Consider the following 83,568-nt stretch of genomic DNA (forward strand, 5'->3'; position numbering starts at 1 on the left):
TGAGCAGCAGGGCGGCCGCCGGCGCGATCGCCCGCGACGCGCGGCGCACGAGGGCAAGCGCGGCACCTGGCCGGAGACGGTGGAGGCGGCCGGCGTGTCGCGGTTGCGTCGTGAAATGCATCGTGAAGTTTCCTTTCGTTCGGATAAAGAGAGGCGCTGCCGGGCCAGGGGTCTTGTGCCGGCCCGGCAGCGCGCGGCGCGCGTGGCGCCTGCGCCGGTTAGCGTATTTCGATCGTAATGCCCGCCGCGCTGACGAGCCGGCGGCTTTCCACGCCGGCCGCGGTGGCCGCGTCTTCCCAGATGCTGATGGCTCTCGGGATGTCGATGTCGTGACTTTCGGCGTAGGCAAACCATCGGTTCGCCGCATCCGGCTCGGGCAGTTCCTGATTCTGCAGAAAATATTTTCCCATATTGCGCTCGCTGATTTCGGAATCGTGCCGCCGAGGTCAAACCTGTCGACGGGATGGAGTGGGCCGATCGGACGGTTCGACCGGCGGGAGCCGCATAAGTGCGGCGGGCGGTGGCCGGTCGGCGCAGAATCCGGCGCTTCCGGTACTGCCTCGGGCGAGCCGCCGCCCGCTGGACCCCGGTCCGGCGGCACGAGTACCATAGCGTGACTCGCGGAGGCCGGCCGCGTCTGGCCGATTATCGCTGGCGCAGCCTTCCCGCCGGAACCTTTTGATGAGGCGATCATGGACATTCGCTTTCCCGCGGACGCGCCCGCTTATCGCGACTCGAATCTGACCGTCGTCTTTCCCGCGCTGGTGGACGGCGAACCGGTGCCGTGCGCGATCTCGGTCGAAGCGCTCGAGGACCATTTCGGCGCCTATAGCGAGGATCTCGAAGGCTGGCTGCGCGCATTCGACGCCGGCCGGCCGCGTATCGAAGCGGTGGCGCGCGAGCATCTGCAGATCAGCAACGGCACGCCGGTGTTGCTGAAGAGCGGGCATTTTCCGCCGGGGCAGGTGGCGGGCTAGCGCCGAATCTGCCCGTAAGGCGCAAAGCCGCGAGCCCGTGATAACGTTCAGTTCCCTCTCACCTCGCGCCGCCGCGCCCTGTTTCCCATGTCCATCTCCGTCTCGCCCGCCGCCAGCGACGAAATCGCGACTCACGTAGCCAACCGCATCGGCTTTATCGAACTGGAGCGGCCCAAGGCGCTCAACGCGCTGTCGACCGGCATGATCCGCGCGATGCACGCGGCGCTCGATCAATGGCGCGAAGACCCCGAGGTGCTCGCGGTCGTGGTGCGCAGCCAGCATGCGCGCGCGTTCTGCGCGGGCGGCGACATCCGCTTCATGTACGAGGCGGCGCAGCGTGGCGATCAGGCATCGCGAGATACATTTTTCACCGAGGAATATCGCCTCAATCACGCGATCTTCACGTATCCGAAGCCCTATGTCGCGCTGATGAACGGCATCGTGATGGGCGGCGGCATGGGTATTTCGCAGGGCGCGCATCGCACGGGCGGCCTGCGGGTCGTCACGCAATCGACGAAGATAGCGATGCCCGAAACGCGCATCGGCCTCTTTCCCGACGTCGGCGCGAGCTGGTTTCTCGCGCGCACGCCGGGGGCGATCGGCCGTTATCTGGCGGTGACCGGCGAGACGATCGGCGCGGCCGACGCGCTCTACGCGGGTCTCGCCGATACCTATATCGACGAGGAGGCGCTGCCCGCGCTGCTCGACACATTGCGCTGCGAACTGTTCGAGCGCGGCGCGGACGTGGTTGCCTGCATCGAGCGCGAGGCGCGCGCGTATCAGGTCGCGCCGCAGCCCGACGAGTCGCCGCTCGCGGGGGCGCGCGCATTGATCGACCGGCATTTCGCGCTGCCCGATGTCGCGCGGATTCTCGCCTCGCTCGACGAAGCGCGCGAGCGGGGTGGCGACGCGGCGGAGTGGGCCGAGCAGACGATCGCGGTGTTGCGCGAGCGCTCGCCGTTGTCGATGGCGGTATCGCTGGAAGTGGTCACGCGCGCCGAGGGTTCGATGGCGGATGCGCTGCGCGTCGATCTCGATCTGACGCGTTCGAGTTTTTTAATTGGCGACACGGTGGAAGGGATTCGCGCGCGCATCATCGACAAGGACAACGCGCCGACCTGGCGAGTCGCTCGCATCGAGGACGTGCGCGCGGCCGACGTCGAGAAGATGTTCGACAGTCCGTGGGCGGAGAGCGAGCATCCGCTGCGCGATCTGCGTGGCTGAAGCACGCTCGAACCGCTGAAGAAGCAAGCGGAGCGAGGCCGGCGCGAGCCGATTCGCCCGCGCTTACGCTTCCTCTTCGCTCGCCATGAACGCGCGCATGAACACGAGCGCGCCCCAGCCCCACATCGCGTTGGCCGCGAAACCGACCGCGAGCCGCGGCAGCATGTTGCCGCTCGGCCAGATGCCGCGCAGCGGATCGACGACGAACACGCTCGCTGCCGTCAGCACGATGCCGCCGAACACGAAGGCCGGCACCCACGGCGCGCGCCGCTGCGGCGCGACGCGCAGCAGCCACGCCATCAGCACGGCCCAGAATGCGCTCCAGATCGCGTTGGCGATGAATTCAGGCAGTCCGAGCGGCAGGAACGGCGCGGTCGAAAAGCCGCTCGGGTCGATGAGGCCGGCGGCGTGCAGCAGCGCCAGCGTTGCTTCGCGAAAGAACAGGGAGGCCAGAAAGCCGGCGACGAACGGCAGGATAAGTTTTTGCATGCATTGCACCGCGCAAGGTACAGGCGGCGCGAATCTGCAAAGCCTGTAGCGGATGATCGGAAAACGTGCGCCATTATATCGACAGGGTTGGCGCCGCCCGTCGCCGCGTGCATAAAGCGCAACACCTGTATGCGCGCGAACCCGTATGCTCGGGCGTCGGGCTAATCACGAAAGCGGAAAACCTAAGCTCAAAAAAATCGTTCAAAAGCCTCGGGCCGCTCCATAGACTGTTTCCTCATGCAGACGGCGCCGGTCGCCGTCATCCGTTGAATCGGGCGCGTTACGCGCACGTTGGTCGAGGAAAGCCGCCGCGATGTTCAGCCTGCCGCCGTCGAAGTATTTCCATTGCCGCGTCGGCATGCGCGCGCGGCCGTGCCACGGCTCGCGGGGCGGTTCGCTCCGTAGCTCGCGCTGTCCGCCTCGCCGCGAGTAAGCCGCCTCCGGCCTGAACCGGCCGGCCATTTTTCAATTTCCCCATGCGTTGCAGCGCGTGGCCGCCTGCCGGCTCGATGCGCGCGGCAGGCGCTCGCGCAGCGTTTTCCCATTACTTCGTTAGAACAGGCAGGAGCAACAACTCATGAATGTGTTCTGGTTCATTCCGACTCACGGCGACAGCCGGTATCTCGGTACGTCCCAAGGCGCGCGCGCAGCCGATTACGATTACTTCCGACAGATCGCCGTCGCCGCCGACACGCTCGGCTACGAAGGCGTGCTGCTGCCGACCGGGCGCTCGTGCGAGGATGCATGGGTGGTCGCCTCGAGCCTGATTCCCGCGACCCGGCGGCTCAAGTTTCTCGTGGCGATCCGCCCGGGGCTCTCGTCGCCGGGGCTGGCCGCGCGCATGGCGGCGACGTTCGACCGATTGTCGAACGGGCGGCTGCTGATCAACGTCGTGACCGGCGGCGACGCGGCTGAACTTGCGGGCGACGGCGTGTTCGTCGATCACGACACGCGCTACGAAATCACCGACGAATTCCTGCATATCTGGCGCAAGCTGCTGAGCGCCGCGCATACCAACGACGCGATCGATTTCGACGGCCAGCATCTGCAATCGAAGGGTGGCAAGGCGTTGTATCCGCCGGTGCAGAAGCCGCATCCGCCATTGTGGTTCGGCGGTTCGTCGGCGGCCGCGCACGACATCGCGGCCGAGCACATCGATACGTACCTGACCTGGGGCGAGCCGCCCGAAGCGGTGGCGAAGAAGATCGCCGACATTCGCGCACGCGCCGCGGCGCGCGGCCGGCAGATCCGCTTCGGCATCCGCCTGCACGTAATCGTGCGCGAGACCGAAGAGGAAGCGTGGGCCGCCGCCGACAAGCTGATCAGCAAGCTCGACGACGACACGATCGCGCGCGCCCAGGCCTCGTTCGCGAAGATGGACTCGGAAGGGCAACGCCGCATGGCCGCGCTGCACGGCGGCAAGCGCGGCGGGCGCGAGCAGCTCGAAATCTATCCGAATCTGTGGGCGGGCGTCGGCCTCGTGCGCGGCGGCGCGGGCACGGCGCTGGTCGGCAGTCCGGAGCAGGTGGCCGCGCGCATGAAGGAATACGCGGAACTCGGCATCGAAACGTTCATCCTGTCGGGCTATCCGCATCTGGAGGAATCCTATCGTTTCACCGAACTCGTGTTCCCGCTGCTGCCGAAGCGGCTCAACAAGGTCGCGAACGGACCGCTGTCGGGGCCGTTCGGCGAGATCGTCGGCAACCACCATCTGCCGAAGGCGGCGAGCGCGAGCTGAATGGCGCCGTGAGGCGCGCGGGTGTCGCGGCGCCCGGTCGCCAGCGCCACGACGACTTTCGACAGGCCGACTTTCGACAGACAACAAGGACAGCCATCATGACCCCAACCACTTTGAGCGCGGGGCAGCGCGCCGGCGCTGCGGCGCCGGCGGCCGGTACGCGCGCGAATCCGTTGCGCCGCTTCGGCGCGCATCTGCTGCCATGGCTCGCGCCGCTCGCGATTCTGCTCGCATGGGAAATCGCGGCGCGCAGCGGCGTGTTGTCGACGCGCGTGCTGCCCGAACCGCTCGCGGTCGTGAAGGCCGCCTGGTCGCTGATCCAGTCCGGCGAAATGTGGGCCGACGTGCGGGTCAGCACGTGGCGCGCGGTGTCGGGCTTTGCGATCGGCGGGGGCATCGGGCTCGTGCTCGGACTCGCGACCGGGCTGTTCAGGCCCGCCGAAGTCGCGCTCGACTCGACCGTGCAGATGATCCGCAACATCCCCGCGCTCGCGATGATTCCGCTCGTGATCCTGTGGTTCGGCATCGAGGAGGAAGCGAAGGTGTTTCTCGTCGCGCTCGGCGTGTTTTTCCCGGTCTACGTGAACACGTTCCACGGTATCCGCTCGGTCGACGCGAATCTGGTCGAGATGGCGCGCAGCTATGGCGTCAATGGTTTCGCGCTGTACCGGCACGTGATCCTGCCGGGCGCGTTGCCGTCGATTCTGGTCGGCGTGCGTTTCGCGCTTGGGCTCATGTGGGTCACGCTGATCGTCGCCGAAACTATTTCCGCGCAATCGGGCATCGGCTACATGACGATGAACGCGCGCGAATTCCTGCAAACCGATGTGGTAGTGGTCGGCATTCTGCTGTACGCGGCGCTCGGCAAGCTCGCCGACGTGCTCGCGAAAAGCCTCGAACGCGTGTCGCTGCGCTGGCATCCGGCTTATCAGCGAGGAGTAAAAGCATGAGTGCAACGATATTGTCGACGAGCTTCGGCGCAGTCGCGGGACGCGATCTCGAAGCCGAGCTCGCGCAGACGCGGGTCGCGGACCGCGATGCAAATGAAGCGCTCGATGCGGGGCGCGGCGGCGCGGTACAGCATGCGCTGGAGCGGGCGCAGTTGCAGACGAAAACGCAGACGCAGACGCAGTCGCGCGAAAAAGCACGACACGGCGCGGGCGATAAAACGCTGGCGGCGGACGGCGCGCTTTCCCGCCACGACGCGCGTTACGACAGCGATTACGCCGTGCAATTGCGCGGTGTCGGCAAGCGGTATGGCGAGCGCCAGGTGCTGTCGGATTTCGATCTGTCGATCGAGCGCGGCAGTTTCGTTGCGATCGTCGGCCGCAGCGGTTGCGGGAAATCGACACTACTGCGGCTCGTCGCCGGTCTCGAAGAGACCAGTTCGGGCGTACTCGAAAAGCGTGCGGCAGACGAGGGGGCGCTCGACACCCGCATCATGTTTCAGGACGCGCGCCTGCTGCCGTGGAAGAACGTGCTGCAGAACGTGATGCTCGGTCTCGGCCGTGGGGCGCGCGACGACGCGCGCGCCGTGCTCGCCGAAGTCGGTCTGCTCGAACGCGCGAACGACTGGCCCGCGCAACTGTCGGGCGGCCAGCGTCAGCGCGTCGCGCTTGCGCGGGCGCTCGTGCATCGTCCGCAATTGCTGCTGCTCGACGAACCGCTGGGCGCGCTCGATGCATTGACGCGCATCGAAATGCACGCGTTGATCGAGCGGCTGTGGCGCGAACATCGCTTCACCGCGTTGCTCGTCACGCACGACGTGCACGAAGCGGTCGCGCTCGGCGACCGGATTCTGCTGATCGAAGAGGGGCGCATCGCACTCGATCAGCCGGTGGCGCTCGAGCGTCCGCGTGCGCGCGCGTCGGCGGGTTTCGCCGCGCTCGAAGAACACGTGCTGCAACGCGTGCTGAAAACCGGCCCCAACGACGACACGCTTCTGCATCGCGCCTATGGCGAACCGGCGCCGGAGCGGTTCGCGCGTCCGACCGACGTGCGCTGGGCGATCTGACATCCCAATCCGCGGTTCTTACCGATTCGTTTCCAACCGTTTTTCTGGAGTCACTTTAAATGAGCATTTCCGCAATCAACGTGCGCAATCAGTTCAAAGGCAAGGTCAAGGAAATCATTCGCGGCTCGGTGGTGTCCGAAGTCGACGTGGAGACGCCGTTCGGCATCGTCACCTCGGTGATTACGACGCGCTCGGTCGACGAACTCGAACTGAAAGTCGGCTCGGAAGTAGTCGCGCTCGTGAAGTCGACGGAAGTGTCGATCGCGCGGCTGTGATCGCTGCGAGTATCGGGCGCTGACCGAGTTATAGCGCCGGTGCTCGCACGCGCCTATTTCGCGTTCGCGCCGCTTGCGGGCGGCTCGTGTGTCATGCGATCGTTGGCCGGCGTCCGCGGACGCCAGATCGGCATGTTGTCCGGATTGTCCGAACCGCCCGGGCGCGATGTCGTTGCGGGCGGCGTGACCATCGGCGAGTGACGGTCGCGGTTGCTGTCGCCGTCGCGCGATGCCGTGGTTTGCGCGATTGCCGCCGTGCCGCTGCTCGTAAGTGCTGTCGCGAGCGTCGTCGCAAGCGCGATGCTTGTGGCCGCCAGCGTTGTCGATCTGCCTTGCTTCATGTGGTTCTCCTTCGCGGTGCCGCCGACAGGTCCCGGTGCGCTCGCACTGCATGCGCGGCCCATGCCCGCCCCAGCCGCCAATCGTCAGCGTTTGCAGCGCACACCGCGTTCCTGCGCGGCATAGTGAACCTGCATCCGCCGATGAAACTTGCTACGATGAATCAAGCGTTCCGACGGAGACGGCCATGTCGAAGTCCTTGAGTCCCGAAGCGGTTGAAGCGTTGCGGCGTCTGAACGACGTCGGCGTTGGACAGACGGCGCCCGAACTCGCGCAGTCCGTCGTCGCTGAGTTATTGGCGAGCGATCTCGTCGCCGAGTCGGGGAGCGGCGAGGTCGAGATCAACTGCAATGGCCGGCAATATCTTTCCGGCGATTGCGACTGATCCTCAAGCAGGGCATCGAGCCAGGGTGGCCTGATGACGAAGCAGAGTCTCGCGGGTGTCGGCGACGCTCGCGGGATGAGTGCGTCCGCTTTCTTTCATGCATGCGATCAGGCGATACCACGGAGGCGAGCATGGAGCCAAAGGGCCTCGATATGGGGGACTACCAGGAGCGCTACGGAGACTACGACATCGAGGTCGCGGTCGAGCAGGTGCTGACCGGCGTCAAGGCGCATTTTCGGGTGCTGCGCAACGATGCGGTGGTCGTCGACTGGCAACTCGTGCATATCGACAGCTTGTGGTCCACCGAGCATGCGGCGGCCGAGGCGGGCTTTCGCGCGGCACGCGAATTGATTGACGCGGGGCTCCCGCGTTAGCGGCGGATAACCGCAGATAAAGGACGTCGTGCGGATTGGCACATGCATTGGCTGTGGCGCGCTGCGGCACCTGTTTTGCGAACGCCTGCCTTAAGGTGATGGGCTGGCGCGTGGATCCTGCCCATACGTGAGACGACCACGCGGTAAACGCAACTGGGCGCCGGCATCGATACCCGATGCGCGGCGCCCAGATCGATCGCGGTCCGCCCGAGCGGGCCGCGAATCGACGTGACTGCTGATTGGCTTAGTGGCCGAAGAACACCGATTGCGGGCCCGAAGCCGGCTCGCGCGTGCCCGATTGCGACGACACGTTCTTCACGCCGCCGTAGGCATTCGTCGTGGCTTCGTTGCGTTCAGCGGCAACGGTCTGCGCGTTCTGGCCTTGTTGCGAGGCCGGAGCGCCAACCGCCGGACGATAGAACGGTGCCGGACCATAACCGCTTGCAAAAGCGGGAGCGGCGATCGAGGCAGAAGCGGCAACCAGCAGGGCGGCGATGAACTTGGTCTTCATGGTAGGACTCCGATAACGTTCGACTGCATTTCAGGGAGGCGTCGCAGGGAGCTACTGAGGTGTGTCTGCAACGTCGATGGAATGCAGTGTATACCCCTACTATTGAAAATTTGTGCCGATAAACTGAAATTACTATTCCTCGCTGCGAAACAATCTCTCAGACGTAAGCGCGGCAAGGCTCGACGATGATCGGTCCCCATTGACCAAGTTTTTTGAAGCCGAGACCATAGAGCGGGGAGGGTTTAGAAAAGGGCGATAGCCCTTGGAGCCGGAAAAGCGGAGAACAGTGGAAAATCCCAACCCAAAACAAAAACGGCATTGTGATTTCTCACAACGCCGTTTGCAAACTTTACCGCTGAATTCTCTGGGGTGGCTGATGGGACTCGAACCCACGACGACAGGAATCACAATCCAGCCGTCAAAGTGTCCAAAAGCCTTTACCAGTATAGCTTTTAAGATCAGGTTTTGGAACGGATAGGCACTTTTGCCCCACGGTTTTACGCGGTTCTCAGGGCATCCGTTCCGAAATTCCAGACCTTTTAGGCGCACCCTCCATTGTCATTTACCTTACGGAATTGCCGGTCGCACAGCCGTCCGTTTCGGGGCGGATGGCGCACACGTACCCCTGCAGGTAAATCACTTTTTGCCGCTCGGCGTCGGCGTCGTCGGCGATACTGAAAAGAGCGAGTCCAAACGCTGGTGAGAGGTCTGCCGTTCCACTGGCACCATCGCCCATGCCGCCGGGGGCGGTGGAGGCAACGGCTGAACCGCCACCGGTTGCGCGGAAGTTGGACACTGCGATGCGCAGCCGGCGAGTGCCATCAGCAATGAGAGTGCGATTGCGAGCGTTGTCAGCTTCATGGGCTTCTTTCTCCTTCGTCAGTTGATCGTCGATGGTGGCGATCCTGCCTTCCGCCACGGTGTGATCGCGCTCGGCGCGCTGCTCGGCGTCGAGCGCCGTTTTCGAAATAGCGTTGAGTTCGTTCGCATGCCGCTGGTTATCGTTGGCATGCGCAGCCTGCTCAGCCAGTAATGCGCGGCTCTCCCACACGTACGTGCCGCCGGCGCCCAACGCGATCCCCAATACGCCCGCCGCAATGCCGGTAATCCAGTACTTGTTCATCGTCACTCCCCAAGGCAGGCAGCGCGCTCGGCGCGCCGCCGGTTGTAGATCCCGTAGCAACCGTTCGAACGAATCGAGCAGTCGTACCATTTGCCGGCGCGCTTCACGCGAGCCCATGCCATGTACACCTCGCACGCGGCAGGGAAATCGCCAGCGATATAGGCCGCCCGCACGCTTGGCCCGGCCTTCGTGTCGCTCGAACGCCAAGCCCCGACGCCGCGGTTGTAGGCATAGTCGATCGCCGCGACCTTCTGGCCCGGCGTGAGCTGGTCAAATCCGGGCGTAGAGGCACGCACAGCCTCTGCGTAGCCCGCGAGGCTATCGCTGAGCATCTGCTGACATTCGGGCAGCGTGTAGCGGCGCATAGGCACGTTCGTTTCGCCAAAGCACACGGTCTGCACGTGCGCGCCGACCGTGTCATTGAACGGCGCGAGGCCGCCACGCGCGACGCACGCGCGATCGCACTCATTGCCGCCGGTGAAACTGATTACTGCGGCGGCGGCCGCAGCGCCGATGACGGCCGCGAGAGTCCGCTTGCGCGGTGGCTGGCGGACGTCACTCATCGCGCACGCTCCGTTGGCTGGTGTAGGCGCCGAGCAGCCCGAGACCGGAAATCGCCGCGCTGACCGCAAACACGAGCCAGATCGGCAATCGATCGATGATCGAACCAGGCATCGCCGACCATATGCCAGCGGCGAACGGGAGCACCGTGCCAACGATCAGCGCGCGCACGCTGTGGCGCTTGTGGGCCGTCCGCCAGTAAGAGACTGGCTTCATTGCTTACCCACCTGTGATTTGACGAAGAAAAACAGCGCCGTGCCTAGCAGACCGATCGCAGCCAAAATGCCGCGCTCGATTAACTTGTTGCGCATGTCGATCCAGAATTCTTTGCGCGCCTTACTCTCCGCGATCAACGTCTCGTGATAAGCACGATGGCCGAGCGGGTCGTCGTCCGGAAAGCCTGCCTTCAATTCCTTCATGTCTGCCCGAATTTCGGCCAGCACGTCTGTGTTTTCGCCATGCCGCTGCACGATATCGGCCCGCAAGCCGTTGATCGCAGTCACGACGGCATCGTCGCGCCCCCGGTCGGCGCGAGCCTCGAAATCCTCCACGACTGGTTCACCCATCAGCGCCATCCCCGTTTGACGTCTTGCGTTTGATCTTCGGCTTACGCCGTTTGCCCTTGCTCGAGCACGTCGACCGCACCGGCGAATTCCGGCTGCGCTTTCAGGTAGTCGTACGCCTGTTGCAAGATTGGCTCGGTGAGGTTCGGCGTGAAGTTGTATTCGCGCGTGTCGTAGGCGTCCTGCTCGCGCGTCACGTGCAGACTGACGAAGACGCCGACAGACTTTTTCCCGCTCACATACATGACCCGGATATAGGCGTCAGCGATCGGAATGCCGCGGAAGCTGAGCGTTTTTTGAAGTGCCATGTGCTTCTCCCTATGAGGGGTTGTAGGTGTTGCCGGTCACCAGATCGACGTAAATGTTCCCGGTGCTCCATGTGAGCAACGTGCCGTGTGCGCCGATATCCGTCGCGAAGTACTGATATCCGCGCACACCGTTGCCGAGTGCGGTCAGATCGGGCCGGTTCGCGAGCAGCCCCTGATGACGCAGGGCGACGGGGAGCCAGCCGACATTACCCGTACCGCTCTGCTTCGAGAAAAGCGCGATGCCGGGCGTGGTCGACGTGTCGAGCCGCTGTGCGATCGAGCCCGGCACGGCCGTGATGCTCCCCTCCGGGTTCTGTGCGATGGGGAGAATGTCGACGGCGAGCTGCCGCCCGTCGACGCTGTTTCGCATGATTCCGGAGTGCTTGACCTGATTGCGGTTCGATGTCTGCACGACCCACGGCGCGATGAGGTTGCCCGTTGTCGAATTGCTGTCGATCGTGTTATCCCAGCCGTCGAGATTGGTCGGGAATTCCTCTTCGAAGGTCCACGACACGCCGCCGTCGCTGACGGTGCCCGCTGTGTGAGTCGGCGGGGTCGCCCCGGTCACGCCGCCTGCAGCCGTCGAGTACACGCGGTTCACGTTCGTGACGAAGGTGCCAGCGCCAACGTTGGTGGCCGCCTGCCATTTCACATTGCTACTGTCGCCCGGCGTGCTGATGTTCGACGCGACCCACGTCCAGAGAATCGTGCCGTCGCTCACGGTGCCGGCGGTGTGTGTCGGCGGTACGCCGCCAGCGTTTCCGAAAGTCGTGGTGTGATAGATATTCAGGCCGTTGAAACAGAACGCGGTACCGGCGTTGACCACCATGCCGGCGGTCCACTGGATATGCGAGTTGGTCGTGACCTTCACGCCATAGAGCTGCGTCTTTTTCGCCTGGTCGTCGTCGCAGATGTTGCCCTGGACGACGTTCTTACGCGCGAGGCCGCCGAACGCGGGGGTCATCGTGATACCGGCGTATGGCAGTTGCGCCGCAGTCAGGTTCGCTTGCCCGTTGTTCTTGCACGTGTTGCCCTTGACCGTATTGCGCTCGCCATAGATGCCGATGCCATGGTTTGCATTGAGCATGCACACATTGCCGATGACAGTATTGCGATAGCCCGTCACCGAAATGCCGTTGTCGAGCGTTCCCTGTGCATGGTTGCCGATGACGCGATTGCCCCAGCTGTCGTATGTGATCCCGATCAGCTCGGCCGCATTGCCAGATTCGGTCGTGTTGCCGATAAGCTCGTTGCGATTCGCGCCGTTCGAAACCCAAAAGCAGAAGCTCCCGTTCGATTGCCCGTCATTGCCCATGACCTTATTGCGGAAGGCGCCCGTGCCGGTGAGCGCGATGCCGGTAAGGCCGCAGTCGTGAAATTCGTTGCGCACGAAGTGGTTTCGATCGCTGTCGCAATAAATCCCGTGCTGAGTGGTGGCCGTAACCACGCAACGCTCCACGTGATGCTTGTTCTTGCCGTTGGTGTTGAGCGCGTACGTGCCGCCGGTGAACGTGATATTGCGCAGCGATACCCGGTTGCCGCCCATCATCAGGGCGCCAGCCCCGGTAATCGTAATGGTCGTCTGCCCGAACACGCCGCGCACGTCTGCCCCCCCGGGAATCACGGTTCCCGCCGGGACGTTGAAGTTTCGGCCCGGCAAGCGCACATAGCGACCCTGCGCGACCGACAGATTGCACGCCTCAAGAAAGGTGGCGTAGTCGTCCAGGTCGATCACCTCGCGTAGCTTGTCCTGAACTGTGCGCCCGACCGCGCCGTCGCCGTCCTGCTCGAAGCCCACGACCGCTGAGCCGCCTGTGCTGCTCAGCTGCCCCGCGATTTCGCTGACGAGCCCATCCCACACGAGCGCGCCAAAGCGATCGAAGACCACCTGCCGATACGTTCCAGATCCCCAAATCGTCGCTTGGCCCCGGCCGTCCAGCTTCACCGGATTGGTATTCTGGATTGTCTGCGCCTGGTCCTGCCATGTGTCGAGCTTGTTTTCCGTGCCCGGCGCGTAAAAATAGACTGATCCCCCTACAAGCGGGCGTCCGTTGATATCGACGAATTGCTGTCGGCCATTAGGAAGTAGCGAACCCATGGTCTAGAATCCTTACGTCAAATGAGCGGAGAACCGCATGAATGATTTTTGGCTGGGTGTCATCGCAAGCGGCTTGTTCACGGGTTTCATTCGCTTAGCGGCGCGCTGGTACGGCCGCAGCCCCTACGATCCCCGGAAGGAACGGCAAAAGCTGATTGACCGGATCAATAGAACTCCGCTCGACCGTCACTGGCGCCTGGCCAGCAAGCGCCTCTTGCGCGAGCCGCCGGTTACCCGTTTGATCAAACATATTTTTTGCAACACCCGCACCTAGTCGGATACCCGGCACCTTTTCTGCAATCGAAAGCAGCGCATTGACGGCGGAGTTCGAAATCGCCGCCGCGGTGTTGGAGTGATTTACGGCTGACCCGGCCGGCTCGGCCTGCACATTCGCTGCTACACGCCCGATTTGCTTCAATTGCGCAACCTGTCCCGGGTCGAACAGAGCGTTCAATTTCTGCGTGCCGATCGAGTTCAGCGCCTTGTTGTAGCCGGACTGAGAGAACGTACCTACCTCATCGCTCGCGCCACCGAGCGCCTTCTGTTTCAGGTAGTCGACCATCTGACGACGTAGCGCCATGCCTTGGTCCGGCACGATGTTCAGCATCGCGTTGATATCGCCGACGTTTCCGTTGAGCACAAATCGATTGAAAAAGGTGTCCGGAACGGCTTTCCCGCTGACGACCGCATTCAACGCCGGGACCGCGTCAATCGTGTCGAATCGCTCTTTTGCGACGGCGCGCGCTTTGTTGAATGCGGCCAGCGCAGCCGCGCCCTGGTCGGCTTCGCCGCCTAACAGCGGTTGTGCGTTATCCAGCGCCTTGCGCACGATTCCAAGCGCCGATACGACGTTGCCCTTGCCGCGCGCTTCAGCATCGGCGATGTCCTGTCCGAGAATGGATTTAAACTGCTCGGCCGTGCTCACGGTCAGAGGAGTTTCGGGCGATTGAACTTCACCTTGCGCGTTTTCGCGTCCGACGAATTTCGTGAGTTGCCGATCGACAGATGGCGGTAGGTGCAAATCACGCATCTGCTGCGCAAGTTGGTCCCGGGCTTCACTCACGAAGGCGTCCGCATCGAGGGGAACATCGTTCCCGTGGATGGCGTTGGCCTGGCTATACAGACTGCTGACACCCTTTTGCGCCTCGGCATCCTTCTGCGCGAGGGCGTTCATAACGCCTTGGCCGGCTTGATATTCACCCGGTGCTTCGAGCGCGCCCTGATTATTCAACGCGTCAATGAGCCCGCGATTCTGGTCGGCATAGCGTTGAGCGAGCTGCTCGCCGCCGATCTTGCCGCGGGTGTTGCGCTCGAGTGTGAACTGAGTCGGGTCGCGAGTCGCCTGCCCAAGCGTTAAGCTGCTGTCGGGCCCGAGCACCGCATCGCCCTCGGCGCGCCGCAGCAACGCGGCCGCGTCGATCGTGCCGTCCCGGGATAGAGCATCGGTCACACGTTGACGGGTCGCGGCGAGGATCGATTGCGGAATCGCCGAAATGTCGATGTTCTGATCCTGCGCAGCCTGCTGGATCAACTCATCAGCATTCACGCGCGCCGCCGCCCGGGTGCTGGGCATCGTGGAGCGAACAGCGCTTACGAGGCGGTCAACGCCGGTCGCGAGTCTGTCAGCCACCGCGCCGACTGCGCCGCCGACCACCGCGCCGGCGGCGCCACCGGCAGCGCCGCCCGCGACCCGGCCGGCGAAGTCGCCGACGGTGTCACTGCCATGCAAAGGCTGCGCGCCGCCCGTGACCGCGCCAGCGAGCGCGCCGCGCCCGAGCGTCGACAGCGCGCCGGCGGCAGGTGCCATGATTTCCGCGCCCACCAGATTGACCGGGTTCGCGACAGCGTCGGCCAGCTGGCCGACTGTCTGCTCTGTGCCGTTCCATGCATCGGGTGTGACTGCATCCACGCCGCGGCGAATAAGCGTGTCAACGTCCTGTAGGTGCGGGTCGTGACCGATTAGCGCGCCTGCGGAGTTGATTGCGGCGTTCACCGGGTTTGCCACGAAACCGGCAGCATCAGCGACGCCATGGCCGACCGCGCGCGCCGTGCGCCCGATCTGGTGCCCAACCTGCTCGAGGAAGCCGGGTTGCTGTTGCGCCTGCGGGTTGCCGCGCGCCGCGAGCGCGGCGAGCAAATCCGCATCGCTGATACCGGATAGTTCCTGTGGCGTGGCCGCGTTGGCCGTGCCGGAAATCGCGCTCGCCACCGCGTCACCCACACGCGCGAGCATGCTGGGTTGCTGCGGCGCCGCTTGAGGCTGATTGCGTTGCACGGTCTGAACCACCGCCGCAAGCTTTTGCGGATACTGCGGATCTTCCGCGTAGCCCTGCAGGCCATTTGCGAACTTGCCGACGTCTGAGCCCGCGCCAACAACGCCGGGATATTTCCGCGCGAGCAGGTTGGCTTGATCGGTGGCGAACGCGTCGGGCGAAGAGTACGCGCGATAGTTGTCCGTCGTTCCCGTCGCGTTGTCGGTGGCCGCCACGCCACCGCCCGAAAAGTCTTTCACGTTCCCGAGATTGTTCGTGCCCGGCACAACCGATTTGCCCCAGCCGGTTTCGAGACCCCATTGCGCGAGCAGCAAATTGGGATCGACGCCGAGCTGTTGGCCGGCCGACGCCGCGGTGCCTGCGTGCTGCGCAATGAAGGCGGCAGGTGTGTGTGCAGCGGCCGGCGCCGGCCCTAGCGACGATAGAAGCGCATCGTCCGAAATGTTGTCGAATTCAGCCATTCAATGCCCCATGGCGCGCAGACGCGCGGCAAATGCCGGATCGCGAGCAGCACGCTGTTGCGCGAGCGCGAGCTTTTGCTGGTCGCTCAACGTCGACAAGAGCGCGGCCGACGACGATTGCGCCGCTGCTTGCGGCTGCGGATGCGACGCGGGTTGAACGGCACCTGATTGCTGTTGCGGCGTCGCCGGCGGCTGGCCCGGTCGCGGCTGATCGGCATACGCCTGATTCGCCGACGAAATGATGCCGGGGATCAACGCCGCACCTGACCCGGCTTGCGCCTTCAAACCTTCGATGGCGAGATCGCGAGCGCGAGCTTTCTGCTCGATCGTGGCCGGCGTGTCGTTCGCTTGAGGAAAATATTTCTTGTCCTCGTTCGCAAACTCGTCTTGCGAAATTGCGGCGCCCGATTCCTTGCGCAGGACGGCCGAAATGAAGTTGCGCTTCGCCTGGTCGTAGCTTTGCTGCTGGTCGCTATTGAACACGTTCGTTGCGGTCCCGAGCGCGCCCCCGACGCCGGGCACCGACGTTGCAAGGCGGTTGATGAGGCTTGTATTCGTCGTGCCGCCAGCTTCGAGCTGACGCAGTGTGTTCTGCGCGTCGAGCGCGCGAGCGCCGAACGCGACGGCATTCCCTTGATCCTGATTCAGGTTGTTCGCGGTGCCGCCGATAGGCTGACCGTTCGCGCCCATGACCGGCGTGGACTGTCCGTTCACCTTGTTGACCACAACGCCATTCTTCGGATCGAATTCGAGCGCGCGCATGTTCTGTCCGCGCGTTTCAGTAGCGGCGGTGAGATTCTGTCCGCGGATAGTCGATGCTTCCGTGGCCTGATCGTGCCGCTGCGTCTCGCCGAATTGGGCCTGCTGCAGCGCTTGATCGATCGCCTTGTTGTGTTGGTCAAGCTGCTGCACAACCGTTAGCGCTTCGCGCTGCTTTTGGGAAACTAACATGGGGTCGTATTGCGGCGGCATAGTGGCGACCGCATCTTGCCCAAGGTGAGTCGCAGCCCACTGCCGCGCTGCGTCGTAGCTTTGCTGATCGGTGACGCCATTGAGCACCTGACCAATCGCGCCTACCTGTTGCAATGCGTTTTCGACTTTCGCTTTTTGTTGGGTGAGCTGCGCTGTCTGCGTTTCGGCGAGCGATTTCACAAGGCCGGGAACCGCAGCGCCATTACCGCTGGCCGCCACGCTATTGACGATGCCGCTCGAATTCAGCGTGCCGTCTGGATTGACGTTGCCCGGGGCCTTGAATGCATCGTTGAGGGCTTGAGACTGTGCCATCTGGCGCTGCTTATCCTGAATGGCGAGGCCCGTGAGCTGGTTCTGTTGCTGCGCGTTGGCCAGCGTCGCGACGTTCGCATAAGCCGTCAGCGGATTCTGGATCTGCGCCGGCTGAACCTGAAGAGCGATATTGGGATCGAGTGCCATGCCGTTCAACCGTAGTTCGAAGGATTGTCAAAGCCGCTGTACGAGTTGCCGTATAGCGTTGAGCCGGACGTCCCGCTGCTTTTGCCCAGCAGGCTATTGAGCAGCAGTGCGTTCGTGCCGCCGTTCACGGCAGTTGAAATGCCACCGGTTGCGGCATTCGCAGCGCCCACCGTGCCAGCCGCCTGCGCGGCCGCACCTGACGTCAGGGAATTGCCAATGCTGTTTGCGGACTGGGCCCCGAGAACGCCCGTCTGCGTCGCGGCGTTCTCGCCCGTATTGACAAGCCCAAGCAGGCGATTCGCGTTATCCGCCGCGACGCCATAGTTCGTCGTGAAATTGCCGAGGGCATTGTTTCGGTTCGCCGTATAGCCAGCCAGCGCCCGATTGAATGTGTCGCCATATGTGCTGTCGGCGAGGCCCGTCGCGAAAGTTTCCGCCCCTTTGATAGCAGCTCCAGACGCCCCGAGCCCGCGAGCCGATGCGCTGTTTTGCGACGCCTTGAGCCCTTGGTCAAGCGTGAACTGATAGCCGGGCGTTGCCGCGGCCTGCGCAGCAGTGGGAGCGGTGAAAGCCGCGTAGCTGAACTTTTGCTGAAGTGGGTTGTTCGGATCGACTCTCCATGCCGGCGTCCCATCGCTGTTCATCGGGGTTGCGTTGTACGCCTGATACCAGTTGCTGATCTGCGCTTGTGCGGAAGTGTCGCCCTTTGCTGCGGCAGCGAAGACCGCCTGCGACGGGGCAGCAGGCATGGACGACGTGTAACCCAATGCCTGCAGCAATGGATTGATCGCATTCGAACCGAGTTCGCGATAGGGCTCAAGATCGGAACGGGTCTGGTCGTATTGCTGCTCTTGTAATTGCGCAGCCTGCGTGGCCGCATCTGCTTGCGTGTTGGCGGCTGACTTGGACGCGTTGCCACCGATGACAGCTGAACCAATCCCGCCAACGGCCGCTCCGATACCGACTGCTGCTGCGACCATGATTTAGTCCCTCCCAAGCCATTTTTCATACGTCGTCTCGACCGGTTGAAAATCGAGATAACGGAATAGCGCCGAAACGTCGTGCGCGACCTTGCTACCGACAGCCCAACGCTTCACGCCGCGGCGCCTCAGCTCGGCTTCGATGAAACGGAACATGCGAACTCCGACAGTCCCTGTGCGACGACTTGGCGCAACGAAGAAGATATCCGGCGAGCACGTGAGGCATGATCGATAGTGCAGCCCCGGCGCAATGAAGCACACGAAGTAGGCGACGATTTCGCCGCGCTCGCGACCCACAACCATCATCAGCGTCCCATCTGCTTCACGGGCGCGGTAGACGTCAACCATAGGCTCCAACGGCACGCCGTGATCCTTGTGCGTTGAAATTTCGCCATAGTGCTCGCGCAATAGCGGCAATAGCTCGCTATAGACGGATGAGAACGGCTCGATGACAAAAGTGATCATCGGGCGGTCCGGATATCAATGACGACGTTGATTCGATCGCTCGCGCTATTGTTAATTACCTCGTGCTCAAGCGCGTTGTTGAACCACCAAACCTCGCCGGGGCGCATGCCGATCTGTTCGTCCTCACAGCGGAACACATTGCCTGGTTCGCTTTCGAGAACCAAGTGATGACGCGTGTAATACGTGGCATGCGCCGGCGTATCTGCATGCGGGAAGATCCTGCCGCCCGGCTTGAGCTTGTTGATCATCACACGCCCGAGCCTTTCGCCATGCAGGCGCGCCATCAGACCCATTACGAGCGGGCGCGCTTCCGTGAGCAACTTGTACGGTGGGTAATCGATACTCTCGTGGGGATCATGCGTGAGAATATGTTGCTCAACTTCTGCCTGAGTCTCTTTCACGGCTTTCACCGGAAAGCGCAGCATGATTGTTTCCGTGTCGCCGAACGGACCTTGCGGATAGTCTCGAAGGTACGTATCTTCTTTCCACAAATGCGGATTGCGCTTGATAGCAGCAAGCAACGGCATCACGTCGACGCCTTCAGCGATCTTGAGGAAATTTTTCACGCGTCGGCCTCCGCACCAGTGAGCGTCAGCGTCACGCCGTCACCATCAGCGAACAGCTCGGTCGGATTGACGATTTTCAGATTGAGGATTTCGGTGATCGGCAGCGACTTACCGGCGGGCACCGATACCTGATGCACGCGCGTGGCATCGTCTGCGCTGCCGCCGGTCGGCACCAGATACACATTGAGCGTTACCGCGGCCACCGTCGGGTTCCAGGCGTTGGCCGATTGCACAGACCCCTGTTTCTTGAGGCTCGGCACATAGACCGCGGCGGGTGCGCCAGTCAGCACTAATTGACCAAATGTTTTCCAAGCAACGGACATGGTTCAGCCCTCAATGAGTTTGCGCGTGTCGTCCGACTGCGGCGCACACGATGCGACAGGTTCAGGAAGCGGCGAGCACGCGCTGATGTGCACGCCGATGGGATCGGGTAATGTGGCCCAGGCGGGGCTGGCCGGCACTGCGACCGGCAGACCCATCACAAGCGCTTCGAGCGCCACCACGCGGCCAAGAATCGCCGTCATGAGGGCCGCGTACGGATTCGTTTCAACGGTGAGCTGTAAATCCGCAATTTCTTCCGCGTGCTCGCCGAGTTCCTTCGTATGGTCGAGTACGGTCGCGGTCAGCCCGGCGAGGTCACCGCCGCCGATGCCACCGGTGCGCGTGAACAGCGCAAGCAGGAATTCGCGCCAAACCGGCCGCAGTCGGCCAGACGGATCGGTCAGCGTCACTTCCGGCGGCGGCATCGGGGCTTTCGTATTGATAGCCATCACGCCCCCAACTCGGAATCGATATAGGCGCCGTTCAGAGCCGTTTTGACCTTCGCCGACCACGACACTTCGAAGACGCGTTCGACGGCCCGGCCGCACCGGTTGAACGACACGATCTTGCCGAATTCGCCGCGCGCGCCGAGCCCGCGCGAAATGTAATTGCCCCACGTACGCCCGCGCGTGTCCGACCAGCGCAAGCGCACCTGCGGTTCCTCAACGTCGACAGGACTTTCACCGACTTCCATATCGAGAACAAAACGATCGAGGAAGATCCGCTTTTTCTCGTTCGAAATAGCGGGGAACGAGCGAATGTGAATCATCGGCGTGCCCGCGTCGTCATAGGCATCGGACGTCATTTCGTATAACGCGCCGGTTTCCCAATCGCCTACGAGCTGCATGCCGTTCCAGCGGGCGAAGCACGCCGCGCGGTGACGGAGAAGAGTTCCGTCGGGCGCGAGGCCCGCGCGCTGGTGCCATTGGCTCGTCGCGAGGTCAAACGACCAGGTCTTTTCCGCGCTCGGAAAGGTGATGGTGTAGAAGGTGTGGCCATTCTCGGTATGCGAATAGGCGAACGCATCATCGACGCGCGGATAGCCCTTCATTTCGGCTTCGAGCGCGTGCGTGGAGATGCGAAGCGCGCTCATGTCGCTGCTGCGGAAAATGAACGCAGCGCCCTTGTCGTCACTCGATAGCCAATACACCGACGTATCGACGTTCGATACGGTGGCCGCAGCCGCGCAACCGTGCTGGATGAACACGCCGGGATAGCGCGAAAAAGCGAAGTCGGCGTCGCCGGAGTTGTACCAAATCTCCGTTGTCCGCTGGCCGAAAATCCAGATAACGCCGTTGACCACAGCGTTCGCGACGGTCTTGTCCGGCGCGCCATTCTTCGCCGCGATGTCGAGCGGGTCGAAGGTAACGGCAAGCGCGCCGGTCACGTAAAACTGCCGCGTGCCGGGCTGATTGAAGATCATGAAATCGTCGAGCACCGAAACGCGCGGCGAGCCATAGAACCCAGGGTCGTTGATCTGCGCGAAATCGTACGTGGTCAAATCCACCGTGTAACCGGCTTCCGTGCCGTCGACGATGACCAGCGTCAGGCTGTTGTCCTCCATCGACACGGGCCCGCTCGTCGACGCCACCGTACCGAGAAGCGTAAATGACCAGTCCTCCAGAACGCGGTACACCGAGTTCGCGACTACTGCGAACAGATCGCCGCTGCTCGCCGTGAAGAGCCCGCGAAATGCCCGCAAGGGCGCGGTCGCGCGCAGGACTAGCCCAGGCGTCAGATGGTAAGTGGTCGGAAATTCGGCGTCACCCGGGTTCTGTTCCGGATAAAGGTTCACGCACCGCTGCGCGCTCGCGATAAGCGAGCTGGCCTGATATGCCCCGCCGAGAAGTGGAAGCTTCATGCGCGCCACCCGTAATCAGCGCCGCTCGGCCAGAACCATGCGAGCAGCCCGCGGCGCCGCGTCACCATGTAGCCGAAAATCAGCGTGGTCTTCAGGCCGTCAGCGTCGACCATATAGATGCGGTACGGTGCGCGCGGCCGGCGATATTGATTCGCAGGAAACGGCGCGAAGGTGAAAACGTTCCCGATGGCGGTGATCGATTGCGAGGGGTAGCCCGGCAGTTCAAACGTCAGCGTCGAGCCCGTCAGGTCGATCGTATCGATATCGTCGGTCGCGTCGGTCGAATAGATGTCGACCACTACGCGGAAATCGTCATCGCGAGCAACTTCGAAATCGCGTTGCTGGGCCGGCGAATCGAGAGCCACCGAGAATTTGACGTCCATCAGAAATACTCCGTAGGCGTGCTTTCACCCGATGCCGGTGTACTGATGAGGCTCGTAATTTCACGTTGGCCCCAATCCCATACGTCCTGTGTCAGCCCCTGGCCGAATGACGGCGCCGCGAGAAACGATGCCATGAAGACGTACGGCTCTTCAGCAGCTTCGGGAATCTCCTGAAGCGTCCACCGCACGCGCTCATCCTTTTTCAGGCTCGCGTGCGCGGCGGATACTTTCTGCTCGGCAATAAGCAGATCCTCGTCATCTGGCGTTTGACCGTTCCCGACAACCTTCAGGTTCTGAAGCACGCGCTTCGCGAGGTCTGCTACCGTCGCCATGGTTACGCCTTCGGAGGCTGCGGCGGCACGAGCGCCGTGAGGCGATCAATTTCCGCCTGCATCGTGGCGATCTTCGCGTCCGACTCCGATTTAGCCGCTGCGAGCGCCGAGTCGAGCGCGGCCGCGGCGGCGCTGTCTTTCTGCGCGCTCAGGTCGGCCAATGCCGAAGCGCGCGCCGCATTCATCTCCGATTCGAGCTTGCCCATCGCGGCGTTGAACTGCTCGCGGGTGCACGTATCGCTGGCCGGCTGTTTCTCGTCGCCGCTTTCCGGATCGGGCGCCGCGCCCTTATAGCCGGTCACCTTGAAGTGCGAGTTGTTGACCAGCTTCGAGGCGATGAAATCGGGCACCGTCAGGGTAATGCCGCGCTCGAACACGGTGCCCTTATGCTCGACACTCGGCGTGTTGTCGGCGCCTTTCGGGTCGCCGATGAAAGTCACTTTTGCCATTGCTGTTCGCTCCATTCGTCGAGGGCGGCCGGCTGGCCACCCTCACGCGCGTTATGCGCTGGGTGGCAGGAAAACGACCGTGAGGTCGACGGTGCCGGCCTGGCCGGTGGCGGGCGCCGCGTGCACCGTCACGTCGATCGTGTCGTCACTGACGAGCGTCAGCGGCTTCGCCGTCGACGCGCTCGCGCGGGCGATACCGCCGGCCTGACCGATGTTCGATGCCGCGATGAAATAGTCCGGATCGACGCCGTACCCGACATCGAGGGTGATCGTCGGTGCGCCGTTCGAATCGAGGTCCGACGCAGCAATGATGACGTCGACGATCGTCGAGCCAGCCGCCAACTTCGGGCCCGTCAGCACATCATTGAGAGCGAGCGCGGCCGTCAACGTCGCGCGCATCGTCTTGCATTTCAGGCCTGCGGCATCGCCGGCGCCCGGCATCGCGTCCGGTCGGCCGTCCGGATTGCTCATCTGAATAATGGTCATATCAAGATCCTCAGAAGTGGTACGTGTCTGGAAGACGCGCCGCGCGAGCGCGGCGTCCTCTCAGGCTTAGGCGTCGGCAACAGCGGCGGTGTAGACCGTCACCAGGCCATGCTGCACGAGATTGTCGGTATCGTCGGGACCGCGGCCGAAGAGCAGCTTTTCAATGCCGCGAATTTCCTGAACGCCGACGCCCGTGCGGAAACCGTAATCACGAACGTTGGTCGTCGACTTCGTGCGCTGCGCCCATGCAATACCGACTGCTTGCGCGCCGCACAGGAAGTTCGCACCGCATTGAATGCCTGCCGCGCCCACCCCCGGCAAGAACGGAATTTCGGGAATCTCGCGGATGATTACGCCGTCCCACTGCAACGAACCGCCGGTGAACAACGGGTTGTTGGCCAGCGCGCCGCTCTCGCGCGGGCGCGCCGTACGGTTGGCTTCGACCATCGCGGGATCTTTGCCCAAGTCGCGGAAGGAAAGCGAGTTCGCGAACATCACGAACCATTCCTCATCTTCCGACAGGCGGATCGGCTTGATGGCGGGCGACGCGAGTTGCGCACGGCGCTTGGCCAGGCTGACGATGTCGCACGAAAGCTTATCGGCGGTGTTATCGAGGTTCGCGAGCGATGCCGAATGATCGTTGCCGCTGTTGTTGCTCAGCGCTGCGCCGAATAGCACACGGTCATTGTTGTCGGCGAGCCATGCATCTTTCTGAGCTTCGGAGGCGGTCGTATACAACATGCCGTTGATGGAGTAGAAAGCCGCGATCGTGCCGTCGCGCATTTTCTCCATGGCCCAAAGCTTGAGGCCCGTCTTGCCGGCGTCGCGCAGATCGATAACCGACTTCTGTTCGTCCCAATCGGTCACAACCACCGCGTTACGCAACGGATTGACCTCAACAGACATCGAGCGCGAATCGAGTTCGTCTTCGTTGCCTTCGAGTACCTGATTGCCCGTGACCCCGTCGCCCTTGAGCTTGCGCACGTTGGCGAAAGTGACGCGATCGCCCGGCTTACGGGTCAGGTCGTCTTTCAGTTGGATGATGGAATTCTCGTCGGTGCCCATGTAGCGCTTGAAGCGCGAGTCACGGACGTATTCCATGAAAAATTGATCATCCCATTGCTGGGGGGTTAGACCTTGGCGTGCGACTGTGTCGACCATTTGTTACCTCGGTTTCAGAATGTCATTGAGTGGCGTCGGCCCGGTCCACGTCGGCGCCGATCGGGGGCCGGCAGAACGGGCAGTCGCCAGTGATTTCGGAAGAGCGGGCGCGGAGGCTTGCGTCGTGGAGGCTTCGGCCTGTTGTTGCTGTTGCTGCTGACCTTGAATTTCAGCCATGATCTTTTCGCGCAGCTTCGCTTCATACGCGGTCGGATCGTCGCCGATGTCGGTCAACGCCTGGATACGCTGGGCCTGCTTGTACATCCATTCCCATGGATGCCGCTGCTTCGCCAGTTCCGCACCCAGCGCGGGGTTCTTCGCTACTTCTGCTTGGAACACCGCGAGCTTTTCGTCCACGTCCTGATGCTGGTTGCGCAACATCATTTCGGAGACGTTCATCCGCTCATTGAGAAGCGCCTGTTCAAAGGTCAACGGCGTTTGCTGTTGCTGTTGCTGCTGACCTTGCTGCCCGCCGCCGGCGCGCAGATGCTTAAGCTCTTCCTCGAAGCGAATGGCCTTTTCCTTCCAGTCCTGACGGCCTTTACGCTCTTCTTCCAGCGCTTTCAACGGAACTAGCTTGTCCTGTTCGGGTGCCGGCGGCGCACCATCTGCAGACTGTTGTTGCGCGCCTTCGCTTTCTCCTGCTGGCTGCGCCGTCGTCTGCGTTTCGCCCGTGCCTTGAGTTTGAGCGTTGTCAACTGTTGCAGCAGCGGTATTGACATTGCTCGACTCTCCGCGAAGAACGTTTTCCAAGCTTTCCATTTCTAGCTCCCAACAACGCCCGATTCGACCCGGCGGCAGTCATACACGCCCGAAGCCCGGCGGCGGCTACTGCTCAATCTGTACGACCTGCGGCGCCTGCTGCGCAGCCGCGATGTTCCTGATAGCGGTGGATTGCGCAGCACCGGCCTGCGCATCGAGCTTTCTGATTTCGGCCGCAGTCTTCATCTGGTCGAGAGTCGACGGTCCCTGTGCGGGCACAGCGGCGGCCGCCGGCTCCTGCGGCTGATGCGCCTCGCTCATCGCTTTCACGGCCTGCGCGTGTGCGTGTTCGGCCTCGGCAGTCGTCTTGGAGATATCCGCCTGGGCCTTCGCCGTGTTGATCTGCTGAGCCTGCTGCTGAGCACCAGCGTTCTGCTGCTGTGATTGCTCGAGCATTTCAATGAGCTTGTCTTTATTGCGGAGCTGAGACGCTTCGATCAGCACTGCCGGCGGCAACGGAACGCCCGATTGCGCGAGCTGCGTGAGCATCTGGAACTGCTCGGCCTGAATGTTGGCGACGTCCGGACCTTCCTCGATCGTGATATCGACGTCGAGCCCGGCAATGTCGTTGTCGACGCGCACAATCTGCTGCAAACGCGGATCATTCGGCTGCATGGGAGGCTGAACCTGTTGCAGGTATTGCGCGGCCTCCGCAGGGTCGAGTTCGCCGAGAGCCTGCTGAAGCGTCACGGGCTGATTAAGGCCGACCCACTTCGCGTTTCGCTCGTCGTCGGTGACGCGAATCCATTTCTCACTCGTCCAGAACTGGCGAATGCACAACCAGGAAGCCTCATAAACCTGCTTCGTCCACTGGCGAAGGTCGTCGATAATCGGTTCGACCTCGATCGCGCCACCGGCTTGCTGTGACTGAATCGCGCGGCCCGACTGAATGCGAGGATCCTTGCCGGCCATCGCGGCATTCGGGCCGCTTGCCTGAAGTTCGCCGGTTACCTGCTGCATCAACTCGATTTGCGCGGCCGCCATATCGCCGGTGGGCAAGATGCCGAAATCCTTGTTCAACTCACCGGCGTTCTGGATTTCGATATGCCCGTCCGGTTTCGCGAGTTCGCGGCGCGCCTGATCAAGGTCGCGAATGGCGTTCTGATTGCCGAAGGTCTGCCGCACGCTGATAAGGTGCAGCGCCTTGGAACGGCGTTTGTTCAACTCGTCCTGCAGCGAAAGCATGTCCGTGACATGCCCGTACCGGTTGTTCTCGCGATCGACATACGCCGAGCGCAGATGAAGCGTGCTCGTCGGCTGGCCGTTGCGATCGAGATACGGCGACACCATCGGCTCTTCGAGATAGCCACCCTTGGTGAACGTCGCAATCATCCAGACGCCTTTCCAGATGAAATGGCACTGGACGATACGCACGCGAGTGCGGCGGTTATCGCACCACGTCGAGAACTTCGGACGATCGTCGTATGTCTGGCTCATCGAGTTCGAATTGAGCGTCGCTTCGATGATGTCTTCGCGGCCCGGGTAATCGTCGATGGCCTGCTGCTTGTCGGACCAGATCACGATGCCCCCTTGTACCGTGCGTCGCTGAAATCCTTCTGACGGCTATACGCGTCGTACCAGATACGATCCCACGGGATGCGCGCGATATCGACGTCGTAACCATCGGGGCTCTGTACTGCGGTGATATCGACGCCGCCATAGCCTTCGATCAGCATGTCTTCGTACACGTCAGACCGAATGACGTCGAAGTCATTGCGGTCGGCGACGTAGCGCAGCGAATCGGTCGCGGCTTCACTAAGTTGCTCTTCAGCCGGGTCACGCGGGAATGCCTTCGGATCGCTCCGCATGCGGCGCTCGAAGCCGCGCAGGTACTCCACCTTGCGCTTGACGTAGTTGACCGTCACCGCGGGCTGACCGCGCTTTCGGAGAATCTCCAGTTCGCGCGGCGTCCAGTGCTTACCATCGTAGTAATCGCGTGCGCGCTCAGAACGCTCGCGCGGGTCGCGCGTCATCCACTCAGACTCTTCGAACCACCGGCACAACACGGTCGCGTCCGGTGCGTCGTCCGCGCCGGACTGGTCGTAACCGATATTCGCCGTGACGGTCAGGCTGTTTTCCATGATCCGTCATCCGTGTCATCGTTGTTGAACGCGCGGTCCCAGCTGTCGCGCTCGACCGGCCGCTGCTCCTTCACCGGAATAATGGCGGGGTGCGCATCGGCGATCGCGCGACCAATCAAGCTGCCAGCGTCGACCTCGTCGTCGTGCTTCGCGGTCGGGAACTTGATGTACTGGTCGAGCACGTCGTCGCCTTCCGGCCCGTCCGGTAACCAGATGCAGCCGCTCGAGGCCATGCCCTGAAACGCCTGCGCCTTGACCTCTTTATCGTTGCCGTGCGGGCTGATTGGTTCAATGCGAACGAACTGCTTCTCGCGGCGCATCGCGGCGGTAACGAAACCGGCGACCGATTTCCAGTTGTTGTCGTCTTCCGGAAACCAAGCGAGCGGCCGGTACTTGCGAATCAGACCGGTGCGCTTTTCCTCGGGCGGAACCTCATGGTTCTCCGCAGCCTTCACGTTGCCGACCACATTGGCGCACAGCTTGTCCATCGTGATCTGTTCGCGAAAGCCATCGATCAGATAGACGTTTTCGAAATGGTCAACTCCCCACACACGCACGCATGCGAAATCGGCCGTGTCGGTGCCGCTCGGCGCGTGATCGCTCGTCATGTAGTAGTTGAGGCGCAGCGGCTGACTGCCCGGGCGGTACCGCCGAAACCAGTGCTTCTGGAAGTAGGTGCCCTCGGCGGGCGCGGGCTTCTGCTGATACAGGGAAGACCACGTGCGGCGATTGAGCTTGAACGGCTCCCAATGCTGCAGGCTGAACCATTCGGGCCATAGCGTTTCGCCAATCTGGCGGCCGAGCGGATCATCAGCGCGGTCCGCGATCGCCGGCAGACAGATGACGTGCCACACACGACCGTCGCGGCCTTTGAACACACCCGACTCGCCGTCCCAGTCTTCCGGCAGAATGCGGCCGGCCACGTCGTCTTCGTGCCAACGTGTCTGGATGATTACCTGCGGCGCGCCCGGGATAAGGCGCGAGCAAAAGTCATCGATATAGGCGTCCCATGTCGAATTGCGGACCGTCTCGGACTCGGCTTCCTTGCGGCCCTTGATCGGATCGTCGAGCACGCCGAGCGCGCCGCGGTTACCCGTCAAACCAGCAAGCAGACCGCCTGCCATGAATTCAGAACCGTTATCGAGCGTCCATTGGTGCGCGGCCCGGTTGTCGCTGACAAGCCCGATATTCATCAGGCGTTGAAAGCTCATCGACTTCACGAGCTGCCGCGCACGGCGCCCTTGCTTCATCGCGATTTCGGTCGCGTAGCTCGCAAGAATGGTGTTGCGGCGCGGCTTGCGCGCCATGAACCACGGAACGAAGACGATATCGCTGTAAGTGCTCTTCGCCGAGCCCGGCGGCATGAGTACCATGAGGTTCGGAATCGTACCGTCGTCGATGCCCTGCAGCTTCGTGCAAAGCAAATGATGGTGCGCGGCGAGCTTGCCGATGCGCATCATCGAGAACTGGTCCTCGTCAGCAGCATCGGTAATGGGCACGGTCGGAATGTCTACCATGCATGCGAAGTCGGGAAGGCTGCGGCGCGCGAGCAATCGCCGCGCGGCCATAACGTCTTCAACAGTGAAATCCCGACCGCCCATTCAATCGACCTTGATAGATGCCAATGCCCGCAATTGCTCTTCGGAGAGAGAGGTAACGTCAACCGTCGTCGTGACGATCGGACCGCCGGCCGGTCCGGATATTTCGCTCTTCACCCTGTCCTGATTCCAGCCCATCAAGCGCGCAATGCTGTCGAGCGCACTTTTCTTGTCGGCCCACTTGACCTTTTTCGTAACCGTCGGCGCGGGCGTCGTGTTGCCTTCCTCGTCGACCTCAACCGTCTGCTGCGTGACGACTTCGAACCCTGCGAGCGAAGCGGCCGTGGCCGCATCCAGCTCGGGAACATCTTTCAGCGTTCCATCCGGACGATAGAAATTGCGGGGGTCAGAAAAAGCTAACCGCGCATATTCTTCGAGCACCCGTTCACGCGTTATTTCAAACTTGCTCGCCATCGACAGTCGCCGAGCGGCAATCGCTTCCTGAATATCTGCTTTCGTCAACAGCCGCGAGGCCTGCTTCACAGCGGTCTTGGGGCTATATCCCGCACGAATCGCCGCCTGCGTCCCATTCAGATCGACGAGGAATTCATCGACAAAGCGCTCTCGCTTCGGAATAGGTTTTCGAGTCGGTTCAGTCATGCTGGCTTCATTACCCGTAAAATAAATAGACCTAAATAAATCGGATAACAGCCAATCAGCAACCGGCAGTATCCGACATATTGCTAGACGAAATCTTGGCTAAATTGCGTTGAGGCGCTCGAATCATCGGCGCTTCGCTCGGATCGCTGCCGGTTTTGATTGCCCAAGCGATCAAAAGCAATGAGCCGATCGAGTGCGACGGCTCGACGCCGTTCCGGTAACTCTGCAGCGAACTGCGGGGGATCGACGTGATACGCGAGAGTTTGTATAGGGAAAAGCCGTCCCCGCAAAGGTCAGCGAGGACGCGGAACCAGTCAATGCAAACAGTGGACGGCATCGGCGCTCAGTCGATCAGGGTAAATCGATGTTCGTCGGCGTAGCGCGCGAATCCATCCGCGTGCAATTCGCCCGGTCGCAACTCAATACCGTGTCCGAGCGTACCCCCTTTCCACGAACCTTTTTCAGGTCCAACTTCCTTGCTGAAGGCGATGTCGAGCGAACGTCGCACGCGTGCACGCCGGAATAGCGAGAGCCATTTGAACCAGCCTTGACCAAAGTGAAACTCGAATTCCTCGATGTGAGTCGCGGCCTCAATTTCTTCGCCGTCGTAGTCGAGGAAGCGAAACACCCGCTTGGGGACTGTCTTCTCATAGGCGAGCTTATTCGTGATGTTCTCGAAGCCGCGCGCCTCTCGGTCACCGAACGTACGAAGCAACTCGCCTTGAAGACCGAAATAGCTTTCGCGCACGAAACGCCACTGCGTCCAAGGCAGATGTGTGCACCACGACTTCGTAGTAGTGCTGTCATTGGTCTGCGCGCCGAAGAACACCTGCAAGAACCCTTCCGATACGCGAAATCCCCACTCGCGGGAGTGGATGTCGAAATAACCTCGGGCTGGATTTGTGGACCACGAGTAGACAGACGTATCGATCCATCGCGAGTATGGCTTTAGGAACTCAGGCAGACGCCATTCGATGCGTCTGCGGAACGCGTACAACACGATGGCATTGCACCGCGATCGACACTCGTCGTCGGCTGTCTCGTAGGTAAGGCCGATCGGCTTCCAACCGCCTATATCAAGGCGCTCAATCTTCATGCACGATTCTCCATGTGAATAGATGTAGATGGTTGCCGGGGGGTCTTACGCGCAACGTCCGCTGCCCCGAAGGCGACCTCCCGCCGATTACTCGATGATTTGCCAATCGTCCGCGAGGCAGTCGGATATGGACGGCGCCCAAGTGCTGACCGTATCGTCGACTCCCTTGAGTGCAAGATACGCGTTGTACGGCACCATCGAACCGTCGCCAAAGTGCGCCTTGGCCGCCCCTGTCTGCACCGGGTACGAATTCGCAGGCACGTAATAGACGAACTGGCCTTTGCCGTTCCACCCCAAGCGCGCGATGCGCTGACCCTTCTTCGCTGCTTCGACTGCGAGGCCGAACGGCAAGCCGTCGGCCGCGCGATACGCAGCGTCTGCCTGCGCTTTCGGAGACCATGAAACATAGCCCGCATACTCGGTCGTGTTCGGCTTGCCGCCGTCGAGGTATTCGACGAGATAGCCTTCGTCGGAGCCGATTTCATTGAGCGGCAAGACCCAGCCACGGAAATCGTTGTATTCCTGCCGCGTCATCGGCTGCAGATTGACCAGCTTCGTTCCAATATGGAGCTTCATGGATTTCCCAGGTAGTTAAAGAAGGTGCTGCTCGTGGCGCGCTTTCCAGCGCAAAAGACTCTGTTCGGCCTGCATATCGCTCATTGCGGCAACGCCGCGGCTATCGAAATCGCGGGGCGCAGCGGCTGCCGGCCGCGGCAGTTCGGTGATATCAACCAACCGCTTTTCCGCGATCGCCTCGGCGACGCACAGACGGCAGATAGCGACATTCGGCGAAGCGTCACAGAACAGCCCGTGAAAGTTCGGGTTCTGTTGGGCTTCGGCGAGCCATATCCAAACGGGCGGCACGCCCCCGGCGCATGCATCGCGACGAGGAAAGACCGTGTAGTGACGTTCGAACGCGATGGCGCCCGCCAACAGCACGTTGCTGGTGGGCTCGTAAATCTGATAGCCGCCGCCGTGCACGTCGATACGGCAATAGCTTTGGCCGTACATGCTGCGCACTTCGGCTTCGAAGCCCCGTGCTTTGGCCACCCAGAAATCAAGCTCAGCGCCTTTCAGTTCGTCGATGTTCACGAAGCACCCCTCACGTCCCATTCGTTGTCGTTGCTCGCGAGAAACGCGGCGAGCGATCGGCGGTTGTGCGCGATCACCGCTTCCACCAGATAGGTGCCATCGGCGTTGAAGCGCTTCTGGTCCGCGAATTCGCGATACTTCTCCGGTAATTCGATGTCGACAGTGATATAGGCGGCGGCCGCCTTCGGCGCGATCACCGGTCGGCGCACGCGCACCGCGATGCATTCGAACGTTTCATAGCCGTCTGCGCTCTCGAAGGGCAGCGGCATGCGCACAAGCAGTCTCATCCGTAGAGCCGCTCCAAAGTGGCGTTGAGCAAGTCGAGCTGCGTCATCTTCAGAATCTGCAGATAGGTTTGATCACCGTGCACGCCATTCTTGCCGCGGTGGCAGTCGTCGGCGCATAACGGCACGGTGCAAAAGTCGCCGGCCCGCTGCGCGCCGCCATGCCCCACGCGCACGTGATGCACTTCCGTTCTGCTCGTCTGCGGTCGGTCGAGCAGGAAGCAGCAGATGCACTGCATCTGCGATATGCGGCCCATGTGTGCGCGCTCGCGCGTGTTCGCGCGCCGCGTCACGCCGCCACCTGCATTACAAGGCTCGCGAACGGGTCGAACTGCCCCGCGCGAACGAGCACGCGCTGGTTATATTCCCTGCAGCATTGAGCTGATGTCTTTGGCGCTGGCCGTTCGGCGTCGGCGCTATTTCCAAGCGCCCAACGCGCCGCCACATCGCCGAACGTCGACTTGCGCATCCAACTATCGACACGGAAGGTTTGCCCGCGCCCGGCGCTGAGCACCTTGTTGATTTGGCGCACCGTGGCACCGGTCAGTTTCGCAAGCTGGTCCGCACGGAGCGGCGACGAGTCCTTAAGCGCCGCTTCGATTGCAGGCTTTACGAATGCATATCCGATGCGCCCGGTCCGTCCGCGCTTACCCAGGATGCCGAGGCGCATCGCCTCTGCCCGGGCAGCGTCATAGCTGCGATTCGGCAAGCGCTTCATGCCTACCTTGATCGAGAGAGAGCCCGCCCATATGTCGCGAAGGGTCGCACGCTCTTCGGGCGTCCACGCTACAAACCCCGAAAGGTTGATGCCCATCCGTGAGGCATGGCACTTCGCGGCATTCCACTCACGCCCGGGCAGGCGATGCATCTGCGACAGCAGCGTGACGCCACTTTGCGATACTTCAATGAGGATGGCTTCTTCAGCCTTCGACCATTTCGCGCCCATCACAACTCCCTGATATCGAAACCGCCGCCCTTGGCCTTACGCACCAGGCGGAAAGCAAACGGATACTGCGTCGCAGCCGCCTTCAACTTCACGTTCGCGTCTTCTTCCATGAAACCCTTGAATTCGTGCAGTTCGAGCGCGCCGCTCGCGACGATCAACGCGAAATCCGGCGTAAAGAACGTGTTGTCAGCGAGGCGAAGCTTGATACCCTCGAAGCGGAACCAGAGCACGTCGCCCACATGCCGCCGCGCTTCCAGATGCGCCGCGTATGCCGCTTCCGATTTGTTCATCTTCCCGCCGCCCAAGCGGCCAAGCTGGCGGTGCACCGCGCGCGGATCGCCGACCATCTTCGATAGCTCCGCGCCTAGCCCAGGCATTTCCTCGGACTGCAGGCGCGCCGCCGCACTGGCGATTTCCCCGCGCACGCGAGCGGTGCCGAAGCGACCGCCCGCGATCGCGCTTTCCGGGTAGCGAAGTGGGTTCTTGCTCATGACGCGTAGAAGTCGGGGGGCAGCAGTTCGTCGCCGAATGTCGCGACGGCAAACTCGAATAGCTGCTGGGAGTTGAAACGCCGCGCGTCGCGCAGCACGAAATCAATCGCGGCCTTGTCCCTGGAGGCTTTCACGACCAGCACGCGATACATGGCGATCGGCTCGTTCGGCTTACGCGGCCGCACGCCGAATGCGACGCCGCGCGCTTCGATGACTTCGGGCGTTCCCTCGTACCACGCGCCATCCGTGGCGGGCGGCGCGTCGCCGGCGGCCGGCGCTGTGCGGTCTTTCGCCGGGTCGTGGCTCAGTACCCAGTTTTCCCACGTGGCTGACCAGTCGACGCGCAGCGCGGCATTGCCGGGCTTGGCCAGCCAGTAATTGCGGAACTTGCGGGCCTGCCGCGCCACTTCGGCGGCGTCCCAGCCGGGTTGATCGAGCAGCGCCTGTGCGATCTGCTCTTCGGTCGGCTTCCAGTCCGGATGAATTCGCGCGGCGGTCGGTTCGGCTTTCTGGTTTTCTTCGTCCGGAGGGAGAGAGTTCGGCGTGTGCTCCGCGCGCGCATCGCTCTCTCTACCTAACTCCTGTAAACCTACTCTACTCTTGGGGTCCAAATTTGGAGGGGCTTCAGGGGAAATTTGGAGGGGCTTCGAGGTAAATGTGGAGGGGCTTCCCGGTAAATCTGGAGCCGCTCCAGATTCGGAGGGGCTCCGTTTTTGGTCTCCCTTAGGGGCTCCGGATTTGGAGGAGCTCCGTTTTTGGTTCTGCTTCGCTTCGTACTCTTTCAGCGACGGCGGGCTGAGCATGAGCGTTTCGCGCGTCTGCTGGTCGAGCTGCTGCACGACGACCGAACCTTCTGGCGCAAGCAGCTGATAGACAATGATGCTGCCCGTCTTGCCCATGCGCCGCTTGGTCTCGACAAGAAAGCCGAGCGCGATCAGCTTGTCCCGGCACTTGCGCACGGTCTTGATATCGAGCTCGGTGTCGGCGAGCAGCTCGTCGTTCGACACCCACGTTGAATAGTCCTCGGCCGCCCAATGCGCGTAGGTCTTCAGCAGCGTCTTCGTGCTGCTGTCGCCAACGCGCTGACGCTTGGCCCACTGGTAGGCGTATCCGCTCATTGGCGCGCCCCCCCCGTCACGGTGAGGGTGTAGGTCGTCGCGCTGCCCGGCCGGCCGGCACGCGTGAGCAACCCGGCGCGCTCCAGCGCGTTCAGGCTGACGAAGACCGTCATGCGCGTGACGTTCGCGCGATTGACGAGGTAATCGACCGTCAGCTGACAGGTGTCCGCGTCGTCGGCCTTCTCCGAGAGCGCAAGCAGGATCAGCTTTTGCGTTGGGAGCACCGCGAGATTCCAGATTGCATCTGTCCGCCGCTGCCGCGCTGTCGCGACGGCGATCGCCGCGCTTCCCGAAAGGGTGAGGATCGCGCTCATGGCTTCACCCATTCGAGACTGAGGCGGTACTGAATCCCGCGGCCCGGCACCCGCATGCGGATGAAGTAGCCTTCCTTCTCCAGCTCGCCACTGAACTTGCGCGCCGCCGATTCGCTGATGCCGCAGACCAGCGCCAGCTTTTGCACGAGCATGAAGCCTTCGAGCGTGCGCATGTCCGCGTTCCGGTAGATCGCGAGCAGCACCAGCTTTTTCAGGCCGGGCATTTCGAGCGGCCAGACCGGCGATTCGTGAACGATGCTCATGCGCGCCGCCATACCCAGTGCACGACGAAGCCGCGCAGCCAGGAGAACAGGTAGAGGAAGCACAGCGCGAAAATGCCGTACTGGCCAGCCTTCCACGTCGTGTAGAACCAGAATGGCTGTGAGGCGAGCCCGAACAGGCACGCGAAGCGCCGGCGGCGCGGCCGCGCGTCCTGCGAGAGGAACACGGCGGCCACGCCGAAAAGGCCGATGGCGATCTGTTCGATCATTCCCGCTCCGCCATGCCTTCGATACGGCCGACGAGCCCGAACAGCTTTCTCATGTGCGCCCAAACACGATCTTTCACGCGAACAACTTCATGCTGCTGAACACGGCCATCGGCGAACGTACGGTTCACTTCCTTCCCGATGTCGCCGTTCGTTTCCCATGTCTGAGCCATCAGCTCGACGATTGCCTCGTCGGAGCAGTGCTCGACGCCGGGCACCTTGTGAAGCAGATAGCCCCGCTCGCGAGCCCACGCCTCAAGAATCCTGTCGTCGTTCGCCACCTCCGTGACCCGTACGGCATTCACCAGGGTGAGTTGATGCGTATCTGTGTTCGGGTTGACCTTGCTGCGCAGCACTGCAGCAGACATCCCAATCCGCGGCGCAAGCGATTCACAACCGCCCGGATAGTCGTGCGCAACAGCATGCGCGGTGTCGAGGATGTTCAATTAATTCTCCGGACAAACGTGTTTTTCTGCGGTTAGGATCACTAAAGTGCTATCACTGTTACCGCCTAGCGCGCCGCCGGCGGCGGCCGGACCGCTTTATGGGTGGGGCTTCCTGTCGTGTCAGAATCGGGTTTCCACACACCGATCAAGTTACAACAGGAAACCCCGATGGATAGTCAAGAAATCATCGACCTGAAAATTCAAGTGGAGGCGCTTCAAGCAGTACTCGTAGCGCTGCTTTCTCGGGTTCAGACAACGGATTACCACGTCGTTGCGCGGCTTCTAGCCACGCAGCCAGATGCACGCATTTCGCAACACGGAACGGCCTTGGAGAGCGGCGGCCGTGTGAGGAAATACGTCGATTTAATTTTTGAAGCTGCGGGAAAGGCGGCCGAAGCAATGCGGCCGCCTCCGCAGCAGTCCGATGAAATGGATCAGCATTGACGGCTTCGAGGAAAGCGCGCCGGGCGCGCATCTTTTTTTCGAGGTAGCTCATGCTGTCACCTGTTCTGTTGGCTTGGATCGCAAGATCAGGCCGCAAGCGGGCGCGGCAAAATGGCCTCTAGTTCGGGCCAGATTTCTCGCCAGTCATCGGGGCGCAGATCTTGGCGCGTGACGGCGCCATCCGTGAAGCGCTCGATCCGGCTGCAATATTCGGGGCGAATAGCGCCACCTTCCTTCCAGTTGGAAATGGTTTGCTGGGTGACGCCGATCGCCTTCGCAAGACTCGCCTGCGACCCCGCTATTAGGATGGCTTTCTCGATGTGCTCTTTCGTCATTGCGCGGCAGCCGATTGTCTACAAACATCTTTGTAGCATTCTACAAGCACTTTTGCAAACCGGTATTACAAAATACTTTGTATGAATACCTACGCAGAACGCTTGGCTTGGGCGATGGTTTGCCGGGGTCTATCGCCGACCAATGACCAATCGACGCTCGCAAAGCTTGTCGGTCTCCCATGTAAGCCGCAAAACATTCAGCATCTGCTCGATCCCGATAAAAATGCGAAATCGAGCAAATACACGCCGCGGCTGGCTGAAGTACTGCATTGCGATGTTTCGTGGCTCGCATACGGCTCCGGGAAAAAGCCAGTCCCGGCCGCCGTAGCCGAGCCGGCCGGGACGTCGTTAACGGCAAAATCACCCAACTTTGAAGCGCCCGTTTACCCCGATTTCTTCGAAAACCCTTCTGCCTTACAAATTGATGTAGAGCAGATCGATCAATTCGTCGCGGATCTGAGAGAGGCGTTTCATGCAGAACGCTTGACCCCGCGCCGTTTTTCCCTGCTAAAGGGTCTGTTGGCCGAGGGAACTGAGAACCCTGCGGTCAGCATCGAAAATCAGCGGATTGCCACGCGGGGCGGCGATGGGCGACAGAAGAAACACAGAGGGAAAACCGGCACATAGCAATGTCGTGCCAATGGCCAAGTATCGAACGAGGAAGTCGGAAAAAGCCGGGTTCGAAGTGGAAGTCCATCTATTCATCGACGTCTGTTCGGACGGCGAGACGCGCTTCGGCGTGGTCGGCGCGGATGAAGACAATGCGATTTGCCTGCTCGAGCCCATGTTCGTGCTCGGTCGGCAATTAACGCAGCTCGCGACCGGTTAATTAAATCCGCGCCGCAGAGCGCGAAGTGAGGGGGTTTGAAAGCCATTCCATTATTGGTTAGCGCTGCTCTGGTGCTCGCCGGCTGCCAATCGGTCAGCGAAGTGACGCAAATCGGAAAGGATACATACATGGTCGACGCAACCACGCGCGGAGGCTTTCAATCGCACGGAGAGACTACGGCGCTCGCGATTGCGAAAGCGCGCGAATTCTGCGGGGGCATGGGTAAAGAACTGCAGAGTGCGCCGCCCAAGACTTCCGGTGCTCGCGGATGGACGCCCGTCGAATCGACCGTAACCTTCCAGTGTTTCGATAAAAACGATCCCGAATATTCGCGCCCGGGCCTCCCCCGGCTTGCGGCACCAGCGAAGGTGAATCCGTGAATAGCGCCGAAGGCATCCGCCGCATCGCCAAAGCAATCGTTGTTCTAGGATGGATTTGGGCTGGCATTTTTGCCGTTTGCGCTGTCGGTGTTTTGATCTTTGGCGGTGAGTCGCGGTGGTCCTCGATAGGGGTTTTGATCGGAGGCGGTCTCGGGTTAGGCGCGGCCAAAGGCATTGCTTGGATCGTCGCCGGTTTCGGTGCGACCCGGGCGTAATGTGTGCCAACTAGGGTAGTTTAGAAACAGGAGCCCGCGCATGCGGGCTTTTCTTCGCCCGAACTTACAAAAATGTTTGTATTTAATCTTGCTTTTCTACAAACATATTTGTAGCATTACTCCAATACGACACGGACAACATTGGGGCGATTCATGAACACGCGGGCGGTCAACCGATTTACAGCGCGGACGCGCGTCGCCGACGAAGTCAGCTACTTCGGCCGGGGCGGTCTGACGGATGCAGAACTCGCGCAGTACGCGCGGCGCACCGCCCGCCGGCCGGCCCTGTCCTTTCTCGCGCTCGCCGCCACTCCCTTCGTCGCCGAACTGCTGTGCCGCCTCTTGGGGGCTTGGTAATGCGCGCCTATCTGAAAGCGTGGCTGACGGCGCTCGTGATCCTCGTCATCTATTGCGTGGTCGCAACCGCGAGGATGGTCAGCAAGCCCGAATCGAAAGCGGCGTTGCCGCGCGTCGCACCTGATCCCGAAAAGGCTCACCCATGTACACGGCTCTCGACATCTGGTTAGCAGTCCTCGGCGGCCTTTGGGTCGGCGCATGCATCGGCGTGATTGTCGGTGGCATTAACCGCGCTGCGAAGCATGAGTCTGAAGTGCCGTTGTTTCACGTACCGGCGGCGCATCGCGAACACGAACACGAAGCGGATGGGCATTACCCCCGCACGTACGAGTAACCCCGCGCCTCTCTCAGGGCGTTTTTGCGCCGGCCTTCACGTGCGGCCTTTTTTTGAGGATTCCATGGATGCCGGAACGCTCTTCACGATCGCGTTCTTTGCCGCGATCGCCGTCGGTGCGCTGCTGGCGTGGATTTTTAACAGGTGATGCGATGCCCGCACCAATTCCAGTTACCGATGCGATGGTTGCACGCGAGTTTCGTTTGCAGCGTTGCCGCGGCTCGGCCGTCGACGCGATCACGAATCCGCTGATTCGCCGCTGTCTGGAAATGGGTGCGCGCGCTCGCGCCGACCGCGAAAACGAAGAACCGCCGGCGCGCCGCGATGCGAAGTTGCGCGCCGCCAATGACCTTGAGTGAGTCCGAAATGCTTTTCTTCCATGACCGCATGGGTCATTGCACATGCAACGAAACCGGCGTAATTGCCCACTGTGGTTTCAATCTCGATTCCAAAGCGGATGCGGGCTATTGCATTGATGCGCCTTCGTGGAGTCCGGCGGGGTCGACGCTGCGGCTGGACCCGCTCAAAGGCCACTCGCTTGATGCGTTTGCAGCACCGGCAAGCGCGTATCGCTTCTAAGCCGTCTAACCACAACCCCAAGGGGGATTTCATGAGTGCAAGACCTATCACCGATGTACTGCGCAAAGTCGCGGGCGGTGTGCTGCTCGACCGCACCAGCGAGCAGTTCGCAGACCTCGTGCGCACCATCGACGCCAGCGGCGGCAGCGGCACGCTGACGCTCGTGCTCACCGTCAAGAAAGCAAGCCGCGGGGGCGCAATGCTCGTTACGGGCAAGTGCGCCACCAAGAAACCTGCTGATGATCCGCTCGAAGCAATGTTGTATGCGACGCCGGAAGGCAATCTCGTTGCGGACGATCCGCGACAGGAAAAGCTCGATCTGAAAAGCGTCGACGCACCCGCTGTTCAACCCGCCGAACTGAAAACGGCCTAACCTTAAAAGGAACTGTACGCGTTATGAGCATCCATCACGAACAGCAAAACATTGCCGATTCGCTGGCGCGAGAAATGAAAGCACCGGTCGAAGTCGCAATGAATACCGCCGCGGCCGTGCGGCGTGTTGCCTACCCGGAAGGCTGGCAGATCAAGGAATTCGACGATTCGAAATTCCTCGCCGCACCCTTGCGCAAGACGGCAAACGTGCGCCTCCACAACACCACCGATTTCATCGGCTACGTGAAGCGTCACGGCTCGTTGACCGATTCCACCGTGTGGTGCAAGGCCGACTATCCGACGGGTCATGTCGATTTCACTGCGATCCTGAACGACAACGGCGAAGATCCGACGAAGTCGGCATGGCGCGACCATCGGGCGTTCTTCAAGCCTGAATTCAGCGAGGAATGGAAGCGCTGGATCGGTCAGCACAAGCAGCCGATGAACCAGGTTGATTTCGCGTCGTTCCTCGAAGAGAACATGAAGGACATCGCCGGCCCGATCGCGGATGAAGCGCTGCCGACCGGCTCGCAGATGCTGGAAATGGCGCTGCAGTTCGAGGCGAATCAGGATTCGCGCTTCAAGAGTGCGGTTCGGCTGCAGAACGGCGGCATTAACCTGTCGTTTGTCCAGGACGATGACGACGGCACGCTTGCGCAAATGAAGCTTTTCGAGCGCTTCTCGATCGGTATTCCGGTTTTCCGCAACGGGGATGCCTACCGCGTCGACGCGCGGCTGCGTTATCGCGTACGCGATCAGAAATTGACGTTCACGTTCGAACTGGTTCGCTTCGACAAGGTGCTTGAAGCGGCGGCGAATGGTGTGATCGAAACCATCCGGGCGCAGACCGGCAACCCGTTCTTTTTCGGCGATCCCTTCGCGAATTAATAACCCCGAATGCACGGCCCTTATGGGCCGTCAAACCTGTGATGCCTTCCAGATAGGCGTTTCAGGTTTGCTGTGTCCCCGTGCTGGAAGGGGCGCATTCCTGGCCCCGCTTTTTCCCTTCTATTGTGAGACGAGCATGAACTCGCCTCACGCATCTCAACCACCTGTGAGGAAGATATGAAAATCCAGATTCTGCATCGCTATACCGCTGCCGTCCTGTTCGAACACGATTGCGAAAACAACTCGATGCGCCTGACGCTCGAATTGGCCGTGAAGAACAGGGTCAGCCTGCGCGGCTCGGACCTGCGCGGCTCGAACCTGCGCGGCTCGAACCTGCGCGGCTCGAACCTGAGCGACTCGAACCTGAGCGGCTCGAACCTGCGCGGCTCGGACCTGAGCGACTCGAACCTGCGCGGCTCGAACCTGCGCGGCTCGGACCTGAGCGGCTCGGACCTGAGCGGCTCGAACCTGCGCGGCTCGAACCTGAGCGGCTCGGACCTGAGCGACTCGGACCTGAGCGACTCGGACCTGAGCGGCTCGAACCTGAGCGGCTCGGACCTGCGCGACTCGAACCTGAGCGACTCGGACCTGAGCGACTCGGACCTGAGCGGCTCGAACCTGAGCGGCTCGACCCTGAGCGGCTCGAACCTGCGCGGCTCGACCCTGAGCGGCTCGAACCTGCGCGGCTCGACCCTGAGCGGCTCGGACCTGCGCGGCTCGAACCTGAGCGACTCGGACCTGAGCGGCTCGAACCTGCGCGGCTCGGACCTGAGCGACTCGAACCTGCGCGGCTCGAACCTGCGCGGCTCGGACCTGAGCGACTCGGACCTGAGCGACTCGAACCTGAGCGGCTCGACCCTGAGCGGCTCGACCCTGCGCGGCTCGACCCTGAGCGGCTCGACCCTGAGCGACTCGGACCTGAGCGGCGTTCCGAAAATCCCCAATATCCATCAGGCGGTCTACGCGGCCGCATCCCAGCCGTGCACACTCGACATGTCGACCTGGCACAACGAATGTGGCACCGCGCATTGCCGCGCTGGCTGGATTGTGACTCTCGCTGGCGATGGTGGAAAGGCTCTCGAGTGGGCAATGGGTACGTCTACCGCGGCGACATTGATCTATCTCGCGAGCGATCCGGAGCGCTTCAATAAAGAGCGACTGCCCGATTTCTATTGCGGTAACGATGAGGCGCTTGAAGACATGAAGCGCATGTCGGAAGAGGAGTTCAACGCTCAGGGCGCCTAACCCACTCCCACACCCGTTACTGGAATAGAGACAGCGTGGCCGCTTATTACAACGAGATCGACAAGTACGCCGCACAGTGGCTGCGCAACCTGATAGACGCCGGGCACATCGCTCCCGGCGACGTAGACGAACGGAGTATTGAGGATGTTCGACCAGACGACCTTCGCGGATACACGCATTGCCATTTCTTCGCCGGAATCGGCGGATGGTCGATCGCACTCCGACTCACCGGCTGGCCAGATGATCGACCTGTTTGGACTGGTTCCTGTCCGTGCCAACCTTTCTCCGCGGCAGGCAAAGGCGCTGGGTTTGATGACGAGCGGCACCTCTGGCCTTTCTGGCACTGGCTCATCAGCGAGCGTCGCCCTCCAATTATCTTTGGCGAGCAGGTTGCAAGCAAGGATGTTGAACCGTGGATCGACCTTGTTTCGACTGACCTGGAAGGATTGGGTTACGCCTTCGGGGCGGACCCTTTCCCGTCTGCGGGCGTCGGCGCTCCGCACATCCGCGACCGCGCTTACTTCGTGGCCGACTCCGACTGCGCGCGATCACAAAGACGGCGCGGAGTGCGCCAACGTCGAGGTCAACGCGCTGCTCGGCCGAGCGGCTTGGTTGGCAGGCTGGCCCACGACCACGGACGCACTGCGCAAGCCAGCGGCGGACTTCGAGACGACGAACATAACGCTCAATCACGCAGCGGTACTCGCGGGATGGCCGACACCCACATCGGCGTTAGCGGACAAGGGCGTGCGATCGACGGAGGGCGGGATTCGCGAAGCGATGCGATCGCACGGGCCCGATTTGGCGGCGATGGCGACGCTCACGAGTTGGCCGACGCCATGCGCTCGGGATCACTTCCCGGCTCATTCACAAGCGTACATCGCAGAGAAGAAGGCTCAGGGCCACGGAATGGCGAATCTGAACGATGTAGTTCAGATGGCGGGGCCGGCCCGACTAACGGCTTCTGGCGAGTTGCTGACTGGTTGTTCTGCCGGGATGAAAAGTGGCGGCCAGTTGAACCCGGAACATCCCCGCTGGTTGCAGGCCTACCGGCCGGAATGGGCAAGCTCAGCCCCGAACTTCGACGACTGGCAGAACTGGCAAGCCTTGATGGTGCAAGTCTCAAGCGAGCAAAAGCCTACCGCGTCGGAACCCTTCGAGGCTACGGAAACGCAATCAACGTAGAGGCGGCGGCTGAATTCATCCGCGCCTCGCGCGAAGCAATCGATCTGACCGCCTAACCCCAGAGGACACCATGGACAACACCACTAGTACAGAAGCAGGGATGAGCACCACCATTCTCCCGGACGGAAGCGCATTTTCAGTCGCAAGCCTTCGGCTTCCAGCCGATCATTGGTTATACGCGCCTCGCTCATCGGAATGGGACAGCGCGCGCGAGACGGGCGCTGATACGCCTCATCCCATCCTTACGCATGCTCAACGCGATGCCGTCGTCGCAGCGGTGCGCTATGCCATTCGCGGCGCAACGATGTGCGGCAAAGAAAGCGACTTCGATCCTGACGCGCTAGTGCAGAACGCCGTCTACGCGCTGTGTGGTCCTTATGGCTTCGATGCACCCACACCGCAGGCAGACGCCGCGCCCGACTTGGCCGAATTCGGCGAATTGATCGACACGTATCAGTGTGCGCAGAAGGACGGCACACACGACGAACGCGCTAACGCACGTATCGCGTTGATGAACGCGTACCGCGCCGCGATAGCTGCTGGTGGGGCGGTGCAGGAGCCTGTGGGCGAAATCGTTTTATTTGGCGTTGAGCTTAAAGAGGTTTCATGGCGTGAAGGCAAGATGCCTGCGCCCGGCACGAAGCTCTACGCCGCTCCTCTCCCTCGCGTAGCCGAGACTGTGCCGCTGGCTGGTGAGCAGCGATCCGATCTGGAATGGGCGCTCAAACTGGCCGAGCGCGAGGCGCTTGATAGCGATGAGGCTATCGTAAGGCTTCGAGCCCTTCTCGCATCCCCCGCAGCAGATAGTCAAGCTGCCGCGACTGTGGCAGAGGGGAAGGGATCGCCGCCGCTTCCAATGACTCAAGCCGAACTTGACGCTTTGCCCCATTGGGTACACGCTGGCCGACCGCCTGAGGCGCAATCATGAAGCTCGGCGACCTGATCAAATCGCGCCGCGAAGCGCTCGGCATGACTCTCGACGAAGTGGCCGACGCGGCCGGCTGCTCGAAGTCCTACGTGTGGGAAGTCGAGAACCACAAAGGCTACAAGATGAGCCTAGTGCTGGCAGCTCGCTTCTCCGTCGCGCTCGGCCTACATGTCAATCTGATGGCGGCGGCAGCGCTCGAATCTGAGCGTGACCGCGCTACTTCATCGGGCATGGAGAAGGAATCGTGAGCCACGAATCGATCATGGCTGAGGTTGCCGAACTGCGTGATGCACTCGACCACATCGCAAGGGTGGCCCGCAATTCCCGCCAGCAGACCCGTCGTGTTCGCTGGATTCAGTTGCGTGCGGAAGGCGCCCTCAACGGCACTGATGAATGGCGCACGGTTGAACTGCCGCGAAAAGACGACAACCGTCGAGCAGTGCTGAGAGAGCGCGTCGACGAGTTGGAGAGTCAAGTAGCTGAATTGGAGATGCGAAAGTGACCGCCCCCACCACCAAGCTCTATGGAGCCGATATGACGGATGAACTGAAACTGACGGCCGACCGAATCGATGGAGTCATTGCCGACCTCGGATGTCGAAATGCTGCAGGTGGCATCTATACGGGAAGCATCTACGAATTTGCACGCGCAATTTATGCACTCGACCGCGCCCTGCTATCTGCAAGCACGGCTGCCGCGCCAGCGGATGCGCAGTCTGACGCGCCTTTGTCATTGATCCCCGAGCTCGTCAAACGTGATGAGACTGCAGTAAGCGCAGCGCTTTTCGATATGGGCGACGCACAGATGAAATGGCGGGCAGAGGTGCAAATGTATCGCGAAATAACGCCTCTCGCACTATCGGCCTATTTGGATGGTTACGAAGCTGGCATTGCAGCATTCCTTTCCGCCCGCGCCGCACTGCAAGCCGCCGCTGCCGCGCCATCGGCGGAAGCGCAGGACGAGCAGGGCTCGGCGTTGACGGATGATGCGCGCGAGTGCTTGCTTGATGTTGTATCGCACCACGACAACATCGTTGCGGGGTTTGCTGCTCAACGGGAAGCCGCCCAAGATGCCGACGATAGCGACACTGTTGCTTATTGGCAGCGTGAAATAAACGTCGCGCACCGCATGCAGGAACAGGCAAAGCGCGCTCTGGCCGCACCTACACCAGTAGCCGATAGTGGGGCGACGTTTCCGCGTTATATCGTCATCGGTTACGGTGAAACGGATCATCCACAAGTCGCATTCGCGCAGGTTCGGGACGAGTTGCTGGATGCCGTGCTCGGCATGATCTACACGCGTCCGTCCGACGCGCCAGCAGACATTCGAGAGGCCTATCGGGGCGACATTGAGAACGATGACGAATGGTCTCAGGACGGTATCTGGAGCGTTCAGTTCGAGATCGGCGGCGTGACCATTTACGATCTCGGTGAGCCTGTCGTCGCCGCCGCAAAGCCGGTCAGCGCGGCAGCACCGCAAGCGACGGTGAAGGGGGACTTTCAAGAGTGCGCCGCTCAATCTGGAAGTTGCAGTTACGGACCTTACGGAAGGCACGGCGAAAGCCAATGCAAGTACTGTGGCGCAGCAGCACCGCAAGACGGTGCGACGCTGACGGATGAGCAGATTGACATGATCGCGAACGATGGTTGCCGTAACGCGGCCGGCGGCATCTATTCGACCTGCGTCCATGAGTTTGCGCGCGCGGTTGAAGCCGAAGTTATCGCCTCCGTTGACGCCGCTCGCAAAGCATCGGATGAGCAGCCTGCAAGCGGAGGTGATCGTGAGTGAATCGAAATTGACACCCAACCGGCCATCGCCCGAAGGTTACGTTCTCGGCGCGCAACTCGCGCGACTCACGGATAAAGCCGAGCCTATCGTACGCGCGCAGTTTCCCGACCACAAGGCGCGCTGCAAAAGCTGCGCATTCACGGCTGGAACGTTTCCGAACGGATGTCTGCCTACCGTAATGGATGCCCTGAAATGCACGCTCGATGGCACGCCGTTTCACTGCCATCAGGAGTTCGACGAAAACGGCACACCTACGGATCTTTGCGCCGGCTGGGCAATCGCCGCAACTCAGGTTGACGATCGACTTAGAAAAATTCTCGCTCCGATCGTGAATGAGTGGGAGTTGAGCTGCCTTTTCAAGGAGCCCGCTCGATGAAACTCACCTTCGATCAAACTCCATCGTTTGAGGCGTGCCGCGCCGCCGAAGCCTGGTGTGATGCCCGCGGTATTGCTGTCGGTGCAGTTCAACAGGGCGCGCCTCGTGGCTTGCTTGTCGGCTATTACCAGATAGCCAAGTGGCGAAATCTCAATGACGCTGAACGCCGCGAACTCGCCGGCACGATGACTGGTGACATGCGGCACGGCCCGGTCGCGATCGAGCTAAAGGGCGATGCCGGTGATTATCCGCTGCTCACGCCAGAGCAGTTTGAGCATTTTGCGGGTGAGCAGCACGCGGACGAGGAGGCCTGATGTCGGACTATTTGACGGCTCATGAACTTGCGGACCTCGTTGGCTGCAAATCAAATCAGCGCGCCGCCATGGCGCATTGGCTGAAAGATAACCACTGGCGCTTCGTCGTCGACAAGAACGGCCTGCCGAAGGTCGCGCGCGAGTATCGAGACCAGAAGTTGGGTGTCTCAACAGAAAAGCAATCCACGAAATACGATGCCGGTCCGAACCTCCAAGCCTTCGCGTAACGTTCACGTCGCGACCAACGAATCTACGGGTATCGATCGACTGTACAAGCGGTATGGCGCCCGCAAAATATCGTTCTGGTACAAGCACCCGGACGGCCGCAGCGAGACGCTTACATCTGCAAAGCTCGGCGATCGAGCCACCATAGCCGCAGCGGAGCGCAGCGCGAAACGGAAGGCGCTCGACATGCAGGCTGGCAAGATCCTCGTGGGTTCGGTCGCCGACATGATTGACCGCTTCAAAACGGATGTTGCGCAGACGCACTTTCGCGACCAGTCAAAAGACGGGCTGGCAGTGCGCGCTGGCGCATACGACCGCCTCACGAAGTTTTTCGGGCGTATGGATCCGAAGAAGCTCGAAACCTTCCACGGTTACCAGTTTCTCGACCAACGTGCGAAGGCCGGCGCGCCGATCGGCGCGAACAAAGACATGGCGCTTATGCAGACTATCTGCAACTACGCTATTCGCTGGGGGGAAATCAAGCAGAACCCGTTCATCGGAATGATGCTGAACCAGGCGGATGCAGACGTTAGAACCGTGGAACGCGCGCAGGTAGTGCGGTTCTACCTTTGGTCGCTTCGACAGCCTCAGGCATATCGAACGATGGGGCTCGCCGCGATGTTTTGCTATCTGACCGGCTTCCGCGCCGCCGAGATTCGGCCGTTCCATATGTCAGGGCTCACGGACGCCGGCGTGCGCGTCGTAAGCGCCAAGCGCAAAAGAGGCGAAGCCGAAGTTCAGAAGCTGCGGTACTGGTCGCCGCGCCTGCGCGTAGTCGTCGAGCGCGCACGGCGCGACCGGAGGGTCGAGAGCCTGTTCCTCTTTCCGAATCGCCGCGGCCAGGTCTATTCGAAAAGCGGCTGGGGGTCAGTGTGGCAGGACGCCATGTACACCTACATCGGTGCGTTCGATCCAGCGATCGCGAAAGAGTTTGAAGAGAAGAAAAAACGCGAGGCCGCGCAACGCAAAGCGAAGCGCATCGATAGCCCGGCGGCCGACACCGTCAAGTTGCTGATTACAGACCATCCGGCGTACTTCTCGATGCTCGACATCCGGCCCGCCGCGATCACTGCGAAGCTGGTCAGCCGCGAGAGCGATGCATACGATTTCGCGGCTCATGCGAACCCCGCCACGACGCATCGATATTACGACCGCCGCAAAGCGAAGGCCGCGAGCGCGACCGAATAGGACCGCCAAAACACTGTATGCCCTTACAGTATGGCGGCTCGCACCGAGAAGCATCAGATTCCGAAAACAAAAAAGCCGTTCCGAATTTCACATTCTGGAACGGCTCTTGTTTGCCAACCACTTGATTCTAATATCTTTCTTGGGGTGGCTGATGGGACTCGAACCCACGACGACAGGAATCACAATCCTGGACTCTACCAACTGAGCTACAGCCACCACTAACATCTGCTTGACTTGCTTTAAAAACCTGTCTCGCCGACGAAGAAACGAGATTATAGGGACTAGATTTGCGTTTGCCTAGTCCTTTATTCAGAAATTTCGACAGGCTCGCGCAGATGCTGTCTTGCTTCGTTGAAGATGGACAGATCGCGCGCCGCGAGCCGCTTGCTATCGGACAGCACGCGCCGCCAGCCGCGCGCACCCGCTTCGCCGCGATAAAGCCCCAGCGCATGACGCGTGATCGCGCCGAGATACGTGCCGCGCGCCATTTCGGCGGCGCAGTATTCGATCAGCTTCGCTTCGACTTCGTCGCGCGTCGGCGGCGTTTGGCTGGAGCCGTAGAAGCGCGCGTCGACCTCGGCGAGCACATACGGGTTGTGATAAGCCTCGCGTCCGAGCATCACGCCATCGACGTGCTGAAGATGCTGTTCGACTTCATCGAGCGTCTTGATGCCGCCGTTGATAATGATCTCGAGTTGCGGAAAATCGCGCTTCAACTGATACGCGTAGTCGTACTTGAGTGGTGGAATCTCGCGGTTTTCCTTTGGGCTCAATCCCTTCAGGATCGCATTGCGCGCGTGAACGATGAACACCTCGCAACCGGCCTGCGCGATCGTGCCGACGAAGTCGCGCACGAAGCCATACTCCTCGACCGTATCGACGCCGATCCGGTGCTTGACCGTCACCGGCACCGAGACCGCGTCGCGCATCGCTTTCACGCAATCGGCGACGAGCTGCGGCTCGTTCATCAGACACGCGCCGAATGCGCCGCGCTGCACGCGCTCGGACGGGCAGCCGCAGTTCAGATTGATTTCGTCGTAACCCCATTGCTCGCCGAGCTTCGCCGAACGCGCGAGGTCATCGGGCTCGCTGCCGCCCAGTTGCAGGGCGACGGGAGCTTCGTCGGGCGTGAACGCGAGGTGGCGCGGCACGTCGCCGTGCAGCAGCGCGCCGGTCGTCACCATTTCCGTGTTAAGCCACGTATGGCGCGAAATCATGCGATGCAGCGAACGGCAATGGCGATCGGTCCAGTCCATCATCGGCGCGACGGAAATGCGACGCGGGCTGGGAGTGCGAGGTACAGACATGGGACGGCGGGGCTTGATTCAAAACGCTAATTTTACCGCAACGCCGTAAATTGCCGATGGCGTGGGCCGACGGCGAGCCACGGGGCGCCGCTGTCGCGGTCATTGCATGCATGTCACGGCATGACGGGCCGCGCCGCCTCGCACGCCACCTCAATGACCATGCCCGCCGCTACTCCACGAACTTCCACCACCATGTCCGCCGCCGTGCCAGCCGCCATGGCCGCCATGCCAGCCGCCGCCGTGCCCGTATCCGTGGCCGCCGTGGTAGTAGCAGCACGGACCGCCAAAACCGCCCCAGACGTCGACCGTGCCGTACACCGGCGCATAGGGCGGGCCGTATGCGTACGGGTAATACGGTTGTGCGTACGCGTAGCCCGCCGGCGGCGCGACCACGCATCCGGTCAAGCTCGCTGCCGCCGCTAGCAGCGTCATCGATGCAATGAGCCTGCTCACGATTTTCTCCTTCATATATACGTGAGAAAAACCGCGCGCCGTGGAGTTCAGTGGCATTTGTGTCCGCGCGTTACCGCGCGAGCGCATCGGGACACGGTCGTCACTCATGCTACGCGGTCGAATGCCGTCATGCTCAACCTTGGCCGCAATCTTGCCGCGTCTTACGAGACGACCCCGCGGTAACACTTGGTTAACGATTCGAAACGCAACTGAAGGGCGTGGCTGCTAATTTCGGCCCAGACAATGAGCCTTTGAATCCGGGCCGTTCGATAACCCTGCGCATGCGATTGCGCATGCCGAATCCGGAAGAAAAGAACGTACCCGCCCTCGAGCCGTTATCGGGCCGCCCGGGCGACGCCTGCCCGAATCCAGTTCTCGATGAAGCACGATCCTCCGCCGGCCACCGCGGCGCAATGGCGCGCCGAAGCCGACGCCTGCCTCGCACGCGCGGAGCACGAAGCCGCATTGCGCTGTTTCCAATCCGCATGCGCGCTCGAACCCGCCGATGCCGGCCATCACGAGCGCCTTGCCGCGACGCTGGTCGTGCTGGACCGTTTCTCCGAAGCCGAAGTCCGTTATCGCGAGGCCATTGCATGCGATCCCGGTAACGCCGATCTGCACCACGGGCTCGGCTGGACGCTCGAACGGATGAACCGGCTGGAACCGGCGGTCGATGCCTATCGCGAGGCGGTGCGTGTCAATCCGCGCGCCGACGGGTCGCACAACAACATCGGCAACTGTCTGCAGGCGCTCGGCCGCTTCGAGGAAGCGCATGAAGCGTATCGGCGCGCGATCGACGGGGCGCCGCGCGTGCCGCTCTATTACCGCAATTTCGTGCAGATCCAGCACCTTGCCGCCGACGACCCCGTGTTCGTCCGGCTCGCACAGCTTGCCGCCGATACGGCATCGTTCAATCCCGCCGAACAGGCCGAGTTGCATTTCGCGTACGCCGCGGCGCTGTCGGGCGTGGGGCGTGACGACGAATCGTTCGATCATCTGCTCAAAGGCAACGCGCTGTTTCGCGCCGGCCTGCGCTACAACGAGGCCGAATCGCTCGGACTGTTCGCGAGCCTGCCCGGGTTGCTCAGCGCGGATACGCTGGCGGCTGCGCGAGGTCTCGGCGATCCATCGGCGGCGCCGATTTTTATCGTCGGCATGCCGCGTTCGGGCTCGACGCTGATCGAGCAGATTTTCGCGAGTCATCCCCAGGTGTTAGGCGCGGGTGAGCGCACCGAATTCGGCGAGGCGCTGGTGACGTGCATTCGCCGTGACGCTGCCGACCCGTTGCGGATCGATATCGAAGCGTTGCAGCAGGCCGGCGCCGCGCAATGGCGCACGCTGGGCGCCGACTATCTGCAACGGATGCAATGCGTGCTGGCGGAAACCGGGGCGCGCGCGGGGAACGCCGCACCGCGCCACACCCATTTCACCGACAAATATCCGTTCAATTTCATCAACGTCGGCCTGATTCATCTGGCGCTGCCGAATGCGCGCTTCATTCACTGTCGCCGTTCGCCGTTGCAGACCTGTCTGTCGATTTTTTCGCGGATTTTCCACGACGTGCCGTTCGGCTACGATCTCGGCGAACTGGGCCGCTATTACCGCGCGTACGATGCATTGATGTCGCATTGGCGGCGCGTGCTGCCCGAAGGCGTGATGATCGAGATCGAATACGAAGACCTGGTCGACGATTTCGAGGCCAATGTGCGTCGTCTGCTCGCGCATTGCGGACTCGACTGGGACGAGCGTTGTCGCGCGTTTTACCGGACTTCGCGGCGCGTGAGCACCGCGAGTTCGGCGCAGGTGCGCCGTCCGCTTTACCGGACTTCGATACGTCGCTGGCAGCCGCGCGCGGAGTTGCTCGAACCGTTGTTGACGGGGCTGGGGGCGGAACTGGGAGCGGCGCGGGAAATGAGGCGGCGAGAAGAGAGATCGCAGGAGAGAGGACTACCGGAAGCCGACGTAAACAACCCGCCTTGATCCCGGCACGCAGCGAACATGACCGGCACCGGCACCGGCACCGGCACGAGCGGATAAAAACGTAGCGCGCGTCAACGCGGGATCGCCGCCGCGTGATGCAGCGCAGGGTACACGCCGACGATGAACGCCGCGTAGAGCGCGGCCATCGTCACGCCGGCGGCCGTGCCCCAGATATCGCGCGATGCCGCGCCCTGGCGGAAATGCACGGGCAGCCCGACGATCACATAGCCGATCACGAAGAACACGATGACCGCGCGCACGGGCGACAGATCGTGACCGATAAATTCAAGCAGGGCGGACAGATTGAATGCGGGCATGGACAGGCAGGCAATCACGCGGTCGGAGGTGTCGCGCGCGAAGCCGGAAGCCGAGAGCGGCGAGTGCGAGGCAGCGAGCGGTTCGCTCCATTTCACTCGTGCGGCGAGCTTCATCGCGCGATGACTTATGCGCATTAAAGGCTACGCACTCGCGACACGCAAGAAAAAGACTGTATAAATTTGTACGGCGCCGCTTTGCTTGCAGCGGGCCTGCAAGGCGACTTTCAGCGGGGCTTCACGGCGCTCCGGATGGCTTTCGACGCGAGGGTGCCGGCGTATGTCCGGCGCTGCCTTAATGTCGCTTCAACGTCGCTTCAATAGTGCTTTAACGTTTCCCCTAGGCGACGCCCGAACCGTGCCTAAGCGCCCGCTTCGCGCTTGCGCAATGTATCGAGCAACGGCTTCAGACCGTTGTGATCGATCTCCTGCATCAACGAGAGCAGACGGCCGATTTCGCCAGGCGGAAAGCCCTGGCTCGCGAACCAGTTCAAATAGTGGCCAGGCAGATCGGCAATCACGCGGCCCTTGTATTTGCCGAAGGGCATCACGCGCGTGACCAGCAGTTCGAGTTGTTCGGGATTCATGGAGGATTCATGCGGGGTAATTGCCGGGAAGCCGGCGCGAGGTTCATGAAGCGCGCCGCGAAGGATCGGGCCCGAGGCGCGGCCGCGAGCACGACCATCGAGGCCCGGCAGCGCCGGTCCGGCTTGGGTTCCGCGCAGGCACCGTATTCTAGCCGTGCTGCAGGCAGGGCGCCGGCATGGTAACGTCTGCGCTTTCCGTTCATCTATTCGACAGGACAAGCTAAATGGAATACCGCAGACTCGGTGACTCCGACGTGAAAGTCAGCCAGATCGGTCTCGGCACCATGACGTGGGGCGAGCAGAACACCGAACAGGAAGCGCATGCGCAGATCGACTACGCGCTCGATCACGGCGTCAATCTGATCGACACTGCTGAAATGTATCCGGTGCCGCCGCGCGCCGAGACGCAGGGCTCGACCGAGCGCTACATCGGCACGTGGCTCGCGCAGCACGGCAGCATGCGCGAGAAGATCGTGCTCGCCACCAAGATCACCGGGCCCGCGCGTCAACCGCATAACCCGCGCCATATTCGCGGCGAGGCCAACCAGTTCGATCGCAAGAATCTGACCGAGGCGCTCGACGGCAGCCTCAAGCGTCTGCAGACGGACTACGTCGATCTGTATCAGATGCACTGGCCCGATCGCAGCACGATGACGTTCGGCCGCCCCCTGTATCCGTGGGTCGACGACGCGTACACGGTGCCGATCGAAGAGACGCTCGCGGTGCTCGCCGACTTCGTCAAGCAAGGCAAGGTGCGTCACATCGGCGTGTCGAACGAAACGCCGTGGGGCGTCGCGCAATTCCTGCGCGCGGCCGAAAAGTTCGGCCTGCCGCGCATCGTCAGCGTCCAGAATCCGTACAACCTCGTGAACCGTACCTACGAAGCGGGCCTGTCCGAGTTCGCGCATCGCGATGGCATCGGCCTGCTCGCGTATTCGCCGCTCGCGTTCGGCTGGCTGTCGGGCAAGTACGAAGGCGGTGCGCGTCCGGCCGGCGCGCGCATCACGCAGTTCGAACGTTTCCAGCGCTACAGCAAGCCGCAGGCCATGCAGGCGACCTCGCGCTACGTCGAACTCGCGAAGCGTCACGGCCTGTCGCCCGCGCAGTTCGCGCTCGCGTTCGTCAACAGCCGCCCGTTCGTGACGAGTACCCTGGTCGGCGCGACCTCGCTCGAGCAGTTGAAGGAAAACATCGCGAGCGCGCAGGTGACGCTGTCGGCGGAAGCGCTGGCGGAAATCGACCAGCTGCACGAATTGCAGCCGAGCCCGGCGCCTTGAGCGTGAGGTGAGGGCGAGGTGAGCGCTGCGTGTTCCGGTGGGCCGGGCTGGTCTGCCGGGACACGCCCGTGAAGCTGTTTCAGCCCGCGGCCCTCGCTGCATCTGCCGCTGCGTTCCTGGGCTCATGCGTCGGTTCGCGCGTCGCCCCATGCGGCGCATTCTCGCCGAGATCCCAGAACAGTCCCGCCATCATCCGCAATCCCTCGCGCACGACCGGGCTAAGCAGATGCTCGTTCGGCGCATGCTGCGAGCAGGCCGGGTACGAATGCGGCACCCAGATCGTCGGCAGACCGAGCGTGTCGGCGAATACGTCGTTGGGCAACGTGCCGCCGAGGTTCGGCAGCACCGCGGTTTTCTTGCCCGTGGTTCGTTCGAGCGACGCGATCGCCCATTCGACCCACGGGTCGTCCGGATTCAGGCGCGTGGCCGGCGCGCCGCGTTCGACGTCGAGTTCGACGAGCTGAAAACCATGCGCGTCGAGATGCGCGCGCAGATGCTGGCCGAGGTTCTCCCAATCGGTGCCGACCACGAAGCGCAGCTGGCAAACCGCGAACGCCGCCGGCGGAATCGCGTTGACCGGGTTCTCGGGATTGCCGGCCTTGAACGCGAGCACCTCGACGCTGTTCCAGCCGAACACACGCTCGGGCGCCGTGAGACCCGGCTCGCCCCAGTTGTCGTCGATGGCCGGGTCGCCGGGGCCGCCGCCCACTGCGATGTCGGCGAGCGCGCGGCGCACGGCCTCGGGAATCGGCGGCGGACGCAAGCCTGCGACCGCGATCACGCCGCGCGCATCGACGAGACTCGCGAGCGCACTCGCGAGCACGGTGGCCGGATTGCGCAGCAGGCCGCCCCAATTGCCCGAATGGTGCGCGCCGTCGCGCAGGTTCAGCGACAGCCTGAAATTGACCGCGCCGCGCGAGCCGAGGAACACGGTCGGGCGGTGCGCGGCGAGACGCGGGCCGTCGGAGGCGATCAGCACGTCGGCGGCCAGTTCGTCGCGCTGCGCGCGGCAGATCGCATCGAGCCCCGGCGAGCCGGTTTCCTCGCCCATCTCGATCAGCAGCTTCGCGTTGAAGCCGAGCTTGCCGCCGCGCGCCTCGCGCACGCTCGCGAGCGCGGCGAGGTTGATCGTGTGCTGGCCTTTGTTGTCGGCGGTGCCGCGGCCGAACCAGCGTTCGCCTTCGACGGTCACGGCCCACGGCGTGAGCGGCGCGCGCCACTGGCTGTCGTAGCCGCGCACGACGTCGCCGTGGCCGTAGATCAGCACGGTCGGCAGAGCGTCGCCTTCATGACGGTTCGCGATCAGGAACGGTCCGAAGCCGTTCACCGGGTTATCGACGATGCGCGTCTGGAACCCGAGGCGCGCGGCTTCGGGCGCGATTTCGTCGCTCAGATAGGACCGCAGCAGCGCGTCGCGACCGCTTTCCTCGCTCTCGGTGCGAAAGCCGACGCGGCGGTTCAGGTCGGCGAGAAAGGCGCCGGATTCGAAATGCCGGGTTGCGTGCTCGATCGCCTCGTTGCGACTCATGGATGTCTCCGATGCGGGGTGGGCTGGATGGCTCGGGAGGCTGACGAGATCGTCATGCGTGTCATGCCCTGTCATTGAGAGCGATTCTAGAAGCCGGGCTTTTTTGTCACAATGGCCGCATGGCCATGTGCGACACCCAACGGCAAATGTTCTCCAGGATGCCGAATCACGGCCTACACTGTGGTGGACAGCGGCATCCCTCGACAATGCATTGCGTAAAAGGTCACGAAAAACGGCGCAGAGATAACTCAGGAAGCTCGCGGAAGAACCACGCAGAGGCAGCACGGTAACGCCGTCCGCCCGCGATGCTGCAATGCACATCGACGGCGGATATCGACCCGGACAAGAAGCGCGCACCCTCATCGGTACGAGGCGTTCGCTCACAACAGAGCAATAGGACCAGGACATCGAATGGCGCAGCAAAAAACCAATCCCAAACTCGAACAGGCGCTGACGCGCGGCGATCTGGCGATCCGTCAGGCGAACTCGGCACGCGCAACCGCGTTGTTGCGCGCGCTGGCCAAGATGATCGTCGATGCGTCGGCGACCATCGGCGTGGAAGCCTTCACGTTGATCCACGACGGCGACAGGATCTACGATCCCGCCGATGGTTTGTGGCCGCAGGCATTGCTGATTTCGCTCGACGGTCCGGTCGAGGATACCGATCCCGACGAAGTGCGCACGGTGCGGCTTATCGCCGACGATCCGGGCACGGTGTTCCGCGTCGAGTGGCAGCGCGCCGACGGCAAGATCGGACGTCATGAGGGAGGACCGTTCGCGACGGTCGCGTTTATCTCGGACGTCGATATTCCGTGGACCGATGACGAGGATTGATCGGGAGCCAGACTGAGGCGCGGGAGCGCTGCGGTTCAACCCCGCGCGCGGACAGCATCGCGCGTGCCCGATGCCTTGCACGGGTGGCTCACGTTTCTTGCCTGGCGTGACGTGCAGGGTTCCACGGAGTGGGGGCCGCGGCTTGCCGCACTCGGCCTACTTCATCATCCTGCGGCGAAACAGAATCGCGGCTACGACGAAGCCACCCACCGCATACGCGGCCAGCACGCCCGCGTGCCACAGCGCGTGAGCGACCGGCCGCCCGAGCATGACCGGGCGCATCAGTTCGACCGCATGCGCGAGCGGCAACGCGCCGGTCGCGGCCTGCGCGGCGGCAGGCAGTTGCGAGGTCGGAAAGAACACGCCCGAGAGCAGCAGCATCGGCGTGAGCACGAGCGTCTGATAGAACATGAAAAAGTCGTACGACGGCGCGAGTGCCGTCACGATCATCGCGATGCTGGCGAAGGCGAGACCGGCCAGCACGATGACCGGCAAGCCGAGCAACATCGATGGAAAGCTCGCGTAGCCGAGCACGCCGGCCACGAGCATGATCGCGGCGCCCGACAGCATCGACTTGCTGGCTGCCCAGATCACCTCGCCGAGCACGATATCGCCGAGCGTGAGCGGCGTGTGCATGATCGCTTCCCACGTGCGCTGCACGTGCATGCGCGAAAAGCCCGAATACATCGACTCGAAACTCGCCGACATCATCACGCTCGAGGCAACCGTGCCCGCCGCGAGAAACGCGATGTACGAGACGCCGTCGACGTGCCCGACCATCAGCCCGAGTCCGAGGCCGAGCCCGAACAGATAGATCATCGGGTCGGCGAGATTGCCGAACATCGACGCAAGCGCGAGCTTCTTCCAGACCAGATAGTTGCGGCGCCACACCGCGATCCAGTTCACGGCGTTGGCGGGGAAAGCGGCGAACGGTTCCTGTGCCGAAGGCGTGCCGCCGTGGGTTTCGTAGGTGCGTGCGTCCATGAGGTGTCTCGGGTTGTTCTCGCGTGCCCGGGGTTTGCCGGGTGCCTGCCTTGTGCCTGGTCCGTGCCTGCTTTGCGCGATTTTCTCGGTGGCGTCCCTTGTTTGCGGTTCCTGTCCGGTTGCCGCATCTATTGTGCGACGTCGCGGCTGCTTATGCCTTGCGTGCCGGGCATGTTTCGACGCCTCGTTTCGATGCGCGTTCTCAATCCTGCATCTCGCGGCCCGTGAGCCGCAAAAACACGTCTTCGAGATTCGCCGGCCGATGCAGATAGCGCAGATCGGCGCGCTGCTTGAGCCGCGCATGCACAGGCTGCGCGTCGTTCACGTAGCAGAACAGGGTTTCGCCGCTGATCTCGGTTCGCTCGGCGAGCGGCGCGAGTTCGTCGCGCAACGCAAGCGGGTCGGGGCCGTAGATCTCGATCACGTCGCAGCCGATCTCGGAAGCGATCAACTCGCTCGGCGCGCCCTCGGCGATCTTGCGTCCTTCCTCGATCACGCAGAGCCGATGACATAGCCGCTCGGCTTCTTCCATGAAGTGCGTGGTCAGCAGGATGGTTTTGCCGCGCGCGAGCAGCGAGCGCAACCGCTCCCAGATCAGATGCCGCGCCTGCGGATCGAGCCCGGTGGTCGGCTCGTCCATGATCAGCACGTCGGGGTCGTTGATGAGCGCACGCGCAAGCGTGAGGCGCCGCTTCATGCCGCCCGACAGTTCGCTCACGCGTGCGTCCGCCTTGCTTTCGAGCCGCGCGAATTCGAGCAGTCCGGGCACGGCCGCGCGGCATTGCGCGGCGCTCAAGCCAAAGTAGCGGCCGAACACGAGCAGGTTTTCGCGCACCGTGAAATCGGGATCGAGGTTGTCGAACTGCGGCACCACGCCGACGCGCGCCCGCGCCACGCGCGCACGGCCCGGAATCGGCTCGCCGCACAGGCGGATTTCGCCGGCATCGGGCGACGCGATGCCGAGCAGCATGCGCAAGGTCGTGGTCTTGCCCGCGCCGTTGGGGCCGAGCAGGCCGAAGCATTCGCCCGCATTGACATGGAACGACAATCCATCGACGACCGTTTTTTCGCCGTAGCTTTTCCTGACCTGATGGAATTCGATAGGGGCGGCAGGCATGGATCGATGAAGGCTCCGGAAGAACACGCTACGGCAGGCAATGGACGCGGTGCGCGCGGATGGCCGCAACGGCTACGAAAGCAGTCCATTCTAGGGCATTGTCGAGCGAAGACGCCTGCAGCCCTGTTGGGCGTAGACGCGTGTTGGACATCCTTCAGGCACCTATCGTGCTGGGGAATCGATGCTCGGGGGCGACGCTGAACGGAGCGTCGCCACGCCACGCGATATTTTTTGCGCTGCCATATTTGCGTGCAAAACCGGGCCGATGCCGCCGCAACGTCCGTGCGGCCTGCATTAACCTGTAGCGACTACGCACTTAGCGTTTTCCATCTCTTGCAAGCTGAATTGCGGCGCACCATGATTGACTCAGACCGCGCTTTCCGCGCGAAGGGAGAAAATGATGGCGAGCTACCAGAAAATCCTGTTGTGCTACGACGGCTCGCGCGAAGGCCGTAAAGCCCTGCGTTGCGGCGCCGATCTGGCGTTGGACCTGAAGGCGGAAACGCATTTGCTGTCGGTGGTCGACATGCGTTCCAGCATCGCGCAAAGCGCGGGCCTGTTGACCGACGTGGCCTGTGGCAGCTTCGAAAAAACCGCCCGCGAGATTCTGCAGGAGGGCGTGAACTGGCTGACCGAGCGCGGCGTGAACGCACAAGGGCATTTCGCGTTCGGCCATCCGATCGACGAGATCGCCAATCTCGCCAATGAGTTGCAGGTCGATCTCGTGGTGGTCGGTCATCGCTGCCGGACCGGCTTGTCGCGCTGGTGGATGGGCGCGGGTAATACGCCGCTGCTCGATCGCGTGTCGTGCAGCATTCTGGTCGCGTGTTCGTCGGTGCAGGAGCAACAGCAGGCCGCGGCCTGACGCGGTGATGTACCGATGAGCGTTGCCTGAGCAACGCTTGCTTATGCAAGATGAGGCACGATCACGCGCGGGATTTCGACATGGCGCGATCGTGCATGAGAGTTGACGCGTGCGGCTCGTTGCGTGCCGGTCTGAATGAGGGCTTGCACGAAGGTCTGAATGACGGCCTGAATAACGGCGAGCGCCATTGAAAGACCTCGATGCGGTATCGAACTGCGCCGGGTGTATCGAAACGCTTGTCGCATCCTGTCGAGTGGCCGGCTACGATAGCCGGCCACTCGTCCATTCAGATCAAACTTCCCATTCACTCGTTCAGATTGATCGCGGCGAGCTTCCACGTGATCAGACCTTCGCGGCGGAAGATGGCCGAATAATTCGCATTGCCTTCGCCGCGCCGGTACGTGATGACGAATTCATTGAGGCTGCGATAACCGGCCGTGCTTTGCCGCGCGGGCGGTGCCGCATTCGGTTGATTGGCGTTGTTTGCGGCGGGTGGCGCCGGCTGGCCTTCCGTGCTCGCGGCAGGCGGTGCCGCCGGCTGCTCGCCCGGGGTGCCGCGTGGCGGCATGCCGTTCAGCAGGGCCGCGACACCGTCTGGTGTCGCATAGGCATCGACGAGCGGACCGATCAACGTCACGCCGATCACCGCGCCAATCGTGGCTATCTTGTTACCGGCGTCCGCTTCGAGCCGGCGCGTCAGCATGTCGGCCACCTGCAGCTTGAGGCTGTCGCGTAACGCGGGAAAGTCGACGTATGAATTGACGGTTTGCACGTCTCGCGCATCGGCCGCGCGTTTGAGATTATTCACCGCGATATACGGCGACGCATAAATAAACCCTAGCGCGGCAATCACGATGACCACGATCAACGTGATAAGTAGTGGCCGGGTGGCACTGCCCTGGATGCGTTTCTGAACTCTCATCGGATCGGACTCTCCCGTCAGGTTGGGTCTAACGTGGACCACGGCGAGGACGAAACGATCCCAATACCACGCGAATACCTGAACACAGGAAGTACGCTCCGCGTTCATTCACAAATTATTCAGGACTCGCTCAGAATTTGCTCAGGACTCGAACACCGCGCCGTGCATATTGGCTTCGTCGGCTATGCAGCGATCGATCATACGGCATACGGCCTCGATCGTGCCGACCATGATTAATCGCGATGGCCCATGATAGACGCGCACCGGCGCGCGACGCGATGGCTCGGCCGTATTCAAGCCCGAATTCAGCGAGACGCGCGCGAATGCCGGCAACGACGACGGCAAGCCGGAGCTTGAAGCGGGCTCGTCGAACAGCGACGGCGTGTGCTCAGCGGGCGCTTCGATCAGTGGGCAGGGCGTGAGCTTGCGCAGATGGCGCAGACGGCCGAACTGGCGAAAAGGCAGCAGACGGGCAAGACGTTCCATGAGTCTCTCCAGGCGATGCGAGGTAAATGCAGCTTGGGTTGGACAAACCGGCGCGAGCGGTCCTGGCGGTACGGACGTACCAGCCAATCAGAACTCGCTCGGGCGGATCAGCCCTACGGCGATCCCTTCCAGCGCGAAATCCGCGCTGCCGGTTGCCACGAAGATGTTTTCGTAATCGGGGTTTTCCGCGATCAACTCAATGCCGTTCGAGCGGCGCTTCAGGCGCTTGACCGTGACGTCGTCTCCGAGCCGGGCAATGATGATCTGGCCGTCCTTCGCTTCGCTGCGCTTTTGCACCGCGAGCAGGTCGCCGTCGAGAATGCCCGCGTCGCGCATCGACAGGCCGCGCACCTTCAGCAGGTAGTCGGGCTTGCTCGAGAACAGCGCCGGGTCGCATGCGTAGTGCTGCGAGATATGTTCCTGCGCGAGGATCGGGCTACCCGCCGCGACCCGGCCGATGAGCGGCAGCGACAACTGCATGAGCCCCGCGTGCGGCAGCGTGAACTGGTGCGGCGCATCATCCTGCCCGGACAGCAGGCGGATGCCGCGCGAGGCGCCGGCCGCGAGCTCGATCACGCCCTTGCGGGCCAGCGCGCGCAGATGTTCTTCCGCCGAATTGGCTGAGCTGAAACCCAGTTCGGCCGCGATTTCGGCGCGGGTGGGCGGAAAGCCGGTGCGTTCGATCGCGCGGCGGATCAGATCGAAAACCTGCTGCTGTCGTGCGGTGAGTTTTGTCATGGCCACTGTATGTATGAACAGGTGACTGTATTTTTATACAGTATTCGGCGCATTTCAAGCTTTACTTTAAGTTCTCGAAACGGGGGACGTTCCGGCGTCGCTTTGGGGCGTCATCGCGGCTGTTTGGTCGTTACAGCGCCGCGCCCGTCTGTCGTTACCACTTTTGCGTATTAAAAAATGAAGAAACATTATTTTTAATGATGAAAGCGCTTCGATAGACTGGCTTCCGGGTTGGCGCTCATGTGCACGTGACCGCGACGCAAAACAACAGCAGATTCGCCAAGGCGGATCATCACGCGGAGAAAAGTTGACATGAACCATCGGCAGACGGGGCTTACGGGCAGGACGAAACGATTCATCGCGGCATTGGCCGTCGGCGCGGCGGGCGCGCTCGGCATGTTCGGCGCGAGCGGGGCGGCGCATGCCGACACGACGCTGCTCAATGTGTCCTACGACCCGACGCGCGAGCTGTATCAGGACATCAATCAGGCCTTCGGCAAGGAATGGAAGGCGAAGACCGGCGAGACGGTCAATTTCAGGCAGTCGCATGGCGGCTCCGGCGCACAGGCGCGCTCGGTGCTCGACGGCCTGCAGGCCGACGTCGTGACACTGGCGCTCGCTTACGACATCGACGCGCTCGCGAACAAGGGCCTCGTCGACAAAAACTGGCAGAAGCGCCTGCCCGACAATGCCTCGCCCTACACGTCGACGATCGTGTTCCTCGTGCGCAAGGGCAACCCGAAGCACATCAAGGACTGGGACGATCTCGTCAAGCCGGGCGTGTCGATCGTCACGCCGAATCCGAAAACCTCGGGCGGCGCGCGCTGGAACTACCTCGCCGCGTGGGCGTACGCCGAGCACCTGCCGGGCGGCAACGCGCAGACGGCGAAGGCGTTCGTCGGCAAGCTCTATAAAAACGCGGGCGTGCTCGATTCGGGCGCGCGCGGCGCGACCACGAGCTTCGTGCAGCGCGGGATCGGCGACGTGCTGATCGCCTGGGAAAACGAGGCGTTCCTGTCGCTGAAGGAATTCGGCCCGGACAAGTTCGAGATCGTCGTGCCGTCGGCGAGCATTCTTGCCGAGCCGCCGGTCGCGGTGGTCGACAAGGTCGTCGACAGGCATGGCACGCGCAAGCTCGCCGAGGCCTATCTGAACTTCCTCTATAGCGAAGAGGGCCAGGAGATCGGCGCGCGCAACTTCTATCGTCCGCGTTCGAACAAGGTGCCAGCCGAGCTGACCGCGAGGTTTCCGAAGCTGAAGCTCTACACGGTGGACGATTCGTTCGGCGGCTGGGCTAACGCGCAGAAGACCCATTTCGCGGACGGCGGCGTGTTCGATTCGATCTATCAGCCGCAGTAACAGCGGTTGCCGCCGCGCCTGAAAACGAGCGCGGCGGCAATGCCGCATCAGGCAGCATAAGACGACATAAGGCAACGCGCGGCGCGGCGGCGCGCGGGCCATCCGCCGCGCGAGCATCAACCCTGAACGAGTATCCAGCATGACCACGTTGACCTTTCGCAAGCCGAGCGCATTGCCCGGCTTCGGCCTGACACTCGGCATCACGGTGGCGTATTTGAGCCTCGTGGTGCTGATTCCGTTGGCATCGACGTTTCTGAAGACCTCGACGCTCGACTGGGACCAGTTCGTGCGCGCGGTCACCTCGCCGCGCGTGCTCGCGTCGTATCGGCTGACGTTCTTCTCGGCGCTCGGCGGCGCGCTCATCAACGCGGCGTTCGGCTTTCTCGTCGCGTGGGTGCTGGTGCGCTACACGTTTCCGTTCAAGCGCATCGTCGATGCGGTCGTCGATCTGCCGTTCGCGCTGCCGACCTCGGTGGCCGGCATTTCGCTCGCGGCGGTGTATGCGGGCAACGGCTGGATCGGCCAGTTTCTCGTGCCGCTCGGCATCAGGATCGCGTTCACGCCGGCCGGCGTGCTGGTCGCGCTGACGTTCATCGGCCTGCCGTTCGTGGTGCGCACGGTGCAGCCGGTGCTGGAGGAGTTCGAACGCGAGCAGGAAGAGGCGGCCGCCTGCCTCGGCGCGTCGCGCTGGCTCACGTTTCGCCGCGTCGTGCTGCCGGCCGTGTTGCCGGCGCTGCTGACCGGCTTCGCGCTCGCCTTTGCGCGCGCGCTCGGCGAATACGGCTCGGTGATCTTCATCGCCGGCAACGTGCCGATGAAATCGGAGATCACGTCGCTGCTCATCATCACGAAGCTCGAACAGTACGACTACGCGGGCGCGACCGCGCTCGCGGTCGTGATGCTGATCGTGTCGTTCCTGATGCTGCTGTTCATCAATACGTTGCAGTGGTATTTGCAGCGGCGCACGAGCCGCGGCGGCGCGGGGCCCGTGCCGCAGGGGCCGGCGGGCGGCGCCGTGAGCAACGCGGCGAGCGGCGCCACTGGCACAGCAACGAGCCATGCAGCGCGGGTCGCGGCAGTCGGCGGAGGTGCGCAATGAGCGGCCGTTCTACGAACCCGGGCAACCACGCGAACGGTGCCAGCGAAGTGCAGGGCGCAAATTCCACGCGGGCCCGCGCCAGTGCGTCGCTTGACACCTCGCTTGACACCTCGCTTGGCACCTCGCCTGATACGTTACTCAACACGTCGCCCGGCGTGCCGCGCCGGCCCGATCCGGTCAGCGAGCCGCCGGCGGTGCGCTGGCTGCTGACCGGCATCGCGCTGCTGTTTCTCGCGCTGTTCCTCGTCGTGCCGCTTGTCGCCGTGTTCTATCAGGCGCTCGCCAAGGGGCTGCGCTTTTACTTCGCGTCGCTCGCCGATCCCGATGCGCTCTCGGCCATCAAGCTGACGCTGCTGACCGCCGCGATCGCCGTGCCGCTCAATCTCGGGTTCGGTCTCGCGGCGTCGTGGTGTATCGCGAAGTTCGAGTTTCGCGGCAAGGCGCTGCTGACCACGCTGATCGATCTGCCGTTCTCGGTCTCGCCGGTGATCTCGGGTTTGATCTACGTGCTGATGTTCGGCGCGCAGGGCTGGTTCGGCCCATGGCTCGAAGACCACGACGTGCAGATCATCTTCGCGGTGCCGGGCATCGTGCTCGCGACGATCTTCGTGACGTTCCCGTTCGTCGCGCGCGAACTGATTCCGCTGATGCAGGCGCAAGGCAACGACGAGGAAGAAGCCGCACACGTGCTCGGCGCCTCGGGCTGGCAGATTTTCCGCCGCGTCACGCTGCCGAACATCAAATGGGGCCTGCTGTACGGCGTGATTCTCTGCAACGCGCGCGCGATGGGCGAGTTCGGCGCGGTGTCGGTGGTGTCGGGCCATATTCGCGGACAGACCGACACGATGCCGCTGCACGTCGAAATTCTCTACAACGAGTACAACTTCTCGGCAGCATTCGCCGTGGCGTCGCTGCTGGCGCTGCTCGCGCTCGTCACGCTCGGGCTCAAGCTGCTGGCCGAGCGCCATATGTCGGCGGAGCTGTCGGCCGCGCGCGAGGTGCCCGCGTATGCGGGGCCGGCGCCGGTGCCGTTGTCCACGGACACGAGCACGGGCACGGGCACGCGGCCGGCCGGTGCGCCGTCCGCGCCTCATTCGTTTTTCGCCAACGCAACGCCTGCGTCGCAGCCACACCCGCTCAAGCAAGGAGAGCTGTAAATGGGTATCACCGTTCGTCACCTGCACAAGCGCTTCGGCGATTTCGTCGCGCTCGACAATGTCTCGCTCGACTTTCCGCCGGGCGAACTGGTCGCGCTGCTCGGGCCGTCGGGGTGCGGCAAGACCACGCTGCTGCGCGTGATCGCCGGTCTCGAATACGCGGACGCCGGCCAGGTCGTGCTGCAAGGTCAGGACGTCGCGGCGGTTGGCGCGCGCGAGCGTGAAGTCGGCTTCGTGTTCCAGCATTACGCGCTGTTCCGTCACATGACGGTGTTCGAGAACGTCGCGTTCGGTCTGCGCGTGAAGCCGCGCAAGGAGCGGCCTGCCGAGAGCGTGATTCGCGAGAAGGTGCATGAGCTGCTCAGGCTCGTGCAGCTCGACTGGCTCGCGCAGCGTTATCCGTCGGAACTGTCGGGCGGGCAGCGGCAGCGTATCGCGCTCGCGCGTGCGCTCGCCGTGGAGCCGAAGGTGCTGCTGCTCGACGAGCCGTTCGGCGCGCTCGACGCGAAGGTGCGCAAGGAGTTGCGCAGCTGGCTGCGGCGTCTGCACGACGATCTGCATATCTCGACGATCTTCGTCACGCACGACCAGGAAGAAGCGCTCGAAGTGGCCGACCGCATCGTCGTGCTCGATCGCGGCCACGTCGAGCAGGTGGGCAGCCCGCAGGACGTCTACGATCATCCGCAGACGCCGTTCGTCTACGAGTTTCTCGGCGCGGCGAACCGTCTGCATGGCAACGTCGACGCACAGGGCTTCGTGGTCGATGGCGCGGCTTTGCCGGTCGCGATCGCGGCCGGTTTCAGCGGGCCGGCGTTCGCCTACGTGCGGCCGCACGATCTGCAACTGTATCCGCAGACGGCGGGGCATCGCGAGGGTATCGTGGTGGACGTGCAGCGCGTCGTGACGCTTGGCGGTTCGGTGCGCGTCGAACTCGCGGGCCGCGAGGGCAATCTGCTCGAAGCGGAACTCGATCGCGAGACGTGGCGCGATCTGCAACTGGCGGTCGGCGATGGCGTGACCGCGGTGCCGCGCGCGTTGCGCGTGTTTCCCGCGCAGTGAGAGGGGGGCGCCGCCGCGCGGCGCGCATGACAGGAGAGCAACGTATCGGCCGGACCCGGCGGTTGCGCCGGGTGAGTGGCTTCAAAGCGGTGACTGCAAATCGGCTTCAATAACTCAACATAACTCAACTCTGGCTGAACCGGAGACACATCGATGAATTTCCAGCAATTGCGCTTCGTGCGCGAGGCCGTGCGGCAGAACATGAACCTGACCGAGGTTGCGAACGTGCTGTACACGTCGCAGTCGGGCGTGTCGAAACAGATCAAGGATCTCGAGGACGAACTCGGCGTCGACATCTTCATCCGCCGCGGCAAGCGGCTCACGGGCCTGACCGAGCCGGGCAAGGCCGTGCATCAGCTGATCGAGCGGATGCTGCTCGACGCGGAGAATCTGCGCCGCGTGGCGCGTCAGTACGCGGATCAGGACAGCGGCCATCTGGTCGTGGCGACCACCCACACGCAGGCGCGCTACGCGCTGCCGAAGGTGGTCCGGCAGTTCACCTCGGTGTTCCCGAAGGTGCATCTGGCGCTGCGCCAGGGCAGCCCGCAGCAGATCGCGCAGATGATTATCAACGGCGAGGCCGACATCGGCATCTCGACCGAAGCGCTCGACCGCTTCCCCGACATCGTCACGTTCCCGTGCTATTCGTGGCATCACGTGGTGGTCGTGCCGAAGGGGCATCCGCTCGTGGGCCGCGAAAATCTGACGCTCGACGAGATCGCCGAATTCCCGATCGTCACCTACGACCAGGACTTCACGGGCCGCTCGCATATCGACCAGGCGTTCGCGAAAGCGGGTGCGTTGCCCGACGTCGTGCTGACCGCGATCGACGCCGACGTGATCAAGACCTACGTCGAACTCGGCATGGGCATCGGCGTGGTCGCGGCGATGGCCTACGATCCGAAACGCGACACCGAACTCGTCGCGCTCGACACGCAGCATCTGTTCGAGGCCAGCACGACGCGCGTCGGCTTGCGCAAGGGCGCGTTTTTGCGCGCCTACGCGTACCGGCTGATCGAAATGTTCGCGCCGCAGTTGAGCGAGGCCGATATCGCGGCGCAGTTGCGCGAGGCGGTGTGAGCGGGCGATGAGGGCGCCGGGTCCTCGCGGCCGGGGTGCGTCTTCGCGGCGCCCGCGTGATGTCTTCATGATGCCCATCGCGTGATGCCCTCACGACACCCGCACGCGCCGCTCAAGCCTTGCGGGCTCCCGGTTTTCCATACATGGCGGCGGCTGGCGCATCGCTTACAATCGCCGCCATGAATACTTCCACTTCCTTTTCGCCGGTTTCTCCCGGCCACGGCGCGGCGCCGTCGCTGCCGCGCATCGCCGTGCTCGCGACCGGCGGCACGATCGCCGGCGCGGCCGCGGATGCGGCCAATACCTCGGGCTATCAGGCGGGCGTCGTCGGCGTCGAGCAGTTGCTCGCGGCAGTGCCGGCGTTGTCCGCGGTCGCGCGGATCGCACCCGAGCAGATCGCCAGCGTCGACAGCAAGGACATGGCGCTACCGCTATGGAGCACGCTGGCGCAACGCATCGACACGCTGCTCGCGAGCGAGGACGTCGACGGCGTCGTGGTCACGCACGGCACCGATACGCTCGAAGAAACCGCCTACCTGCTGCATCTGACCGTCAAGTCGGACAAGCCCGTCGTGCTGACCGCGGCGATGCGGCCGGCCTCGGCGTTGTCGGCTGATGGTCCGCTGAATCTGCTGAATGCCGTGACGGTGGCCGGGCATGCGTCGGCGCGCGGGCAGGGCGTGCTGGTGGCGTTCAACAACCGCATTCATAGTGCGCGCGACGTCGTCAAGACGAGCACCTATGCGGTCGACGCGTTCCAGTCGCCGGAGATCGGCGCGCTGGGCTGGGTGCAGGACGGCCGCGTCGAATTTCAGCGCGGCGTGGTGCGCGCGCATACGCTCGCGAGCGAATTCGCGAGCGGCGCGCAGTGGCCGCATGTGGAGATCGTCGCGAGCTATGCGGGCGTCTCGCGGCTTGCCGTCGATGCGCTCGTCGCGGCCGGTGTGCGCGGCATCGTCGTGGCGGGCACGGGCAATGGCTCGATCCATCAGACGCTGCAGCAGGCGCTGGCCGAGGCGGTGACGCGCGGCGTCGCGGTGGTGCGCGCGTCGCGCGTCGGCTCGGGCCACGTGATGCGCAACGGCGCGGCCGCCGACGACGCGCTCGGTTTCGTCAGCGCAGGTTCGCTGAATCCGTACAAGGCGCGGGTGCTGCTGATGCTGGCGCTGGGCGCGGGCCATACGGCGCCGGCCGCGCTGCAGAAGGTGTTCGATACGTATTGATTGACGGCCCGGCGGTGTGAGCCGATGCGAGCCGGTGAGCGCCGATCAGGCGTCGGATCGGCAACGCGCGCCGCCTGCAGCGATGTGACGACGGTTCCAGCGGATGGCCGCTCGACCCGAAGTAGAGTCCAGGATTGTGATTCCTGTCGTCAACGCGGCGTTTGGCAGAGCGCGGGAAACCCGCTCAAAGAATCGCCACGACAACCGATCCGACAGCCGGACACCCGACGACGACGTCTGACCGACCAAGGCTTCCCCGCCTTCGCCGGGTGCCGCTGCGGACCCCACTTGCCGCTCTCAGCCCAGAGCGGCACGATTTGCCCGTTGCGCCGCGCGGACAGCCGAAGCTGCCGCGCGACCAACAGGCGCCCCACCTGTGCTTGCCGGGACGCCGCCCGCCGATGCCGGGCCGCGGGCCATGGCGGCGGGCCGAAGTCGGCCGCGATTGGTAACCGTCGTCGGCAACCGGCAATAGCCACGAATAGCCGGCAATAAATAGCCAGCAACAACCGCCGGCAAGCTCAACCGCGAAAACCGGAACCTCAGGCCGCCTTCGCTTCCTCACCGCCCGGCGCCTGCGCGACCTCATGGTTCGCCATGATTTCGAGGGCGCGCACCATCGCCGAGTGATCCCACGCCTTGCCGCCGTTCGCCGCGCACACGCTGAACAGTTGCTGCGCGCTCGCGGTATGCGGCAGCGCGATACCGAGCTTGCGCGCGCCGTCGAGCGCGAGGTTCAGGTCCTTCTGATGCAGCTCGATGCGAAAGCCCGGGTTGAAGGTGCGCTTCGTCATGCGCTCGCCGTGCACTTCGAGAATCCGCGACGACGCGAAGCCGCCCATCAGCGCGCGGCGCACGCGTTCCGGATCGGCGCCCGAGCGCGACGCGAACAGCAGCGCTTCGGCCACCGCCTCGATGTTCAGCGCGACGATGATCTGGTTCGCGACCTTGCAGGTCTGGCCCGCGCCGTTCTCGCCGATCAGCGAGATGTTCCTGCCCATCAGCTCGAACAGCGGTTTCGCCAGCGCAAAGGCTTGCTCGGGACCGCCGACCATGATCGTCAGCGTCGCGTCGCGCGCGCCGATTTCGCCGCCGGATACCGGCGCGTCGAGATAGTCGGCACCGAGCGCGTTGATCTTCTTCGCGAATACCTGCGTGTCGAGCGGCGAGATCGAGCTCATGTCGATCACGAGCTTGCCTCGCGTGAGGCCGGCGGCGACGCCGTCGTCGGCGAACAGCACGTTGGCGACGTCGGGCGTGTCCGGCACCATGATGATGACGATGTCGGCGGCCTGCGCGACGGCGGTCGAACTGGCGGCCACGCTGGCCGTTTTCGCGATGTCGTCTGGCACCGGATACGCGCCGTTCACGAACAGCGAGTGGCCGCCCTTGATGAGGTTGCGCGCCATGTGCGCGCCCATGATGCCGAGGCCGATGAAACCGATCTTTGCCATGTGTCTGAATCTCCAGGGTGATAGGGAGGCGTGCGTCAGGCCGCTTCAGGGGACCATGAGGAAACCGAAGCAGGCTCAGGCCGCCGCGTGCGCCGCGCCGCGCGATTGACCGGCCACGCTGTGCAGCCAGCCGAGGCCGGCCTCGGTCGTCGCACGCGGCTTGTATTCGCAGCCGACATAACCGTCGTAGCCGAGCGAGTCGAGCCGCGCGAACAGATACGGGTAGTTGATTTCGCCGCTGCCCGGTTCGTGCCGCCCGGGGTTGTCGGCAAGCTGGATGTGCGCGATCTGCGCGAGGTTCTTTTCGATCGTCGCGGCGAGTTCGCCTTCCATCCGTTGCATGTGATAGATGTCGTATTGCAGGAACAGATTGTCCGAGCCGACCTCGCGAATCACGTCGAGCCCGTCGCGCGAACGGTTCAGCGCGAAGCCCGGAATGTCGTACGAGTTGCACGGCTCGACGAGCAGGCGGATGCCGGCTTTCTTCAGTTCGGCCGCGGCAAAGCGCAGGTTCCCGACGATCGTCGCGCGCGCGGTGTCGGCATCGATGCCCGCGCCCGGAATGCCGACGAGGCAGTTCAGTTGCGGCACCTTCAATGCGCTGGCGTACTCGATCGCGCGGTTGACGCCTTCCCGAAACTCGCCGACCCGATCCGGCAGGCACGCGATGCCGCGTTCGCCGGCGTCCCAGTTGCCCGCGGGCAGGTTGTGCAGCACGAGCTTCAGGCGGTTCTGCTGCAGACGGTCGCTCAAATCGGCGATCGAATACGGATACGGAAACAGGAATTCGACGGCATGAAAGCCGGCGTTGGCCGCGGCCGCGAAACGGTCGAGGAACGGCACTTCGTTGAACAGCATCGTCAGATTCGCTGCAAATTTCGGCATGGTGCGTGTGTCTCTCTGGTCGGTCAGGGCGGTCAGGGGAATCGCGCGCGCGGTTCTCGCGCGGCGAGGGCGGGGCGTTTCATGCGAACGACCCCGGTCCTCGCGCGCGGCATGCATCGCGTGCGCTACAGCTACGGCGGTGACGGCGGCCGCCGCGAGCGCGGCCGGCTCAAACTCAGGCCCGGTCTCAGTCCAGCAGGCTGATCGCGGTCGGTGCGTCCTCGTGCCTTTCGGCCAGTTCCTCGAACTCGTTGATCGCGTCGATCTCGGTGCCCATCGAGATATTGGTCACGCGTTCGAGAATCACTTCGACGATCACCGGCACGTTGAACTCGCCGAGCATCGACTGCGCCTTCTCCAGCGCCGGTTTCAGCTCTTCGGGCTTGAACACGCGAATCGCCTTGCAGCCGAGACCTTCGGCCACCGCCACGTGATCGACGCCATAGCCGTTCGTCTCCGGCGAATTGATGTTCTCGAAGCCGAGCTGCACGCAGTAGTCCATCTCGAAGGCGCGCTGCGCCTGGCGGATCAGTCCGAGGTACGAGTTGTTCACGACCACATGCACGTACGGCAGCTTGAATTGCGCGCCGGCCGCGAGTTCCTCGATCATGAACTGGAAGTCGTAGTCGCCCGAGAGCGCGACGATCGGCCGTTGCGGATCGGCCGCGCGCACGCCGAGCGCCGCCGGAATCGTCCAGCCGAGCGGGCCGGCCTGGCCGCAGTTGATCCAGTTGCGCGCCTTGTAGACGTGCAGGAATTGCGCCGCGGCGATCTGCGACAAACCGATCGTACTCACGTAGCAGGTATCGCGGCCGAACACCTGGTTCATCTCTTCGTAGACGCGCTGCGGCTTCATCGGCACGTTGTCGAAGTGCGTCTTGCGCAGCATCGTGCGCTTGCGCTCCTGGCAATCGGCAACCCATGCGCTGCGGTCCTTGAGCTTGCCCGCGGCCTTCCACTCGCCCGCCACGTCGACGAACAGTTCGAGCGCGGCCTTCGCGTCCGAGACGATGCCGAGATCGGGGCCGAACACGCGGCCGATCTGCGTCGGTTCGATATCGACGTGCACGAACTTGCGGCCCTTCGTATAGACGTCGACGCTGCCGGTGTGGCGGTTGGCCCAGCGGTTGCCGATGCCGAGCACGAAGTCGGAGGCGAGCATCGTCGCGTTGCCGTAGCGGTGCGAGGTCTGCAGACCGACCATGCCGGCCATCAGCGGATGGTCGTCGGGAATCGCGCCCCACGACATCAGCGTCGGGATCACCGGCACGCCGACCGTTTCGGCGAACTTCACGAGCAGGTCTTCGGCCACGGCGTTCAGCACGCCGCCGCCCGAGACGATCAGCGGCTTGTCGGCCTCGTTGAGCAGCGCGAGCGCGGCTTCGATCTGTTTTCTCGTCGCCTTCGGCTTGTAGACAGGCAGCGGTTCGTACGTGTCGATGTCGAATTCGATTTCGGCGAGCTGCACGTCGATCGGCAGATCGACCAGCACCGGGCCCGGACGGCCCGAGCGCATCAGATGGAACGCCTGCTGGAACACGCGCGGCACCAGCGCCGGCTCGCGCACGGTCACGGCCCACTTGGTGACGGGCTTGGCAATCGATTCGATATCGACCGCCTGGAAGTCTTCCTTGTAGAGACGCGCGCGCGGCGCCTGGCCTGTGATAGCCAGAATAGGAATCGAGTCGGCCTGGGCGGAGTACAAACCGGTGATCATGTCGGTGCCAGCAGGCCCCGAGGTGCCGATGCACACGCCGATGTTGCCCGGCCGAGCGCGCGTGTAGCCTTCGGCCATGTGCGAGGCGCCCTCGACGTGGCGCGCAAGCACGTGGCTGATGCCGCCGGCTTTGCGCATCGCCGAGTAGAACGGGTTGATCGCGGCGCCCGGCACGCCGAACGCGGTATCGATACCTTCTTTTTCGAGCACCAGCACGGCGGCGTCGACGGCTCTCATTTTGGCCATGAATGTCTCCTCAATGTCTGGAAATGGGCAAACCAAAGTCTGTTGAGATGCACTTTAGGCCTGACCTAAAGGTTTGATAAGATCAGTTCGGGTCGCTTATTTCGAAACAAAAAGTATTGAATGGCGTGAAGCCCGACGGAGGGCCGGCGACAGCCGGCAGCAACCGGGCGGCAGACAGGTGGAAAACGGGTAGGAGACGGGTAGGAGACAGGCATGGACCGCTTCAAACAGATCGAAACCTTCGTGCGCGTCGCCGATGCGGGCAGTCTCGCGGCGGCGGCGCTCGAAGAGGGCGTGTCGCCGGTGATTCTCGGTCGCCGCATCGACGCGCTCGAAAAGCGCCTCGGCGTGAAGCTGATGTACCGCACGACGCGGCGGCTCGTGGTCAGCGAGGACGGCGCCGCGTTTCTCGAACGCTGCCGGGGCCTCCTCAGCGAATGGGATCAGGCCGAAAACGAACTGAGCGCGGGGCGCCGCGCGGTGAACGGCCATCTGATCGTGTCGGCGCCGGCCGCGTTCGGCCGCAAGCACGTCGCGCCGCTCGCGCCGGCGTTTCTCGCCGGCAAGCCCGAGTTGCAGATGTCGTTCAACCTGACCGATCGGGTCGTCGATCTGGTGCGCGAGGGCTACGACCTGTCGATCCGCATCGGTGGCACGGTCGATCCGAATTTCGTCGCGGTGAAGCTCGCCTCGAACCGGCGTGTGGTGTGCGGCACGCCCGAGTATTTCCGCCGTCACGGCAAGCCGAAGACGCTCGAAGACCTGCCGGCCCACAACTGCCTCGCGTTCAATCTGCAAGGCGGGCAGAACCGCGGCTGGTATTTCCGCCGCAACGGCAAGCTCGCGACGGTGCGCGTCGGCGGCACGCTCGATTGCAACGACGGCGAACTGCTGCACCGCTGGGTCTCGGAAGGGCTCGGGCTCGGCTGGCGCTCCACCTGGGAAATCCAGCAGCAGCTCGCGCGCGGCGAACTCGAAACCGTGCTCGACGAGTACGCGCTGCCCGATTACGACATCCTCGCGGTCTATCCGCAGCAGCGCTACGTGCCGGCACGCGTGCGCTATTTCATCGACTACCTGAAGGACGTGTACGCGAGCGAGGACTACTGGAACCGGCCGTTCTATTAGCCTGCCAGCGCGCCGCGCCGATCTTTTTGCGAATTTGTGCCATGGGGCGGGAATAAACTCGGCGTGCGGCGGGTTATGCGATGAAAGGGGCGTCGTGAGGCACGGCGAAGCGCATGCGGCTTTGGCTGTTGCGGGAGCGGCGGGGCGTGGTTTGGTCGCGTGGCCTGGTCGTACGGCTTTGCCGCATGACGCCGCGCGAGCCGTGCGGTTCGGCGCGCAGCGATAAGCGCGCCAGTCGCACCGGAGCGCGCTCCAGCCGAGGCCCGTTCGCGACCCCGGCGCGCCCCTGTCGCACCCCAATCGCACGACCTACGCAGCCGCAATGCCCTTGGAGGGCCCACGTGGTCCAGACCGATCCAGACTCCGCCCGCGCGCGCGGCGCAGCCGATGCCGATGCCGATGCCGATGTCGGCGCCGACACCGATGCCCATACCGTGCGAAGCCGTCGCTTCGAGCAGTTGGCGCTACCGCATCTCGACGCCGCGTACAACCTCGCGCGCTGGCTGTGCGGCAACGCCCACGATGCCGAGGACGTCGTGCAGGAAGCGTTCATGCGCGCGTTCCGTTTTTTCGATACGTTTCGCGGCGATTCCGCACGGCCGTGGCTGCTCGCGATCGTGCGCCGCACCTGGTACACGGAATGGCGGCGGCGTGCGCCGTCGCACGAGATGCTCGAATTCGACGAAACAATGGACGACGCGACTTTCGACGGCTGGAGCGCGGGCGGCGACGATCCGCAAACCCTGCTGATCCGCGACGAGGATACGAGGCAGGTGCATGACGCGCTCGCGCGTCTGCCGGTCGAGTATCGCGAGGTGCTGATTCTGCGCGAACTCGAGGAGATGGGGTATCGCGAGATCGCGCTCGTTGCCGACGTGCCGATCGGCACGGTGATGTCGCGGCTCGCACGCGGCCGGCGCAAGCTAGCCGAGATGTTGAGGGGGGAGCGGGGCGCGGTGCGCAAGGATACGCGGAGTGCGCCGGACACGCGCGAGCCCGCGCGGTGTTCTGAACTCATGGGGGGCGAGCCGGGCAAAGCCGCCGGTTTGACTGCCGATGCGGGAGCGCCGCCGTTCGCAATACCAGACGATCCGCATGCGCAGTCCACGCGCACGGGACGAGACGGCGAGGAGCGCGCCACATCGTTCACGCCGCGCGCGTCGGCTGCCGGCGCGACGGTTGCACAGTTCCGGGCGTTCGTGGACGGCCGGCCCCTCGAGATTCCCGGCACGGCCGCGGACCCAGCTCAGGAGACGCCGGATGAACTGTAACGAAGCACGGCCGCTCCTCGATGCGAATGCCGATCACGAATTGCCGGCGCCCGATGCGCGCCGGGTCCAGCAGCATATCGAGAGCTGCGACGATTGCCGGCGCGCGAGTGAAAACCTGCGCGCGTTGCGGGGAGCGTTGCGCGCGGCGCCGTATCATCGGGCGCCATCGTCGCTGCGGGCGCGGATTGTCGCCGGCTTGCCGGCTGCGCTCGATGAGGGGCGCGGGGTGGCGGATCGGGTTGAGGCTGGGGCGCAGATGGGTGAAGGCATGCCGGCTGACGGGGCGGCTAATGCGCCCAATGCGCCCAATGCGGCGAAGGAACCTCGACGTCGGCGGGGCGTGGCGTGGTGGTCCGCGTGGCTCGATGGGTTGCTCGGTTCCGCCGGCTCAGGTGGTCGAGGCCATACCGGAGGTTGGAGTGGCCCAGGCGGTTCGGGTAGCGCAGACGGCTGGGGCGGCTTCGGTCGTCCCGCCACTGCAGGCGGCGTGAACCGCGTGGCCGTGCGCGGCGGGCTCGTCGCGCTCGCCATTGCGTTGTGTGCGGCCGCGGCGATCCTCACGCTGAATCTGCACCGTCCCGCCGACGCCCAATTCTCGCCGTTCATCGACGAACTCGTGGAAAGCCATGTCCGGGCACAGGTATCGGGCCGCGACATCGACGTGATTTCGACGGACCGGCATACGGTCAAGCCGTGGTTCAACGGTCGGCTCGATTATTCGCCGCCGGTCGAGGATCTCGCCGCGAGCGGTTTTGCGCTCGAAGGCGGCCGCCTCGATTACATCGCGCATCAGCGGGTCGCGGTGCTCGTGTACCGCTATCGCAAGCACGTGATCGACGTGTATGTGTTCCCGCAAGGCGCCGCGCGCGGGGCCGACGGCGCGATGGCTGCGGTGCTCGGCCACGACGGCTATTCGATCGCGCACTGGGACGCGCAAGGCATGACCTGGTGGGCGATCTCCGATGCCGCGCCCGACGCGCTGAGCGGCCTCGAAGCCGCGCTGAAGGCGCGCTTGCAGAGCGGCAGCGAGAGCACGGAGGCCGGTTAGGGGGGCCACGGCGGGGAGACGCAGAAGCCGGCAAAAGAGGGCGCGCCCGGGCGAATTTTGCCGAGGCAAGCGTTCGGTTCTCACCGCGCCGGCCGCCGGCCCCGCCGTCTGCGCAGTGGCGCCTGGCATCGCACCGAGCCACTCCGCCACGATGTTTTTCACCCACGCCTCTCGGTCAACCCTCCTAAGCTCTTGAAAACACTCCCGATTCGCTTGCCGAATCGGCGGAATATCTTGCAACCCGGCCCCATTCTGGTTATACTCTTTGGCTTCTCACTTGCCGCACCGGTTCCGACGCCCGGGCGGCTTCAATCCAAAAGTCAGCACAAGGAGTGTGTAATGCGTCATTACGAAATCGTCTTTATCGTGCATCCCGATCAAAGCGAGCAGGTGCCCGCCATGATCGAGCGTTACAAGGGCACGATCACGTCGCACGGTGGTCAGGTCCACCGCGTCGAAGACTGGGGCCGTCGTCAACTGGCCTACATGATCGAGAAACTCGCGAAGGCTCACTACGTCTGCATGAACATCGAATGCGACCAGACCACGCTCGACGAGCTGGAACACGCGTTCAAGTTCAACGACGCCGTTCTGCGTCACCTTATCGTCAAGATGAAGAAGGCTGAAACCAGCCCGTCGCCGATGATGAAGGAAGTGCAGCGCGAAGAAGCCAAGAAGTCGGCAGCCGCTCAGCCGACCGAAGCGCAGGCTTAAGACACACTATTTAAGCTACCAGACCCCAGCGTCGCTGTCGCTCACGTACACGAAGGCATACCCAGGTACATGAACCGGCTGCAACTCACGGCGAGCGTCGTCGAACGCGAACCGGTGCGGTATACCCCCGCCGGCGTTCCGATTGCCAGCTGCACGTTGCATCACCGCACGGAAGTCGTCGAAGCGGGCATTGCCCGCCAGGTCGAACTGACCATGCAGGCGGTGGCCGCGGGCGAAGCGAGCGGTCAGCTCGAAAGCTGCCAGATGGGCGTGGAAACGCTCTTCACCGGCTTTCTGGCCAAGAAGCACCGCAACGCAAGAACTCTGGTATTTCATATCACAGCATTGCAGGACATTGGAAAGGACTAATCATGCCCCGCCCGACTGGTAAGAAATTCGACAAGCGTCGTCAGCAACAGAACCCGCTCTTCAAGCGCAAGAAGTTCTGCCGTTTCACGGCTGCTGGCGTCGAAAACATCGACTACAAAGACATCGAAACGCTGAAGGACTTCATCGGCGAAAACGGCAAGATCACGCCGGCGCGTCTCACGGGTACCAAGGCTCACTATCAACGCCAGCTGGACACGGCTATCAAGCGCGCGCGTTTCCTCGCGCTGATGCCGTACACCGACCAGCACAAGGCCTAACCCGACGACGCGATAAGGAGCATCCGAATGCAAATCATTCTTCTGGAAAAAGTCGTCAATCTGGGCAACCTCGGCGACATCGTGAAGGTCAAGGACGGTTACGCACGTAACTTCCTGATCCCGAACAAGAAAGCCCGTCGTGCAACGAAGGAAGCGCTGGCCGAATTCGAAGTGCGTCGAGCGGAACTCGAAAAGATCGCCGCTGAAAAGCTGGCTGCCGCTCAGGCTCAAGGCGAGAAGCTGGCTGGCTCGACGGTTCAGATCAATCAGAAGGCTGGTGTCGACGGCCGTCTGTTCGGTTCGGTGACCAACGCCGACGTGGCCGAAGCACTGGCCAAGCAAGGCTTCGCAGTGGAAAAGGCGCAAGTGCGTCTGCCGGAAGGCCCGCTGAAGATGGTTGGCGAGCACGCTGTCCAGGTTTCGCTGCACACCGACGTTCTCGTCGATGTGACGGTGGCCGTGATCGGCGAGCACGTCTAAGCATCATGTAGGATCAGCCAGGACGTTGCTGGCGAAAAGCAGGGGCCGGGTGACCGGCCCCTGCTTTTTTTATGCCGGTTTTTATACCGGCTCTTTCCGTTCCGTCTGTTTTTCCGCTCGCCGCAACCGGCGGATTGCCCGATAATTCCACCCCATGAACGCACCGTCGAAAGATCCCCAACTCGAGTCGCTGAAAGTCCCGCCGCATTCGATCGAGGCCGAGCAATCGGTGCTGGGCGGGCTGCTGCTCGATAACGCGGCGTGGGACCGCATCGCCGACTTCCTCGCGCAAAGCGACTTCTACCGCTACGACCACCGCATCATCTTCGAACATATCGGCAAGCTGATCGCGGCCACGCGTCCGGCCGACGTGATTACCGTGTACGAAGCGCTCGGCACCTCGGGCAAGGCGGAGGAGGTCGGCGGTCTCGCCTATCTGAACGCGCTCGCGCAGAACACACCGAGCGCGGCCAATATTCGCCGCTATGCGGAAATCGTGCGCGATCGCGCGGTGCTGCGCCGGCTCGTGTCGGTTGCTGACGAAATCTCCGCCGACGCGTTCAACCCGCAAGGCAAGGAAGTCCGGCAACTGCTGGACGAAGCCGAATCGAAGGTGTTTTCGATCGCCGAAGACGGCGCGCGCGGCACGCAGGGCTTCCTCGAAATCGGGCCGTTGCTGACTGAAGTGGTCGAGCGGATCGACACGCTCTATCACACCGCCAATCCGAGCGACGTGACCGGCACGCCAACCGGCTTCGTCGATCTGGACCGCATGACTTCGGGCATGCACGGCGGCGAATTGATCATCGTCGCGGGTCGTCCGTCGATGGGTAAGACGGCGTTTTCGATGAACATCGGCGAATACGTCGCCGTGGAGTACGGGCTGCCGGTCGCGGTGTTCTCGATGGAAATGCCGGGCACGCAGCTCACGATGCGTATGCTCGGCTCGGTTGGCCGACTCGACCAGCACCGCATGCGAACCGGGCGTCTGACCGACGAGGATTGGCCGAAGCTCACGCACGCGGTGCAGAAAATGAGCGAGGCGCAGATTTTCATCGACGAAACCGGCGGCCTGAACCCGATGGAGCTGCGCTCGCGCGCGCGCCGGCTTTCGCGCCAGTGCGGCAAGCTCGGCCTCATCATCATCGACTATTTGCAGTTGATGAGCGGCTCGTCGTCCGGCGAAAACCGGGCGACCGAAATCTCGGAAATCTCGCGTTCGCTGAAGAGCCTCGCGAAAGAACTCGACGTACCCGTGATCGCCTTGTCGCAGCTGAACCGCGGTCTCGAACAGCGCCCGAACAAGCGGCCGATCATGTCGGACCTGCGTGAATCGGGCGCTATCGAACAGGACGCGGACGTGATCCTGTTCATTTACCGCGACGAGGTGTACAACCCCGACAGCCCCGACAAGGGCACCGCGGAGATCATCATCGGCAAGCAGCGTAACGGTCCGATCGGTCCCGTTCGGCTCACGTTCCACGGTCAATACACGAAATTCGACAATTTTGCCGGTGCGCAGAATTTCTACGGCGGCGAGTGACGCGCACCCGGCGCCGTTGTTGTAACGGCGCCGTCATAAAGTGCGGCATTGGTGACACAACGGTACAATATGGCGGTTTTATGTCAGCCATTACATGACCAATTTTCGGGGTCCCAATGTTCGGTCGTTTCATGCCTACCGAGGGCAAATGAGCCGAAAAAAGAACGCGTTGTAGGAAGCTACAGCGCGTTTTTTCATTTCTAAGACCTTGAAAAGTCTAAGAAAGTGGCGAAAAGTGAAATAGAATCGCTCCTATTGCGTTTTTCTGTTTTCCGTACTTTTCCATGCTGGCCTGGTATCCTGCTGCTTCTACAAGGCAATCGGACAATTCTGAAAAGTAGCGGGCCACAGAAAAGCCTCTAACCCCACACAGATCGACAGCACGGATTAAGAATCGTCTGATTGCCCGCTGCCCGTCCTTGCCGCTACCGTGGGCGTTTCACCAACGGGAATAGTTGAATAATGGCTCTTACTGGCAAGTTTGTAGTAGATAACCAGGAAATGTGTAAGCTCGATATTATTGGGATCGGCACCTTTAGAGCATATTCTGGAAACAAGCAATACATGAATCGCGGCGGCTGTACGGATGTTCCAAAGAACGGACCGATTCCGGTCGGCAAGTATTGGATCGTAGATCGTCCCAAGGGCGGATTCAGATCGCAGGCGTGGACTACATTAAAAGATGTCGCTGTATCCTCGATATGGACACCTGTAGACCATCGCGAATGGTTCGGGCTCTATCGCGATGATGGTGCGATTGATGACGTGACGTGGGTAAATGGTGTAGAGAGGGGGAATTTCCGATTGCATCCGGCAGGTGGGTTAGGTGTTTCGCTCGGATGCATTACTATGCCAAGCCATGTCGATTTTTCGATTATTCGGAGTGCCTTGCTACGTACCGAAACTATCCCCCTCCGTAATTCAGGGCTTCATGCATATGGAACAATTGAGGTAGTGACCTATGGCAACACTTGCCCGTAGGCTTTTCAAGGTTGCTCTATTCTGCGTGCTGTTCCGCATCTCATTGGCCTACGTTCACCCGCCCCCACCGACTGAAAGCGATAGGGTTGCATGGTTGAACGCGGCAAATCAGCTTGGAATTAGCGACCCCGACGACCTATTCGTACCACTTCTCTTAATAGTCAATCTGTTCGTTGCCGCATTGCTCTATATGGCGATCATGAAGCTATGGCGGTGGTATCGCTCGAAATAGAGCCGCGTTATGCAAAAGCCCGCATTGTGCGGGCTTCGTCATTTACAGATGCGTGAAGAGCTTTCGACAGGCTCGAAGGAAGTCAACGATCCAGCCGGGTTCGCGTCGCTGACGCTCGAAGAACTTCCGAGCGGAAATCCGCCACTCTTTGAACAGTTCCTTCGCGATTGTCCACGCGATAATCAAGCAAATGAATGGACAAAGGCTCTGAGCGCTACTGGCGCAAGCGTGAGCGCGACACAATCCGAAGAATTAAAGGGGCCATGATAGGCGAAGGAATTTTTCGCAATGACGGCAACGGTTCCGAAATTCTTGATGCATACATAGCGCCACATGTGGGATTCCTTGATCCCGTGTCCTGTGGCACACCAAATAGAGAATCGGGTATCCAGGCTCGATTCTGGGATAGCGAAGAAATGATTGCGATACCGGCTTATACGCGGTCAATGGAAGCTGCGTTGAGTCTCTGGCTTCCTGATCCTGGCCGGATAACACAAGCATTCGAGCGGCCCATTGAATGCTGTTTCTTCGGTCTGTGCGACCGTCTTGGCTTCGATCCTGAGAGGCTATCGGTCTACTGAACCCCTACGCGGCTTCGTCCAACACGTTGTCACGTCGCGCGATCAATTCATCTAGGGTTGCCTGCCATTTGTCGATATCGGCCTGAGCCTTCGCGCGGGCTTCGTCTGTAATGGCCTTCTTGAGAGAGGATCGCGCCTGACTTCTGCGAACCTGGGCGATATGGATTTCCTTGTTGATCGGCTTCGCAAGGTAGCGATGCTTCGCGTCAAGCCCGTCTTCAGCCTTTTCGATAGACACGGCGCGTGAGTGAGCCCAATAGGTGAAGGAACCAAGCTCTTTCATCGGCTTCGTATCGATGACCGGGTAATCTTGCATCCGCGCTTTGATCCGTTCGGCCAGACCGACAGTCGGGACGATGGCAATCATCGGGGTATCGACAGCGCGATTTCGAATGATGCCGCGTCCGATAGATTGAATCGCCTTGTCGGTGCAGTAGTCTTCATGACTGTCATAGCCGGACGATTCCAGAAGGATATTCAGCATCCGGGAAACGATAGGGTCGGGATTGACTGCGGCGTGAAACGCTACGGCGGTGCATTCCTGGAAGTCGTTTCGGCCTTCGACCATACCCAGACCCAGCGTATCGAACCCTGCAAGCTTTTCTTCTCGCTTCGCGTCTTCGTTCAGGATCAGCAATCCGCTTTCCGGCAGGCCGAGCGAGTTCCACCAGGTTTGCGCAACGTCTTCTGTTGCTTTGAGCAGCCATCCGATCAGATCGAGGTTGCAGCCCATTTCGTCCATCTGTTCCAGGAACTTCTGTTCCAACGGCTTCATAAGCGTATTGAAGGCGATAGGATCGCGCTTGAATGCCACAAGGTCACGAAGGCGCGCCGTGCCGATATGCGCCGCTTCCATGCGGTCCTTGAACTGCGTCAGGCAATCAACCGGGACAGCTACGCCAGATTGCGCCTGGTACTTCGAAGGCATCGATTTCGTATCGAGCAGGGGAACAAGCGTCAATGCGCTGTAACGGCGCTCGATGGCGACATTCGCGGCGGACGAACCACCAGGCAACCACGCATCCATAAAGGAAGCCGTCCGGTTCAGCGGGTCATATCCTTCATGTTTGAACAGGTGATACATTTGCGACGTGGTGAAGTCGGCGGACATAACGAAGACTTCCCGGAACCCGGTGAAGGGCTTCGACGGCAACGAAACGGTCACAAGCTGGGGCCGCGCACTGGTTCCGACCTGGACGCAATAGCATTTGACGCGTCCCTTAGTCGCCTTCTTGTGCAGCGCTTCAAGCTCTTTCACACGCACGCGGGCAGGTTTCGTAAGGTCCCGCGGAATCATTTGGCGGATCGAGTCGCTCACGGCCACGGTTTCAAACAAGTCTTCGAACGCTTCCTTACCGCCGTGCGCGAGGTCAACGCGCGTGGGCGGTTCAACCCATTTACGCGATTCGTCAAAGAAGACTGTCGTATCAGCAAACTTCGGGCTGTCGCGCAATTCCAGGAAGGCCGCGTGCGTGAGGAAGAGCACGCTTCCATGCAGGAACGGGCGCGCGAATTGATCGCTACCCGCAAGCATCCCATCAATCTTGTCCGCTACCGAGCGGGAAGACACGCCCCCGCTAACCGCCATGAAAAGCCGGTCTGGGCCGGGAAGCAGCTTCAGAAGGTTGGCGTAACTCTGACGCAGCAGGTCAACGGTTGGCGCGCAGTAGAAGATATATCCAACGTCTTCGTCATTCATGCCGCGCTTCACATGGTCCGCGATGTAGTTCAGTGCGGCGGTGGTCTTGCCAGTGCCAGGCGGCACAGATATATAGTTCAGGTTCATTTTTGAGTTTCCAGATTTCCGGTACGATCTATTTACGGGGCGTTTAGGAATTTTTGGAATCGCCCGCAAAATAAAATTGACGGAATCTTGGTAACTTAAAGAAAGAACCGACGCTTCTATAAGAGCACGATTTTTCAATTCCTAAACGCCGTGGCGGAAGGTCTGGAAAAACGCCGTGGCAATCTGGATTCGGCGTCTGGTGGTCGGACGGATTCCCGGATTTAAAAATTCCGTAGATTGCTCTATATAGAACGCTATTCCTAAAAGTCTGGAAAGTTGTACTTCTCTGTTTCGGTGACTGGAAATCTGAGAAACCATCTGGGAACCAGACGGGAAACTATCCCTACGGACAACCCCTGCTTTGGTTCGCGAAGCGCCGCAGGCGCGAGGGAACCAAGGGGTTACACGAAGTGAAACCCTAATAAGCCAGCAATCCGATACCCAGACGGATTCCTGGAAGGGTGTCATTGCCCGTAATTGAAAGCAGCACGCGCCTTGGTGCTTCGCACACTGCGGCGCGTAATGCTTTCGGCTTAAGCTCGCTTCGCTCGCTCTGAGCACTAAGGATAAGGAAAGAGAGCCGTCTGGGGCTGTGGTAGTCGTGTCGCTGCGCTCCACGCCTACGACTGCCCAGCCTTGCCTAGACTGTTCCGTGTACCTGCTACGCAGGAAACGGGAACGAAGCGCCCAGACGGTCTTAGGCTCGGTGCCCTGGGGGTTTGGGGGCGAAGCACCCACATATGAGAATGCATCGGGACGGCCACGGCGTTTTTGTTACCGGCGCACCAAAAAGAAAAAAGCCCCACTCAGGATTCGATTCCTGGCGGGGCTTTTTGTCGTTTGCACGTCCGGCAATGGCGGGCATCCGCGCTGCTTTTTTTGGTACTCGCTTGCGTTTGCTTCCTGCTATTATTTAGTCGAGCCTGAACAATCCTCGAAGCCTTATGGTGCAAGGCTTTGCGCTCTGAATGGGGTTGAGGGAATTGCAGGAAGCAGGCATATTAACGCGTAATTCCTGCATTTTTTGACGAGGTGCGGATG

The 83,568-nt window shown here is 62.3% G+C and carries 106 protein-coding genes and 1 tRNA gene; 50 read left to right on the forward strand and 57 right to left on the reverse strand.

Features of this window, described 5'->3' with window-relative positions; all coding sequences use genetic code 11:
- Nucleotides 1-218: 218 nt before the first annotated feature.
- A complete protein-coding gene (locus G3N58_RS14975; protein ID WP_167285140.1) occupies nucleotides 219-410 on the reverse strand; it encodes a hypothetical protein in 192 nt (63 codons plus the stop codon).
- Between the two features lie 282 nt (nucleotides 411-692).
- Between G3N58_RS14975 and G3N58_RS14980 the strand changes: the two genes are divergently transcribed.
- Entirely contained in the window at nucleotides 693-977 is a 285-nt protein-coding gene (locus G3N58_RS14980) for a DUF1488 domain-containing protein (protein ID WP_167038608.1), read from the forward strand.
- A gap of 87 nt (nucleotides 978-1,064) precedes the next feature.
- Nucleotides 1,065-2,201 (forward strand): enoyl-CoA hydratase/isomerase family protein, encoded by a 1,137-nt coding sequence (locus G3N58_RS14985; protein WP_205999494.1) that lies wholly within the window; start codon nucleotides 1,065-1,067, stop codon nucleotides 2,199-2,201.
- A gap of 63 nt (nucleotides 2,202-2,264) precedes the next feature.
- Here the strand turns inward: G3N58_RS14985 and G3N58_RS14990 are convergent, their stop codons facing one another.
- Nucleotides 2,265-2,690: a hypothetical protein gene (locus G3N58_RS14990; protein WP_167038604.1), complete on the reverse strand. Its 426-nt coding sequence runs from the start codon at nucleotides 2,688-2,690 to the stop codon at nucleotides 2,265-2,267.
- Between the two features lie 577 nt (nucleotides 2,691-3,267).
- Between G3N58_RS14990 and ssuD the strand changes: the two genes are divergently transcribed.
- From ssuD to G3N58_RS15010, 4 genes are all read left to right on the forward strand, one after another.
- Entirely contained in the window at nucleotides 3,268-4,428 is a 1,161-nt protein-coding gene (ssuD, locus tag G3N58_RS14995; RefSeq protein WP_205999495.1) for an FMNH2-dependent alkanesulfonate monooxygenase, read from the forward strand.
- Between the two features lie 98 nt (nucleotides 4,429-4,526).
- Complete coding sequence (gene ssuC / locus G3N58_RS15000) at nucleotides 4,527-5,378, forward strand: aliphatic sulfonate ABC transporter permease SsuC (RefSeq protein WP_205999496.1); 852 nt, start codon at nucleotides 4,527-4,529, stop codon at nucleotides 5,376-5,378.
- Nucleotides 5,375-6,442: an ATP-binding cassette domain-containing protein gene (locus G3N58_RS15005; protein ID WP_205999497.1), complete on the forward strand. Its 1,068-nt coding sequence runs from the start codon at nucleotides 5,375-5,377 to the stop codon at nucleotides 6,440-6,442. Before ssuC ends, G3N58_RS15005 begins: the two co-directional genes overlap by 4 nt.
- Before the next feature lie 59 nt (nucleotides 6,443-6,501).
- Nucleotides 6,502-6,717, forward strand: coding sequence for a molybdopterin-binding protein (locus tag G3N58_RS15010; RefSeq protein ID WP_008922916.1), 216 nt, complete (start codon nucleotides 6,502-6,504; stop codon nucleotides 6,715-6,717).
- Between the two features lie 53 nt (nucleotides 6,718-6,770).
- Here the strand turns inward: G3N58_RS15010 and G3N58_RS15015 are convergent, their stop codons facing one another.
- A complete protein-coding gene (locus G3N58_RS15015; RefSeq protein WP_205999498.1) occupies nucleotides 6,771-7,058 on the reverse strand; it encodes a hypothetical protein in 288 nt (95 codons plus the stop codon).
- Between the two features lie 185 nt (nucleotides 7,059-7,243).
- Here G3N58_RS15015 and G3N58_RS15020 point away from each other — a divergent pair, with 185 nt between their 5' ends.
- Together G3N58_RS15020 and G3N58_RS15025 are read left to right on the forward strand one after the other, a co-directional pair.
- Complete coding sequence (locus G3N58_RS15020; protein ID WP_167038594.1) at nucleotides 7,244-7,441, forward strand: hypothetical protein; 198 nt, start codon at nucleotides 7,244-7,246, stop codon at nucleotides 7,439-7,441.
- 131 nt (nucleotides 7,442-7,572) lie between these two features.
- Complete coding sequence (locus G3N58_RS15025; protein ID WP_167285156.1) at nucleotides 7,573-7,815, forward strand: DUF6566 family protein; 243 nt, start codon at nucleotides 7,573-7,575, stop codon at nucleotides 7,813-7,815.
- Between the two features lie 244 nt (nucleotides 7,816-8,059).
- On the opposite strand, the gene G3N58_RS15030 is transcribed toward G3N58_RS15025, so the two are convergent.
- The 9 genes from G3N58_RS15030 to G3N58_RS15070 form a co-directional block, all read right to left on the reverse strand.
- Nucleotides 8,060-8,326: a hypothetical protein gene (locus G3N58_RS15030; RefSeq protein WP_167038591.1), complete on the reverse strand. Its 267-nt coding sequence runs from the start codon at nucleotides 8,324-8,326 to the stop codon at nucleotides 8,060-8,062.
- A 562-nt stretch (nucleotides 8,327-8,888) separates the two neighbouring features.
- Nucleotides 8,889-9,449 carry a lysis system i-spanin subunit Rz gene (locus G3N58_RS15035; protein ID WP_205999499.1) on the reverse strand — a complete coding sequence of 187 codons (561 nt, stop codon included), beginning with the start codon at nucleotides 9,447-9,449 and terminating at the stop codon, nucleotides 8,889-8,891.
- Between the two features lie 2 nt (nucleotides 9,450-9,451).
- Nucleotides 9,452-10,012, reverse strand: coding sequence for a hypothetical protein (locus G3N58_RS15040; protein ID WP_205999500.1), 561 nt, complete (start codon nucleotides 10,010-10,012; stop codon nucleotides 9,452-9,454).
- Complete coding sequence (locus G3N58_RS15045) at nucleotides 10,005-10,181, reverse strand: hypothetical protein (RefSeq protein ID WP_205999501.1); 177 nt, start codon at nucleotides 10,179-10,181, stop codon at nucleotides 10,005-10,007. Before G3N58_RS15045 ends, G3N58_RS15040 begins: the two co-directional genes overlap by 8 nt.
- A gap of 41 nt (nucleotides 10,182-10,222) precedes the next feature.
- A complete protein-coding gene (locus tag G3N58_RS15050; RefSeq protein ID WP_205999502.1) occupies nucleotides 10,223-10,576 on the reverse strand; it encodes a hypothetical protein in 354 nt (117 codons plus the stop codon).
- 41 nt (nucleotides 10,577-10,617) lie between these two features.
- Complete coding sequence (locus G3N58_RS15055; protein WP_205999503.1) at nucleotides 10,618-10,881, reverse strand: hypothetical protein; 264 nt, start codon at nucleotides 10,879-10,881, stop codon at nucleotides 10,618-10,620.
- A 10-nt stretch (nucleotides 10,882-10,891) separates the two neighbouring features.
- On the reverse strand, nucleotides 10,892-12,979 hold the full coding sequence (locus G3N58_RS15060) for a right-handed parallel beta-helix repeat-containing protein (protein WP_205999504.1): 2,088 nt from the start codon (nucleotides 12,977-12,979) through the stop codon (nucleotides 10,892-10,894).
- A gap of 94 nt (nucleotides 12,980-13,073) precedes the next feature.
- A complete protein-coding gene (locus G3N58_RS15065; protein ID WP_205999505.1) occupies nucleotides 13,074-15,713 on the reverse strand; it encodes a glucosaminidase domain-containing protein in 2,640 nt (879 codons plus the stop codon).
- A complete protein-coding gene (locus G3N58_RS15070; RefSeq protein ID WP_205999506.1) occupies nucleotides 15,714-16,664 on the reverse strand; it encodes a hypothetical protein in 951 nt (316 codons plus the stop codon).
- Nucleotides 16,665-16,700: 36 nt separating this feature from the next.
- On the opposite strand from G3N58_RS15070, the gene G3N58_RS15075 reads away from it, so the two are divergent.
- Complete coding sequence (locus G3N58_RS15075) at nucleotides 16,701-17,159, forward strand: hypothetical protein (RefSeq protein WP_205999507.1); 459 nt, start codon at nucleotides 16,701-16,703, stop codon at nucleotides 17,157-17,159.
- Here the strand turns inward: G3N58_RS15075 and G3N58_RS15080 are convergent.
- From G3N58_RS15080 to G3N58_RS15215, 28 genes are all read right to left on the reverse strand, one after another.
- Nucleotides 17,150-18,124, reverse strand: a complete 975-nt coding sequence (locus tag G3N58_RS15080; protein ID WP_205999508.1) for a hypothetical protein — start codon at nucleotides 18,122-18,124, stop codon at nucleotides 17,150-17,152. The genes G3N58_RS15075 and G3N58_RS15080 overlap by 10 nt on opposite strands.
- Before the next feature lie 3 nt (nucleotides 18,125-18,127).
- Entirely contained in the window at nucleotides 18,128-18,589 is a 462-nt protein-coding gene (locus tag G3N58_RS15085) for a hypothetical protein (protein ID WP_205999509.1), read from the reverse strand.
- Complete coding sequence (locus tag G3N58_RS15090; protein ID WP_205999510.1) at nucleotides 18,586-19,155, reverse strand: aspartyl/asparaginyl beta-hydroxylase domain-containing protein; 570 nt, start codon at nucleotides 19,153-19,155, stop codon at nucleotides 18,586-18,588. Before G3N58_RS15090 ends, G3N58_RS15085 begins: the two co-directional genes overlap by 4 nt.
- A complete protein-coding gene (locus G3N58_RS15095) occupies nucleotides 19,152-19,478 on the reverse strand; it encodes a hypothetical protein (protein ID WP_205999511.1) in 327 nt (108 codons plus the stop codon). Before G3N58_RS15095 ends, G3N58_RS15090 begins: the two co-directional genes overlap by 4 nt.
- 3 nt (nucleotides 19,479-19,481) lie before the next feature.
- Nucleotides 19,482-19,901, reverse strand: coding sequence for a hypothetical protein (locus G3N58_RS15100; protein ID WP_205999512.1), 420 nt, complete (start codon nucleotides 19,899-19,901; stop codon nucleotides 19,482-19,484).
- A 23-nt stretch (nucleotides 19,902-19,924) separates the two neighbouring features.
- Complete coding sequence (locus G3N58_RS15105) at nucleotides 19,925-21,337, reverse strand: packaged DNA stabilization protein (protein ID WP_205999513.1); 1,413 nt, start codon at nucleotides 21,335-21,337, stop codon at nucleotides 19,925-19,927.
- Nucleotides 21,334-21,720 carry a hypothetical protein gene (locus G3N58_RS15110; RefSeq protein ID WP_205999514.1) on the reverse strand — a complete coding sequence of 129 codons (387 nt, stop codon included), beginning with the start codon at nucleotides 21,718-21,720 and terminating at the stop codon, nucleotides 21,334-21,336. The genes G3N58_RS15105 and G3N58_RS15110 overlap by 4 nt, the downstream gene beginning before the upstream one ends.
- The gene (locus G3N58_RS15115; RefSeq protein ID WP_205999515.1) at nucleotides 21,720-22,052 is read right to left on the reverse strand and encodes a hypothetical protein; all 333 of its coding nucleotides are present in this window, start codon (nucleotides 22,050-22,052) and stop codon (nucleotides 21,720-21,722) included. The genes G3N58_RS15110 and G3N58_RS15115 overlap by 1 nt, the downstream gene beginning before the upstream one ends.
- A gap of 2 nt (nucleotides 22,053-22,054) precedes the next feature.
- Complete coding sequence (locus G3N58_RS15120; RefSeq protein ID WP_205999516.1) at nucleotides 22,055-22,501, reverse strand: hypothetical protein; 447 nt, start codon at nucleotides 22,499-22,501, stop codon at nucleotides 22,055-22,057.
- Between the two features lie 51 nt (nucleotides 22,502-22,552).
- Nucleotides 22,553-22,987 carry a hypothetical protein gene (locus tag G3N58_RS15125; protein ID WP_205999517.1) on the reverse strand — a complete coding sequence of 145 codons (435 nt, stop codon included), beginning with the start codon at nucleotides 22,985-22,987 and terminating at the stop codon, nucleotides 22,553-22,555.
- Between the two features lie 66 nt (nucleotides 22,988-23,053).
- Nucleotides 23,054-24,148 (reverse strand): DUF4043 family protein, encoded by a 1,095-nt coding sequence (locus G3N58_RS15130; RefSeq protein WP_205999518.1) that lies wholly within the window; start codon nucleotides 24,146-24,148, stop codon nucleotides 23,054-23,056.
- Between the two features lie 3 nt (nucleotides 24,149-24,151).
- Nucleotides 24,152-24,910: a hypothetical protein gene (locus G3N58_RS15135; protein ID WP_205999519.1), complete on the reverse strand. Its 759-nt coding sequence runs from the start codon at nucleotides 24,908-24,910 to the stop codon at nucleotides 24,152-24,154.
- A 66-nt stretch (nucleotides 24,911-24,976) separates the two neighbouring features.
- A complete protein-coding gene (locus tag G3N58_RS15140) occupies nucleotides 24,977-26,200 on the reverse strand; it encodes a hypothetical protein (protein ID WP_205999520.1) in 1,224 nt (407 codons plus the stop codon).
- 227 nt (nucleotides 26,201-26,427) lie between these two features.
- Nucleotides 26,428-26,991 (reverse strand): hypothetical protein, encoded by a 564-nt coding sequence (locus tag G3N58_RS15145; RefSeq protein ID WP_205999521.1) that lies wholly within the window; start codon nucleotides 26,989-26,991, stop codon nucleotides 26,428-26,430.
- Nucleotides 26,976-28,508 carry a terminase family protein gene (locus tag G3N58_RS15150; protein ID WP_205999522.1) on the reverse strand — a complete coding sequence of 511 codons (1,533 nt, stop codon included), beginning with the start codon at nucleotides 28,506-28,508 and terminating at the stop codon, nucleotides 26,976-26,978. The genes G3N58_RS15145 and G3N58_RS15150 overlap by 16 nt, the downstream gene beginning before the upstream one ends.
- 84 nt (nucleotides 28,509-28,592) lie before the next feature.
- On the reverse strand, nucleotides 28,593-29,189 hold the full coding sequence (locus G3N58_RS15155; RefSeq protein ID WP_205999523.1) for a terminase small subunit: 597 nt from the start codon (nucleotides 29,187-29,189) through the stop codon (nucleotides 28,593-28,595).
- A 343-nt stretch (nucleotides 29,190-29,532) separates the two neighbouring features.
- Nucleotides 29,533-30,285, reverse strand: a complete 753-nt coding sequence (locus tag G3N58_RS15160; RefSeq protein ID WP_205999524.1) for a hypothetical protein — start codon at nucleotides 30,283-30,285, stop codon at nucleotides 29,533-29,535.
- A gap of 87 nt (nucleotides 30,286-30,372) precedes the next feature.
- Complete coding sequence (locus tag G3N58_RS15165) at nucleotides 30,373-30,861, reverse strand: DUF2829 domain-containing protein (RefSeq protein ID WP_205999525.1); 489 nt, start codon at nucleotides 30,859-30,861, stop codon at nucleotides 30,373-30,375.
- A 15-nt stretch (nucleotides 30,862-30,876) separates the two neighbouring features.
- Entirely contained in the window at nucleotides 30,877-31,377 is a 501-nt protein-coding gene (locus tag G3N58_RS15170; protein WP_205999526.1) for a DUF2591 family protein, read from the reverse strand.
- Nucleotides 31,374-31,664 carry a hypothetical protein gene (locus G3N58_RS15175; RefSeq protein WP_205999527.1) on the reverse strand — a complete coding sequence of 97 codons (291 nt, stop codon included), beginning with the start codon at nucleotides 31,662-31,664 and terminating at the stop codon, nucleotides 31,374-31,376. The genes G3N58_RS15170 and G3N58_RS15175 overlap by 4 nt, the downstream gene beginning before the upstream one ends.
- The gene (locus G3N58_RS15180) at nucleotides 31,661-31,918 is read right to left on the reverse strand and encodes a hypothetical protein (protein ID WP_205999528.1); all 258 of its coding nucleotides are present in this window, start codon (nucleotides 31,916-31,918) and stop codon (nucleotides 31,661-31,663) included. Before G3N58_RS15180 ends, G3N58_RS15175 begins: the two co-directional genes overlap by 4 nt.
- 32 nt (nucleotides 31,919-31,950) lie before the next feature.
- On the reverse strand, nucleotides 31,951-32,607 hold the full coding sequence (locus G3N58_RS15185) for a hypothetical protein (protein WP_205999529.1): 657 nt from the start codon (nucleotides 32,605-32,607) through the stop codon (nucleotides 31,951-31,953).
- On the reverse strand, nucleotides 32,607-33,098 hold the full coding sequence (locus G3N58_RS15190; RefSeq protein ID WP_241017118.1) for a hypothetical protein: 492 nt from the start codon (nucleotides 33,096-33,098) through the stop codon (nucleotides 32,607-32,609). Before G3N58_RS15190 ends, G3N58_RS15185 begins: the two co-directional genes overlap by 1 nt.
- Entirely contained in the window at nucleotides 33,095-34,216 is a 1,122-nt protein-coding gene (locus G3N58_RS15195; RefSeq protein ID WP_205999530.1) for a hypothetical protein, read from the reverse strand. Before G3N58_RS15195 ends, G3N58_RS15190 begins: the two co-directional genes overlap by 4 nt.
- Nucleotides 34,213-34,530, reverse strand: coding sequence for a hypothetical protein (locus tag G3N58_RS15200; protein ID WP_205999531.1), 318 nt, complete (start codon nucleotides 34,528-34,530; stop codon nucleotides 34,213-34,215). Before G3N58_RS15200 ends, G3N58_RS15195 begins: the two co-directional genes overlap by 4 nt.
- Nucleotides 34,527-34,793, reverse strand: coding sequence for a hypothetical protein (locus tag G3N58_RS15205; RefSeq protein ID WP_205999532.1), 267 nt, complete (start codon nucleotides 34,791-34,793; stop codon nucleotides 34,527-34,529). The genes G3N58_RS15200 and G3N58_RS15205 overlap by 4 nt, the downstream gene beginning before the upstream one ends.
- Nucleotides 34,790-35,020 (reverse strand): hypothetical protein, encoded by a 231-nt coding sequence (locus G3N58_RS15210; protein ID WP_205999533.1) that lies wholly within the window; start codon nucleotides 35,018-35,020, stop codon nucleotides 34,790-34,792. The genes G3N58_RS15205 and G3N58_RS15210 overlap by 4 nt, the downstream gene beginning before the upstream one ends.
- Nucleotides 35,017-35,463: a phage regulatory CII family protein gene (locus G3N58_RS15215; protein WP_205999534.1), complete on the reverse strand. Its 447-nt coding sequence runs from the start codon at nucleotides 35,461-35,463 to the stop codon at nucleotides 35,017-35,019. The genes G3N58_RS15210 and G3N58_RS15215 overlap by 4 nt, the downstream gene beginning before the upstream one ends.
- Before the next feature lie 168 nt (nucleotides 35,464-35,631).
- Here G3N58_RS15215 and G3N58_RS15220 point away from each other — a divergent pair, with 168 nt between their 5' ends.
- Nucleotides 35,632-35,907, forward strand: coding sequence for a hypothetical protein (locus G3N58_RS15220; protein ID WP_205999535.1), 276 nt, complete (start codon nucleotides 35,632-35,634; stop codon nucleotides 35,905-35,907).
- An 86-nt stretch (nucleotides 35,908-35,993) separates the two neighbouring features.
- On the opposite strand, the gene G3N58_RS15225 is transcribed toward G3N58_RS15220, so the two are convergent.
- Nucleotides 35,994-36,242 carry a Cro/CI family transcriptional regulator gene (locus G3N58_RS15225; protein WP_205999536.1) on the reverse strand — a complete coding sequence of 83 codons (249 nt, stop codon included), beginning with the start codon at nucleotides 36,240-36,242 and terminating at the stop codon, nucleotides 35,994-35,996.
- 81 nt (nucleotides 36,243-36,323) lie between these two features.
- Here G3N58_RS15225 and G3N58_RS15230 point away from each other — a divergent pair, with 81 nt between their 5' ends.
- The 19 genes from G3N58_RS15230 to G3N58_RS15320 all read left to right on the forward strand — a co-directional run bounded on the left by G3N58_RS15230 (nucleotide 36,324) and on the right by G3N58_RS15320 (nucleotide 47,445).
- Nucleotides 36,324-36,869 (forward strand): hypothetical protein, encoded by a 546-nt coding sequence (locus G3N58_RS15230; protein WP_205999537.1) that lies wholly within the window; start codon nucleotides 36,324-36,326, stop codon nucleotides 36,867-36,869.
- 13 nt (nucleotides 36,870-36,882) lie between these two features.
- Nucleotides 36,883-37,071 carry a hypothetical protein gene (locus G3N58_RS15235; protein ID WP_205999538.1) on the forward strand — a complete coding sequence of 63 codons (189 nt, stop codon included), beginning with the start codon at nucleotides 36,883-36,885 and terminating at the stop codon, nucleotides 37,069-37,071.
- A gap of 128 nt (nucleotides 37,072-37,199) precedes the next feature.
- Nucleotides 37,200-37,451 (forward strand): hypothetical protein, encoded by a 252-nt coding sequence (locus tag G3N58_RS15240; protein ID WP_205999539.1) that lies wholly within the window; start codon nucleotides 37,200-37,202, stop codon nucleotides 37,449-37,451.
- Nucleotides 37,448-37,666 (forward strand): hypothetical protein, encoded by a 219-nt coding sequence (locus G3N58_RS15245; protein WP_205999540.1) that lies wholly within the window; start codon nucleotides 37,448-37,450, stop codon nucleotides 37,664-37,666. The genes G3N58_RS15240 and G3N58_RS15245 overlap by 4 nt, the downstream gene beginning before the upstream one ends.
- 153 nt (nucleotides 37,667-37,819) lie before the next feature.
- Nucleotides 37,820-38,023 carry a hypothetical protein gene (locus G3N58_RS15250; protein WP_205999541.1) on the forward strand — a complete coding sequence of 68 codons (204 nt, stop codon included), beginning with the start codon at nucleotides 37,820-37,822 and terminating at the stop codon, nucleotides 38,021-38,023.
- Between the two features lie 142 nt (nucleotides 38,024-38,165).
- Complete coding sequence (locus G3N58_RS15255) at nucleotides 38,166-38,357, forward strand: hypothetical protein (protein ID WP_205999542.1); 192 nt, start codon at nucleotides 38,166-38,168, stop codon at nucleotides 38,355-38,357.
- Nucleotides 38,358-38,425: 68 nt separating this feature from the next.
- Complete coding sequence (locus G3N58_RS15260) at nucleotides 38,426-38,716, forward strand: hypothetical protein (protein WP_205999543.1); 291 nt, start codon at nucleotides 38,426-38,428, stop codon at nucleotides 38,714-38,716.
- A 182-nt stretch (nucleotides 38,717-38,898) separates the two neighbouring features.
- A complete protein-coding gene (locus tag G3N58_RS15265) occupies nucleotides 38,899-39,309 on the forward strand; it encodes a hypothetical protein (protein WP_241017123.1) in 411 nt (136 codons plus the stop codon).
- 23 nt (nucleotides 39,310-39,332) lie between these two features.
- Nucleotides 39,333-40,196, forward strand: a complete 864-nt coding sequence (locus G3N58_RS15270; RefSeq protein WP_205999544.1) for a DUF2303 family protein — start codon at nucleotides 39,333-39,335, stop codon at nucleotides 40,194-40,196.
- 177 nt (nucleotides 40,197-40,373) lie between these two features.
- Complete coding sequence (locus G3N58_RS15275; protein WP_205999545.1) at nucleotides 40,374-41,441, forward strand: pentapeptide repeat-containing protein; 1,068 nt, start codon at nucleotides 40,374-40,376, stop codon at nucleotides 41,439-41,441.
- 35 nt (nucleotides 41,442-41,476) lie between these two features.
- Nucleotides 41,477-42,682, forward strand: coding sequence for a DNA cytosine methyltransferase (locus G3N58_RS15280; RefSeq protein WP_205999546.1), 1,206 nt, complete (start codon nucleotides 41,477-41,479; stop codon nucleotides 42,680-42,682).
- 14 nt (nucleotides 42,683-42,696) lie between these two features.
- Complete coding sequence (locus G3N58_RS15285; protein WP_205999547.1) at nucleotides 42,697-43,554, forward strand: hypothetical protein; 858 nt, start codon at nucleotides 42,697-42,699, stop codon at nucleotides 43,552-43,554.
- Nucleotides 43,551-43,802: a helix-turn-helix transcriptional regulator gene (locus G3N58_RS15290; RefSeq protein ID WP_205999548.1), complete on the forward strand. Its 252-nt coding sequence runs from the start codon at nucleotides 43,551-43,553 to the stop codon at nucleotides 43,800-43,802. Before G3N58_RS15285 ends, G3N58_RS15290 begins: the two co-directional genes overlap by 4 nt.
- Entirely contained in the window at nucleotides 43,799-44,056 is a 258-nt protein-coding gene (locus G3N58_RS15295; RefSeq protein ID WP_205999549.1) for a hypothetical protein, read from the forward strand. Before G3N58_RS15290 ends, G3N58_RS15295 begins: the two co-directional genes overlap by 4 nt.
- Complete coding sequence (locus G3N58_RS15300) at nucleotides 44,053-45,342, forward strand: hypothetical protein (RefSeq protein WP_205999550.1); 1,290 nt, start codon at nucleotides 44,053-44,055, stop codon at nucleotides 45,340-45,342. Before G3N58_RS15295 ends, G3N58_RS15300 begins: the two co-directional genes overlap by 4 nt.
- The gene (locus G3N58_RS15305) at nucleotides 45,308-45,718 is read left to right on the forward strand and encodes a hypothetical protein (RefSeq protein WP_205999551.1); all 411 of its coding nucleotides are present in this window, start codon (nucleotides 45,308-45,310) and stop codon (nucleotides 45,716-45,718) included. Before G3N58_RS15300 ends, G3N58_RS15305 begins: the two co-directional genes overlap by 35 nt.
- A complete protein-coding gene (locus G3N58_RS15310) occupies nucleotides 45,715-46,032 on the forward strand; it encodes a hypothetical protein (protein WP_205999552.1) in 318 nt (105 codons plus the stop codon). The genes G3N58_RS15305 and G3N58_RS15310 overlap by 4 nt, the downstream gene beginning before the upstream one ends.
- Entirely contained in the window at nucleotides 46,032-46,259 is a 228-nt protein-coding gene (locus tag G3N58_RS15315; protein WP_205999553.1) for a DUF4224 domain-containing protein, read from the forward strand. Before G3N58_RS15310 ends, G3N58_RS15315 begins: the two co-directional genes overlap by 1 nt.
- Nucleotides 46,228-47,445 carry a hypothetical protein gene (locus tag G3N58_RS15320; protein ID WP_205999554.1) on the forward strand — a complete coding sequence of 406 codons (1,218 nt, stop codon included), beginning with the start codon at nucleotides 46,228-46,230 and terminating at the stop codon, nucleotides 47,443-47,445. Before G3N58_RS15315 ends, G3N58_RS15320 begins: the two co-directional genes overlap by 32 nt.
- 140 nt (nucleotides 47,446-47,585) lie before the next feature.
- On the opposite strand, the gene G3N58_RS15325 is transcribed toward G3N58_RS15320, so the two are convergent.
- From G3N58_RS15325 to G3N58_RS15335, 3 genes are all read right to left on the reverse strand, one after another.
- A tRNA-His gene (locus tag G3N58_RS15325) sits at nucleotides 47,586-47,661 on the reverse strand.
- Between the two features lie 89 nt (nucleotides 47,662-47,750).
- A complete protein-coding gene (gene dusA, locus G3N58_RS15330; RefSeq protein ID WP_205999555.1) occupies nucleotides 47,751-48,752 on the reverse strand; it encodes a tRNA dihydrouridine(20/20a) synthase DusA in 1,002 nt (333 codons plus the stop codon).
- Between the two features lie 150 nt (nucleotides 48,753-48,902).
- Nucleotides 48,903-49,205, reverse strand: a complete 303-nt coding sequence (locus G3N58_RS15335) for a hypothetical protein (RefSeq protein ID WP_205989984.1) — start codon at nucleotides 49,203-49,205, stop codon at nucleotides 48,903-48,905.
- A gap of 378 nt (nucleotides 49,206-49,583) precedes the next feature.
- On the opposite strand from G3N58_RS15335, the gene G3N58_RS15340 reads away from it, so the two are divergent.
- Nucleotides 49,584-51,185 (forward strand): sulfotransferase, encoded by a 1,602-nt coding sequence (locus tag G3N58_RS15340; protein ID WP_205999556.1) that lies wholly within the window; start codon nucleotides 49,584-49,586, stop codon nucleotides 51,183-51,185.
- Nucleotides 51,186-51,256: 71 nt separating this feature from the next.
- On the opposite strand, the gene G3N58_RS15345 is transcribed toward G3N58_RS15340, so the two are convergent.
- The gene (locus G3N58_RS15345) at nucleotides 51,257-51,616 is read right to left on the reverse strand and encodes a hypothetical protein (protein ID WP_241017120.1); all 360 of its coding nucleotides are present in this window, start codon (nucleotides 51,614-51,616) and stop codon (nucleotides 51,257-51,259) included.
- Between the two features lie 245 nt (nucleotides 51,617-51,861).
- The gene (locus G3N58_RS15350) at nucleotides 51,862-52,086 is read right to left on the reverse strand and encodes a DUF3820 family protein (RefSeq protein WP_205999557.1); all 225 of its coding nucleotides are present in this window, start codon (nucleotides 52,084-52,086) and stop codon (nucleotides 51,862-51,864) included.
- A 224-nt stretch (nucleotides 52,087-52,310) separates the two neighbouring features.
- Between G3N58_RS15350 and G3N58_RS15355 the strand changes: the two genes are divergently transcribed.
- Complete coding sequence (locus G3N58_RS15355; protein WP_167038582.1) at nucleotides 52,311-53,363, forward strand: NADP(H)-dependent aldo-keto reductase; 1,053 nt, start codon at nucleotides 52,311-52,313, stop codon at nucleotides 53,361-53,363.
- A gap of 79 nt (nucleotides 53,364-53,442) precedes the next feature.
- On the opposite strand, the gene G3N58_RS15360 is transcribed toward G3N58_RS15355, so the two are convergent.
- Nucleotides 53,443-54,891, reverse strand: a complete 1,449-nt coding sequence (locus tag G3N58_RS15360; protein WP_205999558.1) for a M20 family metallopeptidase — start codon at nucleotides 54,889-54,891, stop codon at nucleotides 53,443-53,445.
- 411 nt (nucleotides 54,892-55,302) lie between these two features.
- Between G3N58_RS15360 and G3N58_RS15365 the strand changes: the two genes are divergently transcribed.
- Nucleotides 55,303-55,725: a hypothetical protein gene (locus tag G3N58_RS15365; RefSeq protein WP_167038580.1), complete on the forward strand. Its 423-nt coding sequence runs from the start codon at nucleotides 55,303-55,305 to the stop codon at nucleotides 55,723-55,725.
- Between the two features lie 156 nt (nucleotides 55,726-55,881).
- On the opposite strand, the gene G3N58_RS15370 is transcribed toward G3N58_RS15365, so the two are convergent.
- Both G3N58_RS15370 and nodI read right to left on the reverse strand, forming a co-directional pair.
- Nucleotides 55,882-56,709, reverse strand: a complete 828-nt coding sequence (locus G3N58_RS15370; RefSeq protein ID WP_167285169.1) for an ABC transporter permease — start codon at nucleotides 56,707-56,709, stop codon at nucleotides 55,882-55,884.
- Between the two features lie 202 nt (nucleotides 56,710-56,911).
- Entirely contained in the window at nucleotides 56,912-57,826 is a 915-nt protein-coding gene (nodI, locus tag G3N58_RS15375) for a nodulation factor ABC transporter ATP-binding protein NodI (protein WP_167038576.1), read from the reverse strand.
- Between the two features lie 400 nt (nucleotides 57,827-58,226).
- Between nodI and G3N58_RS15380 the strand changes: the two genes are divergently transcribed.
- Nucleotides 58,227-58,691 carry a universal stress protein gene (locus G3N58_RS15380; protein WP_167038692.1) on the forward strand — a complete coding sequence of 155 codons (465 nt, stop codon included), beginning with the start codon at nucleotides 58,227-58,229 and terminating at the stop codon, nucleotides 58,689-58,691.
- A 41-nt stretch (nucleotides 58,692-58,732) separates the two neighbouring features.
- On the opposite strand, the gene G3N58_RS15385 is transcribed toward G3N58_RS15380, so the two are convergent.
- From G3N58_RS15385 to lexA, 4 genes are all read right to left on the reverse strand, one after another.
- Nucleotides 58,733-58,879 (reverse strand): hypothetical protein, encoded by a 147-nt coding sequence (locus tag G3N58_RS15385; protein ID WP_167038574.1) that lies wholly within the window; start codon nucleotides 58,877-58,879, stop codon nucleotides 58,733-58,735.
- Between the two features lie 116 nt (nucleotides 58,880-58,995).
- Nucleotides 58,996-59,613, reverse strand: a complete 618-nt coding sequence (locus G3N58_RS15390; protein ID WP_205999559.1) for a DUF2939 domain-containing protein — start codon at nucleotides 59,611-59,613, stop codon at nucleotides 58,996-58,998.
- 141 nt (nucleotides 59,614-59,754) lie between these two features.
- Nucleotides 59,755-60,099, reverse strand: a complete 345-nt coding sequence (locus tag G3N58_RS15395) for a hypothetical protein (RefSeq protein WP_167038570.1) — start codon at nucleotides 60,097-60,099, stop codon at nucleotides 59,755-59,757.
- An 87-nt stretch (nucleotides 60,100-60,186) separates the two neighbouring features.
- Nucleotides 60,187-60,837, reverse strand: a complete 651-nt coding sequence (gene lexA / locus G3N58_RS15400; RefSeq protein ID WP_167038568.1) for a transcriptional repressor LexA — start codon at nucleotides 60,835-60,837, stop codon at nucleotides 60,187-60,189.
- 312 nt (nucleotides 60,838-61,149) lie between these two features.
- On the opposite strand from lexA, the gene G3N58_RS15405 reads away from it, so the two are divergent.
- The 6 genes from G3N58_RS15405 to G3N58_RS15430 all read left to right on the forward strand — a co-directional run bounded on the left by G3N58_RS15405 (nucleotide 61,150) and on the right by G3N58_RS15430 (nucleotide 67,814).
- Nucleotides 61,150-62,196: a sulfate ABC transporter substrate-binding protein gene (locus G3N58_RS15405; protein ID WP_167285176.1), complete on the forward strand. Its 1,047-nt coding sequence runs from the start codon at nucleotides 61,150-61,152 to the stop codon at nucleotides 62,194-62,196.
- Nucleotides 62,197-62,335: 139 nt separating this feature from the next.
- Nucleotides 62,336-63,295 carry a sulfate ABC transporter permease subunit CysT gene (gene cysT, locus G3N58_RS15410; protein WP_240158753.1) on the forward strand — a complete coding sequence of 320 codons (960 nt, stop codon included), beginning with the start codon at nucleotides 62,336-62,338 and terminating at the stop codon, nucleotides 63,293-63,295.
- Nucleotides 63,292-64,452 (forward strand): sulfate ABC transporter permease subunit CysW, encoded by a 1,161-nt coding sequence (gene cysW / locus G3N58_RS15415; protein WP_241017121.1) that lies wholly within the window; start codon nucleotides 63,292-63,294, stop codon nucleotides 64,450-64,452. Before cysT ends, cysW begins: the two co-directional genes overlap by 4 nt.
- The gene (locus tag G3N58_RS15420; RefSeq protein ID WP_205989978.1) at nucleotides 64,453-65,511 is read left to right on the forward strand and encodes a sulfate ABC transporter ATP-binding protein; all 1,059 of its coding nucleotides are present in this window, start codon (nucleotides 64,453-64,455) and stop codon (nucleotides 65,509-65,511) included.
- 153 nt (nucleotides 65,512-65,664) lie between these two features.
- A complete protein-coding gene (locus tag G3N58_RS15425; protein ID WP_167038562.1) occupies nucleotides 65,665-66,591 on the forward strand; it encodes a CysB family HTH-type transcriptional regulator in 927 nt (308 codons plus the stop codon).
- Between the two features lie 179 nt (nucleotides 66,592-66,770).
- Nucleotides 66,771-67,814 (forward strand): asparaginase, encoded by a 1,044-nt coding sequence (locus G3N58_RS15430; protein WP_205999560.1) that lies wholly within the window; start codon nucleotides 66,771-66,773, stop codon nucleotides 67,812-67,814.
- A 542-nt stretch (nucleotides 67,815-68,356) separates the two neighbouring features.
- Here the strand turns inward: G3N58_RS15430 and G3N58_RS15435 are convergent.
- Together G3N58_RS15435 and hyi are read right to left on the reverse strand one after the other, a co-directional pair.
- The gene (locus G3N58_RS15435; RefSeq protein WP_205989977.1) at nucleotides 68,357-69,268 is read right to left on the reverse strand and encodes a 2-hydroxy-3-oxopropionate reductase; all 912 of its coding nucleotides are present in this window, start codon (nucleotides 69,266-69,268) and stop codon (nucleotides 68,357-68,359) included.
- A 75-nt stretch (nucleotides 69,269-69,343) separates the two neighbouring features.
- Nucleotides 69,344-70,153 (reverse strand): hydroxypyruvate isomerase, encoded by an 810-nt coding sequence (gene hyi / locus G3N58_RS15440; RefSeq protein WP_205999561.1) that lies wholly within the window; start codon nucleotides 70,151-70,153, stop codon nucleotides 69,344-69,346.
- Nucleotides 70,154-70,234: 81 nt separating this feature from the next.
- Here hyi and G3N58_RS34505 point away from each other — a divergent pair, with 81 nt between their 5' ends.
- A complete protein-coding gene (locus G3N58_RS34505; RefSeq protein ID WP_277396974.1) occupies nucleotides 70,235-70,357 on the forward strand; it encodes a hypothetical protein in 123 nt (40 codons plus the stop codon).
- On the opposite strand, the gene gcl is transcribed toward G3N58_RS34505, so the two are convergent.
- Complete coding sequence (gcl, locus tag G3N58_RS15445; protein WP_167038555.1) at nucleotides 70,341-72,116, reverse strand: glyoxylate carboligase; 1,776 nt, start codon at nucleotides 72,114-72,116, stop codon at nucleotides 70,341-70,343. The genes G3N58_RS34505 and gcl overlap by 17 nt on opposite strands.
- 213 nt (nucleotides 72,117-72,329) lie before the next feature.
- Here gcl and G3N58_RS15450 point away from each other — a divergent pair, with 213 nt between their 5' ends.
- The 10 genes from G3N58_RS15450 to G3N58_RS15495 all read left to right on the forward strand — a co-directional run bounded on the left by G3N58_RS15450 (nucleotide 72,330) and on the right by G3N58_RS15495 (nucleotide 80,741).
- Nucleotides 72,330-73,244, forward strand: a complete 915-nt coding sequence (locus tag G3N58_RS15450; protein ID WP_205999562.1) for a substrate binding domain-containing protein — start codon at nucleotides 72,330-72,332, stop codon at nucleotides 73,242-73,244.
- A 341-nt stretch (nucleotides 73,245-73,585) separates the two neighbouring features.
- Nucleotides 73,586-74,515 (forward strand): RNA polymerase sigma factor, encoded by a 930-nt coding sequence (locus G3N58_RS15455; RefSeq protein WP_205999563.1) that lies wholly within the window; start codon nucleotides 73,586-73,588, stop codon nucleotides 74,513-74,515.
- Nucleotides 74,505-75,563: a zf-HC2 domain-containing protein gene (locus G3N58_RS15460; RefSeq protein WP_205989975.1), complete on the forward strand. Its 1,059-nt coding sequence runs from the start codon at nucleotides 74,505-74,507 to the stop codon at nucleotides 75,561-75,563. The genes G3N58_RS15455 and G3N58_RS15460 overlap by 11 nt, the downstream gene beginning before the upstream one ends.
- Before the next feature lie 339 nt (nucleotides 75,564-75,902).
- Nucleotides 75,903-76,277: a 30S ribosomal protein S6 gene (rpsF, locus tag G3N58_RS15465; protein ID WP_167038547.1), complete on the forward strand. Its 375-nt coding sequence runs from the start codon at nucleotides 75,903-75,905 to the stop codon at nucleotides 76,275-76,277.
- A gap of 69 nt (nucleotides 76,278-76,346) precedes the next feature.
- Nucleotides 76,347-76,646 carry a primosomal replication protein N gene (priB, locus tag G3N58_RS15470; protein WP_167038545.1) on the forward strand — a complete coding sequence of 100 codons (300 nt, stop codon included), beginning with the start codon at nucleotides 76,347-76,349 and terminating at the stop codon, nucleotides 76,644-76,646.
- A gap of 2 nt (nucleotides 76,647-76,648) precedes the next feature.
- Nucleotides 76,649-76,924, forward strand: coding sequence for a 30S ribosomal protein S18 (gene rpsR / locus G3N58_RS15475; protein ID WP_167038543.1), 276 nt, complete (start codon nucleotides 76,649-76,651; stop codon nucleotides 76,922-76,924).
- Between the two features lie 27 nt (nucleotides 76,925-76,951).
- Nucleotides 76,952-77,404 carry a 50S ribosomal protein L9 gene (gene rplI / locus G3N58_RS15480; protein ID WP_167038541.1) on the forward strand — a complete coding sequence of 151 codons (453 nt, stop codon included), beginning with the start codon at nucleotides 76,952-76,954 and terminating at the stop codon, nucleotides 77,402-77,404.
- Nucleotides 77,405-77,558: 154 nt separating this feature from the next.
- Nucleotides 77,559-78,947, forward strand: a complete 1,389-nt coding sequence (locus G3N58_RS15485) for a replicative DNA helicase (RefSeq protein WP_167038539.1) — start codon at nucleotides 77,559-77,561, stop codon at nucleotides 78,945-78,947.
- 462 nt (nucleotides 78,948-79,409) lie between these two features.
- Nucleotides 79,410-79,928, forward strand: coding sequence for a DUF2778 domain-containing protein (locus tag G3N58_RS15490; protein WP_167285186.1), 519 nt, complete (start codon nucleotides 79,410-79,412; stop codon nucleotides 79,926-79,928).
- Between the two features lie 426 nt (nucleotides 79,929-80,354).
- On the forward strand, nucleotides 80,355-80,741 hold the full coding sequence (locus G3N58_RS15495; RefSeq protein WP_205999564.1) for a hypothetical protein: 387 nt from the start codon (nucleotides 80,355-80,357) through the stop codon (nucleotides 80,739-80,741).
- 4 nt (nucleotides 80,742-80,745) lie between these two features.
- On the opposite strand, the gene G3N58_RS15500 is transcribed toward G3N58_RS15495, so the two are convergent.
- The gene (locus G3N58_RS15500) at nucleotides 80,746-82,527 is read right to left on the reverse strand and encodes a DEAD/DEAH box helicase family protein (protein WP_167284888.1); all 1,782 of its coding nucleotides are present in this window, start codon (nucleotides 82,525-82,527) and stop codon (nucleotides 80,746-80,748) included.
- Nucleotides 82,528-83,568: the final 1,041 nt, after the last annotated feature.

The sequence above is a fragment of the Paraburkholderia sp. Ac-20342 genome (genome assembly GCF_017104985.1).
Taxonomy (GTDB): Bacteria; Pseudomonadota; Gammaproteobacteria; order Burkholderiales; family Burkholderiaceae; genus Paraburkholderia.

Excerpts from the sequence above, each read along its gene's own strand:
- G3N58_RS14975 (WP_167285140.1), bottom strand. The coding sequence starts at position 410 with ATGGGAAAATATTTTCTGCAGAATCAGGAACTGCCCGAGCCGGATGCG.
- G3N58_RS14980 (WP_167038608.1), top strand. The coding sequence starts at position 693 with ATGGACATTCGCTTTCCCGCGGACGCGCCCGCTTATCGCGACTCGAAT.
- G3N58_RS14985 (WP_205999494.1), top strand. The coding sequence starts at position 1,065 with ATGTCCATCTCCGTCTCGCCCGCCGCCAGCGACGAAATCGCGACTCAC.
- G3N58_RS14990 (WP_167038604.1), bottom strand. The coding sequence starts at position 2,690 with ATGCAAAAACTTATCCTGCCGTTCGTCGCCGGCTTTCTGGCCTCCCTG.
- ssuD (WP_205999495.1), top strand. The coding sequence starts at position 3,268 with ATGAATGTGTTCTGGTTCATTCCGACTCACGGCGACAGCCGGTATCTC.
- ssuC (WP_205999496.1), top strand. The coding sequence starts at position 4,527 with ATGACCCCAACCACTTTGAGCGCGGGGCAGCGCGCCGGCGCTGCGGCG.
- G3N58_RS15005 (WP_205999497.1), top strand. The coding sequence starts at position 5,375 with ATGAGTGCAACGATATTGTCGACGAGCTTCGGCGCAGTCGCGGGACGC.
- G3N58_RS15010 (WP_008922916.1), top strand. The coding sequence starts at position 6,502 with ATGAGCATTTCCGCAATCAACGTGCGCAATCAGTTCAAAGGCAAGGTC.
- G3N58_RS15015 (WP_205999498.1), bottom strand. The coding sequence starts at position 7,058 with ATGAAGCAAGGCAGATCGACAACGCTGGCGGCCACAAGCATCGCGCTT.
- G3N58_RS15020 (WP_167038594.1), top strand. The coding sequence starts at position 7,244 with ATGTCGAAGTCCTTGAGTCCCGAAGCGGTTGAAGCGTTGCGGCGTCTG.
- G3N58_RS15025 (WP_167285156.1), top strand. The coding sequence starts at position 7,573 with ATGGAGCCAAAGGGCCTCGATATGGGGGACTACCAGGAGCGCTACGGA.
- G3N58_RS15030 (WP_167038591.1), bottom strand. The coding sequence starts at position 8,326 with ATGAAGACCAAGTTCATCGCCGCCCTGCTGGTTGCCGCTTCTGCCTCG.
- G3N58_RS15035 (WP_205999499.1), bottom strand. The coding sequence starts at position 9,449 with ATGAACAAGTACTGGATTACCGGCATTGCGGCGGGCGTATTGGGGATC.
- G3N58_RS15040 (WP_205999500.1), bottom strand. The coding sequence starts at position 10,012 with ATGAGTGACGTCCGCCAGCCACCGCGCAAGCGGACTCTCGCGGCCGTC.
- G3N58_RS15050 (WP_205999502.1), bottom strand. The coding sequence starts at position 10,576 with ATGGGTGAACCAGTCGTGGAGGATTTCGAGGCTCGCGCCGACCGGGGG.
- G3N58_RS15055 (WP_205999503.1), bottom strand. The coding sequence starts at position 10,881 with ATGGCACTTCAAAAAACGCTCAGCTTCCGCGGCATTCCGATCGCTGAC.
- G3N58_RS15060 (WP_205999504.1), bottom strand. The coding sequence starts at position 12,979 with ATGGGTTCGCTACTTCCTAATGGCCGACAGCAATTCGTCGATATCAAC.
- G3N58_RS15065 (WP_205999505.1), bottom strand. The coding sequence starts at position 15,713 with ATGGCTGAATTCGACAACATTTCGGACGATGCGCTTCTATCGTCGCTA.
- G3N58_RS15070 (WP_205999506.1), bottom strand. The coding sequence starts at position 16,664 with ATGTTAGTTTCCCAAAAGCAGCGCGAAGCGCTAACGGTTGTGCAGCAG.
- G3N58_RS15080 (WP_205999508.1), bottom strand. The coding sequence starts at position 18,124 with ATGGTCGCAGCAGCAGTCGGTATCGGAGCGGCCGTTGGCGGGATTGGT.
- G3N58_RS15085 (WP_205999509.1), bottom strand. The coding sequence starts at position 18,589 with ATGATCACTTTTGTCATCGAGCCGTTCTCATCCGTCTATAGCGAGCTA.
- G3N58_RS15095 (WP_205999511.1), bottom strand. The coding sequence starts at position 19,478 with ATGTCCGTTGCTTGGAAAACATTTGGTCAATTAGTGCTGACTGGCGCA.
- G3N58_RS15100 (WP_205999512.1), bottom strand. The coding sequence starts at position 19,901 with ATGCCGCCGCCGGAAGTGACGCTGACCGATCCGTCTGGCCGACTGCGG.
- G3N58_RS15105 (WP_205999513.1), bottom strand. The coding sequence starts at position 21,337 with ATGAAGCTTCCACTTCTCGGCGGGGCATATCAGGCCAGCTCGCTTATC.
- G3N58_RS15110 (WP_205999514.1), bottom strand. The coding sequence starts at position 21,720 with ATGGACGTCAAATTCTCGGTGGCTCTCGATTCGCCGGCCCAGCAACGC.
- G3N58_RS15115 (WP_205999515.1), bottom strand. The coding sequence starts at position 22,052 with ATGGCGACGGTAGCAGACCTCGCGAAGCGCGTGCTTCAGAACCTGAAG.
- G3N58_RS15120 (WP_205999516.1), bottom strand. The coding sequence starts at position 22,501 with ATGGCAAAAGTGACTTTCATCGGCGACCCGAAAGGCGCCGACAACACG.
- G3N58_RS15125 (WP_205999517.1), bottom strand. The coding sequence starts at position 22,987 with ATGACCATTATTCAGATGAGCAATCCGGACGGCCGACCGGACGCGATG.
- G3N58_RS15130 (WP_205999518.1), bottom strand. The coding sequence starts at position 24,148 with ATGGTCGACACAGTCGCACGCCAAGGTCTAACCCCCCAGCAATGGGAT.
- G3N58_RS15135 (WP_205999519.1), bottom strand. The coding sequence starts at position 24,910 with ATGGAAAGCTTGGAAAACGTTCTTCGCGGAGAGTCGAGCAATGTCAAT.
- G3N58_RS15140 (WP_205999520.1), bottom strand. The coding sequence starts at position 26,200 with ATGGTGTCGCCGTATCTCGATCGCAACGGCCAGCCGACGAGCACGCTT.
- G3N58_RS15145 (WP_205999521.1), bottom strand. The coding sequence starts at position 26,991 with ATGGAAAACAGCCTGACCGTCACGGCGAATATCGGTTACGACCAGTCC.
- G3N58_RS15150 (WP_205999522.1), bottom strand. The coding sequence starts at position 28,508 with ATGGTAGACATTCCGACCGTGCCCATTACCGATGCTGCTGACGAGGAC.
- G3N58_RS15155 (WP_205999523.1), bottom strand. The coding sequence starts at position 29,189 with ATGACTGAACCGACTCGAAAACCTATTCCGAAGCGAGAGCGCTTTGTC.
- G3N58_RS15160 (WP_205999524.1), bottom strand. The coding sequence starts at position 30,285 with ATGAAGATTGAGCGCCTTGATATAGGCGGTTGGAAGCCGATCGGCCTT.
- G3N58_RS15165 (WP_205999525.1), bottom strand. The coding sequence starts at position 30,861 with ATGAAGCTCCATATTGGAACGAAGCTGGTCAATCTGCAGCCGATGACG.
- G3N58_RS15175 (WP_205999527.1), bottom strand. The coding sequence starts at position 31,664 with ATGAGACTGCTTGTGCGCATGCCGCTGCCCTTCGAGAGCGCAGACGGC.
- G3N58_RS15180 (WP_205999528.1), bottom strand. The coding sequence starts at position 31,918 with ATGGGCCGCATATCGCAGATGCAGTGCATCTGCTGCTTCCTGCTCGAC.
- G3N58_RS15185 (WP_205999529.1), bottom strand. The coding sequence starts at position 32,607 with ATGGGCGCGAAATGGTCGAAGGCTGAAGAAGCCATCCTCATTGAAGTA.
- G3N58_RS15190 (WP_241017118.1), bottom strand. The coding sequence starts at position 33,098 with ATGAGCAAGAACCCACTTCGCTACCCGGAAAGCGCGATCGCGGGCGGT.
- G3N58_RS15195 (WP_205999530.1), bottom strand. The coding sequence starts at position 34,216 with ATGAGCGGATACGCCTACCAGTGGGCCAAGCGTCAGCGCGTTGGCGAC.
- G3N58_RS15200 (WP_205999531.1), bottom strand. The coding sequence starts at position 34,530 with ATGAGCGCGATCCTCACCCTTTCGGGAAGCGCGGCGATCGCCGTCGCG.
- G3N58_RS15205 (WP_205999532.1), bottom strand. The coding sequence starts at position 34,793 with ATGAGCATCGTTCACGAATCGCCGGTCTGGCCGCTCGAAATGCCCGGC.
- G3N58_RS15210 (WP_205999533.1), bottom strand. The coding sequence starts at position 35,020 with ATGATCGAACAGATCGCCATCGGCCTTTTCGGCGTGGCCGCCGTGTTC.
- G3N58_RS15220 (WP_205999535.1), top strand. The coding sequence starts at position 35,632 with ATGGATAGTCAAGAAATCATCGACCTGAAAATTCAAGTGGAGGCGCTT.
- G3N58_RS15225 (WP_205999536.1), bottom strand. The coding sequence starts at position 36,242 with ATGACGAAAGAGCACATCGAGAAAGCCATCCTAATAGCGGGGTCGCAG.
- G3N58_RS15230 (WP_205999537.1), top strand. The coding sequence starts at position 36,324 with ATGAATACCTACGCAGAACGCTTGGCTTGGGCGATGGTTTGCCGGGGT.
- G3N58_RS15235 (WP_205999538.1), top strand. The coding sequence starts at position 36,883 with ATGGCCAAGTATCGAACGAGGAAGTCGGAAAAAGCCGGGTTCGAAGTG.
- G3N58_RS15240 (WP_205999539.1), top strand. The coding sequence starts at position 37,200 with ATGGTCGACGCAACCACGCGCGGAGGCTTTCAATCGCACGGAGAGACT.
- G3N58_RS15250 (WP_205999541.1), top strand. The coding sequence starts at position 37,820 with ATGAACACGCGGGCGGTCAACCGATTTACAGCGCGGACGCGCGTCGCC.
- G3N58_RS15255 (WP_205999542.1), top strand. The coding sequence starts at position 38,166 with ATGTACACGGCTCTCGACATCTGGTTAGCAGTCCTCGGCGGCCTTTGG.
- G3N58_RS15260 (WP_205999543.1), top strand. The coding sequence starts at position 38,426 with ATGCCGGAACGCTCTTCACGATCGCGTTCTTTGCCGCGATCGCCGTCG.
- G3N58_RS15265 (WP_241017123.1), top strand. The coding sequence starts at position 38,899 with ATGCGTTTGCAGCACCGGCAAGCGCGTATCGCTTCTAAGCCGTCTAAC.
- G3N58_RS15270 (WP_205999544.1), top strand. The coding sequence starts at position 39,333 with ATGAGCATCCATCACGAACAGCAAAACATTGCCGATTCGCTGGCGCGA.
- G3N58_RS15275 (WP_205999545.1), top strand. The coding sequence starts at position 40,374 with ATGAAAATCCAGATTCTGCATCGCTATACCGCTGCCGTCCTGTTCGAA.
- G3N58_RS15285 (WP_205999547.1), top strand. The coding sequence starts at position 42,697 with ATGGACAACACCACTAGTACAGAAGCAGGGATGAGCACCACCATTCTC.
- G3N58_RS15290 (WP_205999548.1), top strand. The coding sequence starts at position 43,551 with ATGAAGCTCGGCGACCTGATCAAATCGCGCCGCGAAGCGCTCGGCATG.
- G3N58_RS15305 (WP_205999551.1), top strand. The coding sequence starts at position 45,308 with ATGAGCAGCCTGCAAGCGGAGGTGATCGTGAGTGAATCGAAATTGACA.
- G3N58_RS15310 (WP_205999552.1), top strand. The coding sequence starts at position 45,715 with ATGAAACTCACCTTCGATCAAACTCCATCGTTTGAGGCGTGCCGCGCC.
- G3N58_RS15315 (WP_205999553.1), top strand. The coding sequence starts at position 46,032 with ATGTCGGACTATTTGACGGCTCATGAACTTGCGGACCTCGTTGGCTGC.
- G3N58_RS15320 (WP_205999554.1), top strand. The coding sequence starts at position 46,228 with ATGCCGGTCCGAACCTCCAAGCCTTCGCGTAACGTTCACGTCGCGACC.
- dusA (WP_205999555.1), bottom strand. The coding sequence starts at position 48,752 with ATGTCTGTACCTCGCACTCCCAGCCCGCGTCGCATTTCCGTCGCGCCG.
- G3N58_RS15340 (WP_205999556.1), top strand. The coding sequence starts at position 49,584 with ATGAAGCACGATCCTCCGCCGGCCACCGCGGCGCAATGGCGCGCCGAA.
- G3N58_RS15345 (WP_241017120.1), bottom strand. The coding sequence starts at position 51,616 with ATGAAGCTCGCCGCACGAGTGAAATGGAGCGAACCGCTCGCTGCCTCG.
- G3N58_RS15350 (WP_205999557.1), bottom strand. The coding sequence starts at position 52,086 with ATGAATCCCGAACAACTCGAACTGCTGGTCACGCGCGTGATGCCCTTC.
- G3N58_RS15355 (WP_167038582.1), top strand. The coding sequence starts at position 52,311 with ATGGAATACCGCAGACTCGGTGACTCCGACGTGAAAGTCAGCCAGATC.
- G3N58_RS15360 (WP_205999558.1), bottom strand. The coding sequence starts at position 54,891 with ATGAGTCGCAACGAGGCGATCGAGCACGCAACCCGGCATTTCGAATCC.
- G3N58_RS15365 (WP_167038580.1), top strand. The coding sequence starts at position 55,303 with ATGGCGCAGCAAAAAACCAATCCCAAACTCGAACAGGCGCTGACGCGC.
- G3N58_RS15370 (WP_167285169.1), bottom strand. The coding sequence starts at position 56,709 with ATGGACGCACGCACCTACGAAACCCACGGCGGCACGCCTTCGGCACAG.
- nodI (WP_167038576.1), bottom strand. The coding sequence starts at position 57,826 with ATGCCTGCCGCCCCTATCGAATTCCATCAGGTCAGGAAAAGCTACGGC.
- G3N58_RS15380 (WP_167038692.1), top strand. The coding sequence starts at position 58,227 with ATGGCGAGCTACCAGAAAATCCTGTTGTGCTACGACGGCTCGCGCGAA.
- G3N58_RS15385 (WP_167038574.1), bottom strand. The coding sequence starts at position 58,879 with ATGGCGCTCGCCGTTATTCAGGCCGTCATTCAGACCTTCGTGCAAGCC.
- G3N58_RS15390 (WP_205999559.1), bottom strand. The coding sequence starts at position 59,613 with ATGAGAGTTCAGAAACGCATCCAGGGCAGTGCCACCCGGCCACTACTT.
- G3N58_RS15395 (WP_167038570.1), bottom strand. The coding sequence starts at position 60,099 with ATGGAACGTCTTGCCCGTCTGCTGCCTTTTCGCCAGTTCGGCCGTCTG.
- lexA (WP_167038568.1), bottom strand. The coding sequence starts at position 60,837 with ATGACAAAACTCACCGCACGACAGCAGCAGGTTTTCGATCTGATCCGC.
- G3N58_RS15405 (WP_167285176.1), top strand. The coding sequence starts at position 61,150 with ATGAACCATCGGCAGACGGGGCTTACGGGCAGGACGAAACGATTCATC.
- cysT (WP_240158753.1), top strand. The coding sequence starts at position 62,336 with ATGACCACGTTGACCTTTCGCAAGCCGAGCGCATTGCCCGGCTTCGGC.
- cysW (WP_241017121.1), top strand. The coding sequence starts at position 63,292 with ATGAGCGGCCGTTCTACGAACCCGGGCAACCACGCGAACGGTGCCAGC.
- G3N58_RS15420 (WP_205989978.1), top strand. The coding sequence starts at position 64,453 with ATGGGTATCACCGTTCGTCACCTGCACAAGCGCTTCGGCGATTTCGTC.
- G3N58_RS15425 (WP_167038562.1), top strand. The coding sequence starts at position 65,665 with ATGAATTTCCAGCAATTGCGCTTCGTGCGCGAGGCCGTGCGGCAGAAC.
- G3N58_RS15430 (WP_205999560.1), top strand. The coding sequence starts at position 66,771 with ATGAATACTTCCACTTCCTTTTCGCCGGTTTCTCCCGGCCACGGCGCG.
- G3N58_RS15435 (WP_205989977.1), bottom strand. The coding sequence starts at position 69,268 with ATGGCAAAGATCGGTTTCATCGGCCTCGGCATCATGGGCGCGCACATG.
- hyi (WP_205999561.1), bottom strand. The coding sequence starts at position 70,153 with ATGCCGAAATTTGCAGCGAATCTGACGATGCTGTTCAACGAAGTGCCG.
- G3N58_RS34505 (WP_277396974.1), top strand. The coding sequence starts at position 70,235 with ATGCGAACGACCCCGGTCCTCGCGCGCGGCATGCATCGCGTGCGCTAC.
- gcl (WP_167038555.1), bottom strand. The coding sequence starts at position 72,116 with ATGGCCAAAATGAGAGCCGTCGACGCCGCCGTGCTGGTGCTCGAAAAA.
- G3N58_RS15450 (WP_205999562.1), top strand. The coding sequence starts at position 72,330 with ATGGACCGCTTCAAACAGATCGAAACCTTCGTGCGCGTCGCCGATGCG.
- G3N58_RS15460 (WP_205989975.1), top strand. The coding sequence starts at position 74,505 with ATGAACTGTAACGAAGCACGGCCGCTCCTCGATGCGAATGCCGATCAC.
- rpsF (WP_167038547.1), top strand. The coding sequence starts at position 75,903 with ATGCGTCATTACGAAATCGTCTTTATCGTGCATCCCGATCAAAGCGAG.
- priB (WP_167038545.1), top strand. The coding sequence starts at position 76,347 with ATGAACCGGCTGCAACTCACGGCGAGCGTCGTCGAACGCGAACCGGTG.
- rpsR (WP_167038543.1), top strand. The coding sequence starts at position 76,649 with ATGCCCCGCCCGACTGGTAAGAAATTCGACAAGCGTCGTCAGCAACAG.
- rplI (WP_167038541.1), top strand. The coding sequence starts at position 76,952 with ATGCAAATCATTCTTCTGGAAAAAGTCGTCAATCTGGGCAACCTCGGC.
- G3N58_RS15485 (WP_167038539.1), top strand. The coding sequence starts at position 77,559 with ATGAACGCACCGTCGAAAGATCCCCAACTCGAGTCGCTGAAAGTCCCG.
- G3N58_RS15490 (WP_167285186.1), top strand. The coding sequence starts at position 79,410 with ATGGCTCTTACTGGCAAGTTTGTAGTAGATAACCAGGAAATGTGTAAG.
- G3N58_RS15495 (WP_205999564.1), top strand. The coding sequence starts at position 80,355 with ATGGACAAAGGCTCTGAGCGCTACTGGCGCAAGCGTGAGCGCGACACA.
- G3N58_RS15500 (WP_167284888.1), bottom strand. The coding sequence starts at position 82,527 with ATGAACCTGAACTATATATCTGTGCCGCCTGGCACTGGCAAGACCACC.